Below are 115,343 nucleotides of genomic sequence, written 5' to 3' on the forward strand. Positions count from 1 at the left end.
CTTCATCTTTTACAGGGTTCAAATAATCCGCATGATGGGAAAGGCATCGGAAATGCCGGCGGTCTTTTACCATGAACGCCCCGCAGCTGACAGGCTGATAGAATAATTTGTGAAAATCGATGGTCATCGAGTCCGCCTTTTCAAGCCCTTCAAGCTTATTGCTGTGAGAATGACTGAGGAGCAATCCTCCCCCGAAAGCTGCGTCCACATGGAACCAAAGGCCATTTTCTTTTGAGATGGAAGCAAGTTCAGGCAATGGATCGATGCTTCCGAAATCTGTGGTTCCGCATGTTGCAACGAGGGCGAATGGCAGCATGCCGTCTTCCTTAAGTCTGTCCAGGGTACTCTGTACATCGTTCAGGCACATGCGATGGTGCTCGTCCGTTTTCACCCTGATAACAGCCTGTTCACCCAGCCCGAGCTGAGAAGCTGACTTTTTCACGGTAAAATGGGCCTCCTCCGAACAAAGAATGCGCAGTCGATGAAAATCTGCCGGCAACCCCTGCTTCTGTACGTTATGGTTCCATTGGATATGACAGAAGGAATCCCTGGCAAGCAGCAGCCCCATATAATTGGATTGTGTACCACCGCTCGTGAACACACCGTCTGACGTTTCAGGATAACCCGCCGTTTCCTTCAGCCATTTCACCATTCCTTCTTCAACATAGGTAGCCGCTGTACTTTGATCCCAGGAGTCCATCGACTGGTTCAACGTGCCGATGATGCACTCCCCGATGATCCCCGGGAGAAGCGGCGGACAATGCAGATGAGCCATGCTCTTTTCATGTGAGATATGAAGACTGTTCTTTAAAATGGGTCCATCAAGTTCATCCAGGACTTCCTGAATCGGACGGCCATCCGCGGAAAAATTCATGATCCCAGCGATTTCCTTCTCGATTGAAGCAGGTGGCTTTCCGATGAAAGGCCGTTCCGTATCGGCATAAACTTCCTTCAGTTTTCTGCTTACTTGTTCCAATCCTTTTTCAAAAGCGGTGAGCCCTTCTTTCCCCTGATGAAGAAAGAAGGAGTCAAACGCCGTTTTTTTATCTTTTAACATCATGCTTGTGGTCATGTGGACTACCTCACCACTGAAACTGTGACAGCTTCTTTGAAGATGGCGAAGACTTTATCCAGTTGCTCCCCCGTAATGATGAGTGGCGGAAGGAATCGGACGACCGCTCCATGTCTGCCTCCCACTTCAAGGATCAAACCCCGCTTGAAGCACTCCTGTTGGATTCGGCTTGCGATTTCAGGATTTGCCGGATGGCTCCCGGAAGTTGACTGCGGCAGGGAAGGGTCCACCATTTCGACGCCTATCATCAAGCCTCTTCCTCTCACGTCACCGATTTCAGGAAACTCGTCTTGAAGTCCGCTTAACGACTGAAGGAGTCTTTGTCCCATTTCATCAGCGTGCTGTACCAAATTATTTTCCTTGATGTATTTCAGGGTCGCCGTACCCGCTGCCATCGCCATCTGATTTCCGCGGAAGGTTCCGATATGCGCCCCAGGTTCCCAACAGTCCAGGTCTTTGTCATAAACGACCACTGATAACGGAAGACTGCCGCCGATTGCTTTCGAAAGGACAAATACATCCGGTACGATTCCTGCATGCTCGAATGAGAATAATTTCCCTGTGCGCCCGATCCCCGTCTGCACTTCGTCGATGATGAGAGGGATGCCTCTTTCTTCCGTGATCCGTCTCATTTCCTGCAGCCACTCGATCGGTGCCGGAACCGAACCTCCTTCACCCTGGACCGTTTCTAAAATCATTGCAGCCGGCGGGAGAATTCCGCTTTCAGGGTCATCAAGCAAGTTCTCGATATAACGTGCCGAGATGCGGTGGCTTTCTTCTCCCCCGACCCCGAACGGACAGCGGTACGTGTATGGGTACGGAAGAAAGTGAGTGTCAGGCATGAGTCCGCCCACATTTTTCTTCGGACTCAGATTCCCCGAGATGGCCATCGTTCCGTGCGTGGCACCGTGATATCCTCCCTGGAAGGTAAGGATGCTTTGTCTGCCGGTTGCGGTTTTGACCAATTTCAACGCAGCCTCGATGGCATCACCGCCGGTCGGCCCGCAAAATTGGACTTTTGCCCGGTCACGGATTCCCTCCGGCAGGGATGAGAATAACTCATTGACGAATTCTTCTTTCACAGGTGTTGTAAGATCTAATGTATGTAATGGTCGTTTATCGCGGATCACTTGCTCCATGGCCTCAATTACGGCTGGGTGATTGTGTCCGAGCGCCAAAGTGCCGGCTCCAGCCAGGCAGTCGTAATATTTCTTGCCTTCCATATCGGTTACATGGATTCCCTCTGCTTCACTGATGGCAAGAGGAATCCTTCTCGGATAGGACCTTGCATTCGATTCACGCTTCTCCTGCTGACTTAATAATTCTTTATTTGAAGTTAATGTTTGAACTGTCATTCGTCATCTTCCTTTCTGTGATTGCTTCCATTTCGCTTTCATCGTCATGTTAATTGATAATGATTATCAATGTCAATAAATAATTGATAACCGTTCTCAATCACTTCCAACCCCCTTGGTTCAATTGTCATACCATCATTTCATTGCATTCACATTCACCTATATTGTGATAGCACCAGCTTTTTGCGGAAGATTCGCGTGAACTAACACCGGCTGTATAATCGCAATTTCTTCACAAAAGTATCCATACACTTTTGTGTAAAAAGGGAAATTCGACCTAGAGGGGTCAGCATGATCATGAGTAAAAAATTCCTGGGATAAAACTATTTCAAACCTTCTCTCTTCGTAGTATATTTAGGGTATCGAAATAGTTTAGTACGTGATGGGAGCTGCACAACATGTGGAAAAACAAAAATGTTTGGATTTTATTGATAGGTGAATTTGTGGCAGGCCTTGGCCTCTGGCTAGGGATTATCGGAAATCTGGAGTTTATGCAGGAGAAGGTGCCTTCGGATTTTCTTAAGTCGCTGATTCTGGCTTCCGGTCTCCTTGCCGGACTGGCTGTCGGCCCCCTGGCGGGAAAATTGACGGATCAGGTAAAGAAGAAAAAAGTGATGCTGGTCTCTGGTTTCACGCGCGCGCTGAGCGTCATATTCATGCTGATCGCCATTGAAACAGGTTCTGTTCTGTGGATGATTGTTTTCCTTGTAAGCATCCAGATCTCAGCAGCCTTTTATTTTCCCGCTCTTCAAGCTGCCATTCCCATGGTGGTCAAAGAGAAGGATTTATTGCAGATGAATGGCGTGCATATGAATGTAGCCACGCTTTCAAGGATCTTAGGCACTGCACTTGCAGGCATCCTCCTGGTCGTCATGTCTTTATCGATGCTTTATGTATTGTCGCTGGCAGCATATATCGTATTGTTTATCATGACATGGTTCTTGTCGTTTGATGAAAAGTCAATTTCTCCTGCCGTCAAAGGACAGAAAGCGAATGGTACCAGTTTCAAAGAGGTCTTCCCTATCATCAAAGGGCTCCCCATTGTACTGATGACCCTGATTTTGACGCTTGTTCCCCTGCTGTTCATCGGCGGGTTTAATCTCATGGTCATCAATATCAGTGAGCTTCAGGACAGCTCTGCGATCAAAGGGTGGATTTATACGGCTGAAGGAATTGCTTTTATGACCGGTGCGTTTTTTGTGAAGAAAATGGGTGATTTGATGTCGCCATATAGAATACTGTTCGTCTTTTCCTTTGTCATCGGGGTTTCACAGCTTCTGCTTTATTTTGCGGACAATCCAGTCATGTCGGTTGTTTCATTTGCCATCTTCGGTTTTGCGGTGGGATGTTTCTTCCCGACGGCTGCAACCATCTTCCAGACCAGGATGCCCAAGGAATTTCACGGCCGCTTCTTCTCATTCCGGAACATGCTGGACCGCTTGATTTTCCAGGTGGTTCTGCTCATTACGGGCTTACTGTTAGACCTTGTTGGCTTACAGATCATGACAGTTTTATTTGGGGGCCTGTCCCTGATCATGACCGGGCTTTTTTATTCAAAATATCGTCAGCTGAAAGATAGCGTGCTGGCTGAACAAGCAAGTTGAGCTTACAGTCATTCCACCTGTTGATTGAGTCAACCGGGGAGTGCGAAGTCTTGCACGAAAATCAACAGTCGTGTGCAAAAATAAAAAAATCTGCCCCATATCGGTTATTTGAACCGATGGGGCAGATTTTTTTATTGCTCCACAACTTCTACATTACGGGACTCATTTTTATGAGAATGACCTGAGACGAATTTATAAATAAAGATGGTCACCAGCACAACCAGACTCGAAATCAAGTAAAGGCTTGTAAATCCAAATCCTGCAGAAATCATTCCCAGAATGACGGAACCGGCGGCGATTCCAAAATCATAGAAAATAAAGAAGGTGGCTGTTGAGTGACTGGTTCTTTCCCTCGATGCAGATTGGATCGCCATCGTTTGATAGCTCGGCAGCAATGCTCCATAACCCAGCCCGATCAGTGCCCCGGCACTCAGCAAAAGAACGGTCGAATGCGTGACACTTAAAATGATGAGTCCTCCAGCAAAGATAAATAAAGACGGATATATGACCGAATCCGGTCCCTTTTGATCAAACAACCTTCCAGTATAAGGCCTTGATAACAGCATGGCTGCTGCAAAGACGACGAAAAACAAACTGACTGATTGAAAAAGGCCGACTGATTTGGCATAGACGGAAATGAACGACATGATGCCCGAATAAGCGAAAGCAGTCAGGAACCCTACCGAGGCAATCGGTACCGCTCTCACTTCAATCAGATCCTTCACCGTCAGCCGCTTGGCAGACTCCGGAAGCGAAGCAGCCGTTTCTTCCGTTTGAATACCGAATGTCAGGATGAAAGAAATCACCATCATGCCCGCCAAGAGAATAAACAATGCAGAGTAAGGGATAAATTGAACCAGTGCCAGGGAAAGGAATGGACCTGCTACAACGGCAAGGTTCATCGACATCGCGAAGTATCCCAGCCCCTCTCCCTTTCGGTGATCCGGAATCATATTGGCTGCTATCGCCACTAAGACGGTTGAAGCGATGCTGAACCAAATCCCGTGGAAGAAGCGCAATGCCATCAACAGATAGAAATCGCTTATCAGAAAATAGAAAAAGGAAGAAGCACCAAAGAGAAACACAGATATCATCAAGGTTTTCTTTTTCCCCAGTCTGTCGATGATTTTCCCTGAAAATGGCCGGACAATGATCGCCGACAACAAAAACATCGTCGTTACAAGGCCGGCCTGCGCTTCACTGCCTTGAAGTTCAGCCATCACATAGACCGGCAGTACGGTCAACAGCGAATAGAACACCAAAAAGACGAAGAAGTTATTTGATAGCGCCATCAGAAAAGGCTTCGTCCATATGCTGTTTGAAGTTTCTTTCATAAAAATCTCCTTTCTTTACAGACCTATTGTATATTCAAATAATTAGTTGTCATACTAATTATATACATGACAAAAACAAAAGTAAATATAGTTGTCATAACAAATAATATGAAATCGCTCTCATTTCCAGTGACTTTTGTAGTATGATAGAAGTAGACAAAATTCGTAGTAGGTGATACAGCATGCAAGATACTCGAGATGAATCAATCGGACTTTTTACCAGTAATACAGTCAAGAACATTATCCGTTTCTTATCTGTGAACATTAAGAACTTCGATATCACTCCCGAACAGTGGACCGTTCTGAAACGGCTCTCTGAAAATGACGGTATCAATCAAAAGGAATTGGCGATCAAAGCGGAAAAGGATCAGCCTACCGTGACGAGGATCCTCGATATCCTTGAGCGCAAAGAACTGATCATCAAGGAAAAAAACAAAGAGGATCGCCGCTCGTTCCTTCTGTTCATTACAGATAAAGGAAACGCGGTCAAAGAAGAACTATCCCCGGTGATCGAGAAGATATGGGAGGAGAAAATCCTTACCGGTATTTCTGAAGAAGAGCTGAACGTTTACCGGAATGTCCTTGTGAAAATGAACGAGAATATTGAAGAATCATGATGACGAAAGCGGTCCTGCAAACAGCAGGTCCGTTTTTTATTTTGTTGCACAGAAAAAAATTTCAGAAAATAATCTTTGACACCCTGGCAATAAATGTTGTATATTACGATAGGAACGAACATTTTTAAATAAGATTAACTTTAATATTCGTTTTTTAGGGGTGTTATTCATGGAAAATGTATTTGATTACGAAGATATTCAATTAATTCCTGCAAAATGTGTGGTAAACAGCCGTTCGGAATGTGACACGTCCATTGTGCTTGGCGGCCGTTCCTTCAAACTTCCAGTCGTTCCTGCAAATATGCAGACGATCATTGATGAAAAAATCGCTGTTTACTTGGCTGAAAATAATTATTTCTATATCATGCACCGTTTTGAACCTGAAAAGAGAAGAGATTTTATCAAAGATATGAACTCACGCGGTTTATACGCTTCGATCAGCGTGGGTGTGAAAGAGGAAGAATACACGTTTGTGGAACAGCTGGCAGAAGAAAAGCTGACTCCCGAATATATTACAATCGACATCGCACACGGCCATTCCAATGCCGTGATCAATATGATTCAGCATATCAAGAAACACCTTCCTGAAAGCTTTGTGATCGCCGGCAACGTCGGGACTCCAGAAGCAGTCAGAGAACTTGAGAATGCAGGAGCGGACGCGACTAAGGTCGGCATCGGCCCTGGTAAAGTATGCATCACAAAAATCAAAACAGGGTTCGGTACGGGAGGCTGGCAGCTGGCGGCACTTCGCTGGTGTGCTAAAGCTGCATCCAAGCCGATCATTGCAGACGGCGGAATCCGTACACACGGTGATGTCGCAAAGTCCATCCGTTTCGGCGCATCGATGGTCATGATCGGTTCATTGTTTGCAGGACACGAAGAATCTCCTGGTGAAACATTCGAGAAAGACGGCAAGCTCTTTAAAGAATACTTCGGTTCAGCGTCCGAATTCCAAAAAGGCGAAAAGAAAAACGTCGAAGGAAAGAAAATGTTCGTGGAACATAAAGGTTCGCTTGAAGATACATTGATCGAAATGGAACAGGATCTTCAGTCCTCCATCTCATATGCCGGAGGAACGAATCTTGACGCGATCCGTCATGTCGATTATGTAGTCGTGAAGAACTCCATTTTCAATGGGGATAAAGTATATTAAACAGTTCGAGGGACGGGCCTTTTTAAAGGCCCGTCCCTAATTGCGTTAATGGGATAAAGTCAGTTTGGTTCTACATGTACGTGGACATCGTAGATTTTGTAGTCTTCCTCCAGTTTTTTCTCTACTCTGGTGGAAATATCATGGGCAGCGTTGATATTCAAGGCAGGGTCCACCGTGATGACGATGTCGACGACAATGTTGTTGCCATAGCTTCTTGCCTTGATATCCTTAACCCCTTTTACACCTGAAGTTCTCGCAATCGTCTTTGTGTATTCTTGTATCATCTGTTGATCGAATCCATCCGTCAGCTGGTGGGAAGCTTCACGAAATATCCCCCACGCAGTTTTACAGATAAGGATCCCCACGATGATAGCGGTAAACGGATCAAGCCAGGGCATGTTAAATTGGGAGCCTATTATACCGATCACGGTTCCTATACTGACCCATGAATCCGAGAGATTGTCCTTTGCAGCAGCCATGACGGATTGACTTTTGATCTTCAACGCAAGGTTTTTATTATAGCGGTAAACGAAGTACATCACGAACGCCGAAAACATTCCGGTCCAAGCTGCAATCATATCCGGCGGATGTGTTTGCTCTTCGAATAGTGAAGTGACTGCACCTGCCAAAACTTGTACTCCCACAACAGCCATGATGAAAGACGCAATCATGGAAGCAATCATCTCTGACTTCCAATGTCCGTAAAGATGGTCTTCATCGGCAGGCTTTTGAGATAATCTTAACCCGATCAAAACGGCAACTGAAGCCAGGATATCTGTCGTATTATTCAAGCCATCAGCTTTCAAAGCTTCCGACCCGCTCACATTCCCAATCAATAGCTTTAAAATGGATAAACATATATAAGCGATGATACTGATGATTGCCCCGCGCTCACCCAGCTTTAAATCGGAATATCTTTTATCATCCAATATTCTAACCTCCAAACAACTGCTAGAACATTTTAACAAGCGGCATGCGTGTGGGTCTATGGCAACCTTTTTATATGTATCCATGTAAATCACTTGAAGTAAAAAGAGTTGCGCTTGGGAAACCCCTTCGTTTTCTCTATTGCCGGGAATTACAGGAATTACCCTCTTCCTCCTTTTATACGCCGCCCATGATACATTTATACATTCCTGCTTAGAGCTTTTCGCCACCCCCATATGCCGTCAGTGACTTTTGGTCTATACTCTTTTTCCCATTCATATATTTTTCTAGAAAAGGAGGGATTTAATTGGGCATCAAGTTAATCAAGATTTCAGTCGTTTACTTTATGATCGGCGTATTATTCGGACTTTATATGTCCATGACACATGATTACAGCTTCACTCCGGTCCATGTCCATATCAATCTATTAGGATGGACGGCCCTTACGCTGGCAGGCATCATTTATCACTTATTTCCGGCAGTGGCAGCGACAAAACTGGCAAAAGCACATTTCTGGCTCCATAATATCGGACTCCCGCTTATGATGGTCGGATTGATTGTCCTCATTTCCGGCAATGAAGGCATAATTCCTGTGATTGCTGCAGGCGGAGTGTTGACGACACTTGCAGTATTACTGTTCGGATATAATGTATTAACGAAATTGAAGGCTGAATAGTTTTAAGTATTTGTAAAATCAGCACAAAAAGTTCTATTAACTGACCATGAGATTGAACAGGCAAAAAAACAGCTGCTGCCTTAGCATCGACTATGGCAGCAGCTGTTTTTCCAATTCGGAGACTTCCTGTTTTAACCCGTCAACATCGGCGAGCAACCGGAACATCCCTCTGATGACCAATTCATCGGGTTTTGATTTCCGGCATTCTTCCGAGATCCTGTCGGCAATGTTTACATATTCGCCGGCTTCCTCACTTTTAAGTGAATGGATCTTCTCATAAAGATTCGTCCAGGCTTCTTCCCTTTTTTCAAATGAAATAAATGCTCCTTCACGGTCCATGTTGACAGAGAATGGCTTCATCATTTCATCATCCAGGAGAGGCGTGCTCTTCCCTTCGAAGAAGTCATTTGCGAGAATCATGATTTGCCTGACGATATGCTTCCCGAGTTCTGCAGGTCTGAGATCACTATCCGTTGAAATCAGGAGCATCATATAGGAAGAGTATATAGATTGGGTCATCCACATCAGATCCCATTTATATGGGGCGATCCTATCTCCATATAATCGCTGTAGATTATGCTGCAGCCAGCTGAATAACCGGCCGCGCATCCTATGCTCCATTTCGGCGAGCTTTTCGCTGTTTTTGGCGGTTTCTCCCCTCATATGCATCTTCATGTATGACTTATATTCCAAGATCCCTTCAAATTGAACTTGAAACTGTTTGGCCAATCGGTCTTCCGGAGACATGTTTCCGTCCAAGCCGACGACAAACGCGCGCTCGAAGACGAGCTGCTGATAATGTTCATAAATGGAGATGATTAAATCTTCCTTTGATTGAAAAAAAGAGTAAAGAGAACCTTTGGAGATCCCGATGCTGTCAGCGATCTGCTGCATCGAGGTCTGGTTATATCCATGTTCTGCAAACAGATCGACTGCTGCTTCTAATATTGCTTTACGTTTGTTCAACTATATCACCCTGATTTCTATCTGATATCCGGAGAATATTCATTTTAGCTTACATATAGTTCAGTTCGGTCAAAAACCATTTTAACATAGTTTTCTGACCTTCCATCCTCACTCTCGGGAAAAGCACATTATTTCTTGACTAAAATACCTTACCGTGAAAAAATGACTTACGAGTCAAAGAAACAAACACTATTATATCAATACATCAGCGTTTTAAACAAAACATTTTTGACCACTGAGTCAAACAACGGAACAGGAGGAATTTTAGATGATTCAAGCAATCTTGAAGCGATCGAAAATCATACTGATTTTTGTTCTGCTCTTTGCCATTATCGGGATTTTTACATTTTTTCAACTCCCCCAAAGGGAAATTCCCGAAACTGAAGTGAATATAGGGACGGTTTCAACGGTGTATCCAGGGGCAACCGTTGATACGGTCGAAAGGACCGTCACGAATCCGATTGAAAATTCCCTACAGTCGATTGACGGAATCAAGGAGCTTAATTCGTCATCTGCCGCCGGCTTCTCTACTATCATTGTAGAGGTCGAAGATGGCAAAGACAAAAAAGAAGTGTTCAGCGATGTGCGGCAGGCAGTTTCCGATGCTTCCTCAACGTTTCCGGAAGAGGTTTTCGACCCGGAGATCAATGAGTCCACGGTAAAAATGCCGATCGTTTCTTACCAGCTCACTAGCGAGAACCGTGAAAGCCTGCAAGAACTAAAAGAAGAAGTAGACCGTTGGAAAACGGAAATCGAAGAATTATCAGGAGTTTCAGGGGTTGCCGTCAAAGGGCTTCCTGAAGAACAGATCCTTATCGAACTCAATCTTCAAAACCTTAAAGAATCCGGCCTTAACGTATCAGATGTCATGACGGCGATTAACGATGAATACTATCCCACTCCCCTCGGGAAAGAAGAAATTGATGGCGAGGTCGTTCAGCTGACGGTCGATCATTACAAGACCATTGAAGAAATGAAAAATGTCTTCGTCGGCAAAGATCCCAGCGGCGAATCCGTCTTACTTGGGGATATAGCCGACGTGGAAATCTCACCTAAAGAATCCGAAGATATCATTACATTCGAAGGAAAACCTGCTGTTTCCTTCACTGCATTTGTTAAACAAGGCGAAGATATCCCTTCAGTGGATCAGCGGGTAAGCGACAAAGTGGAGGAACTCTCCGACAATCTGCCCGAAGTTGTGAAGCTGGTCCCATATTATTCACAGGCAAGCCTTGTGACTGATATATTCAAAGGTCTGTTCACATCATTGGCGATTTCTGTGCTTGCCGTCATCGTCACAACAGCGATCGGACTCACTGGATCCGGTGTTGTCGTTGTCGCTCTGGCAATTCCGATTTCGGTGCTTGCAGGTTTGATCCCCCTTCCATATGCAGGGGTGGACCTGAACCAGATTTCCGTGATCGGTGCCATCATCGCTCTCGGTATCCTCGTTGATGACTCGATCGTCATGAATGATAATATCCAGCGACGCTATAAACTCGGGGACAGTGCGCTGGCTGGCGCAGTGAACGGTGTAAAGGAAATATGGGTGTCAATCGTTACCTCTTCCCTCGCGATTGTGTTCACGTTCCTGCCTCTTGTCTTTTTATCAGGCGGCAACGGGGCATTCATCCGAGCGCTGCCGACCGTCTTAATCACGACGATTCTGGCTTCAACACTTGCTGCATTGGTATTCGTACCTGCGCTCCGCTATATGCTTTATAGTAAAACAAAGAAAAAAATATCCGACTCTCCCGGGTTGCTCGGGAAGCCGCTTGATAAAATGGCAGATTGGTATGCAGACGGGATTCTGCGAAGATTTTCCAAGAAGCCTTTGCTTACTGCCGTTCTTGGACTGGTATTTACAACAGCCATATTCGGACTGATCGCCTTTACACCGTTTGAATTCTTCCCATCTGCGGACCGTGAAGAAGTGACGATCGACGTCACACTTCCGATCGGAACGACGCTCGAGGAAACGTCGGATACGCTTGCAGAAATGGAAGACAGATTAAAAACCGATGAAGGAGTCTATGAAACCAGCGTATTTGCCGGAACAGGACTTCCGAATCTATTCAACAGCTCTCTCGATAATGCTGGAGAGAACACTGGTCAAATCGTGGCACGTGTCGATCGTGAGAACCAGACTGCTCAAGGTCTGATTGATGAATGGACGGAAAAGCTCCGCACCGAGTTCCCCGACGCAGTCGTTTTCATGGAAACGATCCAGCAGGGTCCTCCTGCAGGTGCACCTGTAACCGTGACCGTATCCGGTCCGGAAATGGAGAAATTGCTTGAACTGAGGGATTCACTGAAGGATGAAATCGGGAATCTCGAAACGAATCTTGTCGTTGATAATGTTGGAGAGCTATCTCCTGTCCAGGAATATGTCCCTGACCGGGAAGCACTGGAGGAAAACGGCATCACTGTCAAACAAATCAGCGAGCAGATCCGTCTCGCAACAGAAGGAATCCCGCTCAAAGCTTTCGATAACGGCGTCACGAAGCGCGACATGAACCTTGTACTAGACGGCAATGAAGGGGAAATCGACCTGTCTTCCTTGGAATTGCCGGCAGCCGGCGGACAGAATCCAGCCGGACCGCCTAAACTGGTTGGACTTGATGAATTGGTGACGGTTGAAAAGAAAGAAGAAATCCAGCAGATTCCTCACGTCGACGGAGAACGTGCCATCACGATACGTGCGTTCCCGGAGAATAAAGAAGGCTATGAAGAAAAAGTACAAGATATCGTAGATGACGCCAAGAAAGACATTGGCCCTGAGTACAGTGTGACCATCGGCGGTGAAAACGAAGCACAGGACAGCTTCTTCTCGGAAATCACCATCCTGTTCACAATCGTGATCTTCCTTGTTTACCTGCTGATCGCCCTGCAGTTCAATTCATTATCGATGCCTTTCCTTGTACTGGTTGCCGTTTATCTGGCCATTGCAGGAGCCATCCTTGGATTGTTCGTCACACAGACACCGATCTCTTTCCTTGCTGTCATGGGAATGGTGTCACTGACCGGGATTGTCGTCCGGAACTCGATCGTACTCATCGAATTTATCGAGCAGCGATTGGGTGACGGCATGAATGTAAAAGAAGCAGTCGTCGAAGCAGGACGCGCAAGACTGCGTCCAATCGTCCTGACTGCCATTACATCCATCGTCGCCTTGATCCCGGTTGCCGTCAGCGGAGACGCGCTCTTCACTCCACTCGCGGTCACCATCATATCAGGTATCGCCTTCTCGGTGATCCTGACGCTGCTGATCGTACCTGCTCTATACCTGGTATTTGACCGCTTTAGAGGAAAGAAGAGACAGCGGCATGCAGTAGAATAATGAAGTTTTGAGAGGACCGTCCCTCGCTGCGTTGGTGCAGTGGGGGGCGGTTTTTTTCGCTTGTTTAATGGATTGGTTTGGGTGCGTGAAGGACATTTCTTCTAGGAATGAAATAGCTCGGTTTTGCTGCAGGGTATCGCGTTCTTTTAGGAATGTAATTGCTGAGTTTCGCTGCTGTGAACTGTGATTCTTTTAGAATGTAATAGCTCGTTTTTTCCTTGATTAAACAGAGTTGGCAAAGGAATTTAATACAAATCTTTAATTAAGGGGTCAAGGGAATATCGCCTGTTCCTAGTGGTCCCGGACGATGGAAGATTCATTTGTGACAGCACTCTGGCTGCAGTGGAAAGGGATTGCAGGTTAGTAAAATATCTCATTTCTTTATTGGAGATAGTCATGTCGAGGAGCAGTGCATAGTCCGTTATAGCTTCTATATGGGCATCCTTTTTCTTCAAATGGCAAGTTGGACACCACCATGTTCCCTGGACCCTTTCCATCGAAAGGGAATGGCACCCGCTGCAATGGACACCTGGCAGGATATCTGATTTTGTAAGTTGATAGTGTGAGAGGACATCCGGGTCAGCTGGGATGTGGGACTTGATGAGCCGGTTCGCGATTCGGTTCAGTTCCTTTGCAGGCACCACGGGTCGGGTGTATTTTGCAGTCAGTTTCTTTATTTCATAGACGAGCCTCTCGCTGCGAATCAGCTTATCTAATACGAGTTGATGTTGAGAAGTATTTTTAATGAGAGTGTGGGAGTTTGTCAGAACGACTCGATATTCGATTGGAATGGCGGGGTGATTTTTTGTGAACAGCCAGTTCTCAAGTCTCTCCTTCTGTTTGTAAGTCTGGAGGATTGGATCGGGGAACACCTCGGTCGTTTCAAGCCTGGTCCGAATCATTTGATTGAAGTCCGTGTCAATATAGATTTCCCCTGCTATGTTTTTCACTTCCGCGATGAGAATGAAGTTGGTATGCAGGACGAGAGTATCAATTTGAAAGAAAAATGTTTTGTAAGAAAGGCGGAGATTGAATAGAATCACGTACTCCTTATCGGGGAGAAAGCTTAGGTGGTAGTTGAGGGACAGTTCCCCTTTATATCCTGCTTCAAGCTTCCTTAATTCTGCTTCGATTTCATGTCTTAACGGGTGATTGCGTATGATTCTTCTTAGTAGGGCATACAATTTGAAGATTTTGATTGGGGGGCTTGGCTTTTTCTTGATCAATTGACCACTCCTTTGGGTAATGTGGGTTTGAGACGGGGGTTTGAACGGAAATTAGAGGTACAATCTGGGGGGCGGGAGGGGTCTGAGGTGTGGAATCTTTCGGGAAAGACTGTTAATCTTTTAGTTTTGTGTGAAAATCTTCGAGTTTTCCCCACTTATCTTCGAGTTCTCCCCAATAATCTTTTAATTTCTGAATTAATTCCGCCACTTACCATATTATACCAACCCATAACCCGATACAAGCTTCATTTTTATCGTGTCAGAGCATACACCTCAATTATTAGCAGAAGATAACACGAAAAAACCCGCCCCTCACTGCCTCCAAACAGTAAAGGTCGGGCTTCTAACATTATCACTTACCTGCATTTATTGAAGAAATCAGTAATCATTCTTCTTATCGATCGTTTCATTTATTTTGTCGTTTCCTTCTTCCACATAATTGTTCCACTCTTCATTGCCGTTTTTCACCGATTCGTTCCAGAGTTCATTCCCCTTATCAACGATGTACTGCCACATGTCATTGTTTCGATCCACAATAAGTGAAAAGGTGTCGTTGATCGGATGGTCGTAATCATCATATTTCTCATCCAAGTATGCTTGTGCTTCTTTTAGTCTGTCTTTTTCCCTTGTCACTTTCTCTTTCATTTCTTCTTTCGTTTCATTTGCCAATTTCTTCTTTTCTTCCTTCTGGGCAAAAGCCTGTTCTTTACCGGCTTCCTTCCATTCGTACCATTCTTTCTGAAGTTCTTCGTACTGTTTCCTCATATAATCTTTGAGTTCTCTTTCAGAATCGACGTATTTGAATTCTCCGTTGCCGGCATCAGCCACGTCTTTCAGTAAAGCCTGCCCCTCGTTGTCTACATCGAATCCGATGATGTTGACAACGGTTTTCACCTTTTCATCCGACTCGCTCAGTTTTTTGGCGGCGGCAACAGGGTCTCCATCACATGTTTCTATTCCGTCGCTCACAACATATACCACTACTTCCTGAGCATCGGCAGGCAGATCTTTTTTAACCGAATGAAGAGCATTGGCGATCGGTGTCCAGCCTGCAGGCTTAAAGGTATTCAATGAATCTTTGAACTTCGATTCATCATAAGGGCCGTTATATACCGTTTCCGTGCTGCTGCATGACAGCTTCTTATCAGCGTCATCTCCGCTTCCCTTATGGCCGTAGACACCAAGTGAAACAGTCGATTGTTTCGGAACGAGTTTTGCAAAGTCCATGACCGCTTCTTTTGCAGCCTGCATCTTTGTTTTCCCTCCGACTTTGCCATTCATGCTTCCGCTTGAGTCCATTAAGATCGCAACATGCGTCTTCTTTAATTGAGGATTGTCAATTTCCCCGTCAGGCCTGTCTATTTTTACATCCACACTTGAATCGAACGTAAAGAATGTATCCATTCCTTCATGGTAGTCTTCTCCGAGTAAAAAAATCATCTCTTGTAAATATTGCTCTGCCGTTAAATCTTTGGGAAGTTTATCGAGCTCTTTCTGTACTTTCTCTTCATCATAATTGTCTCCGCTGAATTCCCCTGGTTTTCTTAACAGTTCCTTCTCTGTGTCGGTCAGCTCCCTGTCGATGGAGTCCAGTTCAACATACTCCACTTTCTTTTCTTGATAGCCTTCTTCTTTCTTTTCAGTTTCTTCAGCTGTAGCTTTGCTGCTGCTTTCTTCTTTTTTTCCGTTTTCCCCTGCCCCGCATCCGGCAAGAAAAATCACCGCAATCACGATCATCAGCTGCTTCATAGGTTTCCTCCTCATAATTATTTCCATATATTGTTACCCTGCTAATAAATGTAAATAAACACCTTTACTATTAAAACATGACCTGCTTGGCTTAGGGGAGGAGCGAAAAGAAAAACAAGCGGAAAGACCCAGCAATCTATAAGTAAATAGTCTCCATTTTCTGCAGAGGGACTATCCTGAAGTCCCATCTGAAGTGTGGAGAAGTGTCTCATTTCCTTATTGGAATTGGTCATTTTGATTGGAGGATTGGGTTTTTCCTTGATCAATTGACCACTCCTTTGGGTAATGAGGCTTTGGGATGGAGATTTAGAAGATAATTGGCTGTTTTATTGGGATATGGGGCGATACTGGATGTGGAATCTTTCAGGAATAGCTGTTAATCTCCGAGTTTCGGGTAAAAATCTTTGAGTTTTGCTAACTAATCTTCGAGTTCTGCCCATTAATCTTTTAATTTCTCGATTAATTCCGTCACTTACCAATTCATTACAAATCCACCCCCCTCCCCAAAACAAACAAGCTTTATTTTTCAAAAACAACAGGGCCATTTCCTTATTTTTAAAACGCTTTTATCACTCCCGAATACATTAATCATAGAAAGGAGTGAATTCAAAATGGATAGTCCAATCTGGTTATTTCTGTTCGGTATTTTATCGGGATTTGCCCTGCTCAGGGTGCCGCTAACGGGATTCTTGGAGCCGGTCAATCCGATTGTCGATGTGATTGGGGTTCTCGCTGTTTTATTATTTTCTATCGTACTGATCTTAAAAGGTGTCATGCATCTCATTGACAGCAGGAGAAGATAACATAATAGGCCCGTCCCTCGCTGCTTTAAAGCAGTTCAGGGCCGGGCCATTTTTCATCCATATTTCTCCTGGTGCTCCCGCTTCATGGCGAGATAATCTTCATCTTCCCTCGCCTGTTTCCACTTTTCTTCAAAAATGGCGGCTGATTCTGCTTTGACGGAATCGATCTGCCTCTCCTTCACATCTCCGTCTTCATCATATTTTTTTCCGCCTTTATAGTTGGCGTAGCGGCGGGCTCTGGTGTATCCCATCTGGAGAAACTTCCTGGCCATGTCCATCCCGACAAAATCGTCCTTCTCTTTATAGCCAAGGAACATTTCATAAATCTTAACCGAAGATTCCGACGCAATTTCCGGCGTTTTGAACCGCCAGTGCGGGAGGATTTCACTTTTATACGGTTCCACGAGCAAGACCCCCTGCTCTCCCCGGCCGACCCGGTACAATTCAGGGTTTTCCCTGAAATCGGTGGCGTCAAAGTCCAGTGAATAATCGAATGGCATCGTATCATCCTTTTTTACCTTATTTACCCGGGTGCTTCCCTAATTAACCTCTGCAAAACTATAAAAAACCTGTATAGAACCACTCTACACAGGTTTTTGATCTCTAAAAAATCTCTACTTCTTCGGCTCATCCAACGCCTGGTACTTAGCCTGATACTTACCTCCATCCGCCACTTCCGAATGGTACAGGGCCTTCATGGCAAAACTTCTCTCCAAGCCTTGTTCATCCATCAGTTTCTTTAAACGGTCCTGCAGTTCTTTTTCATCTTTCATCAGGCGTTTCATTTGAGAACGTATATATTTCAAAGGTTTTCAACTCCTTTTTAGCATGACGGTGAAGCACCATTATAACAGCCTTTAAGGATTAACCCAAAATTTCGCTAGTCTCCATTATCGATGCTTGATAAAATCATAGATAAAGGCTAGAAAAATTTGAGAGAAACATATAAATAAGGTTACAAGCAAATACATATTAGAAGAGACAGGGACACCCTTAGACAGGACTTCGTTCTTACCTAATTTTTATAAAAGAGAGGGATTGTCATGTACAAAATGTATTGCAGGGCCTATCAGACCGCATATCGCGGCGTTTCTTATATCCTGCCATGGCGGAAACCGGAATTGATCGAGGGGGAAAACAGCCTGAACAGGCTGCCTGCTGTCTTAAAGGATAAAGGAATCTCGAGCGTCCTGATTGTCACCGACAAGGGGATTTCATCACTCGGTTTGATGAATGGATTGCTTGATGGATTAAATGACGCGATGATCGATTATGCCGTCTATGACAAAACCGTCCCCAACCCGACCATCGATAATATTGAAGAAGCGTTGAACATCTATCACTCCCGTAAGTGTGAAGGAATCATCGCCTTTGGCGGGGGCTCCCCGATCGATTGCGCCAAAGGTGTGGGTGCAAGGGTGGTGAGGCCGGATAAAACCATCCCCCAGATGAAGGGACAGCTCAAGGTCAGAAGGAAACTGCCCCTCCTTGTCGCCATCCCGACGACCGCCGGGACAGGAAGCGAAGCGACGATTGCCGCTGTCATCTCCAATCCTGATACCCATGAGAAATATGCAATCAATGACCTGTCGCTGATCCCGCATGTGGCCGTACTGGATCCGCTGCTTACGGTAAAACTTCCTCCTCAGATTACTTCGACGACCGGAATGGACGCATTGACACATGCTGTGGAGGCGTACATCGGCAGAAGCAGGACACCTGAGACCATCGAGTGCAGCAAGCAAGCCGTAAACCTGATATTCAACAATCTATATGATGCCTATTCCAACGGAGGAAATATCAGCGCCCGGACGAATATGCAGAAAGCCTCCTATCTGGCAGGCACAGCGTTCACCCGGGCCTACGTCGGATATGTGCATGCCATCGCACATACCCTGGGCGGATTCTATTCGACTCCGCACGGGCTCGCCAATGCGATCATTCTGCCACATGTCCTTGAATATTACGGGGAATCGATTCATCAGCCGCTTGCGGAACTCGCAGACGCAGCCGGCATCAGCGTAAATTCCGAGACGGAAGCCCAAAAGGCAACGGCATTCATTGAAGCGATCAAGAAGCTCAATAAAGACATGAATATCCCTGACAAAGTAAACGGTATTTCCGAAACCGACATCCCGCTTATGGTCAAACGGGCTTTGACGGAAGCCAACCCGTTTTACCCTGTACCGAAGATCTTATCAGACGCAGATCTATATAAACTCTATTCATTAATAAAGGAATAACAGAAAGGTGCCCATCTTCCATGATGAGCACCTTTTCCAGCTATTATTTCAGTTTCGCGACGATCTTCCCTTTTACATGGCGTTCCGATAATCGGCTGAGCGCTTCCGGAACTCCTTCCAATCCAATGACTTCTTTCAGCATCGCATCCAATTTTCCTTCTGCAAGAAGTGATAGCATATCATCCCCGATGACGGCAAAATCCTTTTGAGCCTGGATATCATGTGATTGATGGGCCGCCGCCAATGCGATTTCATGGTAGGACACCACTTTGGTGAACGGTTTTACTGCAGCAAAGTCCGGCGCTCCTGCGATGTAGACGATATGCCCCATATAAGCGAGCATGTCGAGAGCATCCGTCGCACTTTGTCTGCTTACCGCATCAATCACTGCATCCACCCCGCGCCCTTCGGTGAGTTCCATCACTTTCTCTTTCACGTTTTCTTCACGATAGTCGATGACATAGTCTGCACCTAGTGATTTCACATACTCATGATTGTGTGAAGAAGCTGTTGAAATGACGGTTTTCCCCGCACGTTTCGCGAGCTGGACACCAAATCCGCCGACCCCTCCTGCACCGCCGTGGATGAGGATGGTATTGACTTGATCCAATGCCAATTTGCGGTGAAGGGCCTGATACGCTGTATATCCGGCAGTCGGAAGTGCAGCCGCGTCTTCAAACGATATGCTGTCAGGCAATTTCGATGCTGTATGGGCAGTGATCAAAGCGAATTCAGCATACCCGCCTTTCTTCGTAAAATCACCGTGATAGACGATGCGGTCGCCTTTCTCCCAACCGGTTACACTATTTCCGACTTCTGCCACAACACCGGCAACATCAAGACCCAGAATATGAGGATATGTCCAGCTCGGCATTCCATTTGTGCCCGTTTTATAATCGACCGGATTGAGGCCGACTGCATGTACCTCGACCAGCAGCTCACCATCCCCCGGTGCCGGCTTTTCCATTTCTTCCACTTTCATGTCTTTCCACAAACCTTTATCTTTAAGAAGCAATGCTTTCATCTATCGTCACTCCTAACGAATTCATTATTTATCTCTTACTTGGTATATAATATATACTGCATAGTACAAAAACAAGTAGGCACTATTATGTATCCTAGTTACCATTTAGGAACCTTCCATGGGATTGTTCCATTGAAACCGCCTCTTGTTTAACCTTAAAATGAACATCTGCCTTGAGCTGTTACCTGAAAGGCCGAAGCAGAAAGGAGCCGGATAAATGAAAGAGCTTAACAACGAATATCAATGCGCAATCGACCTCGTGATTGACGTGATCGGGGGCAAGTGGAAGGTATTGATTCTCTGGAACTTGAATGAAGGGGTTAAACGGTTCAATGAATTGAAACGGTCACTCCCCAACATCACCCAAAAGATGCTGACCCAGCAGCTCAGGGAACTCGAGGAACACGGGCTCGTTTCAAGAAGGGTGTATCAACAGGTCCCTCCCCGTGTGGAATATTCGACGACTGAAATGGGAAAAAAACTGCAGTCGACTTTATTTGAAATGTGTAAATGGGGAGACGAATATGCCGAACAGAAAGGCATCGTGATGAACCGATGCTGGACTTCGTATAATTTCATGGAAAAATGAAGCAAATGGACTTGTCTCTGCGGCAAGTCCATTTTTCATTGGATGCGGCGGTTTACCTGCGCTCCATTGGAAGCGTCATGCAGCGGATACCGCCTCCCCCTTTTTCCAATTCATTCACGTCCACTTCGATGATCTTTTTATTCTTCAATTTGGGATGCTCATGAAGGATTTTCTTATTTATTTTAGTGCTGACAAGCAGCGTTTCCGGGTTCAGGTTCAGGAAATTGATATCTGCGACGGTGTGCTTGACATTGTCTGTCCAAAGCACTTCAAATCCGTGGCGCTGAAGGAAATCACCTGTCATGGAGTACGTATAGCCTTTTTCCGTGACGATTTGAACAGGAAATAAACGCATATAGCTTTTCGCGACAAGGAGATCCGGACCCGCCACATTGCAGTTCATGTCAAGGTGCATCGTCTCCCCTTTCCTCGGCAGATCAATGACACCGATCTCGGAAAATCCAGCTTTGAATATCCACTTTTGGATGGCCTCCAGGCTTTCGATGCTTGTCCTGAGGCCGGTATTGATGAATACCGTATCGTTATCAAGAACGAACACGTCCCCATTTTCAAGAGCTTTCATTTCATTGTTGGCTGTGATTTGGAACACATCTTCATCAAACCATTCCTTAAACAGCTCATGACTGTGAAGATACTCAGGTGCTCTCATCGTTGCCCCTGCGTCGCCGGGGATCACCGTGTTCCCATATACACATGCGAGATCCCGCACAAACACCCTGTTAATTAGATTCGGATTGAGGTCGGCATGTTCCCCTTTTAAATAATGGGAGTAGTCGATGACCTGTACCCCTTCATTTTCCATTGCCTTTATCATCGCTTCATGGTTTTCATGTGCTTTTTCCTGCTGAACGGGTCTTTCCCAGCCTACATAATCGGCGGTACGCTGATCGGGAACGTCCAAGGTGGTCGGGGAACAAACCACCACGGTTTTCAATTCATCATGTTCACTCCAGCAGTTCGGTTGAATCTCAAGCATCGTCTGGCCTCCTTCTGTTTTACTCCTTTACTTTCTCCGTTCTGTTTGAAAAACATTCGACCTGCGCTGTGAATACTAAGCGTGTATGGAGAGGATGGATCCAGGATTATAGAAAAAAACATACAAAAAAAGAGCCAAAGCCAGCGCTTCAACTCTTAATCCTCTTTTGACTATTCATGAATGGACACTTCGAAAGAGACGAATCGTCATCACTGAGGAAGTACTGCTGCCATTCAAGATTATCTTCCTGACCATACCATTTAAGGCTCGGATGCGCATCGATTTCATCGTATTCCACGAGGCGTTTCCGAATCACTTTTTTCAGTTTTTGACCAAAGGCAGTCGAAGAGTTGATTTCATCGAACACCCAGCGGGGCTGAAAGGCGATGAGGAAATTAGGAAAGTGCCTGCTTTTTCTTAATGCATGCGCAGGCGTTGCACAGAACGCAAAGTAAGGCTCTCCGCCAAAGCAGAATTCCCACGTATGGTGATGGGGATCTTTTGATATATCATCGGGCCAAGGGGTTTCATCCAGCTCATGGACCCGGCTCAATACTTCCCAGAACAAATCCTGAAAGCTATCAATTTCTGCCTCTCTCAAATCCTCTGAATGAAAGAAGACTACCAGTGAAGCATAATTCCCAGTATCCCTCGAGATATCTCCATAATCCTTGAGAAGCGAGGCGAGCTGTTCAATGGAATCCGGTGTTCTTGGGTCATCCGCAAAGCCAAAGCGAAGCATATCTTTTTGAAACCCCTGTTTCCCCGGTACACATGGATACGGATGCTGTTCATCACACATCATGTCTGAAAATTGGGTATAGGCTTCCTGCTGCCAGGGGGTAAGTTCATCGAAGTGTTGATCGATCCAGTTTTTTGACAGTAACATCGGGCAAATCCCTCCTAAAAGACTACACACTATCCTATTAGGAGGTGTTCGGTTGGGTGTCTGTCTATGCTCCGAGTATGATCCCGGCAGCCTTCACACCAAAATATATCCCGAATCCGATCAGGACGATGCCGGAGATGATCGAGATCCACCGAATGATGTTTTGATTGAACCATCTCCTGGTTCCTGCTGCGACAGACGCCATCGCGAAATCCCAAAGTGTGATTCCCAGGAAGATTCCCATGCTGTATATCAATATTTGCCCGCCTTGATATTTACTGGAGGTTTCAGCCAGGATTGACCCGTAAATCCCAAGCCAGAACAAAATACTCAGGGGATTTGAAATGGCCATTAAAAAACCGGTACGAAACGCCTTCCCTTTCGTTTCCCTTCCTCTGTGTTGATGCTGCTTAGCCGGAGCGCCAGCCTTTACCACACTTTCTATTCCTGTATAGACGAGCACAAAAAAGCCGAACAGCCATAAAAACAATTGAACGATAGGCGTGTCCGCAAACTGGGCTAGCCCGAAATAGATGAGCAGCATAAAAACGGCATCTGCCGCCATGCCTCCTACTCCTACAAGCCATGCATGCCAGAAACCGAACCGGATTCCCTTGTCCAATTGCAGTGCATTGATCGGGCCCATCGGCGCTGAAAGCGATAATCCCAATGCAATATAACTAAAGAATACGCTCATTCATCATAACCACCTCTGCGTTACTTCTCCCTATTATATTCGGACAGGCTGGCATGTATTAATAACGAATCATATTGACTGATTTTTATCATGACTAAAGACGATTTTCCATACATGATTCCCTCCCTTAAGGGAAATCTAACACCGATGTCAACGACTAAGGAGGGAAACATCATGTTCAATCAACAAAATAACCAGCAAAACCAAACTCAAAACAATCCCCAGCAGGGAATGAATCAAATGAATACAAACCATGGCGGCCACGAATTATTTGACGCCCATGAGATCATTGCAGGGATCATCAGCATGCTCGATCAGTATCAAATGTATGATCAGCATATCCAGGATCCCGAGCTGAAAGATATCGTCAAACGCCAGACTGCCTTTGTGACGACCATGTACAATACGATCGTCGGAAGCTTCTCCACGGGCCGCGATCCCCAAGTACCGACCCAGCAATATAAAATGACGCAAAACAATGACACTGTATATGGAATCAAACCGGGACAACCAAAGAAACCTAATCAATCAGTCAACGACTTGTCCGACAAAGGACTGTCAGCTTACATGCTCGGGCAAACGAAATCACTCGCTTCCCTGCTTGCGATGACTGCCCTTGAGATGACCAATCCGGTCCTGCGCCGTGTTGTAGCGGACAGCGTTCCGAACTTCATCGAGATGAGCTACGAAATTTTCTTGTACCAGAACAAGCACGGCTACTACCAGGTACCGCAGCTGAACAACCAGGATATGACGGCGATGCTTCAAAGCTACACAACGGTCCCTCAGCAGCCTGGCAACATGCCTCACTAAAGCAGTGTGGGACGCGGGGATTCAGCCCCGCGTCCCATTTCAATTTAATGCCGGGACACGGAACCTGTCCCGGTGTCGCTGATTTACGAAGGAATGGAGGCTTTCACTTCTTTTATTTCTTTTGCATCGGTTACGATGGACGCCAAGGATCTGGTGATCAAATAGTAAAGGAAAGTACCCGTAAGTCCAAGAGCCAGCAGGATGCCTCCCATCATCAGGGGACTGATCCATTCACCTACGATGATCAGAAGCGATGCGATGATCATCGCCCCGTAAAACGTCAGGCTGTAAAACGCCATATATGTGCTGCGGGCATTGGATGGTGCAAGGTCTCCGATCATCGCCTGTTTGACAGGAACATACATAAGCTCGCCAATCGTGCCGACGAATATGAGGATGAAGAGAAACCAAATGTTGCTGGTGAATGCAAGCGCACTGAAACTGATTGAAAAGATGAACATTCCCGTCACGAGATTCCATTTATCCTTCCATTTTTTGAAAAGGAATAAGACAACAGCGGACAAAAGGACGACCAGAACTGTATTTTCTGTTTTGAGAAATCCAAGTACCTTTGTGCCGTCGATCGTGAAGTCAAAGCCTAAGAGGGAAGCGCCTTGCTCGGGTATATCCCTTTCCAGGCGGATCCCGATATAGTAGGTCAATGACTGTTCCAAAGTAAAAATGAACACAGCCCCTATGATGTAATACATGAAAAGTTTGTCTTTCAGCACGGCTGAATAACTGTGGAAGAGTTCTAAAGGTGAAGATTTGGGTGGTGCTGTTGAAGTTGCCTTCGAAATTGGCGTGTAGGTTTCTGAGATGAAGAAGATGGTGATGACAACTGATAAAAGGGAGATGACCGATATCCCAATAAACAGCTCGAACAAATAACTCTTAAACAAGAAGGCGCCGATGATACCCCCGAGTGCCGTTGCAAGATTCCCCAGCCAGTAGCTGATCGTGAACACGAGCTTTCTCGATTCTGAATCCGTCACGTCGATGATCATCGCCTGGGCAGCCGGCTGAAACATCCCGCCCGCAAACATGTTGAGCAGAAAAAAAGCAGCCGATACATACGGAAGGTCGAACCAGGGAGAGTTGCAAAAAGCAATGCACAGATATGTAATCAACACACCTGCCTCAGAGTAAATCATGATCTTTCTGCGTCCGATCCTATCTGAGATGTGCCCGCCGATAAATCCCCCGATCACTCCGCTGATGACAATCAAAATGAGAATGACGCCTGTGACGGCTGCCCCGATTTTTTGTGAAAAATAAATGGCCAGGAACGGAATGACGGCCATGGACACAAGTCCCCCCAGGAACTGCATGCCAAGCCGTAATTTGATGTTGGGATGGATGTCCCTCAGTTTCATTGCATTTCCTCCCTTGCGTTCGATACCGGTCCAAACAGCCGAAGTGCCTGTATTTTCATATCGCTCCATACCAAGTTTGTATAGTCATCGACAAATGTCAACCGCATCCCGTTGATCAGGGATAAATACGACTGGGCGATCAAAGGCGGTGCATCCTTGTAGAAGAGCCCCATCTCCTGCCCTTCTGCAATTACTGGATAGATTTTATCGATGAATACGTTGACAAAATCATCAAGCTCTTGAAAAAGCATCGGATACCTCTCAGGTCTAGCAAGCACCTGCTGGATCAGACGCAGATAATCCTTGCTCCTTGAAAATATATCAGCCTGGCAATGGATCATTTGTTTTATCATCTCCATTGGATTTCCACTGTAGCGTTCTTCTATTTCATAAAAATAAGGCTTTATCTCTTCGAGGGGCTCCAGGACGGCAGCCTGAAACAGGACTTCCTTTGTTTCAAAATACGTAAAAACGGACCCGAAGCTGACCCCGGCTTCCTTTGCCACCGCAGCGATCGGCGTCTCTGCAAATCCATTCTCGCTGAACAGTTTAACAGCTGCCTGAAGGATCACCGCTCTTTTCCGTTTCTTTTTTTCTTCGAGTGAAAGTGAAGCAGACATGTGATATCTCTCCCTTTTAAAAAATGATTGATTAATCAATCATTATGTTATTGTAATTTTATTCCAAAGTCAACACCTTTTGTAAACAAAATTTCGCCGCTCCTCGTTTTATATCAGACAATATATAAAAACAAGATAGGACACTATTAAAAGCGCCCTATCTCCTGAGTCTGCCTAATATATGATTTTATTCTTCTTCTTTTTCTTTTTCATCTTCATCGTCATCTAATGCAGGAATGCCTGAAATGTAGCCGACTCCGCCTGTTTCCATGATTCCGATTGTTTCCTTCATCGCTTTTTCCAATTCCCCTTTGTCTACTGCAGTGATCTCTTTTTCATCGAGATCAGCTCCCGGATGCTGGTAGTTACTTAGAACGTATTGAGAATCTCCAACATTGTTCGCTGCACTTAATCCAGTTGCTTCTGCACCGACTGGAACTGATAGAATACGAGAAAGCTTTTCATCGTCCAAATTATAGGCCCATACAAAGTTATTCGTATGCATGCCGCTGTCCTCACCGATGAACAGTGTATTCAGGTCCTCTGAATAACTAAGGTTATCCGGATTGGCCACTTGGTCTGGGTCCGCTGTATTTCCTAAAGCGTCAGGAGTCTCCAGGTCCTTCCCGATGATGAATCCTTGCATGCTGGAAGGTACATATTCACTCGCAATCTGACTGCCGGAAGCATCTGCCTGGTTTCCTTGAAGATTAAGCTCATAGGTTACCCCGGACTCCAGCTTCGGAAGCTGAATATCGTCCTGTACGGCATTCTCTTCTTTTTCCATGCTGCCCTCCTGATAAGAAATGGCCATATATGCTTTCTTATCTTCTTTGTTCACTGCAATTCCTTCCATTTTATTAAACTCGGATGTCGCTCCTTTGATCGCTCCGTAGCGTCTTGATTCCAGGAATGCAGCTGCTTTTTCCATGCCCGGTTTCACTTTAAGGTACTCGACTTCATCGCTTGCGTTTGTCTTCACAGCCGTAAATCCTTCAGTTGGTTCTTCTGCTGTTTCAAAGATATCACTGAATTTCACACCACTGTTGATGATATCTAAAACCTCTTGATCTGATGCATGTCCAAGTTTGATCCATTTCAAGTCACCGGAACCGCCTTTTTCAGTACCGGTCTGCTCGAATTTTGCAGCATATAGAGTACCAGAAGAGAAGTCTTCCGCTTTATCGGCTACATACATGAACGACATCGTATTTCCACCGTCATCACCAAACAGTGCCGTTTTATTATCTGGAAGCACCTTCATCATTTCATGAGAGAAACGTCCAGTACTATAATGTTTTTCAACTGATGCTTCACCCTGCTTGGTGATCGAGATTTCAGGAATCCACCCATAGAAATAAGGATTCGCTTTTGACGCATCATGGAAGTAGTGTTCAGCGTAGTTGCGAACTTCTTTATACGCATCACTGTCTTTGTTTTCGAATGCACGTGCATCAGGTTCATACTCTTCAGACCCCATATGTGTTCCCCAGTCAGTCGTAGATCCATTACAAGGGATCCAAAGACCATTCACATTGGCAAAGTCGATTTTCTTAGCATTTTTTACGATTGAAAGCTTTCCAGTTTTCTTATCACGCTTCACTTCTGTGAGTGTCATCGAAGCCGGGAGACCGGAAACTTCTTCTCCTGCATTATTTTGAGAGTCATACTCGAAGTGGGAAATCATATATGTTTTATTGCCCTTCTTTATTAAACTATTAGAATCCGGGGCATCAGATATATAGTATGACGGGTCTTCAGGAATACTATTATCGATGATAGGGTCGCCATTCACATCGATCGGTGTTCCTGCCGGAATCATTTCCTTGTTATTTTCGACAATTTTGTCTTTCGTAAGGTATAGCTGGTCGTATGAAAGAGGGATTTCTTTCTGAGTACCATCTTCAAAAGTTACTTTAACAGTAGACTCCGTATACGTTTTTACCATGTTTTCAATTGATGAGGGGGCGTCCATAGAGCTGAATTGGACATTTTGTATTTTTTTATGTGATTCTTTCCCATATTGGTGTCCGTTATCTGAGCTGGCCATAGCTGTCATTGTTGAAGAAGCCAGCAGTACCATAGATAATCCGATCGTTAATTTCTTCTTCATCTTTATACCTCCTAGGGTTTAATCACTTGCAATACCTATTAAAACATAGAAGTTTTAAAGAATTATGAAATTATATTAAGCCAATGTAAGGTTCCAGTGATAATTAGATTTCAAGTAATTATGCTCATCAGATTTCTCATAATTAATATAATCTTTATCCTCCTGTAACTTGCAATTATTAAATCCCCTCTAGTATGGTGGTGTATCAAAAATATGTTTGGAGGTTTTATGCCATGTACCGCCCATTTGTAAAAACGGCCATTGTATCTGCCCTGTCACTCTCTACTGTACTTTCAATTTTGCCAGCAGGGGAAGATGTACAGGCCACCACATCTCAAGAGACCCTTTCAATAGGAGAGTCCGACTTGCCAGAATCACGAAATACTAAACAAGTAACCAAAGGAGTTACCCATACCGACATTACAAGAGGCTATTATTCAAAGAAAGCCTATTATACGGTGGATGTATCATTCTTTGAAACAAAGGGACAAGCAAACTCTCTGTTACGTGAGCTGAAAGAAAAAGGGTACGATGCAACGCTTCATGAAGTGAAAAATAAACAGTCTAAATATACAGATGTAGAAGAAAAAGAAATTGGTTATGTGGTTCGTTCGGGTGAGTTTGAAAATGAGAATGGAGCAAAAGAACACGCTGATCAATTGAGTACAAGTGGTTATGAAAAAGCAAAGGTCACTTTTTCGGAATATGACGGGACCACCAAAACAACAGGACCATGGAAGATTGATGTCCTTGAAATCGATCCGTCAACATTTGAAGGTGAACTGACGAACGTCCTGGCAAATGATGAAATTACCGGACGTGAAACGGTTTCCTCCATGGCTGAACGGAATCAAGCTTTAGCAGGAATGAATGGCGGCTACTTTGTTGTAGGTCCAACCGATGGTGTACCCGGGGATCCGGCTGGGATATCAGTTGTCAACGGCCAATTGGTCAGCGAAGCGATTGGAGAGCGCACAAGCCTTCTTCTTTCAGGGAACGAAGCAAAGATTGCAGAAACGTCGACTACATCACATGTAAAAACGAAAAACGGAGAAAAGGCAGTGATTGACGGAATCAACCGAAAGCCTGGATTGATAAGGAGCTGCGGCGGGATCGATGACACGGAAACCAATCAGCCAAAGCATGACGTGACCTGTACTGATTCAGAGGAAATTATCGAATATAACGCTTATTTTGGAGATGCCACTCCTAAGGGAGAAGGCTTCGAAGTTGTGCTGAATGCAAGTGGAGAAGTTGTTGAAACTTACTCCCAGAGGGGCCATAACATCCCAGAGAGCGGAATCGTCCTCTCAGCAACCGGTGACCGGGCAGAATGGCTGAAACACAATGTTTCAAAAGGAGAAACATTAACGATCACCCAAAACATAACGGCTGATGGGAAGCAGATGAAAACCTCATCAAATTTAGATATCATCGGCGGGGCACCTCAACTACTAGATGAAGGAAAGATTGATATTCAAGCAAAAGAAGAAGGCTTTGCTTGGAGCAATGATTTCTACTATCATTTTGCACAATATCGTCATCCAAGATCGTTTGCAGGGATCAAGGAAAATGGTAATATTTTGCTTGTCACCGTCGAAGGACGCAACCCTGAAGAGAGCATTGGAGTCAGTTTCCTTGAAAGTGCCCAAATACTTCAGTCCCTTGGGGCCATTAAAGGTTTGAACCTTGATGGTGGAGGTTCATCAGCGATGGTCGTTGATGACAAACTGGTCAACCAGCCCTCAGACCTTACTGGTGAACGTCCGGTATCCGATGGGATTTTCATACTTGAATAATGGATACGGAAGGTCAGGCACACTAGTGTGCCCGACCTTTATGATTGTTATCATCGTTATTGATTGCCGTTCCATTCGTTCCGCAATGAAAAAGGAAGCTTCTGTGTTAAGAAGCTTCCTTTTTCATGTTTCATATATTTGACCATCGGGACAACAAACCTGTCCCCATGTCCCGCTTTTTAGTGCATGCTGTTCATGACCCAGACGGTTCCTGCTACGATGACGATGGCGATGAAGCTGGCAGAAAGCATTTTTCCGACCTGCCATTTTCCTTCTCCTTCTGTTACGTGCATGAACATGAACAACTGGATTGCCGCTTGCAGGAAGGCAAGGACAAAGACGATGGCCACGATGGTTCCGCGGGCAAGGTCAGTGTAAAGTCCCCACCAGACAGCAAGGAACGTCAATCCTACTGACAAAAAGAATCCGATGATTTGAGTCCAAGGTATACGGCTGTGGTTTGATGTGTTGTTTGACATATTATCCCACCATCCCTAACAAGTACACGCTTGTAAACACGAAGATCCATACGAAATCAAGGAAGTGCCAGTACAAGCTGGATACAAATAATTTTTTTGCAGTATCAGGGTTCAGTCCCCGCTTTTTCACTTGGAACATCACCAGTGTGATCCAGAGGATACCCAATGTTACGTGGAGTCCATGCGTACCAGTCAACAGGTAGAATGAAGACCAGTATGCATTGGTTCCCATCGCAGCCCCTTCATGAATGAGGTGAAGGAATTCTGCTATCTCCATGTAAAGGAATCCTGCACCAAAGAGCAATGTGATGATCAACCAGATCATCATGCCTTTGACATTTCTTCTTCTTAATTCATTTATCGATAATCCAGACGTGAAACTACTGATTAACAATAGCAGCGTCATGATGATCGTATTCTTCAGATCAAACACTTCACCAGGAAGCGGACCGCCGACCGTTCCGCTTTCAAGGGCAAAGAACGTGGCGAAAATGGTGGCGAAAAGCGCCATTTCCGCTCCGAGGAAAATCCAGAAACCGAAGATATTCAGCTTCCCTATTTCCGATTGATATTCCAGTGGCGTGTTTGGATCTACATTTGTACTATGTGCCATACTCACGCCTCCCTCTTGAACCGATTTTCAGTCTTTTCTATTTCATCCACACTTACATAATAACCTTTGTCATACGTGTGTGAAGTAAGTGAACGATGTGCCATGGTACCAAAGATCCCTACAAGGGCGGCTATCGCCATCCACCACAGCTCGAACACCAGTCCGAAACCAGCGACAAAGAAGAGACCGGACATGATGAACGGCACCCCTGCATTGTTCGGCATGTGAATCGGTTTATACTCAGGATCTTCAGGCTTGCCGGATTCTTTCCATTCCTGTTTCATGTAATAGAATGCATCCACACTCTTTACTTCAGGTACATGAGCAAAGTTGTAGTGAGGAGGGATCGCTGAGCTTGTCGCCCACTCAAGTGTGCGTCCATCCCAAGCATCGCCTGATACCTCTCTCTTAGCATAACGGTAGCTGTAGTATACGTTGTACACGATGATCATGAATCCGACACCCATACCGAATGCACCGACAGAAGAGATCACATTCAAAGCAGTCCAGCCGTCTTCAGGCCCGTACGTGTAGACACGTCTCGGCATACCGGCGAATCCTAACACGAATTGCGGTAAGAAACATACGTTGAAACCGATCGAGAAGAACCAGAACGCCCATTTCCCGATTCGTTCGTTCATCTTGATGCCGAACATCTTCGGATACCAGTAGACAAGTCCTGCGAAGCAGGCAAATACGACACCGGCAATCAATGTGTAGTGGAAGTGAGCAACCAAGAAGTAGTTGTTGTGATACTGGAAGTCAGCTGCAGCCATACCGAGCATGACCCCTGTCACTCCACCAATCAAGAATGTCGGAATGAATGCTACCGACCACATCATCGAGGTCGTAAATTCAATCCTTCCCTTATAAAGGGTTCCCAGCCAGTTAAAGATCTTGATACCGGTCGGAATGGCGATCGCCATCGTGGAAATCGAGAATACACTGTTCACTGCAGCACTTCCGCCCATCGTGAAGAAGTGGTGGACCCACACGACAAAGCTCAATAATGAAATGGCAGCAAGTGAAATGATCATCGATTTATAACCGAATAATGTCTTTCTAGCAAAAGTAGCAATGATTTCTGAGAAAATACCGAAAGCCGGCAAAATAACGATATAAACTTCCGGATGTCCCCATAACCAGAACAGGTTCGACCATAGCATCGGATTCCCGCCGTCCGTCAGCGTGAAGAAATGTGTGCCGAACAAACGGTCAAATGTCATCAGTGCAAGTGTCACTGTCAAGATTGGGAATGCAAACACAATGATGAATGCAGTGATCAATGTCGTCCACGTGAACATCGGCATGCGAAGAAGCGTCATGCCCGGCGCACGCATCTTGATGATGGTCACGACAAAGTTGATACCTGTTAATAATGTACCAATCCCTGAAATCTGCAATCCGAGTAAGTAGTAGTTGATACCCGGTCCAGGACTTCCTTCGATCGCAAGCGGAGCGTAGTTCGTCCAGCCCGCATCCGGTGAACCACCGAATACAAATGACATATTGAAAAGAATAGCCCCGAACATGAATGACCAGAAACTCAGGTTATTCAAGTAAGGGAATGCAACATCCCTTGCACCAATTTGTAAAGGTACAACAACGTTCATCAATCCAAGTAAGAATGGCATCGCCATGAACAGGATCATGATCGTACCATGAGTCGTAAAGATTTCGTTATAGTGCTGTGATGATAAAAACTCGTTATTAGGCACCGTTAGTTGGGCCCTCATCAGTAGTGCATCGACCCCTCCGCGGAAGAGCATGATCAATGCGGCAATGATATACATAATACCTATCTTTTTATGATCAACACTCGTGATCCAGTCGTTCCAAAGCCATTTCCACTTTTTAAAATAAGTCAGTGTAGCGACAATCCCGATTACAGTGAATACAATCGAAATATTGGCTCCAAGGATCAACGGATCGTTGAGGATTAAATTATCCTTGATAAAATCAAACATCTAGAGTGGTCCTCCTTTCTTAATGCTCATGTCCTTCTTGTTTTTCTTTGTCTTCTGTATGTCCATCATGACTTTCTTGTTCCTGATGGTCCTCATGGTCACTTCCGTGGTCACCGTGCCCACTGTGAGTGGATTCGGCATCCGCATCGGCACCATGCGATTTTTCAGTGACGCCGTACTTATCACGGATAGCAAATGCATATTCAGAATTCTTGCCGTGATCGACAATGGACAAGTGAGTGGAGGAGAATGTCATCTTTTCAACATGTCCCGGTAAAATAAGCTGTTCATACTGTTTTTCCGTAAGCTTCGGCTCATTGGCCTGAACATCTTTAACCCACTTCTCATACTTGCCTTCTTCCAACGCAACAAAATCAAACTTCTGGTGTGTCATTCCCTCACCCGTAAAGTTTGAATTACGTCCATCATAAGTTCCAGGCTCATCAGCCTGTAAGTATAAATCATTCACCATTCCAGGCATTCCATAAATCTGTCCGCCGATTTGCGGCACCCAGAATGACGCCATGGAATCTGCAGCTGTCACCTTAAACAAAATCGGGTGATCTTCCGGGACGTTCACATAGTTCACGGTCTCGATCCCCTCTTCCGGATAACTGAAGATCCATTTCCAGTCGACAGCCGTCGCATGGATCACAATCGGTTCTTTATGTGCAGTCGCTTTCGGAGCTTCTCTCAGCTCATATAAAGCCTTTGTATTCGGAATCGACAAAGCGATGACGATCAATACAGGAATCAGCGTCCAGATGATCTCAAGCTTCGTGCTTCCATGCATCTCAGGCTTATAATCGCCTTTCCGGCTGCTTCGATATTTTAATAGAATAAATGTAAAGAATGATAGAACGACGATCATAATGCCAAGCATATAATAAATCGACAGCATGATCAGGTCTTTCTGTACGGCCCCTACGGGCCCTTTCGGATCGAGAATGATCATATCACTTCCCGAACTGAATATGATGATAAAAAATAATGAAACCAGACTGATTAAAACAATCAAGTATGGCTTGAATTTATCAAACAAAGGGTTCACCTTCCTTTATCTCGTATTTATCAGTTGTAGCATCATATTATCAAATTCTGTTAAGAAGTTACCCCTATTTAACCGAACTGTAACCTGATTTTCGAAATTTAGACGAAAGTTATTCACAAAACGGTAACAATGTTGGAAAGAATTCCTCAATCCACAAAAAAATAACTCCCAACATTATATTTAAATAACGTTGAGAGCGTTTTATGAATTGATTATTCAGAATTATAGCGATTTATCACCACATGCATTCATTCACATTTTCTTTTCATCACAGTACTATTCTTGAACTTTCATGAGTTGATTACTAGAACAAGAGTACAAGTGTCAGCAAATTCGGATTCCTCCACCTTATAGACTCCTTATTCTAAGAAAATAATTCTATAAGGATTAGTCGATAAAATAAGAAACAAAAATCCACCACATTTTCAGCGTAAACTCTTAATTCCGCTAATGATTTCCGTGCAAGACTTCGCTTTCCGCGGGTAGCCCGTGAGCCTCCTCGGCTTCGCCTGCGGGAAGAAAAGCGGAAGGGCTTTGTTCAGAGGCGGGTGGCATAAGACGAATCGGCCTGGAAGGCGTTCTTTGCCTTCTTGGTCGGTTTGGCTTATGACATGTGCCTCTAAGCCCTGTAGCTGGACACGTCTCACATTAGCTACTCTTCCCGCAGGAGTCTTCGTCTTGCACTCCAATCAACCGCTGGAAAGACCTAAGATTTATATATACATTTGAAAAAGTTAAAAACCCGAACTAATTGGCCTCATAAAAGGCAAATTAGTTCGGGTTTTACTTAGAATACAACACTTTTGTCCCACCACAATACCAAAGGCTATAAATATGAAGCCCTTTTTAAAGAACAATTCCCGGCTGCTTCCTTAAGCTTTGGCGAATAATAGCTGAGTTTTTTTATGAAATAACAGGTTTCCGGAAAGTGATGCTCTAAGAATCGAAGGGTCGTTTTATTCAGCAGTTTCTTTTTATTGTACTTTTCAACCATTCCGGAGATATACTGACTCATCTCCAGAGTCGTTTGACCAACTTCAAGTGCAAATTCCCTCTGTCTGGCAAATCCCGGCTGTTTAAATCTGAGATATCCCTTCAGATGCCGGTTTTGAATGATATATACCTGATATTGGTCAATATACGCCTCTGCCCGCATGCTGGCACCTATCTCTATGGGATCCAGCAAGTTTTGGAATAATAACACGTGCCCCAGCTGATCTTCCAGCCATAAATCCATCAAATCCACCAAAGGAAGAGGCTCCGGCTTTTCCCCTTTCAGGAGATACCCCAGAAACCGCAAGTATTCCTGGTTTTCTGCAAGCGTGCCGTTCAAGTAAGTTGGCGAAAAATCCAGGTTTACCTTATTATCGATTCTTAACGATTGCAGCATTCCTTCGAATTCAAAGTAGCCTTTTGCCACCGGCCAGACTCGGGTTGAAAACTGAACCATGACTTCATCCCCATGGTCGGCTGTACGAGGAACACGATTCAATAATTCGATCAGCTCCCCAAATAACTGAATGTACTGCTGTGAAGCATCTACATACTCTTCTTCAACTACAGATAAGTGGTCCCTGATGAAATAGGCATGATCCTGTAATACTTCAAGCCAGAATAAATGCTCCTCCCAAATTGAGATCATTTGATTAGCCACATCTTTACCTCCTTTTTATTATGTATATATTTAGTAAGGAGATAAAAAAGAAGGACTCATTAACAAACTTTCATTCGTTATGAAAAGATCCCGGGCATGGATACATAAAATTTTCATAAAAAAGGAAAAATAGATGTACAACTATGATGCAAAGGGTGTCCTTTTATGAAGAATAGAACACTGATGATCACGTTAATGGCACTGCTTCCCTGGTTGTCTATCCCGTTTTTGGACAATAAAACGTTCAGAAGATTCTTACCAGGCACTCTTTTTATGAGCGTGTATCTCCTGGCAGAAGGCACTATAGCAACGAAAAGGAAATGGTGGTGGTTCCCTTTTCACATTAAACCGAATGTAGCAGCTGAACTCCCTCTGATCCTGGGTCCTTTCTTTGTTGGCTCACTTTGGATCTTTAAATACACTTACGGCAGATTCTCGATGTATTTTCTTCTGAACCTGATCGTTGATACTTTTTTCACCACGATTATGCTGAATTGGTTTAAGAAAATCGGGTATGTCACCTTGATCAGATTCACCAGATTTCAGCTGTCATTACTCTTTTTATTGAAGTCGATATCCATGTATGGGTTTCAATCATTATATGAAAGAGTTTTTTCCGGCAAGGTCACAAATAAAGACGGGGCGGAAAATCTGTAAAGAACGCAATGAAGGCCAATGCAATGAATAAACCTCTCATCACAATTGGGGATGAGAGGTTTTTTGCCGTTTCAATGTTTGTATATTACGTATTGCTTTATCCATCATTCCCTTTGACTCCGTTTTTGCACAACTCTTCATATCCTGCAGGTTTCCCAACTACAATGCTTGACGCAGTGGCAATAAAGGCACTCCCGATAATATCAGATGGATAATGATGCCCCAGCCAAATACGGGAATAACCTGTCAGCATTGATAAAAGCCACATCATCGACCCATAGGCACGGTCATAAAGAAAGATCGAAGTAGATACCGCAAACGCAAGCATGGTATGCTTACTCGGAAATGAAGAATCCATTTTTGAAGGGATGAGTATGCCGACTCGTCGTGCAACAAATGGGCGCGGCTTAAAGTAAAACAACTTAATCAACGTATGAAGAATCAAAGATACCCCCGAAGACTTCAAAGCATTCCAAACCATTTTTCTATACATACCATTTCGAAACCACATGAAGATCAGCACAAATATGAACACATAACGAACCTTTTTTGATAGGAAAATCATCAGCCAATCAATCGGGGCAAGGCGTCCAGAAAACAGATTGATCGCCCTGAATACTTTTTCGTCCATAAGTATGCCTCCTTTTTTTCAACGATATCTTTAAAATTCCCTTTTTAGTATGAAGTATGTAAAAACCTGCGGATGATCTCCTAAACAAAAAAAGCTTGCAGACTCCGTCTACAAGCTGAAAGCTGCAGAATGTATCTGCAGCTTAGCATTCATTTAATCAAAGATGTCATCTTATTCCCGATCAAACAATACACGGCCCGCAATCCCCGGGTTCGTCATTTCATAAGGGTTTAAGATCAGATCGAGTTCTTCTTCTGTGAGAACATCGTATTCCAAGCAAAGTTCCCTTACTGATTTCCCTTTCAGGATCGCTTCCCTGGCAATTCTCGATACTACTTCATATCCAAGGTGCGGATTGACAGCCGTAATAATTCCCACGCTGTTTTCCACATATTCCTTCATGCGTGTTTCATTTGCCTCGATTTCGATAAGGCAGTTGTCGGTAAAGCTTCTGAACGCATTGTTCATGATGCTGATGGATTGCAGGAGATTGAACACAAGGACAGGTTCCATCACGTTCAGTTCAAGCTGGCCGGCTTCAGAAGCAAGAGAGATGGTCTGGTCATTCCCCATCACCTGGAAAGCGACCTGGTTGATCAGCTCCGGCATGACCGGGTTTACTTTCCCAGGCATGATCGATGATCCGGGCTGTCTTGCCGGAAGGGAAATCTCGCCCAAGCCTGCGCGCGGCCCTGATGCCATCAAACGCAAATCGTTTGCGATTTTGGACATATTGGTCATGCATACCTTCAATGTGGAAGAAACCTCTGTGTAAGCATCTGTATTCTGCGTCGCATCGACAAGGTGCTCCGCTCCCGTGAGAGGCAGTCCGCTGATGTCAGCCAGATGCTTCACGACGCTTTCAATATAAGCCGGGTCTGCGTTCAACCCGGTCCCTACAGCCGTCGCCCCCATATTCACTTCATACAGATGCTCCCGCGTACGTCCGATTCGCTTGATGTCCCGCTCAACGACACGGCTGTATGCCTCGAATTCCTGGCCGAGGCGGACAGGAACCGCATCTTGAAGATGGGTGCGGCCCATCTTGATGACATGATCAAACTCCTGAGCCTTCTTTTTGAAAACATTCAGCATATCTTCCATCGTTACCAGCAGCTTATCCAATAACTTAAGAGTCGAAATGTGAATGACCGTCGGGAAGACGTCATTGGTCGACTGCGCCATATTCACGTGACTGTTCGGGCTGACTTTCCCGTATTCACCTTTTTGATGGGAAAGCAGTTCCAGGGCACGATTGGCGATGACTTCGTTCGCATTCATATTGATAGACGTACCCGCGCCCCCCTGAATCGGGTCGACGATGAAATGTTCATGCAGCTTCCCTTCAAGGATTTCATCACAAGCCTGTACGATGGCCTGCCCGATCCCTTCATATAGACGTGTTGTTTCCATATTTGCGAGCGCTGCCGCTTTCTTGACCACGGCAAGCGCATCGATCATTTCTGTATGAATTTTATAACCAGTCACCGGGAAGTTTTCCACCGCCCTGAGCGTCTGAATTCCATAATATACATGTTCGGGCACTTCCTTTTGCCCAAGGAAATCTTTTTCAATTCTATATCCGCCAGTAGCAGTTATCATGTCTCTACCCCTCTTGTTCGTATTCAGTATCACCATTCGAGATTCTACCAATTTCCGGGGAAGTAAGCAATGGTTTTTACTGGCGTCATCAAGAAAAGCGTATTTCTATAAGAAATACGCCCTTGAAAATCATAGAACCAATTAATACGCAGAAATGACAGCCCCATTTTTATGGATAATGGTGACCATCTGTCCGGATTGCTTTTGGTACCCTTGGGAGGTTCCATAAGGGACCTTTAAGACGAATTCCCCGTTTTCACCTTTGAATTCCACTGAAAAGCTGTCAACCGCTCCAATGACGACAGCTTGGGACACTTCAGCTTTCCCCGGAATGAAGAGATTTTGGCCGATCAGGACCATGTCCATTTTCAGTCCGTTTGCCTTCGCCACCTCTTCCGGCTTTACGCCATACCGATGAGAAATTCCCCAGAGAGTATCTCCGGCCACTGCTGTATAATACTCACCAACATCGCTTGATGCTTGTCCGGCTGGCAAAGTCAGCTTCTCGCCACTCTTGATTTGATATGTATTCTTTTCATTAATATAGGTTATTTCATCGATCGTGGTTCCATACTGTTTGGCCAGGGAGTAAAGAGTGTCCCCTTTTTTGACCGTATAGGTAAAAAACTCCTTATGCTGCTTTCTATCGGGTACAAGCAATTGCTGGCCAGTGATAATCTTATCTGATGACAAGACGTTCGCTTCCATCAACTGTTCGACAGTCACTTCATATTTTTTAGCCAGACTATAAAGAGTGTCATTTTTTTTGACCGTGTATTCTGTACTGCCTGCGCCAGCCTTGCCGTTGGCGAGAAGGAGTGCGGTGATGGTGCCGGCAGCAGTCGCTGCGGCTATCTTTTTATTTCTCGCTCTTACCTTAATCTTTCGCGCTTCTGCTATTCTGTGTTTTCTCTTCATTGTGATCGCAGTCAATTTTACATCCCCCAATGTACTCGTTTAAGTGTCATCAACCCTATATCATTCGAACGTCGGGGGTCTTTTTGAGGGTGTAAAATAAAAATATTCCTACCAAACCATTTTTATCCACAAAAGCTGTCTTGACTCAAGAATCTTTGCCTTCCTTTCCAATCAACAGCTGCTGCCTTCTTCCCGGCTCTCTCCAAAAAGGAAGGATGGCCCTCCCCTTCTTCAAATCCAGGTCTCAACAATTCTCAATTCTTCCTGAGCAGAATTCGAAATCTTTGAAAACCTCTCAGGGATTTCACTCCTGACCGCCTCCAAAGTAGGCCTCATGAGTATGTGATGTGTCGGCTTTTCAACGTCAAAAACCCTTGCTACATACATCCCTTTATAATCTTCCGGACTCCAATATATGCATATGATCGGTAATGTCAACTCACTGAAGGCCACTTCATCAAACGTATTCATTAATCGATCAGGATTATTCATCATGTATCTCTCCCCTTTAGTACACTGCCATATTGGAATGCTGAATCAGACAGTTATTTTTCTTTTTATATAAAGAAACCTCATTCATATATTTGGTACATTCTGTGTGTCTTCCTTCTCTTATGAGCAGGGGAATGAGAATCTCTTCGATGTATTCTATATAGGCATGTTCCCCTTCTGTTAAACGTCTCTTCAGCATATTCAACAGAGTGAATCTATACGTATCTCTCAATGTTTCTGCAAAGTCGATTCCTTTCATCAGCATAGCAAGATTACGCTCTTTATCTTTCCGTTCCCTCAAAAGGATTGAACTTCCGACCAATCCTATTATACTGACAAGATAATCTGCGGAATCAGGTTTCTCTTTCAATAAATGATACGCGATGGAATAAGTCTCTACTGCACGTTCATACTCTTGATCCCTGACGTATTCATCCCCCAGATTTATATGCAGTATCGCTTTTCTCTTATCATCTTGAAGCTGATCACAGCGATGTATCAATCTTTCATACTTCTTCTCAAGGATGCTCAGAACCCTATTGTCTTTTCTGCCTTCTGCTTTCAGCTTAAAAATGGAGCCATCGAACTCTCTGGTAAAATTATATGTCTCTTTGAAATGACTCATAGCGAGTGCCACAGATTGGAGGGACTTATCATGATCGTTACATTCATGATACGCATATGCCATGTGCAGATAATATTCTTGATTCGTATACTCGGCCTCATCGATGCTTTCGAGCAATTCGAGCGCTTTTTTTGCATTTCCCTTTGATAGCTCAAGCAGCCCTTTTACATGAGAATATAATTGGTAATCGTAACTGGACATATAATAAGTGTTTCGTCTGTTCATAAATTGGTTCAAATACGAGGCTGCTTCGAGCAAATTCCCTTTCATGATCCAATATCTTGCTTTTAAAAGCTTGTACGTTCCGTTGATGGTCTCGATTTGTAGCAACTGATTCTGCTCTATGGTCTCTTTTAATAATTCAATGTCTCCGGTGACTTCTTTAATCATGAAATCGTGCCATAATTCGAGATCCATCTGCCATTTCTTAAAAGAACGGTGCATCCCTTCAAGATCCATATTTAATTTCCCGCCAACTTTAACGATCGTATCTTTTCTCAAGAAGTTCTCTCCACTTTCTAACCTGCTCATATGAGCTGGAGTGCAAATCCCTTCACAGACTTCCTTTTGCGTCAGTCCCCTAAAGATTCGACAATATTTGATGAATGTCCCGATATGCATGACTTTAGACCTCCAGGAATGTAATAGCCGTATATGTGTCTACGACAATTATACCAAGAGACACTCCTGACAAAATTGGGTTATTAACTGACTTCAACATCATACAAATAGGGACTTTTCACCCATAACATTGAACCTTGATCACCGGCCTTTTAATGTAGAAAATGGCGAAACAGAGCAAAAGGAACGAATCACTCCCTGTGAAATGTTCCTGTGACCCACCGGAAAAGCATGACTTTAGACCTTTCATACTTTCCCAATTTTCATAACAAGCCCCTACGTACTCCAAAAAGAAAGAACCACATCTTCCTCTAGGTTGACGGTGGCTCTTTTTCTTTTCTAATATAGTCCTGCCGGATGTATGGGCGGATCAATCTGAATTTCTTCATTTAAATAAATTTTTTGTATGACAGAGGAATGTGCCAAGCGCAAGATTTCGTTGGAAGGCATCTCCATCGATACTCCATTAAAGGCCGTCTTGTATCGATGAATGATCCGATATGGTATATGATTATGTTCTAAAGCCAGCCGGATTTCCTCTTGGAACTGCATGTGACTAACCTCCACATGCCGCTTGGCTTCTTCCAGCGTCAGATGAATTCCTTTCCCTTTCGCTTCCAGCACAGCTACTTTCGCAGGTTTGATGATGAACTGTATGATGATCGAGATGGTCTGAGTGCTTGAAAGATTGATGCGCGGATCTATTTCAACAGGTGCCCTCATTGTTCATTCCACCACCTTTTTGTTCGTTGTTCATTTCAGTTTCTCATACAATTGTATTTTCATCTATTATACAGAAGATTATATACAGGTTTTCAACGTCGATATACCTGATTTGATCTGACTCTAATTCCGTAGTAGTCGTGATTGTTTTTATACATATGTATGTTAGTACTCATGGATAGGTCGCTCAATCTCTCCAGGTTTCGGATAGGACATTGAATACAAAGAGTTCTCGTACGTTTAACCTATCTGCGTATTGCAACGCTTTTTCGTGTCTGTCTTGATCCAAAAATGAATCATCGGAAATAAGAGGCTGGGACAAAACTAAAAAACTACCACATAAAGACGAACAATTTCAGGGTAGTTTCTTAATACCGCTAATGATTTCCGTGCAAGACTTCGCTTTCCGCGGGTAGCCCGTGAGCCTCCTCGGCTTCGCCTGCGGGGTCTCACATAAGCTACTCTTCCCGCAGGAGTCTTCGTCTTGCACTCCAATCAACCGCTAGAAAGAGCTAAATCTAAATGTCTATTTAATCAAATTAAAAGCCCGAACTAATTTGACTTTTACACAAATTAGTTCGGGTTTTACTTAGGCTAAAACACTTTTGTCCCAGCCTCTTCACATTCAATCTGTTTAGACCAATTAGATAAGCTAATTATTCAGTTGTCTCTAATCCCATCATATTCAAATAATAGGTCAGATCTTTTTTCCCGATTGTTTCCTTAGGTGATTTCCCTTTAGGCGAATCCGGTCCTTTGGTCAGGAAGTTCTTTTCGATGAATCGAACGTCAGTCTCGTTGACGACACCGTCCTGATTGACGTCGAAAGTCGGGATCTCAGGGTTCTCTTTACCGTAGTACTCAACGATGTCACGAACATCTTTGATATCGATCAAGCTGTCACTGTTCACATCTCCGGCAAGACTGATATGAGTTCCTGCTGAAACGAACCTTCCATAGTCTTCACCTTTCAATTCAAATCCAGGAATGAAAGGCGTGTAGGTCTTAAGATGTCCTGGGATTTCCACGACGACATTGTATGTCTCACGCGAAGCCGGGACGCCATAGATGGTGTATTTCCCTCTTGAATCGATGCTGCCTTCATATTTTTCACCATCCGGTGATAAGGCGTATACCTTCGCTCCGATATGTTGAGCAACATCGATTGGTAATAGTAGGTTGCCACTACCACTTTTCTTTAAAAATGCTTCTGGTTTAATATTCCCTTCGACCCTTGAATGTTTCGACACGAAATCATATGATGAAGTGCTGTAATATGGAAGAGTTACAGCCTCATCTTGACCGGCCTTCGAGTAACTTGACTTTGTTATATCAAGTTTGTCAGCCCCATAAAACCAGTCATCTTTAGTGACCTTGAACGTAACGTCCACAACAGGCATGTCACCATTCAGACCGGAGTATCCTTCTCCGTTCAAGGAAGCTCCTACAGATACGGTCTGGTAATAGCCTGAACCGCTGACAACAGGATCTTGGAGGGATGCTTGAACACCGTTTTCCTCTGCATAAGCTTTGAATTCATCATTCAGCTTTGCCGATTGGAATGAATACATTTCCCCTTTATACTGAATCGTGTATTCTCCTGAAATAAGATTTTTTACGTTATTCATGCTCAGAGTCATGGTCACAGTATCGTCTAACCCGACTTCTTCCTTGTTGTAATCGGATGTTAGATACTCAGTGCCTTCTTGGAGGAAGATATATCTTTGGTAATTGACATTTGCTGCAATATCAGAAGCTGCCAGACTTACTCTTAAAGGTTCGTCTGCAATATCAGAAGGCTCTATTCCAAACTCCGTATCCCCTTCAGAATCCGCTGGTGGGAAACAACAATTGAAGTATTCGCGGAATCCGGTCGCGATAAAGAATTTGTTGGATGATTGATCATACTCCATCCCTTTTGATTGTAAGACTTCCACTGTTTCATCCTGTACATTTCCATGGATCCAGAAAGCTTTGTGCCCAAACTCTTCTGTGTACATATCTTCACTGATTTCATACACACCAGGATCCTTATCAAATTTCACTTGTGGCTTTGTATTATCAACGATGACAGGAGTGTCAATTGTATACGTTTTTCCTTCCTCATCATGCCCTATGAATTCTAATTCATAGTCCCCTTCTGGCAAATCAATGAATTGATCTGATATCGGATTTTGTTCGTCATTTGTAAATGGATAAACGCCTCCAGCAAAAACAGCCGGAATGTAATACCTGAAGTCAGGCTTTGCATTCGCTTGTGTGAGGGAAGCAATGAATCCGATTGCATCACCTGATTGTCCATCTTTCACCACAACATCGATCCTCGTCAGCGGGTTTTTCATTTGGAATGCTGCTGAGATGAATGGATTGTAGTACTGCCACTTAGGTGTATTATTCGCAAGAGCCGGACGGTTTGTTTCAAGATAGTCGAACCCTTTTCCTGTAACCCGGATGGCAAACGGAACCTGATACGTTTCACCAGCTTCATTTGCATTCGTCAGATGGATGTACCCTTCATAACGACCTTCTTCTGCATCTGCCGGAACCGTGATCACTGGGGAAAGTTCTTTTGATCCTTCAGCGGAGACCGCTACACTCGTTGGTACGTCTAAAACAATACCGTTTTCGGCTGAATCCTTAATACCTGGACGTTCTCCATGGTATTCGACTTCTACCTTGAATGACTTTTCCACTTCACCGTTGTTCTCTATGACCATGCTGCTGTCTGCTTTTATTCCATTGTCATTTTTGTAGTGACTTCCGAAAGAGATGGAGGCTGTTTCTTCTTCAATTTCTACGACAGCCCCATTTTCGATATTCTCTGTTTTATCCATCACTTTGATGGAAACATCTGCGTGCACCGCCTCATAGGCATCAATGCGGCCTGCTCCTTGTTCAAATACGGATACGTCACCTTTCAAGTCTTCCGCTGTGTTCATCAGGGCTGCTTTTACATCAAATGGTGATAGATCCGAATTTTCTTGAAGCATAAGGGCAGCCACTCCTGCAACGTGAGGGGTTGCCATCGAAGTTCCCTGCAGGCGGGCATATGCTGATGAGTAATCTACTCCTTCTTCCGGACTGTTGATATATTCTGGAATCGTTGAGAAGATCGCTACCCCTGGTGCCACAACATCCGGCTTGATATCATAGCTGCCGCCCACTGGTCCCCTTGAACTGAAGCCAGCCAAGTTGTCGCCCTCTGTTTGAACACTTGCCAGATCACCAAACGTAAGGGCAACGTTATCTCCTAATCCTTTTAACCGTTCACCGTCGGCTTTTGTCATACGGAAGGTTGGGATATATTCGGACCCCTCCCCTAAATAAGCCGGAATATTCCCATCAACGTTATTGTAGATGATAACAGCATCCGCACCTGCTTCTTTCGCATGCTTCATTTTATCGACAAACGTAATGTCACCACGCTGAATCAGTGCGATTTTACCCGTTAAGTCTTTCCCCTCGAAATCAGCAGCAAATCCAAGCCCGGCAGAAACCACTTCTTTGGACTGATTTTGAAGAGAAGTAAGATCGTCAGAAAAATTCTTACCCATCAATAAAACATTCTCAAATGTTTCACCATTCACACTCATGGATTCAAATGAAGGGATATCCATGGCAAAATCACTTGCCCCGACCGTTATCCCGAGCGCAGCTGCACCCGGAGCTCCGAGAGTCCCTTCGTTCGGTCCGCTGTTTCCTGCCGCCACAACCGTCACCACTCCAGACAGCATCGCATTATTAACAGCTACGGAGGTCGGATACAAAGGATCATTCGTTGAAGCTCCCAATGAAAGGTTAATAACATCCATTCCATCACTTACAGCTTTGTCAATCCCTGCAAGGATCCCTGCTGTCGCTCCGGATCCATAAGGTCCAAGAACACGATAACCGTAAAGGTCTACATTCGGTGCTACCCCTTTCACGGCATAATCAATTGCGTTCTTTTGATTTCCGGCGATGGTTCCTGATACATGTGTTCCGTGTTCGGTATAATAGGAAGTCCCTGAGGCCGGATTGATTTCAGGCAGACCGGATGTTTTCCAATCTTCATATGTTGCTTCCATCGGGTCATCATCATTATCTACGAAATCATATCCGCCTTTATATGACTCTTTCAAATCAGGATGGTTGTAATCGATTCCTGTATCCAGTACCCCAACCTTGACTCCTTCACCTGTCACGTTTTCAGCATGAAGCTTGTCCACATTGATCTGCGGGATACTATCCATCATTTTGGATTGGGACGCTCCTGCTTCTTCGATGTCAGGGAGATCAAGCTGAACCGTCTCATCTTTCCAAACCCGTTTCACCACTCCAGTATCAAGTAAGCTCTCAATCTCATTTCCAGGTATGGACATCGCCACACCGACAATGGCCGATCGGTATTCTCTAGTGATTTTTGCCTCTTTTAATTGAGGACTGGCACTCTTTTGGTATTTAAGAGAGTTGACACTCTGTTTAAATTCACTATGTGCCTTCTCTACTTTTACAGAAGCATCCTTTGCAGTGGTACGGAGTCCCTTTGCCGCCTGCTTCATCACTTCAACCTTGGCAGGTGCCTGTTTGAATTCAACGATGATATCGACTAGCCCTTCACTTTCCGTGTTGATAGTAGGCGATATTTTAAATTCCGGCTCAGCTTCGATTTGCTTGAGTGCTTTTCTTTGCTCGTCTGATAGATTCATCAACACGTTTTCTACATCTTTCACGTGTGTGAATCCTTGCGTACTTGACGTACCTTCCGCCATCACGTTAACTGGAGTTCCAGATGTGCCCAGTAGACTTGCTGCCAATGCTGCGGTCAATATTTTTGAAGAACGCTTCTTATTCATACTCTTCCCCCTATTAAAGAATCATTAGAATCGTAAGTTTGATTACAACCTAAATAGTATTCTTTTATAAGAAATCTGTTAATTGGGAAAATTCCATACAATAATTGTTTTTTTGCCCAAGACTGTTCAGCGTTCCAGCTATTTTACTGTCAGTCGATGTCTTAATTTGGAGTGAATGTTGGGAAAGTTTTTCATGGGGAAGTCAAATTACCCAGATATCTACTTTTTCATGCTTTGCAAATGAGCAAATGGAACCATACACACAAAAAAACAAGCAACCATACACAGTTGCTTGTCACCACATACCCTATCAGATTGGTTTTGGATGATTGAAGAGCAATTTTTTAAATAGGTCATTTGATAACCGGAGATATTGATTAGAAGAGAGAGGATCACCCTTCTTCTCGAAATAATCAGCCAATCGTTCTGAGAATTTTATGGCCTTATAAAGGTCATGCTGTTTCATCATGGGCAGACCATAATCGATTAAGTAATCGGTCAATCGTTTCTCATCTTCAATCGCCTCTAAGTACAAAACCATCAATTCAACATATTTACTAGATTGCTGTTCTTTAAAATCCTTCAGGACATCTCGGAGAAGGGTTTCGACCTGTTCCTTTTCATTCAAGTCCATCAACACTTGTGCCATTTCAATCAATGTACCGTAATAGCTGATCGTGTGCTTTTTCTTCAGATTCAGTGAGTGGGTGAAATACTCCAATGACTCCTGAAGCTTACCTTTTTTATTAAATAACAATCCAAAGTTGTGAAGTGCCGTCACCTTCGTTTCGTTATCCTTTAACATTTCTGCATCGTTCAACGCTGTATGCAGCATGACTTCTGCCCGTTCAAGATCGTTAATATAAATCAAATTGGCCGACAGACCTATTTTCACGTGCAGGATCCGTAAAATATTGCCTGTATTCTGAAAGATTCTCAAAGCCTTATGAGAGTAATGGAGGGACAACGTAAAATGCTTTAACAATCCATGATTGGCCGCTTTATAATAGTAGTAATCAGTCACTTTTTCACTAAAGAAGTCTGCTTTATCTTCAATTTTGTCCAGAGTGGATATTGCTTTAGAGTATTGCTGTTTTTGACCGTAATAAATCCCCTGGAAGAATTCCCACAAATACGTTTCAAAGGAAGAAAACTTACTCTTATTTTTCTTTAATCCAAGAGATGCCTGTTCATACTCAGTCAAGTTATTGGTGAACAGCAGATATCGAAGCATGTAAAGTTCATAAAGGTATACCATTTCCGTACATTGTATGTAGTCCCTATGCTTCTCCAGCTCCTGATACAATCTCTCGGCATGGTCACGATGCAGCCTTTCCATCGCCTCATAGAATTGAGAGAGCTGACGTTTCAAATACAGCGTTTTCTTCGTTTCCTCCTCGATCGAAACTCCAAGTCGTTTACAGAGTAATTCCAATGTTTCCAGATTCCCCTCTTTTGAACTATTCTCAATCTTACTGAGATGGGTGGTCGAACATATCCCTCTGCAAAGCTGCTCTTGTGTTTTATTCTGCTTCTTTCGATGATAGTAGATAATCCTGCCGATCGACATTTTGCTACTCCCCCCTTGTATATATCTTTCATTATACATAGGAAATTGGTATCTTATAAGCTATTAAACGCATGTATTTATTCACATTAATTGGATAAAAAATATTGATTTTAAATACATATACATTTTTGCCTTGATAAGGAAAAAAACAGGCACAGAATGTTTGAACCGGCTTAGTTAAATCCCTTATTCTCTCTTTATATCAACTAATGATTGACCTCTAATTTTGTTCTTTGGGCTACGCTAAAAGTGGGTAAAGGGCTTTGTACGAGGCTTTCATCTTCACAATAACAAGAAAACTGACAAGCCCTTAATGAAATGACGCTGTTTTGCGAAGTCCCCGCCCTAACATTGAATGAATAGACAGTTCAAATCATATTCTTATTAAAAGAAAACAATAAGAAGGGGTGCAAAGTCAGTTGAAAAAAGTGAAGGTTGGTTTACTTCCCATCGTAAATAAGATAAATTTACCCACTGTTTTGAAAACAGCTTTACTCCCAGGTGATTCAAAGGAAAGACTCTTTATCGCAACCCAGGTGGGAGAGATCTTTTACATAGGAAACGAAAGTTTAAGAACTTTTTTAGATATTCGCCCTCGAATCATAAAGCTGGGTGTTTCTCGTGGCGGGTATGATGAACGGGGATTGCTGGGACTCGCATTTCATCCAGAATTTTATTATAACGGACTGTTTTATCTTCATTATTCAGCAGCTGGCACTCAAGGACCAGGTGCTCTTACTGAATCTTTTAAACCTGACCCGTGTAATCCTGCAACTTTAAACTTAAGGTGGACAAATAGAGAAAATCAATATGATCATATTGATACAATTGAAGAATGGATTCTACAATCGAATGGGACACCCAGGAAACGGCGGACATTACTTAATGTAAGAAGACCATTTTATAACCATAATGGATTCAATAGTTTAAATTTCTCACCTGAAACAGGAAAACTTGTTTTAACAACCGGAGATGGCGGGTCGGGCTATGATCCATTTAACTTAAGCCAGGACGACTTGGAAATCGCCGGTAAAATAATTGAAATTGATGTAGGTAAGGATACACACTTCACAAACCCTCCCATTGTCACTCGTTTTAATGAGCTCCCCACAGCTATTCAGAAAACGCTCACCGTAATGGCCAAAGGGGCCCGCAATATACCAGGCATTTCATTCCAAAGATTTTATAATCAATATATTAAATATGCGGGAAATGTCGGCCAGCATCTGGTCGAGTCGATTTTTTCATTTGTTCATTATAAGCCAATACCGGTTACTCAGCTTGTTCAAGCTTCTTACATGAACGTTGAATATGACAAAGAAGGATTCATTAACTTAGGCTGGCGGGGCTGGGAAGGTGCTTTCCCTTCATCGATTATTAGAAGCTGCCCCAGTGATCCGGATTTGGATGAGGATATAATTGCTTTTTACAATGAAGCAGTAACACTTTCAGGGAGCCGCCTTCAGCCTTTAACCAGTTATTTTCATAAAGACACCAGACCCGATAAGTTTGGGGGAACGGCACTTACAGGCGTCCATCCATATATGGGAACTAGGATCCCTGGCTTAACAGGAAGCGTCGTGTTTACCGACCTTGCCCGGAAAGATTCTCAACCCCAGGTTCGAGGGGCATTAGCTTACACCACCGTAAGACCAGATGGTAAACAAAATGATTTTAATGTGATAGAGACCGATTATGATTTTGGATCTCAATCAGCCTATTTTGTTAACTTGGGAACAAATCTGAACCAAACCAGATTATATCTAGGGGTTTATGGGTCGACGAAAGTGACTGATTATAACGGAGGCACTGTATTTGAAATAGTTCCATAACTACTAAAAGATCATCATTTTTATTCTTTTAAAAATAAACAAAGCCATTTCAACCCATAACCAACTGTAAAGGAAAGCAAATAAAAAGATACTTACGGTTGTGAGAAATGAAAAGGAGGCTGGGAACGCGGGACCTAATACCGGAAAGTGAAAAATAAATAGCAGACTCATCATTCCGGTCATCAAAAGAATGGCACCTGTAACAACGATACTTAATCTCTTCGTAAAAAAGGAAAATGATCCCCCGATGCCAAGTCCCAGCAACCCTGTTGTAAAAGGAAATATAATGAGTTCCGTTGGCTGCAGGATGAATAACAACATCATTGTCAGGAAGTAGGCCATTACTCCAAATGGAATGGAAAACATGGTACTTAACAGAATAGGTGCAGTGGCAAGCGGACTTATCAGATACCCTATACCAGGTAAAAATCCTCCTGCAGCCTGCAGGATAGCAGCAATACAAGCAAAAAGAGATACTAAACTGAACTTCATCGTTTTTTTATGTTTATTGAATATAGTCTGAGTTGAACGAACGTCGTCAGAAATTGGTTTAAAAAAATTCACTTTTTCACCTCTTTCTAAATGGTATTGGTTATCTTACATGATATTTACCATTTATTAGAGATGGAACTACGATGAATAAACCAACAATACCCTGTCCTTTTGTGAAGGAAATCCAGCTGGGGGCACGGTAATAATAAGTGGAGTTCCTTTTCCAAAATAAAAAGCAAGCCATATTGGCCCACTTTTATTTGACTATTACTTTCCCAACCATTCCTTCCTGGAAATGGTACCGGCATATCAGTTCATATGTACCGGGCTGTTTCGGGTTCACGGTAATGGTTTTTTCTTTTCCAGGCTGGACCTCCGCGTCTACTCCGAGCTTTTCCACTGTGAACGTGTGCTCTTTCACACCTTTGTTTTTCAATATCAACGATGTGCTTGTTCGATTTGGGATCGTGATGACTTTCGGATTAAAGGAATCATCGTTCAGCTCGATCTCAATCGATCTCCCCGCCTCCATGGGCCCAGTGACAACACCTGACTCTGCAAATACATTTAGTGACCCTATAGTTGTCACCATGACGAATACAAGCACAACGAACAATCCTCTTACCCTATTCGCAGGCATTCTCAATCCCTCCTACGCTATTTTTTGCTTATGGAGCAAGATTCTTTTGTTTGCCTTTCGTATCACGGAACAGATCTTATGTGCTTAAAACGGCTTAATGGCTTTCTCGTTTTTACCAGTTTGAGGCTGATTTTCAATTCTTCTTTCTGCGGCTTCCTTAGGAATTTTTTTAAGGTGCTTATTTATTTCTTCTACTTGATTTGTGTTTTTGATTTCATCCATTTTCAAAAACCTCCATTCATTATTAATGAAAATAGTATGCAGCAGTAACGAAGATTTTATGTCTCCTGAAGTAAAACCCTTAAAAGGAAAAACCATTATTTTGGTTACTCAAGATTTTTCAATTTTTATCAAACAGTACCCCCTTTCATTTATATAACTCATTAATTTCATTCATCTGTTCATACTAAAAGGTAAGAAACCAACCATTACTGGGGATGAAGTCATGATCAAACGTTTAGTATTCATTTTCTTTTTTCTTATTTTTACTATCGGGTGTACCGGCAGCAGCCAGGTTTCGCCCCCGGATACCAAGAACCCTCTCCCTCTGCAAACCGGCAGCCAGTCCAATAAGAAAGTGATTCTCCTCGTTATTGACTCCTTAATGGATAAATCTCTGAACAAAGCAATTGATGACGGTAAAGCTCCCGCCTTGGAATTTTTTAAAAAGAACGGCCAATACAGCACTGATCTGGTAAGTTCGTATCCGACCATGTCGGTCACGATAGACAGCTCTTTAATTACAGGCACTTATCCAGATCAGCATAAAATTCCAGGACTTGTTTGGTTTGATGATGAAAAAAAACGAATCATTACCTATGGAAATGGATTTTTTGAAATCTTAAAGCTTGGCGTTTCTGATTTTGCAAGAAATGGTCTTTATGCCTATAACAATCAAGACTTGAGCAGCAAAGTAAAAACCATACATGAAGACCTGGACAATGCAGGCTTTCAGACTGCTTCTATAAACGCGTTGATTTACCGCGGAAATTACCCTCACACCCTGAAGGTCCCTGACTTCATTTCGGCAGTGACCAAACTGCCTGATGAAATACAAACGAAGGGCCCTGAAACGCTGTCATTAGGATTGTTTTCAAAGGTGAATCAGGAAAACAATCATATCGTCAATCGGATTGGTCTGAATGATACTTTTGCAGCCGAGGAGTTGACCTACCTTCTTAAGAACAACACGTTACCTTTCTTCACTATCCTGTATTTTCCGGAAAATGATTTTCCTGTACACAGAAAAGGTCCTTCCACGATAAAAGGAATTGAAGATGCGGATAAACAGCTCCAACATGTTCTGAACAGCTTCCCTGATTGGAACGATGCACTCGATGACATAGTGTGGGTTATTATGGGTGACAGCAACCAGTCCACAGTGAAATCAAATAAAAAAGAAGCTCTCATAGACCTTAGAAAAGAACTCTCTGAATACAACATATTGGAGCTGGGCGAAGCTGTCCGGGCTAAAGACGAAATGGTTATCACCGCAAATGAACGGATGGCGTATCTTTATCTTCTAAAAGAAGATATTCAGCTGGGGGAAATGGCGAAAGAATTACAAAAAGAATCACGTATTGCTTGGATAGCATGGAAGGACAAAGAAGGTATTAAAGTCATTTCCCCTGATCATCAGGGGGAACTGTCATTTCAACCAGGAGGCCCCTATAAGGACCAATATCATCAGTCATGGTCCGTAAAAGGAAACAGTGATATCCTCGATATGAAAATGAAAGAGAACACAATCAACTTTGAAAATTACCCCGATGCTTTGGCAAGGCTATATGGAGCAGCAGAATCACAAAAAGGCCGCTTTCTTATCACGGATGCCAAACCAGGGTATGAATTCATTGGAGAAAGTTCACCGGAGCATTCCGGCGGAGGTGCCCACGGCTCGATGCACAAGGCAGATTCATCAGTTCCAATCATCGTATCAGGAACAGATAAAAGCATTAAAAACTTAAGGATCGTGGATTTAAAAGACTGGATTATGGAGATTATCCAAAGATAAAGAAAGCCCACTGAGTGGGCTTTCTGCTTTTCATTCTTGTAAAAACAAAAGCCATGCTTCTGCATTCAAACAGTACATGGCTTTTATGAATAAAATAAACATTTTGAAGCGGAATCTTGCCATAATGGCAATTAAATGATTTAAGTGGGAAAAATGAAAAACCACCAAATATGTATTTGGTGGAGACGGTGGGACGTGCTGTTCCATGCTTTCGACATGGCACTGACTATATCTTGAACCTGTAGCTTAAGGTCCTTTGGCGTATTATGCGAAATATAGATTTATCTGAAGTTCAGATAGGATCCCGCATCCTAGTACTGCCATGTTGGCAGCCTATAAGTCGATACACGGCTGTTGGATTGCTCCACATACCGCTCGGCATTGCCTTATCACACTATGTGTGTGACTTAGGTTTCACCGATAAAGCCAAATTTTCACTTATGTGTTACCACACAAGGCGACTATTCACTAATCGAACCCACGTCCAGAAACATCGCCACTTAAGCGTCTACGAGCGTAGTCGATATATTCACAAGTTCACTGCAGCTTCTGCCTATCGACGGGCGTCCGTGCAGCTAGTCTGATTAATCTCTTCCTTTGTCCTCAGACGGTGGACTCCGGCGTAGCCTACTAAGAGTGAGTCCCTTACCCTACCACATAGGCGATGGAGGGAGGAACAGCTAAAGCGCTATTACGCAGCTAAAGCTAGGTTATTGTTAGTTTTGCCAGTTATTATTGGCTTTGACGTTTTAACGTAGACGATCCCTACGGCTCGCAACCCAAGCTCGAACTATCCCTGTCGAATCCGTAACGTCCCCATATTAGAAAGGGAAGAACGGGAAGAATAAGTTCAATCTGGTCACTTATTCAATTGTTCTTACAGCCGCTTAATTACCTCGCGACATTTATTATTATAACAAATCTGCAGAAGAATGCAATTGTAAGATTCCGGAAATCAGTACACTTACATTCCTTTTTGTCTGTGCGCCAATTCTCTTTGGATGGATCGATTCGCTTCTTTACGCTTTAGATCTTCGCGTTTATCATACTTCTTCTTACCTCGCGCAAGACCGATTAATAGTTTTGCTACACCATTTTTGATATAAAGCTTAAGCGGTACAATTGAATAACCTGCTTCTTTGGATTCACCGATTAATTTGTTGATTTGCTTGCGATGAAGAAGAAGTTTACGTGTTCTTAGCGGCTCATGGTTATAACGATTTCCCTGCTCATATGGACTGATGTGCATGTTGTGAACAAACACTTCACCGTTTCTGATTCGTGCGAATGAGTCTTTCAGGTTGACGCGTCCGGCACGAATGGCTTTGATTTCTGTTCCTTGCAATACTAAGCCCGCTTCATATGTTTCTTCTATTGTATAGTCATGGCGTGCTTTTTTGTTTTGGGCAATGAGTTTGCCTTCTCCCTTTGGCATGTGATCCCCTCTTTTCTCTTTCTGTCGTGCTTATTATTATCTCATATTTTGATGAAGATTTGTATGAAAAGGAAAGGAGCAAAGGATTAGCTTTGCTCACATGTTATATATATTCGGTTCTTGATACCGCTTTTGATTTCCGTGCAAGACTTCGCTTTCCGCGGGCGGTTGGTGAGCCTCCTCGTCGATGCGCTCCTGCGGGGTCTCACCTAACGCGCTTCTCCCGCAGGAGTCTTCGTCTTGCACTCCAATCAAAAGCTGGAACCAGCTAATATCCTTTCCCTTCAATATAAAAAGAATTAAACCCATCAAACAAAAATCCTACTTTTTCTTTTTACGTTTGCTGCGTGGGGCGTTTTCGTAGTGTTTTTTGTTTTTCTTTTTCTTTTTGTTGTTTTTTGGCGGTCGTGTCGACCATTCTCCGTCGTCTTTTTTACGTGTCGGGGATTTTCCTTTTCCGCTGTCTGAGCGGAAGGTGCGGGATTCCGATGGACGTTCCCTGCGGTTATTTTTCATGCCGACGATTTCGAAGTCGATGGCGCGTTCGTCTTTGTTGACGCTGACAACGCGGATCGTGATTTCGTCACCGATGCGGAAGACGTTTCCTGTCCGCTCACCGATCATGGCAAGATGGCGCTCATCAAAGCGGTAGTAATCATCTGTCATGTAGCTGACATGGACAAGTCCTTCGATCGTGTTCGGCAATTCGACAAACATACCGAAATTCGTGACAGAGGAGATGATACCATCGTACTCTTCCCCGACCTTGTCTTCCATGTATTCTGCTTTTTTCAGTTCATCCGTTTCTCGCTCAGCGTCTACGGCACGGCGTTCACGGCTGGAAGTATGCTGTGCGATATTGCCCATTTGCGATCCCCATTTGTCGCGTGTCGCTTGATCGAGCTTGCCTTCTATCAGGTACGTTCTGATCAGGCGGTGAACGATCAAGTCAGGATAACGACGGATCGGGGACGTAAAGTGTGTGTAGAACTCTGTCGCCAGTCCGAAGTGACCCAAACTTTCAGGGTCATATTTTGCCTGCTGCATCGAGCGAAGCATCATCGTGGAAACGACCATTTCCTCCGATTTGCCCTGCACATCCTCAATGATTTCCTGAAGGGCACGCGGATGCACCGAATTGGCAGTCCCTTTTACAATCAAGCCGAAGTTCGTGATGAACTCGAAGAAGCGCTGCAGTTTGTCTTCTTTCGGGTCTTCGTGGATACGGTAAATGAACGGCACTTCCATCCAGTGAAAATGTTCCGCGACCGTTTCATTGGCAACAAGCATGAATTCTTCGATCAGTTTTTCTGCAACCGAGCGTTCACGGAGAACGACATCCGTCGGTTCCCCTTCATCATCGACAAGGACTTTGGCCTCTTTAAAGTCAAAGTCAATGGCTCCGCGCTTCATCCGCTTTGTTCGCAGGATCTGAGCAAGGTCTTCCATCTGCTCGAACATCGGCACCAATGGCTCGTAACGCTTGCGAAGCTCTTCATCTTTATCGATAAGTATCTTATTTACATCAGAATAGGTCATCCGTTCATTCGTCTTGATCACGCTCTGGAAGATTTCGTGTTTCACGACATCCCCTTCAGGAGAGATCTCCATATCACATGAAAGTGTCAGGCGATCCACCTGCGGATTCAGTGAACAGATCCCGTTCGACAAGCGATGCGGAATCATCGGGATTACGCGGTCGACAAGGTACACACTCGTTCCTCGATCAAACGCTTCCTGATCGATCGGGGAGCTTTCTTTTACATAGTAGGTAACGTCGGCGATATGTACTCCCAGCTTGTAATTGCCGTTGTCGAGCTTTGTCACCGTAACCGCATCATCCAGGTCCTTCGCATCCGCTCCGTCAATCGTCACGATGGTCTGGTCACGAAGGTCCCTTCTATTCGGAAGCTCGGATTCATCGATTGTGTCCGGGACGTTATTCGCCTGCTCCATCACTTCTTCAGGAAAATCGACTGTGATACCATGCTTATGGATGATCGACAGGATATCGACACCGGGATCATTTTTATGACCGAGGATTTCGACAACTTCCCCTTCTGCACTCTTGCGTCCTTCAGGATATGACGTTAATTTCACAACGACTTTATGTCCTTCGATCGCTCCCTTTTGGGCCGACTTAGGGATGAAGATGTCACTTGCAAATTTTTTATCATCAGGGATCACAAATCCGAAATGTTTGCTTTGAGTGAAAGTCCCTACAATCTGATCGACTCCGCGTTCAACAATCCTGACGATCGTTCCTTCACGTCTCGAGCCGGATGTGTTGGATGACACACGGACAAGCACGATGTCCCCGTGCATCGCATTATTCGTTTCATTCGGAGGGATGAAGATATCATCCAGACCTGATTCCTCAGGTATGACGAAAGCAAACCCTTTGGCATGGGCGGATACCTTTCCTCTTACTAGATTCATTTTTTCCGGCAAGCCGTACCTGTTGCTGCGTGTGCGTACCACAAGCCCTTTTTCCTCCATGACGACGAGTGCCTTTACGAAGTCCTTGAAGTTGGTCGAGCCTTCGATCCCGAAGGCTTCCTCAAGCTCCTGTACCGTCAGCGGTTTATAAGCCTCTTCTTTCATGTAGGAAAGGAGTTTATCCACATGCTCTTTAATATTTTCGTCCATGACAATCCCTCCTGCTCTTACTATTCATTAAACAGTCCAATCTAATTTTTCCAAGAAATTGTACACATCTTCATGAAGCTGTTCTTTTTCCTTATCCAGTGTGATCACATGACCTGACTCTTCGTACCATTTCAGGTCCTTCATGTCAGATTCAACATTGTCATAGATGATATTCGCTGAATCTGTATTAATCATGTGATCGTTTCTTGCCTGCACGACATACGTCGGTGAGTAGATCATGTCGACATTTTCACGTACATCCGCAATCAATTCTTGAAGAGCTTTCAATGTGTTCATAGGCGTTTTCTTGAACTCTTCTATTTCTTTTTCAATTTGATCTTCCTTTTTTCCTTCAAATTTTTTAAATTCGCGGGCGTATTCAACGACCCCTTTATACATGACTTCTTCACTTTTTATATACATAGGCGCGCACATCGGTACAATACCCTTTACAGGTACAGTGTAACCTAATTTCAAGGAAAATACCCCACCTAATGACAGTCCTGCCACCGCAATTTCTTCGTACCCTTTATCCTTCAGATGCTGGTATCCTTCCATCACATCCTGCCACCAGTCTTCAGGGCCTGTGTGGACCAATTCTTCAGGCGGAACTCCATGTCCTTTGTAATGAGGGGCATGTGACGAGTAGCCTTTCTTCTCGAGGTAGCGGCCGAGCATTCTTACATCTGCCGAGTTTCCTGTAAATCCGTGCAGCAGAAGAACGGCTCTCGGGCCGGCTTCAAATGTAAATGGTTTTGGTAAAACGGTCTTCATATATATGAACTCCTTTTCTTGAATTTAAACAAACGTTTGATTAAGACTGTGAAAGATTGATGTATCGGGCTTAAACAGTTTAAACGGTTGTTTAAATAGATTGTTTATGTAATGGGATTTTGATTATATTTTTTAAACAAACGTTTGATTAAGATTGTCAAACCCTTGGTGCGTAAAGGCTCGTCGTGTTAAACGATCGTTTAAATGGTTTACTCTTTATTTTTAGCAAAGATGGTGGTTATAATCCAATATTTCGCTTTAAATTCCTGTGGGGATCAAGAAATATCCATTGCACAAAAAATAAAAAAACCTGACCCTTTGAAAGATCAGGTTTTGTATTATATAGCTACGATTGCAGTTGTTAGAACAAAGAATAAAACAGACAACACAATTGTTATTCTGTGTAGTACCAAATCGATACCACGTGCCTTCTGTTTACCGAAAAGCTGTTCTGCACCACCAGAGATGGCCCCTGAAAGTCCAGCACTCTTACCTGATTGAAGTAAAACAATAGCGATAAGTGCGATTGAATCAATGATAAGTAAAGTGACTAATAAAGCGTGCATGAGTCCCACCTCCTGATACGAACATTACAACATTATTAGTTTACCATAGGGACATGGTCCGGACAAGGCAATATTCGCATAATTGTGGAAAGTGTTGGATTTGGGGAGAATTGTACTTTTTTCCGGGCCAGGATGAATCACTTTTTAAAATGGAACCAAGACAGCCAAAACAGACAAATTAAGGTCTTAATCATTTGTGTACTGTACTGTTCCGGCAGATTAGAATGATTCTAAGTGGCTCATAAAAATGAAAAGTTGCACGTATTTCAGAAAACTGGAACGTATTTTTAAAAAGTGGAACGTAAAGTTGAAAATGTGGCATGAAAACCCCTTCTCGAAGTAGATTCCATCTATATACCAACGCTGTTTTGCCTCTTGGCAGCTTTTTTAAAAGACTAATTTGTCTATTTTTAATAAAAAACAGGGAAAACGAATGCATTCCGATAAAAAACTACATATTCTGCCGCTGATAAGTCTCTCGCCCTCGCCGACCGAGCGTTCAGTCCGGCAGCAGATGCCACACGACACCTAAACACCAAAAAAACAGCCCCGTCACCAAACGGGGCTGCTCTCTATCGCTACTTCAATTAGCGCTTAACGTTATAAAATGTGTTCACACCAAGGTATTGTGCAGTGTGTGCCAATTGGTCTTCGATGCGAAGCAATTGGTTGTATTTCGCTACGCGGTCTGTACGAGAAGGAGCACCTGTCTTGATTTGACCAGCGTTTGTAGCAACTGCGATGTCAGCGATTGTGCTGTCTTCTGTTTCACCAGAACGGTGAGAGATGACTGCAGTGTAGCCTGCGCGCTTCGCCATTTCGATCGCGTCGAATGTTTCAGTCAGTGTACCGATTTGGTTAACCTTGATAAGGATTGAGTTACCAACGCCTTGTTCGATACCTTGAGAAAGTTTGTTTGTGTTTGTAACGAATAGGTCGTCACCAACTAGCTGAACTTTGTCACCGATGCGGTCAGTCAGAAGCTTGTGACCTTCCCAATCGTTCTCGTCAAGACCATCTTCGATAGAGATGATTGGGTATTTGTCGCACATTTCAGCATACCAGTCAACCATTTCAGCTGAAGTACGAACAACGCCTTCACCAGAAAGGTGGTATTTACCGTCATCTTTGTTGTAGATTTCAGAAGCCGCTACGTCCATTGCAAGAAGGATTTCTTCGCCTGGCTTGTAGCCTGCTTTTTCGATTGCTTCAATGATTGTAGAAAGTGCTTCTTCGTTTGACTTAAGGTTAGGAGCGAATCCGCCTTCGTCACCTACAGCTGTGTTATAGCCTTTAGACTTAAGAACTGATTTCAGGCTGTGGAAGATTTCAGCACCCATGCGAAGTCCTTCTTTGAAAGTAGGAGCTCCTACAGGCATGATCATGAATTCCTGGATATCAACGTTGTTATCAGCGTGCTCTCCACCGTTAACGATGTTCATCATTGGAACTGGAAGCTGCTTGGAGTTGAATCCACCAAGGTATTGGTATAATTCCACTCCGAAGAAGTCAGCAGCTGCACGTGCAACAGCCATGGATACACCAAGGATTGCGTTCGCACCTAGTTTACCTTTGTTTTCTGTACCGTCAAGCGCGATCATCGCTTGGTCGATCGCCACTTGCTCAGTTACGTCAAAACCGATGATTTCTTCAGCGATTTCGTTGTTTACGTTATCGACAGCTTTCTCTACACCTTTACCAAGGTAGCGGCCTTTGTCACCGTCGCGAAGTTCTACTGCTTCGTATTCACCAGTAGATGCACCGGATGGAACAAGTGCGCGTCCGAAAGCGCCTGATTGAGTGTAAACTTCTACTTCGATTGTTGGGTTACCGCGTGAATCTAGTACTTCACGAGCGTATACGTCTGTAATGAATGGCATAAAAATAACTCTCCTTTATAGTTAGGTTTTTTATCATACTCTTCTAAAAAGGGCCGTTGATTTCCGCTGCAGGCACTCGCTTTCCGCGGGGCGGGCGGTGAGCAGGTCTCACCTGTCCCGCATATCCCGCTGGAGTCGAGTGCCTTCCGCTCCAATCAACTCTGGGTATTAACCCAATAACCCTTACAAAGTTTTGTATAAGTCTTGCGAACTTACTTTTTAATCAATGATTTCCCCGTCATTTCCTTCGGCTGATCCACATTTAACAGATCAAGCATCGTTGGAGCAAGATCTCCAAGGATTCCGCCGTCACGCAGTTCGATTCCTTCTTTTGTCACGATGACTGGAACCGGGTTCGTTGTGTGGGCGGTCATTGGCTTGCCTTCTTCTGTGAGGACTTCATCAGCGTTTCCGTGATCGGCTGTGATGATGGCGGTTCCGCCTTTTTTCTCGATCAGGTCGATGATCTTGCCAAGGCACTCATCGACTGTTTCGACAGCTTTGATCGTCGGTTCTAGCATTCCTGAGTGGCCGACCATGTCAGGGTTTGCAAAGTTCAGGATGATGGCATCCTGCTTGTCTGCTTCGATCTCCGCGAGCAGTGCGTCTGTTACTTCGTAGGCACTCATCTCCGGCTGCAGGTCATATGTTGCCACTTTAGGAGAATCGATCAGGATCCGCTTTTCCCCTGGGAATTCATTCTCACGACCGCCGCTCATGAAGAACGTGACGTGAGGATATTTTTCCGTTTCGGCAATACGGAGCTGCTTCAAGCCATTTTGTGAAAGTACTTCACCAAGTGTATTATCCAGGTTCGTCGGTTTGAATGCCACGAAGCCGTCAACCGTTTCACTGAATTTTGTCAGGCACACAAAGTGAAGGTCTTTCGGGAATTTGTCGCCGCGTTCGAATGAACGGAAATCAGCATTGGCGAATGTATTCGAGATCTGGATGGCACGGTCCGGACGGAAGTTATAGAAGATGACAGCATCTTCGTCCTTGATCGTCGCAACCGGCTCTCCATTTTCTTTGGTGATAACCGATGGAATCACGAACTCATCATAGATTCCATTTTCGTAAGAATCGTTTACAAGTTCAATTGGATCTTGATAGCTTGGGCCTTCTCCATATACCATGGCACGATAGGATTTCTCCACACGCTCCCAGCGCTTATCGCGGTCCATTGAATAGTAGCGGCCTGAAATTGTCGCAAATTGACCTACGCCAATTTCCTTCATTTTCGCTTCAGCGTTTTCGATATACTGCTTCGCTGTTTGAGGGCCAACGTCTCGACCGTCAAGGAAAGCGTGGACATAGACATCCTTCATACCTTCTTTGGCTGCGAGACCCAGAAGGGCATAAAGGTGTTCGATATGACTGTGTACCCCGCCATCGGACAGCAGTCCGAAAATATGAAGATTCGTACCTTTTTCCTTTGCATGATTGATGGCGTCGAGGAAGGTTGTGTTCGCTTCGAATTCACCTTCGCGGATCGCCAGGTTCACACGCGTCAGGCTTTGGTACACGATACGGCCGGCACCGATATTCAAGTGGCCCACTTCGGAGTTGCCCATTTGTCCTTCAGGCAGCCCTACCGCTTCACCGCTCGCTATCAGTTGGTTATGAGGGTACTTGTTCCAAAGGCGGTCAAAGTTCGGCTTGTTCGCCTGTGCAACAGCGTTCCCTTCTTTTGTGTTACGGCATGCAAAGCCATCTAAGATGATTAAAGCTGTTGGTGATTTACTCATGGGAACCTGCCTCCAGTAGTTGCAGGAACGATTGAGGTTCCAAGCTTGCGCCGCCTACCAGAGCACCATCGATATCAGATTGAGCCATGTATTCTTTGATGTTGTTCGGTTTTACACTTCCGCCGTATTGAACACGTACAGCGTCTGCAGCAGTTTGTGAGAATTCACTTGCCACAACTTGACGGATGTGAGCGCAGACTTCGTTGGCATCTTCTGCAGTCGAAGATTTACCTGTACCGATTGCCCAGATTGGTTCATAAGCAATGACGGTTTGCTTCACTTGATCTTCAGTAAGGCCTGTAAGTGCTTGTTTCACTTGAGCTCCTACTAGATCTTTTGTTTCGTTGTTTTCACGCTGTTCCAATGTTTCACCGACACACACGATCGGAGTTAGGTTGTGTTTGAATGCAGCGAGCGTCTTCTTGTTGACAGAATCATCCGTCTCATTGAACATCTCACGTCGCTCGGAGTGGCCGATGATCACATATTCCACACCCATGTCAGCAAGTGCTACCGGACTTACTTCGCCAGTGAAAGCTCCACTTTCTTCGAAGTGCATGTTTTGTGCCCCGATTGCCACTTTGCTTTCTTTTGTCTGTTCAACCAGGTTTTCTAAAAATAGGGCTGGCGCACAGATGACAGAGTCAACCTTGTCTGTGTCAGGAACCAATCCTTTTACTTCTTCTGTAAAAGACTTTGCTTCTGATGCAGTCTTGTGCATTTTCCAGTTACCCGCAATGATCGGCTTACGCATACTGCTCATCCTTTCTTAGCTATCATATTTAAATACTGAATTACTTGTCGTTTAGAGCCACAACACCTGGAAGTTCTTTACCTTCCATGAACTCAAGTGATGCGCCTCCGCCTGTAGAAATATGACTCATCTTATCAGCATAGCCGAATTTCTCGACAGCTGCTGCAGAGTCTCCGCCGCCGATGACAGAATATGTATCTGTCGCATCGGACAACGCCTCAGCTACGGCTTTCGTTCCGTTTGCAAATGTGTCCAATTCGAATACACCCATAGGTCCGTTCCAGATGACAAGCTTACTATCCTTGATTGTCGCTTGGAATAATTCCCTTGTCTTAGGACCGATATCAAGTGCTTCCCAATCAGATGGAATAGAATCGATATCTACTTCTTTCGTATTTGCGTCGTTTGAGAAGTCATCAGCAACGACTACATCGACAGGCATAAGGAAGTTAACGCCTTTTTCTTCAGCTTTTTTCATGAATTGCTTCGCAAGATCGATTTTATCTTCTTCTAAAAGGGATTTTCCAACCTCGTGGCCTTTTGCTTTTACGAATGTGTAAGCAAGTCCGCCTCCGATGATCAGGTTATCCACTTTATCTAATAGGTTGTCAATGACACCGATTTTATCTTTTACTTTCGCTCCACCGATGATCGCCGTGAAAGGACGCTCCGGAGTGGACAAAGCTTTGCCTAATACTTCAAGCTCTTTCTCCATTAAAAGTCCCGCAACAGCCGGAAGGTGCTTTGCAACTCCTTCAGTTGAAGCATGCGCACGGTGAGCTGCACCGAATGCATCGTTCACATAAAGGTCTGCAAGTGCCGCGAATTCTTTCGCTAGTTCAGGGTCATTTTTCGTTTCACCTGCATAAAAACGAACGTTTTCAAGAACAAGTACATCACCGTCAGCCATTTCGCTGATTTTGGCTTGTACGTTTTCTCCATACGCTTCGTCTGCTTTCGCAACGTTTTTACCAAGTAACTCGGAAAGTCTTTCTGCTACCGGAGTCAAGCGAAGTTCTTCTACCACTTCACCCTTAGGACGCCCCAAATGACTCGCCAGGATGACTTTTGCGCCGCCTTCTACTAAATACTTGATTGTTGGAAGTGCAGCTTGGATACGGGTTTCATCAGTGATTTTGCCTTCTGACATCGGTACGTTGAAGTCCACTCGGCAAAATACGCGTTTCCCTTTTACATCAACATCTTTGATTGATTTCTTATTCATCGTAAAAGGCCTCCTTTAGTGTTTCTTTTCAAATTGAAAAGAAATTTCAGTAATAGCAATGAGAAAAGGGGAGTGGGGAATCTTCCCCGCTCCCCTTCATCCCTTTCCATTATAGATGGTGGGACAAAATTTATCCATCCTCACCCTGCTGATAATGTCAATTTACTTAAATGACGGATTAAAGACCTTTAGAAGCGATGTAATCAACAAGGTCAACTACACGGTTAGAGTATCCACTCTCGTTGTCATACCAAGAGATAACTTTTACCATGCTGTCTTCCATTACCATTGTAGATAATGCATCGATTGTTGAAGAAGCCGGGCTTCCGTTGTAGTCAGTTGATACTAAAGGCTCTTCGCTGTAAGCAAGAACTCCTTTAAGATCACCTTCAGCAGCTTCTTTGAATGCCGCGTTCACTTCTTCAGCTGTTACGTTCTTGTCTAGTTCAGCAACAAGGTCAACTAGAGAAACGTTTGGAGTTGGAACACGTACTGCTCCACCGTTCAATTTACCTTTTAGTTCAGGAAGTACTAGTGATACAGCTTTTGCAGCACCCGTAGTTGTAGGGATGATGTTTTCAGCTGCCGCACGAGCACGACGGTAATCTTTATGTGGCAAATCAAGGATTTGCTGATCGTTTGTGTAAGAGTGAATTGTTGTCATCATTCCACGCTTGATTCCGAACTTGTCGTTAAGAACTTTCGCGAATGGCGCCAAGCAGTTTGTTGTACAAGATGCGTTAGAGATTACGTTGTGGTTCTCTGCATCGTACTTGTCTTCGTTAACACCCATAACGATTGTGATATCTTCGTCAGATGCAGGTGCAGAAATGATGACTTTCTTCGCACCAGCTTCAAGGTGTTTCGCAGCGTCAGCACGCTTAGTGAAACGGCCTGTAGATTCTACTACCACTTCTACACCAAGGTCTCCCCAGCCAAGTTGAGCAGGGTCGCGCTCAGCAAGTACTTTTACCTTTTTATCGCCGATAACAAGAGTGTCACCGTCAACAGTTACTTTCTCTTGAAGAGTTCCGTGAACTGTATCATATTGTAAAAGGTGAGCTAGCATGTTTGCATCTGTTAAGTCGTTTACTGCCACTACCTCTACGTTGTCGTTTGTAAGTGCTGCACGGAATACGTTACGTCCGATACGTCCAAATCCGTTAATACCAATTTTAGTTGCCATAATACTTTTTCCTCCTTTAGTGATTGTAAGGATGATTTTTTATATTTCAAAAGGCTTCAGCCTTTTAAAAGCTCTCTCGCTGCTCCTTCATCGGTGATCAAGATCGTTGAAGAGGGAGCACTCTTTAAATATGCCCGAATCGCTTTCGCCTTCGAGCTGCCGCCTGCAACGGCAAATACATGTTTGATGTCTTTCAGGTCTTCAAGCTGGAGTCCAATCGTCGGCACTTTATGTACCACTTCACCCGACTCATTGAAATAATAGCCGAATGCTTCACCGACAGCGCGGCCAGCTGTAATCTTTTTAAAATCAGCCGTTGACGTCTTCCGTCTTTCTGCCATTGTAATAGCATCTCCAATACCATGAAGAACCATGTTAGCTGATTGAATTAAATTTAAGACCTCTTTGATCATCGGTTCCTTTAAAAAGGACTTGTAAACTTCCTTACTAACCTGATCGGGAACATACAAAACGCGGTGGCGCTTCCCTGTATGCTCTGCCATCTTCGCGCAGATCGTGTTGGCCTGGTTCTTCACATCTTCCCCGATTCCGCCCCGTGCAGGAACAAACAAGGTATCTGATCCGGAAAAGTCGGGTGTCAGCATTTCTGCTACAGCCGCCATGGTCGAACCGCCAGTCACAGCGATGATATTATTCCCCTCAAGGCGCTGTTTCATACTTAAAGCTGATGCACGCCCCAATTCTTCTTTTACCCAAGGAGACTCATCACTATTCCCAGGAACGATGACAATTTCATTAAGATTGAGTAAAGACTGTAACTTTTTCTCCATTTCATTGATTCCCGAAATCTCTCTCATCATGTCCTCGATTCTGTCCAGCAGCTTCATGCCGTCTTCGGTCATGATCATTCCGGACGTCTTGATAGAGATGAGATCCTGATTCTTCAGGAATTCCACTTCACTTCTCAGCACCCGTTCCGTCAGTCCGAGGTTCTGCGCGAGACTCCTGCGGCCGACCGGCTGTAAGAATTGAATCGAACGGAGAATCTGGTGCCTCTTTTGCATAACTTCAAGCAGGTCTGGTAATAATCGCTTTTGTATATCAATAATGGATTCCATCGGTAAAAGCTCCTTACATGGAAGTGAGTGACTACGTCTCAATAATGTAGTTCCACACGCATAGGGCCTTTAAACACTGCCTGTCACATTGCGGAATTACGTTGTTGGACTAAAAAAGTCCCACATAGACATATTATGTCCCACTACCTCCAAAAAAAATTCATCCCTGCTTTCAACGTTCATTCTATCAGTATGGAAATCGTAATTCAACTAGAAACTACCGAGTTTTTTCATGTAAACGCTTGCTAAGTGTAAAATAGTCAATTTGCCCGTATTGGATGATCTCTCCCTCGTATTCCACCACCGGGATCATCAAACCGAAACGCTCTGTCAACTCATCGCTTTCCTCGATATCCTTTTCAATGATCTCGAATTTCAAATCGTCCTGGACCAGTTTCAAGTTGATCTTGGCGTCGGTGCAGAGGTGGCATTGGTTTCTTGTGTAGAAGATGACAGGGTTCATTGGGTTGTCCTCCGTTGTGGGTGTGTTTATTGGTAGATTGAGTTTGGTGTTTGTTTGGTGTATCTGGTTTAGTGCACCTGGTCCATTTTGGGTTTGATGTACTGGTACCGATTGGTGCATTGGACCTGGTACGGTTTGAGTTTGGTTTACCTGGTACAATTCGAGTTGGCTGTACCTGGTACGAATGGGATTCATTGTACCAGGTACAATTCAGGGTGTTTGTACCAGGTACAACTGATAATACTATATATGCCGGTCTGGCGGAAATGGTTTGGGCTTGTGACCACACCGACGAAATTTGTCGGATGTTGTAAAATTGTCGGTATCCGGATTGAAATTGTTGGTAAATTCTCTTTTTTGTCGGTATTCGAGAAAAATTGTCCGTATTTTCAACTTTTCGTCCGCATTCCACTGACATTGTCCACAAACCGCCCCTAACCTCTAGGGAACCACGGTTACTCCACTCTACTCATACCGCTTCCTCATCGTAGAAGATGAAATCCCGAGCTGATCCCGGTATTTGGCAATGGTCCTGCGTGAAACATCATATCCTTTGTCAATTAACATATTGACGATTTTCTGATCCGATAACGGTTTCTTCTTATCTTCTTCGTCGACGAGGCGCTGGATTTCATTCTTGATCGTCGTGGAGGATGCTGCGCCGCTATCTTCAGAATGAACCGATTTGATGGCAGCACTGAAGAAGTACTTCATTTCAAATATGCCAAAAGGGGTTTGCATATATTTTCCCTTAACGGCACGGCTGATCGTCGATTCATGGACACCAGCTTCTTCGGCGACTTCTTTTAACGTAAGCGGCTGCAGGCCGGATGGGCCTTGAAGGAAAAAAGCACTCTGCTTCTCTACAATCAATTTGCCTACTTTTAAAATCGTCTGCTTGCGCTGCTGCAAGCTTTGAAGCAGCCACTGGAATTCCTGTTCTTTCCCCTTGAGATAGCTCCCGACTTCCTTATCGGGATGGTGCTCAAGGAAATCCTTATATTCGTCATTATAGATCACTTTCACCGTCGTCCCATCAAATAGTGAGACCTTCACTTCCTTATCGTCCAACACCTTGACCACTAATTCAGGGACGATATAATGAGACGGTCCATCGCTGTAAATGGCGCCCGGACGCGGATTGCACTGCTGAATGAGATCGGCTGCCTTCTGGATGTCATTCAGTCCAACATTCAATTCTTTCGCGATTCCCTTCCACTTTTTCGCGGCAAAATCCTCGAAATGCTCCTCCACGATCGTCAGAGCCAATTCCGTCGAATCCTTGCGTCTTAATTGGAGGGAAATGCACTCCTGCAGTGAGCACGCTCCAATTCCGGCAGGTTCTAATTCCTGCAGCTTGCCTATATAGTGTTGGAGTTGAGACATTTGCAGATTGTTCCGGGAAAGGAATTCTGAAGACTCGATTCGCAAATATCCATTTTCATCCAAGCTGTAAAACAAGTCTTTCATGATTTTCATGTCATCATTAGAAAGCGATTTCAAATCTAGCTGAAGAAAAAGATGTTCCTCAAGCGTTTTCTTCGAGACTGATAGAAACTCTGTGAAATCTATCGCATCTTTACGTTTATATTGGTAAGACTCTCCTCGATCGGGTTTGTCCATTACGGGGTCTTCTAATTGTATGAGGGGATTCTCCAACGCTTTCGATTCAAGGAAAGCATTCAGTTCCAACGTGGAATATTGGAGGATGGTGATGGCTTGAGAAAGCTGCTGTGTCATTTGAAGCTTGATTTGTTGTTTTTGCCATAATCCTGTGTTCAAATTCATACCTTTTACCTCCTCCCTTCATTTTACATGAAAATGGGGGTTTCGTTAATGGGAATTGTTTGGTAACGGTTTCTTTCCCTTCATTTTATGAGGCTGGAGTAGGAAAGATGTTTAGTTGTCTGCAAGATTAGTAGAAAGATATATTGAAGTCTTTATTATCTGCATTCTCAAACACATCTTCCTATTATGCGTTGCATACTGCCAGGGGACTAAGACCCCTTTGTCATCCGCATAAATTGCAGTTCTCCCAATTCCGTAGAAAATCCCCAGCGTTGGTAAAATGGGAGCATCTCTGGTTTACAATAAAGTTCAATATGTTTTACCCCTTTTAACGAAGGATGTTCAACCACTCTATCAAACAATATTTTTCCCAATTGTTTACCTCTATGTTCTCTTTTCACGACAACGTCAAGGATCAATGCTTTGTATGTATAGTCTGTAAGGACCCTTGCAAAAGCAATAAGTTCATTCGTATCTGGTTGGCAGATTCCCAGGATCACATCTGAATTTTCTACCATGACTTTGATATCGTCTAACTCACGGCCTGCTGTCCACCATTCCGTTTGAAATAACTGATGCAGGCATTGAATCTGATCATTGGTCAATTTTTCGACAAACTCAAACTCCATGTTTCACACCACTCCTCATTGATATTTATATTCAAAAAGAACATCTTCCTGATTGAATCTATATTTTGAAGACTTATACACTATGATAGAGGGTTAACCATTCAATGAAAATGCTTATTTTAAACAAAATCTTTGTTTACTATGATATCTGTACATAAAAAAGCGTCTCAATCCCATATATGGGATTGAGACGCTTTATCGTACGCCCTCGGAGGGAATCGAACCCCCATTTTAAGAACCGGAATCTTACGTGCTATCCGTTGCACCACGAGGGCATGTATAGGATTTTGGAAAACTATCGTACGAAAGTATATTATAAGTTACTTTTTTCAGGATTGCAATACGTTTTCTCTGTTTAAAAAAGGAATGGATGGGTATGATGTAGAAAGGATTACATAGTGTAAGAATCACTGGTGCGTCAGGTTTGACCTTTATTGACCAACAGTGTATGATTACAGTACAAAGTGAATATGTATTAATTAAAAATAAAAAAGTGTATTTTAAGGAGGAACGAAGGATGAACTTAATTCCTACAGTTATCGAACAAACAAACCGCGGCGAGCGTGCGTACGACATCTATTCACGTCTGTTGAAAGACCGTGTCATCATGCTTGGAAGCGCCATCGATGATAATGTGGCAAACTCTATTGTAGCACAACTTCTTTTCTTGGAGTCTGAAAACCCTGAGAAGGATATCTCCATTTACATCAACTCTCCTGGCGGAAGCATCACGGCGGGTATGGCAATTTATGATACGATCCAGTACATCAAGCCTGATGTCCAAACTATCTGTATCGGTATGGCGGCTTCAATGGGTGCATTCCTTCTTGCTGCAGGTGCAGAAGGCAAACGTCTTGCCCTTCCAAATGCAGAAGTGATGATTCACCAACCGCTTGGCGGAGCACAAGGTCAAGCGACGGAAATCGAGATCGCTGCGAAGCGCATCCTATTCCTTCGTGAAAAACTGAACCAAATCCTTTCCGAGCGCACTGGCCAGCCTCTTGAAGTCATCGCGAAAGATACGGACCGCGACAACTTCATGACTGCAGAACGCGCGAAAGAATACGGTTTGATCGACCGCATCATCACGCGCAACGAAATGAACAATAAATAAATCTCTTATTGAGAGAACTGCCCCGACGGTTAATGCCGTCGGGGTTTTTTCATAAGGCTGTTTTCTAATAGATTGTTGCTTTTCGTATTAATACTGTAGACTATTTAGACTGTCTACTACAACGAATACTTGTTACGAGAAAATCCCTTACAAAAAAATGACCCCGCAGCAACTACGAGATCATTTTTCAGAATGATGATGTGGTGAACTTGTCTTTAGTTTAAGTGAGGTTCCTCAATAGCGAATGACCCTGTTTATTCCTCATCTATACCTGTCTCATAAATGACAAGCGACGCTTCGTCATCATCATCAGGTACAGCAAAAAGTTGAAGCCTGCCATCAGATTCTTCTAAAAAGACTGGATTACGAGTGATGACATGCCCTTGGGAAGAAAACTCAGCAAGAGGGACTTCATGTTCAACAGAAAAGTCTTTCATATCCAGCAGCGCCAAACCGCCAAGTTCGTATTTTCCTGTTTCGGATGCCGGATTGTTCAATTCGGCAATACCACTGCAAATCATTTTCCCTCCGCCTGCATTCTCACAGTCTTGATAATCGATGAAGTGGCTGTCATTCTTTTCTTTCTTCAACTCTTTACCCTGTTTTCCCCATTCATAGAATTCACGGGATCCCCAGCTGACACCGAGATTTTTCCCCGTTTTATCGTCATGAACGACGCCGCCGATATGGTCATTCACACGGAATGCTTCATTGCTTTCAAGTGTATCTGTATCAACTTTATAGACAATCGACTCACTATCTGGACGATATTCTGCAACAGGGACCCAAATATTTTCCCCATCAAAGTCAATTCCGCCCGGGTGATACATATCAGCTTCGCCCAGCTTAATATCTTTCAATAATTTCCCCTGCTCATCGAAAATGAATAAGTGGCCGATACCTTTCCCGGCAGACCGGTCATATCCATTTTCAGGAGTCTCATATTTCTCGGGTTTTTCAAGGATTTCTACAGAAGACATATAGTATGTATCCCCGACCTTTGTCATTCCTTGAGGATGATAGGCATCGAATTGAAGCTCAATCCGATCTGTTTTTTTCCATTCAGTATTCCGTGAAAGCTCTTTGAATGATCCTTCCAGATTCTGATTATCTTCCGCAACTACTGCCGTTGATATCATACTGATGAACAAAACACCTGTAAGTAATGCCATGACGTTTCTCATACGATTCCTCCTAATGACTATCTGTGATAAAGAAATAATTTGGCATTATCCCTTTTCACTAGCATTTTAAAAGCAAATTAGAAGGAACGATAGCTTCCTACAAAGATTTTACACAGAAGTTACATCAGCTTTAAATAATTTACAAGACTCTTTTCGTAAAGATTGTTGCTTTTAATTAAAATAAGGAATAATTTACTTTTTATGGTATTACATAAAGAGAGGCTTATTCAGCTAACGGGCAGGAAAGTTGAATATGGTAATAAAAGGGGGAATACCATACCAATGAATATTGAAGCAGTTTTTGTTGACCGTGATGGAACTATGGCAATGGACACTTTATACATCCAAAAGATTTCTCCCCATATTCGTCCAGTAGAGATGCATTACAAATTTTAAAGGAGAATAATATTAAAACTTTGGCCTGTACTAATCAACATAGAATTAGTAGAGGTGAAGCTACTCTCGATGATTTTCACAAGGAATTTCAATCATATAAATTAAAGCATTCCTGTTTTTGGCTTATGACAATTGCAGTTATCATCTGAACTATGAGGACAAATAAAGGCATTATCTGAGTATTTTATCACCTCTTATAAGGATGGTCAAAATAGCAACAATCTATGCGAAAAGAGGCTTCCATAAACACCAAAGGCCCCGTCCCTCGATGCGTTGATACGTTAACGCGTTCTGGGACGGGCCTTCAAAAATGGTCTTCAATTTTTATTCTTTTTTAAACGGTATGAGTACTTCCCCATTCCTCCCTTGTTTCAGTAACAGGTGGAGGATGGTTTTTGATAGTTCACTTGGATGATAGGGTTTCACGAGATAATCGACTGCGCCTAGTGTGATTCCTTTTTCTTTTTCATCCAATGCGGACGATATGATGATGGGAATGTTGCAAAACGCTTCATTTGCCTTAAGGGTTTCAAGGACATCCCACCCTGTCATGCTTCCTTCGAGCATGATATCCAGAACGATCGCATCGGGTTTGTGTGCTGTGATCTTTTCAATGGCGTTTTCCCCGGTTTTGCTGTGCTGCACCTGGAATCCGCTGCCGGAAAGCTCAGTAGTCAGTAAAGAAGCCAGGTTGATATCATCTTCAATGACAGTGATCGTCATGCCGTCCCCACTGCTCTCTTCCTCCTTGAAGGTCTGCAGTGTCACCATCGGGAGGCTGATTGTGAATGTGCTTCCTTTCCCGATTTCAGAGGCGACCCTGATGCTGCCGTCATGGTTTTCAATGATTTCCTTCACGATCGTCAGGCCTAATCCTGTTCCGCCGATCCTTCTTCGGTCTGAATTATCTACGCGATAAAACTTCGTGAACAGCTTCGGAAATGCATCGTCCGGTATGCCGAGGCCTTCATCGATGATATTGATGAACACCTTATCTTGTTTTTCATAGATGCGTGCGGTGATATTCCCTCCATCAGGGGAATATTTAATGGCATTGCTGATCAGGTTCGTAAATGCTTGTGATAATTTGTCTTTATCACCGAGAACCATCGTACAATCCGTATCTTTTTCAATCGTGAATGTATGATGGGGTGCATTGACTTTCTGAGTATTGATGACATTTTGAATGATCGGGACGATGTCTTCGTATCGTTTGTCGAAGGTCTGCCTTCCCGCCTCCATCCTTTGAACATCGAGAAAATCATTGATAAGCGAGGTCAATCGTTTCGCTTCCTGATAGATGGTTGTCAGATACTTCTTCGTTCTTTCCGGCTTTAAGTCTTTGGTCAGCATCAATTCAGTGAAGCCGAGGACGCTCGACAGCGGCGTGCGCAGCTCATGGCTGACCGTTGAGACGAATTCCGATTTCATCTGATCCACTTCGAATTCCTTTGTGATATCCCTGTGAACGAAGATGGTCCCGACTTTCTCGTCTCCCCGGTAAAGGGATTCCGAGTAAACCTGATAGACTGTCCTGCCTTCCTCCAGGTGGTACGTATGGATGTGTCTGCCGGTTTTCCCTTCCTCAATGACCATCTCATAATAGCGGTTGAGCGCTTTTTTATTTTCCACCTGACTTAAAAGGGCCTGCTTCCACTCTTCATATGGAGCCTGCTGCAGCGCGCATAATTCGCCTTTGATGGTTTTAGACAATTTCGTATTCATCAGCAGGCTGTTCCCTGTGTTATCCACCAGCTGAATCCCTTCCTGGATGTTATTCAGGATTTCTTGATTCATATGGCGGTCTTTTTCCGTCTCTTCGAAAAGGTGGATCTTCTGCAGGGATATCGAGATTTGCTTGCTAAGACTTCTATATTCCTCTACTTCTTCCGTTCTGAAATCCTCTGCAAAGCGGCTGAAAACCATGATGGCTTCCACTTCTTTGTCAGGGGACAGGACCGGAATGAATAGATCATAAGAGAACATCGTCTCAACATGATATCCTTTTTCCGAATCCACCAGCTCACGCTTTGCGGAGAATGGTTCTTTCTTTTCAAATAGGCGCTGATGCAGGCCGTTATACATGTAGTTTATGAACTGCACCGCACCCTGTTCTGAAATCCCGAATGCAGCGTGGGACTTCTGCTCATCCATGAGGACGACCATGCCGCGGGATGCACCCATGACTCCGCACATGGACTCCACAATGCTTTCCAGTACTTCCTGTTTATGCAGGGAGTATGATATGCCGTTGATGAATTCATTGCGCCGTTCCAATTGGAGCTCGCGTATTTTCGCTACATTGAGGAGATGCTCTAGCTTCGACTGCTGTGATTCCAGCTCATCCTGCTGCGCGACAAGCTCTTCGTTATGAGCCAGAAGGTCTTCTTCTTTCAATTGAATCCTCTGAATCATCTTTTCGAACGCGCGTGACACCTTCCCGATCTCATCTTTGCGATTGTTTTCAAATGACCAGCGCTGATAGGTTTCATCTTCAGCGATTTTCTCAGCCGCCGTAGCAACCTGATTGAGAGGTAATCCGATCTGTTTCGCAAGCATCCTCATGATCCGCATCAGCACCAGGAGCATCAGGAAGATGAACAGGATGAACGCCCCCTGGCTGAAGGTCTCCTTCTGCTTCACTTCTGCATAAGCTATGTCTCTGTCTTTTTCGATAGAATTGATGTAGTTCCTCAGCTGACTCTGGAAGGTTTCAATCGTAGCGGTCGCCCCGTCTGCAGATGCTGTCTTGACTGCTTCTGCATCACCGTTTTCAAAATTGATGATTGCATTGGCCACAAGCTGATTGAAATAATAAGATGAGAATTCTTCTACATCCTTGATAAAGAGTTCTTCCTCAGGCTCGGTCGCAATCGTTCTTAATTTTTCGATGCTATTCTCCACTTCGATTTCTTGGCGGTAGACGCTTTCTTTGAATACCTCTCTTCCGAATAGGAAGTAGCCCCTGGCGTCAAAAAATGCCTGATTGAACCCTTGATCCAGACGCTGGGCGGCATCTTCCTTCTCAGAAAGCAAGCTCCTTTGTTCCTGGTACGCGTTCGTGATGTATTGATTGTATAGGAACAAACACGCCGCACCCGCCAGGAAGATGAGGATGAAGCTGGTCATCACCCCGATGAATTGATTTCGGAGGCTTGTTTGAAAGTACTCCCTAATGTTCTTCATTCAAGATGTCCTCGATTCGCTTGACTAGATCCATAGGGCTGTATGGCTTGGCGATGAAATAGTCAGCACCGCCAGCCAATACCCGTTCTTGATCGGCTTGCTGGCTTTTCGCCGATACCATCATGATTTTCACATCTTTTTTCTCCGGGGTGGCCCGGACCTTCTCAATGACTTCGAGGCCCGTGTAGATGGGCATCATGAAATCCAGCAGAATCAAATCATAGTCATTCTCCATGATGCTTGTGATTGCTTCCTCGCCGTCTGCTGCTTCATCCAGATCGTGCCCTTCATCCTCAAGCGTGTCCACGACAAGCATCCTCAGGACTTCCTCATCCTCTGCAACCAAAATTTTTGCCATGTTATTCCCCTCCTTCTTCATAAGCCTTTTGCATCTCATAGTATGATTGCTTCAACCGTTCATGAAATGCCGGCTGATCCCAGGTCTTCCAGCTGTAATGATAGAATCCTTCGGGATCGATCAGATTTCCTTTTTTCGCCGGATACGAGAATGAGTCTTCTCCATCCGTTTCATATAGTCCAATGTTGATCCCGTCGATGATTCGACCGGCTTCAAGTCCTTCTTTCCATACATCCGCCATCGCTTCTCGCTGACTTGGGTCCTTGATGTTCAACAGCTGCCATGGAATACGGATCTCATAACGATCTTTCGACGTATTCACACTGATATCCGTAAGAGAATTATAGTGTTGATCTTCCGGATTCGCCGTACCGAATGTCATGACGCCAGTTTCATAGGAATCAAACGGCAGCACTTTGCCGTTAATGTTCAATTCCTTATTCAGTGTCAGGCGTATTCCGTGATAGTTCCCGTTGTCTTTCGTTGATGCATAATCATTGCGCGGGATCATATCAAGGACGTCACCATAATGATAATAAAACGTATCGTAATAACTATCCACCAACAGACGTGCCTTCTCTTCCCCTTGGATGTGCAGCGCGAAATCGACACCGGATGTCTTGACGTCTGCTTCACCAGGAAGGGAAGATTCTCCTTGGTCACCCACGGTATCGAATAAGAGGTACGTGTCTTTATCCTTCGTGATCTCATCTGTATCCAACCTGAAATATAAATACCGTTCATCACTTGTGACATACATGGAATGCCCTGAGTCTTTAAATGCAGGTGAAATTTCTTTATTATCCCAATCGTCGGGACGTCCGTCCACATGGATCATCGACGTTTCATCCTCACCCGGATCAAAACTCAGCAAGCCGAATTGCTGCTCGTTCGTCTGGGCATTCGACCAGAAAGGACGTCGATCAGGATTATCATAATCCATCGTGTTCCATGTACGCTTGAACCATTCGTCCTGCCAGGCAAAGACGAGCCCGCCTGCCGCCTTCTCTTCTACAATATCTTCAAAGAGTCTGCGGTTGATCTCACCCTGTTCCTTTTCTGAATGGTGTCCTTGATCCCACCCTGAGACGTTTCTATGCGTGAGCCCACGTGAACCCGGCACCCCGAATTCAGCCACCAGAAGAGGCATCGTATGGGCCTTTTTCATATCGTTCAGATAACCCGCATAGTTATTCTTCTCGCCGCGGTGATCGATGTAGTTGACATACTTGGGTTCATAATTCAAGAAGTCAGGATAGTAAGGGTAGATATGATAGGAAGCGAATAAGCCTCCATGAAACTGTTCAGTGGCTTTCATCACGTTCGGATCGATGGTTACTAAATCTTCCGTTTCCGACGGCTCACTCGGATGCTCAAGCAAGTCCGTGGTCACCCAGTTCGTGAAACTGACCGGACGCTGCCACTTGTATTTCTCCGTCTCATATGCAATTCCTTCGTTCATTCTATCCGCCAGCCAAACTTCAAACGGCTCTGCACCACTAGTGGTCAAGTAGTCCCCCTTGAAGTCATCGAGGCCTTTATGCTTTTCATTCGTTGCCAGGACGACTTCGGGATCCCATTCGACACCGAAGATCCAGCCGAGAACGTAAGGTGAAATATCAAAGCTGTATGTACCGGATGCGTGACCTTTTCGTTCAGGAAGCTTGGCGTTACCGTGAACAAGATCGATGGTGCGCTTGATTTCCGCTTGAAATTCTTCTGTATTCTCCTTGGAGAAGGCATTGTTTGTCTCAAGGAAGATCTCTTCATTCACCCACACACCGTGGAAGAGGTAAAGAGGCTCTTCTGCCATTCGATTGTATTCGTAAAATGCTTCATAAAAGGCCGGCGGATGGATGGTATAAACGCGGATAGCGTTTGCGTTCATTTCACCGATCTGTTTGAACCATCTTGAGTATTCCTCTTTTGTGATGGCCGTCTCACCAGGGAATGCCCCGGGTTTCGCAATCCCCATGTTCACGCCTTTGATGAGGAGATCATTCCACTTCCCGTCTTTATTGACTTGAATATAGTCGCTTCCCGCTTTACCTGCCATCTTCAGGCCATCTTCTGTTTTGATGCTGATGCTGCTTTTAGGTTCAGCATCATCTTTTTGTTCATGGATACGGTCAAGAATCTTTGTCATCATCGGCACATAAGCCTTCCAGTAGAAAGCGGAAGCATTATTCGGATTCGACGCTTCGGTCCATTTTCTCCATGTTGAAAACCCTGTTGTCTGGTAAAGATTCGGAACGTCCGGATGGTCCGCGAAATCACCGCTGAAATAATAAGTGTCATACACTTCATTAACTCCGTGTACGACTGCCGGGAAGGTTTCAGGCAGATTAAGGTCCTCTAAGGTTTTCTTACCGCTTTTGGATAAGGATAATGTGTAGTTGGCCAACACTTCATCCTTGTTGACCGGTTCGACGATATCAAACCAATAGGAGTATGAAACATCCATCTTTTCACCGAACTGTTTTTCTCCTTCAGAAGTCGTCGAGAAGACTACGCCCTCTTTTCCAATATCCTTCTTATCAAGAATGACCAGCCTGTCGTTCTTATCCACCAGCACATATCCGGATCCGGTGAACGCATATGGTTTGCCGTACTGTTTGTTATAATTCTCCCTTACCCATTGCGGGACTTCACTGCTTTCCATGTCGGGGAAGTACCGGCCGATCCAGCCTGACCACTCCAAATTGAACAGGGAATAAAAGGATTGACGGGTTTCTTCCGTCGTCGGATGTGCCATCGAATTAAATTCGGCAAGGAGGGTTTTACCATCTTTCACCGCCATCTCCCTTAATGCTTCCATGTCTTCATTGGTCAATCCGCCGTATACTTTCGAGGAGCGCTCCCCTGAAATATTCTCGTTGTTGAGATCTTCTTCATATACACCGTACGTATCAGCTACATAGACGGCATCGTAGCCTTCGAGTGAAGTCGGCAGAGCTTTTGTATTGGAATGCCCGCCTGCATCAGGAACGTATCCGATATAATCTTCATCAAGCTCGTAAGGCATGCCGTCCGATTTGATGAATTTCTGCTGATTCAGCAGCCACATCAATCCCTTATGTTCACGGTACGTCGTGTCAGGAACGGTCTTATCTAGAATCAGGACATCGAGTTCCCGATCATCCTTCAACTGCCAAAGCCAGAAAGGAGCAGAAATAACGAGCACGATCCCTAAAATGAATAAAAGGAAGCCGTATAGTTTTAACTTTGTCATTTTGATACTCCTTTTCTGGCCATTTCTCCCCAGCCTGTCTTTCTCCGTAGTACGTCAAGGATCCCTTCACAGCGCCACAGGACCGTCAGCGGACGGTACCAGAGCGTCTCCGTCAGCGAATAGAAGAACAAACGGATGATATCCGCCGCCCTCGGATACTTCCTTATGGTCCATTCCTCAAGGAGCACGGAAGCCATTGAAAGGATGGAGCCATAGATGACAGACAGCAAGAATAATAGAATGGCAAATTCAAGGTAGACCCCGCCCAGGAACAGGGAAAGGATCATCACCAAATACCCCATCAGCTCGACCACGGGGCCTAAGAATTCAATGATGAGAAAGTAAGGAATCGACACCATTCCAATGGAACCGTATTTCGGGTTGAAGATGAGCTTGCGGTGGATCCATAGACTTTCAAAGAGCCCCCTGTGCCACCTTCTTCGCTGCCTGCGCAGATACTTCAATGATTCCGGCGCTTCCGTCCAGCTCACAGGGTCCGGGACATAAACGATTTTTTTATTTGCTTCCTGCTCTTTCACATAGCGGTGGAGCCTCACGACGAGCTCCATATCTTCGCCGACCGTATGGGAATACCCCCCGGCGTCCACGACCCAGCGCTTTGAGAAAACGCCGAACGCCCCGGAAACGATGAGGAGGAGATTATGTCGGCTCAAGCCGATCCTGCCCATCAGGAAGGCCCGTAAATACTCGATCACCTGCATGACGACAATGGGTGACCGCGACAAACCGACTTTAACGATCTCACCGCTTTCAATTTCACAGCCATTCGCAATGCGGATACTTCCGCCTGAAGCAATGACTTCGCCGTCAGACTCGATAATCGGCTTCATTACCTTTAAGAAAGCAGTGCGCTCGAGGACTGAATCACCGTCAATCGAACAGAAATATGGATAGTTGGACACATTGATGCCGGCATTCAAGGCATCTGCCTTCCCTCCATTTTCTTTATCCACGACGAGCAGGTTCTTATACACCTTAGATTGATAGACAGCCTTCACCTGCTTTGTCTTCAATTGCTGGCGGATGACCCATTTTATTTTTACCAGCTGAAAAGATTCGATGAGCTTCTCCAGAGAGTCATCCGTCGACCCGTCGTTGACGATGATGATTTCATATTCCGGATATTCAATGCTCAGCAAAGACCGGACAGTCGCCATGATTCCGACCGATTCATTGTAAGCCGGCACCAGGATGGAGACGGGCTTTGTCTGATGCAAGTGGAGCAGTTCTTCATAAGGCTCCCTTTCATCCAGCTGATAACTCCTTCTTAACTGAATGAAAGAGATCAGCAGTAAAATAGAATAAAAGGAAATGACGAGGATCATATAGACCAGGACAGCCCATCCGATGGCCATCAGGAATGTTCCCCATTGTGCAGTTACATCCATCATACCGACCCTCTTTCCAGCCATTGTTCTGCCATATCCCTTGCGAACGTATCTTCCTCGGATGCAGCGATCTCCCTTAACACGTCTTTGCCTGTTTCAAGCCTTAATAGAGACTGAGCGGCCTGGGAACGGACATAGAAGGATGAATCGCCCATAAGGTCCTGAAGATACTGGATGAGTTCAGGATTCCTAATATATTCGCACGCCTTGATGGCCATCAGGCGCTCCTGCCAGGAAGACGACAGAAGATGTTTCGTCAATTTGGATGGTGCTAGGAAATACTCCATTTCAACGATTGCTTTCAATGCACGGATTCGGATTTCCGCCGATTGATCATCGAGAAGACTTTCAAGGAACATGCTGTCAGCCTGCCTGCTCCTGAGGCCGACTGACTCAATCAGCGCATACCTTATCTCAATGGGCAGTTCACCAAACATCCGGATGAATCGATCGAGCTGCCCCCCGTTAAATGACTTAAACAGCAGACTATAATCAAATTCAGTTAATGGATGTTTGGGATTCATCATCTTCTCCAAGATCCCGGCATCTTCATTTACAATATAAATCTTCAGGAGCTGTACTTCTTCACTCTTTGTCAATCTCTTTGAAGCATACAACCGATCAAGATGAATAAACATATTCTTCATATCAAACTCCTCAATCCAATAAAGGGCATTCATCCTCATGCTCCACCGCCGATGAGTCAAGCGTGACAGGATATACGATTCGAATCGTGTTTCGGCAAACAACCTGATTCGTTCATGGATCCTGTCTCCGCCAAGAACCTTGGCAAAACCTGCCGTCAATTCAATGAGTGCCTTCATTTGAAGCCGTGAATCAAAGCCCAATGCCTTTTCATCCCCTTCATCGTTGAAGTACTGAAAAAGGGGAAGCTGATACTCTACCTTATACTTCTCCACCTTGGTCCGCCTGTCATTTTCAATCAATTTCGTTATGACCAGATAACTGAACAGCAAAAACAGAATGAGCAGTAAGCTGACAAGCACAACAGAGAAATAAAATATCTCATTTTCAAACACGTTCTTTACCTCATCCTCTTCAAAATTTGCCCTAAACGCGCTTCAAGTTCGAGCAGTTTAAATGGCTTAGTCATATAATCATCCGCTCCCAACTGAAGGGATCTCGAAATATCTTTTTCACTGCTGCGAGAAGTCAGCATCAGGACCTTATAACGATCTGAATCCTCACGTTTACGAAGTCTTTCAAGGACTTCAAGTCCATCCATCTTCGGCATCACCCCATCCAGTATCACAAGGCATGGAGATTCCGAATGCCATTCGGCTTCCAGAAAAGCCGCTCCATCTTTAAAGCTCTTGATATCATACTTCACATTCTTTTCTGCCGGCAGCTTGGAAACAATATCCCTCATCACCGTCCGGATGATCGGGTCATCATCCACGATGGCAACCTTAATAGTCTTATTATGTTGTATATCGGTCGATTTCGAGTCGATTTCCACCCTGTTCCTTCCGTTTTCTTTCGCCTCGTAAAGTGCTTGATCGGCTAATCTGAGCCATTCATCAATCGGTTTGGACGGATCGGTGAATTCCGTGATGCCTGCAGAAAATGTGCAGGAGCCGGCATCCTCGAAAACGAGACTGCTGAAATCCTGTCTGCAGCGATCAAGGCAGGCATATGCATCCTTAACAGGGGTGTTTGGGAAAATGATGACAAACTCCTCGCCCCCATAGCGGATCACGGTATCCTGCACCCTGACATTTTTCTTAAGAAATGCACCAAATTCAGCCAGCACGTTATCCCCTGCCAGATGGCCAAATCGATCATTCACCTTTTTGAAATGGTCGATATCAAGGACGGCTATGGAAGACGGTTCTTTCCTGCGGTTCCAGATGCTCTTGACCTGGTCATATCCTTGCGCAAGGTATTTACGGTTGTATACATGGGTCAACTCGTCAATCAGCACCAGTTCTTCAATCTGCCTTTTCCGGTCGATCTGTCTCTTCACGCGAACGATGAATTCATCAAGATCAAAGGGCTTCGGAATGAAATCATCCGCCCCCAATTCATAACACTTCATTCTCGTTTCTTTCTGGTCATCGACACTGACCATGACGGTAGGAAAGAATTGCTGCTTCAGTTTTTGCTTAAAGAAATCAAGGACCTCGAAACCATTCGTTTCTTTCATATAAATATCGATGATGGCACAATCCGGCCTCACATCATAATAAGACATCACCGCTTTTTCCGGATTTGCAATCGGTACGACATACCATCCGATGTTTTCAAGCTCTTCTTTCATATACATGAGGAAGGACGTATCATCATCGACGATAAGGATGACCGGCTCCTCTCCATCCCTGCCCTGCTTCCCTTTAAAATCAGTGACCGTCCCTTCCTCCAGCCGATAATATGCTTCGATGATGTCAAATAGCATGGTTCTCAGTTCTGGGATCGTCAGCAGGCGGTCATCCTTTTCATCCATTGAGTCCATCAATTTTCTGGCAACATCGCCGATTTGATTTAACCCGAGAGTTGAAGCGGACCCAGCCAAGGAGTGCACAAACCGATACACTTCCACATGCGGCACTTCCGGCTTCGCTTCCCATTCCTCTAATTTATTTCGAAAGTTATTTAAAAAATGCTTTTGGTATTTTTCCATTATCATCTTCTGCCTTTTTATTGGAGTTTTTTCGGGGGTGTTCTTCATTCATTAAGTTTTACTATTATACTGCTGGCATTGAGAGTTTAATAGTCTTTTTGAAAGTGTTATTCTAAGGATTTCAACTCATATTTAGCCAGACATTTCAATATCCCCTGAAAATATAAATGTATCAAAAAATGACAAACACTTCCATGATCTTTTCTTATTAAAAATTCCATTTTATCGAAAGGTTGAACCTATCACTTTATGCCCTAACACTTTGAAGCATTTCGAAGGAGCACCAAGTTTGGACATGATGACACAAAAAGCCAGCAGCCCGATAGGACTGCTGGCTTTTTAGATGTGAAGTTGATCTTATGCTTCTTTTCCTACAAACTTTTCCAAGGCAGCGATCGCTTCTTCTTCGTCGCTTCCGTCTGCTGCCAATGTGATCTCGGACCCTGTGCTGATCGCCAGGCTCATAAGACCCATGATGCTTTTGGCATTCACTTTTTTCCCGCCTTTTTCCAAAAAGATCTCGGATGAGAAACGGTTTGCCTCCTGTACGAATAGTGCTGCAGGACGCGCTTGAAGACCCGTTTTCAATTTCACTTCGACTTGTTTTTCTACCATTGTCATTTCTCCCCTTTGCTTCTGCTTATTTATTCAGTTTTTCTCCCGCCCTGATTTTCTCTGCAATTTGATCTATTTTACGTAAGCGGTGGTTGATTCCGGATTTACTGATGGTACCGCCTGATACCATTTCCCCCAGTTCTTTCAATGTAACGTCTTGATAGGTGACCCTCAGTTCTGCGATTTCACGCAATTTATCAGGGAGCACCCCCAGACCGACATGCTTTTCGATGAACTTGATGTTCTCTACCTGCCTTAATGCCGCCCCGATCGTTTTATTCAAGTTGGCCGTCTCACAATTGACAAGACGGTTCACGGAGTTGCGCATATCCCTTACAATCCTTACGTCCTCAAACCGAAGGAGAGAGTTGTGGGCTCCCACGATATTAAGGAACTCGGTGATTTTTTCAGCTTCTTTAAGATAAGTGATGAATCCCTTTTTACGTTCGAGCGTCTTGCTGTTCAGCCCAAAGGTGTTCATCAGTTCCGACAACGCTTCGTTGTGTTCTGAATAGAGGGAGAAAATTTCAAGATGGTAGGAAGATGTTTCCGGATTGTTCACCGATCCCCCTGCCAGGAATGCCCCTCTTAAATAAGATCGTCTGCAGCACTTCTTTTGAATGAGACTCTCTGAAATATTATGGATGAACGTAAAACCCTCACCAAGGATTTTCAGGTCCTCGAGGATTTTTTTCGTATCTTCTTTGATCCGCACGATGTAGACGTTGTTCTTCTTCAGACGCATTTTCTTCCGCACTAAAAGTTCTACCGGGGTGTCGTATCCCTTTTTGATCAATGTATAAATCCTTCTAGCAATTGCGGCGTTTTCCGTTTGAATATTGACGACCAGCATCTGGTTCGAGAAGGACAGTGAGCCGTTCATCCTGATGAGAGCTGATAATTCGGAATTGGCACAGCAATCCTTGACTTCAATATTGGTTAGTTCTTTTTTTGTTTCTGACGCAAACGACATCCCCATCACCTCCTAGCAAACGCTTGCACAACCTTATACAACAGAAATTTATCTCTGTCATTTATTTGATTCCATATAGGAATGAATGATATTCGCTACTTTTTCCGTATTGTGACGTACCAGTCCATTATTATATGAAAGAATATCATGGGCAAGAACCTCGATCCCCATGGAATTCAATCGTTCGATATCAAAATGTACCGGACTCGCCTGTTCTTTGTCATACCTTGCCTGCACTTCGACCGGCACCTGCTTGTTATTGACCAAAATTGCATCGATGCATGAAGGATCCATATGGTTCGAAATGGCGCCGACATGATCGCTCGCCGTGTATCCGAGCGTCTCGCCCATTTGAGTCATGATATTGCAGATATACAGCTTCTTTGCCCCCGACTGGCATACCGCTTCACCGATCCCGGGTACAAGAAGATTCGGAATGATGCTCGTATAGAGACTTCCAGGACCCATGACGATAAGATCCGCTTCTTTTATGACCCGCAGTGTTTCTGTGAGGGGCTTGATGTTGTCAGGCTTCAAGAAGACCCTCTTGATCTTCTTCCCGGCCTTCGGGATGGTCGATTCACCCGTCACGATCGTCCCGTCTTCCATCTCGGCATTCAATATGACGCTCTGATTGGCAGAAGGAAGGACCTTGCCTTTCACATTCAGGACCCGGCTCATCTCCTGGATGGCGTGGACAAAATCACCCGTGATCGAAGCCAGTGCGGCAATGATCAAATTGCCCAGCGCATGGCCCGATAGCTCGTTCTCCGTTTCGAACCGGTGCTGAAACATCTGCTCGACAAGTGGTTCCACCTCTGATAGTGCGGCCAGCACATTACGGATGTCCCCCGGTGGAGGTATGTCCAGCGAATCACGCAGGCGCCCTGAGCTTCCGCCGTCATCCGCAACCGTCACAATCGCGGCCAGATCGAGCGGGTGGCGTTTCAGTCCGCGCAGGAGGACAGGAAGACCCGTTCCCCCTCCGATGACGACAACCTTTGGCAGTTTGGTCATGGTGTCTGGACTGCCTTTCTCTTTTCGATATCACGATGGGAGATTTTCGTATGATAATCGTCTTCAAAGTGATGGCCGATATGTTCCGCCAACGCGACCGAGCGATGCTGTCCGCCTGTGCAGCCAATGGCCACCACGAGCTGACTCTTCCCTTCACGCTTGTAATGAGGAAGCATGAATGAAAGCAGATCCGTTACCTTATCAAGGAACTTATGGGTTTCATTCCATTTAAGGACATAGGTCGAAACCTCTTCATCAAGGCCCGTCTTCGGACGCATATGGTCGATATAATGAGGATTCGGCAGGAATCTCACATCAAATACAAGATCCGCATCGATCGGGATTCCATGCTTGAATCCGAATGAAATGACATTCACCGTAAAAATCGATTTCTTATTCACGGAGAACTCTGTGAGAATCTTCTCGCGCAGTTCTCTCGGCTTCATGGACGATGTCGTATAGATCAACTGTGCGCGGCCTTTTAGTTCTTCGAGCAGTTGGCGTTCCTGCTTGATCCCTTCAAGAGGAAGTCCAGAAGGAGCAAGAGGATGCGACCTGCGCGTTTCCTTATAGCGTCTGACAAGGGCAGAATCATCTGCATCCAGATAGAGGATCTGCGGCGTCACCCAGGAAGTCTCCGCCAATTCGTCAAGCGCCTTGAAAAGATGATCGAAGAATTCCCTTCCGCGAAGGTCCATGACCAGCGCGACCTTATTCATCTTGTTGCCGGACTCTTTCATCAGCTCAAGGAATTTAGGCAGAAGAGTCGGCGGCAAATTATCTACGCAGAAAAACCCTAAATCCTCGAAGCTTTGAATGGCGACTGTTTTACCGGCTCCGCTCATCCCTGTTATGATCACTAATTGTACGTCATTCGTAGAACCTGTACTCATGCTCTTCCCCCGCTTTGTATTTAAGATTTATGGTTGGGACTTCTAATTACAACAGTCCTAACATAATTATATCTTCTATCAGCTCGGATCTAAGCGGTACGATAACAGCTTGAAATCCGGTGTATACGTAAATGTTCCGTAGATGGTTTTCTTACCATGCAGCAGATAGTCAAGGATATGATAATCCCCTTCAGCCATCGGCAGGTCCTTGATGTCTTCGAACTTATGCCATTTGATCTTTCCTTCTTCAGACTCCTGAAGATTCACACCGTCTGCTTCTGTTGCAAAAAAGGAAAACATCATCCATTCTGAAACCACTTTTTCCCCGTCTTTGATGATGAACGTAAATACACCTTTCAGATCGGGATTCTTTAGATAAATCCCTGTCTCTTCGCGGTACTCGCGTATGACGGCATCGCGGATCGATTCACCCTGCTCCATCTTGCCGCCCGGTGCCACCCACCAATTCCGGCGGGGCTTTTGGAGAAGGAGTACTTTGTCTCCATCCAGATATAAGCAATTTGTGACACGCTGCACTTCCTTCACCTCTAGTCTAGTTCATTAGGACATTAATCCGTCCTTTTTCATTCCTTATATTATACTATGATTGCAGACAAGCCACAATGTCTCTGCCTTCAATGTAAGCATACAATGAAAAATTGTCGATTAACCTTTATAAAAAAACGGACAAGCTTCCCCAAAATTCGAGTGATACAGCCCTCTCCCTGTCACTATAACAGAAAAAAAGGCAAAAAAAATAGACACAGGCGAGTCCTGTGTCGTCTACGGGATTTATTACTTAAAAAGGGGGTCAATTTCTTACTTTCTATAATACCCGATAATTGTTTCACTAGTGTTACAACAGATTTAAAACGGTATTACGGAATTGTTAATTTTGACGAATTTTTATTAAATACCGCTCGAATTTTGGCGGAATTTGTATAACGAATAGCGAATAGATATTCAGACGGGCGAATATTCATTCTCAGAATTCATACTTTTTCATGATTTGATCTGCCATCATTTCATACCCTTTCCCATTCGGATGAAGGGAATCATGAAAATATTGCTCTTTGTTTTTACCCTTGAATAATGGATTGGATGATACATATTTTACTTTCCCGTGTTTCTTCACTTCTTCCATGATCGTTTGGTTCCATTCATCGACATACTCTTCGATTTTATCACTATCCCTGTCCGGATAAGGATTATAGAGGCCGATCACAAGGATTTCTGCGTCCTCATTCGTTTTTTCAAGCGTATCCAGAATGAAGTTTAAGTTCTCTACATACTCGGTTTTAGCTTCCATGATTTTATCATGTTGAAGGGGGACTAGATCTCCTCCATTGCTTTTGATCAGGTCGTTGGTTCCTATGTTCAGGATAAAAATATCCGCTTCCGTCAGATCCTCGGCCACACTCGGTTTCATCAGCTGCTTTTGAAGACCTGATGACTTTTGGCCCGGAATCCCGAGGTTCTGGAACTGATAACTTTCTTTCGTGTTCTTCTCGTTCACCTTTTCTTCAAGTCGGCCGATATAGCCCGTATCCTTGTCATCCCCATATCCATACGTCAGGGAATCACCGAGGGCGAGGACCCTTTTCTGTGATTCAGACTTGCTTTCTTCTGCAAAAAAACTGACATAGATGATAGGAATGAGTGCTGCTGTCATGATTGGGATCATGAGCTTCCATTTCTTCATTGATGATCATACCTTCCTGGTCTGTGCTGTCATTCATGGTGTGTATATTCCCTTTTGACCGGGGTGTAATCCTGTATATTTTTGGTATCGGCAGGAGTATTGCATTAAAAAAGACAAACTCCCCATAGAGTTTGCCTTGCTGCTGGATCCATCAATTCTTCTGGATCCCGAACCGTGCGTTTATTTGGCCTCTGATCATTTTCTGTTTCGCTTCTTGTCTCTCTTTTTTAGTCAATTCATATTTGATTTCCTTGGTTGTGACGCCTTCTTCTCTATGGTCCGCAATTTCCATTAATCGTTCTACGTCGTTGAAAGAGTATTTCCGGTATCCCCGGTTGGTCCGTTCTGGGAAGATAAGATGCTTTTCTTCGTAGTACCTGATTTTTCTCTCTGTCAGGCCTGTTAATTCACTGACTACTCCGATTGAGATCACTTTTTTATCCTTATAGGAAGATTCCTGTCCCACACTACCCTCCTCCTCTTTGCTTCATTATACATGGGTTCCGGGTAGATTTTGAGCTTTATGTAAGAAAGTCTGACAAACAATCTTTTCTTTGGCAGGAAACCTCACAAAGTTGCGGAAGTGTTGACCGGAGGAGTTTACAATGAACTTACGCTATCAAAAGGAGTGAATGCTATGCCATTTTTAAGAGAAGCTGTCCAAAAGCAGCGTGAGCATTTTATTCGTCTCATTGTGAAACATGGAGTTGCGGAAGGCCCGGAAGTGGAAAAATGGACGCTGACCGAATTGATTGCGATCTACGATAAGCATTTGAGGAAATAAAAAATAGAAATTAGGAGGCGCCTTGATCAGCCTCGACAAACGCTTCAAAGCAGACTGGTGAAGCCGCTCTTTGACTTCTTAAGCCGGCCCAAACGTCTCAAGGGGCCAGGCGCTGGGGCTCGATCAGATGATATTTACTCTTTCTTATAATAAAAAAGCCTTGGGAAACGAATCCCAAGGCTTTATCTTTTATGCGTTTTTGACTTTTTCTTGCAATTCCTCAACATAGTGCTGGGCTGTCTGTGCCGCAATACTTCCGTCGCCAGTCGCCGTAACGATTTGACGAAGCTCTTTTTCACGCACGTCGCCGGCTGCGAAGATTCCAGGGACTTTCGTTTCCATTTTTTCGTTGGTCACGATATAGCCCATGTCATTGGTGATGCCGAGGTTTTGGAATGGTTTCGTCAATGGAATCATTCCGATGTAAATGAAGACACCGTCCGCTTGGAAATCTGTTTCTTCCCCGTTTTCGGTTGATACAAGCGTGACGCTGCCAACCTTGCCTTCTTTTTCATTAATTTCTTTCACTGTGTGATTCCAGATGAAATCGACTTTTTCGTTATCGAAGGCACGCTGTTGCAGGATCTTCTGCGCACGAAGCTCATCTCGTCGGTGAACGATCGTCACTTTGTTCGCGAATCGTGTCAGGTACACACCCTCTTCTACTGCAGAGTCCCCTCCGCCTACAACGACAAGGTCTTTTCCTTTGAAGAAGGCCCCGTCACATACGGCACAGTATGATACTCCGCGGCCGCCAAGCTCTTTCTCGCCAGGTACGCCGATTTTCTTGTATTCCGCACCGGTTGTGAGGATGACCGCGCGTGCTTTATATTCCTTCGATCCCGCTTTGACAAGTTTGTAATCGCCCTCGTCGACGATTTCCTTGATGTCTCCGTATGCGTATTCCGCACCGAACTTCTTCGCATGATCAAACATTTTATTCGACAGGTCCGGACCAAGGATATGGTCGAAGCCTGGATAGTTTTCCACTTCTTCTGTGTTTGCCATTTGTCCGCCCGGCACACCTCTTTCAAGCATTAGCGTTGAAAGGCTTGCACGGGACGTATATACAGCCGCTGTCATTCCGGCAGGACCGGCACCGGCGATAATCACATCATAAATTTTTTCTTCTGACATTCTGAATTACCCCTTCCAAAAACGGTCTTTTAAGCAATTTCCTTATTCCCTATATAGTATTCACTGTCTATCCCTATCCTATAAAAAACAGGGTTGTATCGTCCAAAAATATGCTCATGGAAGGTAGCTTTCCACCACAGTAATATATTTAGTCAGCGTGCTTGCAGAGACATTGTAGTTGTCGCACACCTGTTTCTTTGTCACCTTTTCATTTCTCAGGCGATTCCATACATAGTCGGCCGCCGCTGCAAATGCTTTCGTATTCTTAAACGTCTCGCGCTCTTTAAGACCGCGGTACGCAACCGTGAACCAAGTCAGGAACAAACCTGAATCAACACTTGAAATCGGGTGATGGAAATCATACAGGTGAAGCGCGACCTCATGCATATTCTTGATCTCCTGATTCACCTTCATCGAGGTATTCCCGTTGGTGTTCAGTACATGGGCGAGATACACCTTTTCTACTATCGACAAGTCTTCCACTTCACAAAAATCGGCATGCGTCAGCACCGATTTCTGATGCTCAGACACGGAAGTGAGGAAAAGCCCGAATAGCTTTTCTTCTGTGTACTCACTTTGAAGCTTCTTTAAAATCGATGTGACATGATTCTCAAAACCTGCAGCACGGTTGTCATTCCAAGGCTCGGTTCCCTCTTTTTCAGGATTGAGCTCGACAACCTTTTTCCAGGCATTGCGCGCTGTTTGGATGTGCCCTGTTTCATACGCTGAATGGGACAGCCAGTAGTAATAGCTCGCATCCCCTTCAAATCCGATCTTCTGCAGCGATTTCAACCACTCGTATGCTTTCTCGGAATGACCGATCAATGCGAAAGTCGCCCCAAGCTTGAAACGATGCTCATGCAGCAGCGGACGTACCTTTTCAAGCCCGGTGATCAGCTCTTTCAGATCGTCATTCCTTTTTTGATAAAAATAAAAAACAGCCGTGTTGCAAAGCGCATGAAGATTTCCCGGGTTCTTCTCAAGCACCTCTTCCAGTGTGGCGGAGGCTTGATCCACTTCACCCAGGTAGAAATACGCCAGTGCAAGATTATTATAAGCAGACCAGAATTCCGGATATTCTTCGATCACTTTTTTCAATGTCTCAACGGCTTTTTGGAAATGACCTGATTCAAGCAGCTCCTTTGCCTTCTCCTGCTGCATGATCAGATCATCATGTTCATATAAATCTTCCACAGTCAAATCGGAATCGAGTTCCAGCAATTCAAGCAGATCCTCGGCATCTTCCACGAACTCGCCATGCTCCTCTTTTTCCAAATACACACTCACATGATCATACGCTTCCTTGAACAACCCGAGATGCGCATAATTATTGGCTAAAAAGTAGTGACACTCGACCATATGCGGATCGAGGTTTTTCAATATTTCATGCAGTAACTCATTCGCATGCTTGAACTCGCCAAGCTCTGTATAAACAATCGATAATTGACACGCAATCATCGGCTCTAAAGGTTCGAGTTGAAACGCTCTATTCAAATATTTTAACGACCGCTTAAGCTCGCGGCGCTGATATGCTTTCATGCCCTTATTGTAGTAGTACTCACCCGTCGGGACAAAAGACAATACCTTTGCTTGCTCACTTCTTAATTTTGACCCTTTTCTCATCAAAGTCCTCCGAAACGTTCATAGTATATCCAGGCTCTTTTTCGCTCTGCTCTACCAGCTTTACAGTACCGGCACTTGACCGTTTTGTCCGTTCCATCGGCCAGCGTGTTTGCGTTTGCGTCAGAAAGAGCACGTGTATGCAATTCTTATATATAAAAACAATGTTTTTAGAAAATAACCTATAACTAGGATAGTATAACACACAACGTAGATGGACTAAACTACCATATTTTGATGGGGAAGTGTTACCAACGATTGGTCGGCACGAAGGAAGTGATGATTCCATCAAGTGACGGAAATGATTTGTGATTTGGTGGAATTCTTTGGTCATGTGATGGGATTATTTCGTGGTTTGGTGGAATTATTTGATTTTGTGATGGAATTATCTCGTGATTTGGTGGATTCATTTGAAATTGTGATGGAATTCTCGTGATTTGGTGGAATCATTTGACGATGTGATGGAATTCTCGTGATTTGGTGGAATCATTTGACGATGTGATGGAATTATCTCTTGATTTGGTGGAATTATCTCTTGATTTGGTGGAATCATTTGATGATTTGATGGAATTATCTCGTGACTTGGTGGAATTATTTGATTTTGCGATGGAATTATCTCGTGACTTGGTGGAATTATTTTAAATTGTGATGGAATTAATTCGCTTTGTGCTTGAATCAATATAAACAGACAGCGTTATTCTACATAAGGAGTGATGATCATCATGATCACTCCTGACAATCTGTTTGTTTACCTCGCTTCATAACTAGTAAAAAATCAATTATTCAGCAAAATGGTGTACAAAACAAAAAGAGTGACGTGCCTTTAAAAAGACCGTCACCCGATTGAAACAATCATTATTTATTATGCCGCTCCACAAGTACCCCAAGCACTTCTTCCAAAGGCAGATCCTGTTCGCGCAGCAGCACCAATACGTGATAGAGTAAATCCGCCACTTCCCATTTCAGTTCTTCCGCGTCCCGGTTTTTCGCCGCGATGATCACTTCGGATGCTTCCTCCCCTACTTTTTTCAGGATCTTGTCGACTCCTTTTTCAAACAAGTAGGTGGTGTAGGCGCCTTCCGGACGTTCTTTTTCGCGGTCTGAAATGAGTGCTTCAAGCGTCAGCAGAATATTCTCCTCAGAAGCCGCAGGTGCGGCGCTTTCTCCGAAGACATCCTCATGGAAACAGCTCTCTTCACCCTTATGGCATGCAGGGCCATTTTTATCGACAAGGACGAGCAGCGCATCCTTATCACAATCCCAGACGATGCTCTTGACCGCCTGCGTATTTCCGCTCGTTCCGCCTTTGTGCCAGAGCTCCTGGCGGGAGCGTGAATAGAACCAGGTCTCACCCGTTTCAAGTGTCTTCGCCAACGATGTCTCATTCATGTAAGCCAGGGTCAGGACTTCCTTCGTTTCCGCATCCTGGACGATTGCCGGCACGAGACCTTTTTCATCATATTTCACTTCGGAAATCCAATCATTGTTCGTCATCGTACATGCACCTCCTGCTCTTTCAGGTAACTCTTCACTTCTTCTACGCTCGTTTCTTTATAGTGGAAAATGGATGCTGCGAGGGCCGCATCGGCTTTTCCATCCGTGAATACTTCTTTAAAATGTTCCGCGTTGCCGGCTCCGCCCGAAGCGATGACCGGGATTGAGACAGCCTCACTGACTGCACGGGTCAACGCTACATTGAAGCCTTTTTTCTCGCCGTCGCTGTCCATCGACGTCAGCAGGATTTCTCCGGCACCAAGTTCCTCGACCTGCTTTGCCCATTCGACTGCATCTAGTTCGCGAAGCTTCCGTCCGCCGTGCGTGTAGACCTTCCAGCCTCCGCTATCTTCATCATACTTCGCATCGATTGCGACGACGATACACTGTGAACCGAAGTACTGTGCGCCTTCGCGCACAAGTTCCGGACGCAGTACAGCCGCAGTGTTCAAGGACACCTTATCTGCGCCGGCTCTTAAAATAGCTTTCATATCCTCAACGGCATTGATCCCACCGCCGACTGTAAACGGGATGGCGAGTTCTGCTGCCACATGGCGGACGACTTCGACCATCGTTTTCCGGCCTTCATGGGAAGCCGATATATCTAAAAATACAAGCTCGTCAGCGCCTTGTTCATCGTACACTTTTGCTAGTTCGACGGGATCTCCAGCATCTCTCAGTTCCACGAATTGAACGCCTTTTACGACACGTCCGTCTTTTACATCCAGGCAGGGAACGATCCGTTTTGTCAGCATGATCCCTTCACCTCTTCCAGCGCTTCGGCGACAGTGAACTTTCCTGTATAAAGGGATTTCCCGCAGATCGCACCGGACACACCCTGATCACAATATTGTTTAAGAGCAACCAGGTCTTCAAGTGAACTCACGCCTCCGGACGCAATCACTGATTTACCCGTTTCCCTTGCAAGCTCGACAACCGCTTCGACGTTCGGTCCGGAAAGCATGCCGTCAGTGGCAATATCGGTGAAAATGAACGTTTCCGCCCCGGCAGCAGCCAGTTGCTTCCCGAGGTCTACCGCTTTCAGGGAAGACGTTTCGATCCAGCCGTGCGTGGCAACATAGCCATCCTTGGCGTCCAGTCCGATGGCAATCTTGTCACCGTATTTCGCAAGCCATTCTTTTACCAATTCTGTATTCGATACCGCAATGCTGCCAATGATGACGCGGTCGACGCCGCGGTTCAGGTAGTGCTTGATGTCTTCCTCAGAACGTATCCCTCCGCCGATTTGGACTTTTGCATCAAGCTTTTCGGCAACGGCAATCACGAATTCATCGTTGATCCTCGAGCCTTCCTTCGCTCCGTCGAGATCGACCATGTGGATCCATTCGGCACCTTCATCCGCGAATGTTTTTGCCATATCGAAAGGAGAGTCGCCGTAGACCGTCTCCTGATTGTAGTCGCCTTGAATCAATCGTACACATTTTCCTCCGCGCATATCAATGGCGGGATAGATAGTAAAACTCATGAAACTGCCTCCGATTCTTTCACTCGTCTTGTGAAGTTTTCCAGCAGCTGCATGCCCAGCTGCCCGCTTTTTTCAGGGTGGAACTGCATGCCGTATATGTTATCTTTGCTGACCACCGCCGGGATTTCAACACCTGCGTAGTCTGCCGTCGCTGTCAGGACTTCTTCAGAACCCCGTACATAATAAGAATGGACGAAATACACATACCCTTCCGTCAACCCTTCGAGAAGGTGGGATTCTTTTTTAAACGACAGTTGATTCCAGCCCATATGAGGGACTTTATATTCGTTCCCCTCATTGTCACGTTTCGGGATATGAATGACTTCGCCTGGAAGCAGGCCGAGACCCGGTGTACGGCCATTTTCTTCACTTTTTTCAAAAAGAAGCTGCATCCCGAGGCAAATGCCGAGCAGCGGCTTCCCGCTTTCAGCGAAGGTCAGAATGGTTTCTTTCAAATGAGTTGACTCAAGGAGATTCATCGCGTCCTTGAAGGCGCCGACTCCCGGTAAAATCAGACCGTCTGCTTCCAGCAGCTTCTCACGGTCGTCACTGATGAAATAAGGGACGTTCAGACGCTCAAGCGCTTTGCTGACTGAGAACAGGTTCCCCATTCCGTAATCTGCGATGCCAATCATGATTTACAACATCCCCTTTGTGGAAGGAATTCCTTTGACCCGCGGGTCGATTGTCGTCGCTTCATCGAGCGCACGTCCAAGTGCCTTAAAGATTGCCTCGATGATGTGATGCGTGTTGTGTCCGTAGTGGACGATGACATGAAGGTTCATCCTCGCTTCAAGTGCAAGCTTCCAAAGAAACTCGTGGACATTTTCCGTATCGAACGTCCCGACTTTCTGGCTTGGAAGGTCCGCCCTGAATTCAAGATGCGGACGGTTGCTGAGATCGACGACGACCGTTGCCAGCGCCTCGTCCATCGGAACCATCGCTGACCCGTACCGTTTGATGCCTTTTTTATCGCCTAGGGCTTTGACGAGCGCCTGTCCAAGGCAGATCCCGATATCCTCCGTCGTATGGTGGTCATCCACCTCCGTGTCTCCATCCGCATCGATCTTGCAGTCAAACTGTCCATGCTTCGTGAACAAGTCCAGCATATGACTCATGAACGGAACACCCGTCTCAATCTCCGAATTTCCTTCTCCGTCGATTCCAAAACTCAAACGAATATCCGTCTCGTTCGTCTTCCTCACAATCTCCGCTCTTCTCTCCATAGCTGCTTCACTCCTTTAAAGTACCGAGGGACGGGCGTTTAGCATGCTAAAGCATCAGTCCCTCTTTTTGAATCGTATTTCGACTGCACGCGCATGGGCTTCGAGGCCTTCGAGCCGCGCTAGTTTCGCTATTTTAACTCCATTTTCCTTCAGTGCTTTTTCACTGTAGGAAATGATGCTTGATTTCTTCATGAATTCATCGACGTTCAAGGGACTCGAGAATCGTGCCGTCCCGTTTGTCGGCAGCACGTGATTCGGCCCTGCAAAATAGTCGCCGACCGGTTCTGAGCTGTAGCGTCCTAAGAAGATCGCTCCGGCATGGCGGATTCCCGCCATCGTTTCGAATGGATCCGCCGTCAGGATTTCCAGATGCTCCGGTGCAAGCCTGTTGACAAGGTCCACAGCCTTATCCAAACCGTCCACTACATAGATTGCCCCGAAATCGCTGATGGACTGCCGGGCGATGTCCTCGCGCGGAAGGGTGGACAGCTGCCTTTCTACCTCGTGCGCAACGTTTTCGGCAAGGGTTTCACACGTGGTCACAAGAACCGCGGAAGCCAATGTATCGTGTTCCGCCTGCGATAGCAGGTCTGCCGCTATTTCATCTGCATACTGTTCCCCGTCCGCCAGCACGACGATTTCGCTTGGGCCGGCAATCATATCGATATCCACGTCCCCGAACACCTCACGCTTGGCAAGTGCCACATAGATGTTCCCTGGTCCGGTGATTTTATCAACGGGAGCGATCGTCTCGGTTCCATACGCCAATGCTGCAACCGCCTGTGCACCGCCTACCTTGTAGATTTCCTCCACACCGGCGATCTTTGCGGCTACGAGCACGCCCGGTGACAGCTTACCGTCTTTTCCAGGCGGCGAGACCATCGTGATCCGTTCGACACCGGCCACCTTTGCAGGCATCACGTTCATCAATACAGACGACGGATACGCCGCAGTTCCACCCGGTACGTACACTCCGACCGAATCAAGAGGTGTCAGCTTCTGTCCGAGCATCGTCCCGTCCGGCTGCGTGGTGAACCAGGAGGACTGTTTTTGCTTTTCATGGAATGCCCTGATGTTATCAGCCGCTTCCTGGATTACACTGATTAATTCAGTATCCATCGCGGCAAACGCATCAGCGATTTCATCTTCGGATACTTTGATTTCATCCATGACGACACCATCGAATTTTTCCGTGTACCGGTTCAGGGAGGAGTTCCCTTTTTCCCGAACAGATGCGATGATTTCCTGAACGGCTTTTCGCTGTTCTTCGGTTCCGCTGTCGACTGAGCGCTTAATCGACGCCCCTTCGACCTCTCTGATAATCTTCATTCATTCCACCAGCCCTTTATATAAAAAAGTTCCTCAACCTTCAATAATTCGTGTCAGCCTTGCCACTAGGTCCTCGATTTTTTCATCCTTCATCCGGTAGCTGACCGGGTTCACGATCAATCGGGATGTGATATCCACAATCGTCTCGTATTCCACGAGTCCATTTTCCTTCAGCGTCCTCCCCGTTGATACAATGTCGACGATCCTGTCGGCGAGGCCGATCAGCGGAGCAAGCTCGATGGAACCGTTAAGCTTGATGATCTCCACCTGCTCCCCCTGCTCCCTGAAATAAGAGGAAGCCACGTTCGGATATTTGGTCGCGATCTTCGGAGCGACATCGTTCATTTTTGTATCGGGAAGTCCCGCAACAGCCAGGTAGCAGCCGCTGATCTTGAGGTCGAGCAGTTCGTATACGTCACGCTCTTCTTCAAGCATCACGTCTTTCCCTGCGATCCCAAGGTCTGCCACGCCATGCTCGACATACGTAGGGACATCCATCGGTTTGGCTAAAATAAACCGCAGATCTTCCTGCGGCACTTCGATGATCAGTTTCCTTGAATCATCAAATTCCGGAGGGAGATCGTAATCCGCTTTTCTTAAAAGTTCAACCGCTTCTTCAAAAATCCTGCCTTTTGGCATGGCAATCGTCAAACTGCTCATCGATTTTCACCACCATTTCCGTTCCGGTCCTGTCCCACGACAAAGTGAACATTGCTGAACCCTTTTGTAAATTCATCCACGTCACCGACACCCTTCCAGTTCTGAAGGACGACTTCTTTCCCTTCGCTCCTAAGCTCTGATGCAAGCGTGATCGCTTCTTTTCTGCGTTCGTCACTGAACAGCACACACTCCTGGTCTGACGAGGTTAATTCGACCTTCATCGCTTCAAGGACATAATCAAGGCGCAGCCCGAATCCGGTCGCCCCTGAGGTTTTTCCAAACTTCTCGAGAAGCTTGTCATAGCGGCCGCCATTCCCAATCGCAAACCCAACATTTTCACCATACACTTCAAACAGGATGCCGGAGTAGTAACTCATATGACTGACGAGGCTGAGATCGAATTTGATGTACTGTTCGACCCCGTAGTCTTTTAAGATGCTCCATAGTTCTTTCAACTCTTCCAGTGCCTGCAGTCCTTTTTCACCTTCTAAAAGCGAGTGGGCTTCACCGAATACATTGTCAGACCCTCTCAGTTTCAAAAAGCTGAACAACCGCTGTTTATCGATGGAGGAAAGCGTCAGTTCATTCACATGCTGACGGTATCCCACATAATTTTTCTCGTATAGAAATCTTCTTAACGTATTGGCTCTTTCTTTCGTTCCGACAATCTGGGTGAATAGTTCCTGAACAAAACCGATATGGCCGATTGATATCTTAAAATTGTCTAGGCCCGCTTCCTTTAATACGGAGACCATGAGGGCAATCACTTCAGCATCTGCACTGACGGAATCATCCCCTATGCATTCGATGCCGACCTGTTCGAACTCTGCCGGCCGGCCTCCTTCCCGCTGTTGTGCGCGGAATACGCTGTTTGAGTAGGCAAGCCTTAGCGGCGTCCGGTCCTTCAGGAGCTTGGATGCAGCAATGCGGGCGATGGGAGCGGTCATATCCGGCCGGAGTACGAGGGTGTGCCCCTGCTGATCCAGCAGTTTGAAAAGCTGCTGATCGAGGATGGCAGACGCGTCCCCCACCGTTTCGTAGTATTCAAGCGAAGGCGTCTCGATGAATTTGTAGCCCCAGCGCTTCATCGCACCTTCCATTCTCTTTTTTGTTCCATCTTTTATCTCATATAAATCGGGAAATGTGTCTCTCATTCCCAACGGCTTCTCGAACATGAATAGCTTCGTCATAAGAACCACCTTCGGCAAATTGAATATTGATTTATTTTCCCCTATCACAAAGGGAATACTAATAGTTGATTATTCTGAAATCCTTTAGTTCGCTAATGTGCTAATAAAATAAAGTTATAAGTAGTGTAGCTTGTCTCCTGTTATTCGTCAACCGTTATGCGGGGGATTTTTTGGCGGGATAATAGTTAGATCAGGTTTGTTTCTAAAAGGATCCAGGTGCGGCAGGCGGGTAGGGAAGCTGTCATTGAATGCGTCCGTGACATATAGCCCAAGAAATTTCGACAACGGGAACAATAATTGAGAAAGCTGAACAATTATTTAAAAACAGGAACAATAATGTTGAAACCGGTGCAATTATGTTCAGACCGGTGCAAATATCATCAAACCCGTGCAATTCCCCCGAAAAGCTTAATAAATAATAGCCTCCATGAAGGGGGAAAGACCCATATTTGTCTTTTATAAGAACATTTTATCGGCATTTTCCTCATCAAAATGGCTGGTGAAGCCAAATCTCAAGTCAAATCTCCGCCATTCTCATCAACCAAAAAAAGACAAAAACAGATTTTCTCAATCTATCTTTGCCTTTTCCCGTAATATTCGATTTTCAATCCGATTCTTATACGTAAAACTTTGCCAGCGAGATCATTTCACTAATTGCCGGTTCTTCCTGAGCTCCAAAACGGCATGATTCATTCTTCTCAATGCCATGTCAATCCGCTCTTTCGGACAAGCGATATTCATCCGGACGAAGGATTGTCCGCTTTCCCCGAACTTGAAGCCTTCGTCGAATTTGACCCGGGCTTTTTCCAGGAAGAAGGCGCACAGTTCTTCACCTGACATCCCCAGTTGGCTGCAGTCGATCCATATCAGATGGGTTGCCTGCGGCACAATCGCTTTCAACTCGGGCATGTGCTGGTCGAGATAGTTAAAGACGTACTGCTTATTATCTTCGAGTACCATCAGCAGCTCATTCAACCAAGGCTCGCCTTCTTCATATGCTGCAATGGTTCCTTCGATTCCGAACACATTTGGTCTCATCAGACCGTATCCTGTCAGCTTTTCATTGTACTTTTCCCTGAGTTCCTTGTTGGGGATGAGGAGGATGGACGTTTGAAGTCCTGCAATATTAAAGGTCTTACTCGGTGCTGCACAAAGGATGCTGTTCTCTTTCAGGTCCTCATCCGCTTTAAAAAGCGGCATATGCTCATGACCTTGATAGACAAGGTCTCCATGCATTTCATCTGAGATGATCCATAGATCATTCCGTTTGGCGATCTCGCCGATTCTCCTTAATTCTTCATCTGACCACACTCTGCCGACCGGATTATGAGGACTGCAAAGAATGAGTAGTTTTGTTTCAGGCTGACTGGCCTTTTCTTCTAGATCGTCAAAATCTATCAAATAGGTACCGTCCTGGTACATCAATGTATTCTTTATGACTGAACAGCCGTGGTTTTCAATCGTACTGTAAAAAGGATAATAGACGGGATCCTGGATGATGACACCGTCACCCGGTTCCGTCAGCACTGACAATAATACGTTTATCCCTGGTATGATCCCCGGACTGAAGCAAATCCAATCTTTGTCTATCTCCATGTCGAACCGTTTTTTCCACCATGTTACGATCGAATCAAAATACCGGTCGCTGAACGTTGTATATCCATAAATGCCATGGCTGGCTTTTTGATTGAGTGCCTCAACGATGGCCGGCGCTACCTGGAAATCCATATCCGCAATACACATCGGTATGACATCTTCTTCAGGAAACGACCATTTGACAGAGTGAGTATTCGTTCTCTCGATGCAATCATTCCAATTCATATTCCCATGCCCCCCAGTTTGTCTCTGTTCTTACTTTATAACAGATTGAGTGGAGGGGGAATAGCTAAATAATTGGAATGGCTTTAAACAACGCTTTTGATTTCCGTGCAAGACTTCGCTTTCCGCGGGCGGTTGGTGAGCCTCCTCGTCGCTAAAGCTCCTGCGGGGTCTCACCTAACGCGCTTTTCCTGCAGGAGTCTTCATCTTGCACTACAATCAACCGCTGGAGCCAGCTATATTCGCCCACAATCTTTAAGACAGTTTAATAAGTAACAAAAAGACAAAGACAGATTCCCTCGAATCCACCTTTGCCTTTTATATTTACTCTTCCGTTTTAAATCCATAAATCTCATCATCCTGCCAACGTTCTGAGAGCTGTTCTTTGGTGTAGATGACACGCATCGGGTTTCCGCCGACGAATGCGCCCGGCGGTACGTCTTTATGGACGAGGGTGCCGGCTGATACGATGGCCCCGTCGCCGATCTTCACCCCTGGCAAGATCGTTGTGTTCGCACCGATCATGACTTCCGAACCGATTTCCACATCACCGAGGCGGTATTCTTTGATTAAATACTCGTGTGCGAGGATCGTCGTGTTGTAGCCGATGACGGTATTCCTGCCGACGGATATTTTTTCAGGGAACATGACGTCGAGCATGACCATGAGGGCGAAGGATGTATGTTCGCCGATGTTCATTCGGAGGAATGTTTTGTACAACCAGTTTTTCATGCCGAGAAACGGGGTGTAGCGCGCCGCCTGGATGACGATGAAGTTCTTGACGACTTTCCAGAATGGCACGGTTTTATAGACATGCCACAGGGAATTGGCGCCTGTCACCGGGTAGCGTGTCGTTCTTCTCATGCTGTCGGCACTCCCACCACCTTCAGCAGGTCAGGCATCGTTTCGAGCATGAAGTCAGGCTCGTAATGTGCGAGATGCTCGCGGCCCTTGGCACTCCAAGCGACACCTGCGGAGAGGACGCCTGCATTTTTACCTGCAAGGATGTCATGATGGTTATCCCCGACCATGATGGCTTCTTGTGGTGAAGCGCCCAATTCGACCAGGGCTTTCTCGATTGGTTCAGGATGAGGCTTCGCGTTTTCCACTTCATCCAGGGTGATCACCACGTCGAAAAATGGACGAAGGTTCATGAGATCAAGCCCTTTCAGGACGACATCGCGCACCTTCGTCGAGACGATGGCGAGTTTATAGCCTTGTTTGTAGAGAGTTTCAACCGTTTCATAAACGCCTTCAAACTCGGTTACAAGCTCATCATGATGTTCGTGATTGAATGCACGGTAATGTGCACACATTTCATCAACTTTATCCGGGTTCAATCCTCCGAAGGATTCCTCCAATGGAGGACCCATGAATGGCAGCACATCTTTTTCCGTGTACTGATCCGGGTAATAATGATTCAAGGTGTGAAGGAAGGAAGAGATAATCAGATCATTTGTATTGATCAGTGTTCCGTCCAGGTCAAATAATACTGTTGTAATTTTGCTCATAGTGATTCTTCCTTTCTTTTTTTGCATCAGCGCGGTTCCAAAAATAAGCTACGATCATCGTTAAGACTATCGCCGTGACGAGTCGGATAATCAAGAGCGGCAGGACAGGTATTCCAAGCGGGATGAAAATCAGCGTGTCCTCGACCACTGCGTGACAGGAGACGAGGAAGATGAAGGCGATTGTGACGTCCTTCTTGCTTACCCCGTCTTCTTTTACCGCCTGGATCATGACGCCTGCTCCATAAGCAAGGCCGATGACGAGTCCAGCCACCATCGTGGTCGACGTGTTGGCATTCATCCCGAGCGCCCGAGTGGCGGGTGCAAGCCAGCGTGAAAAGACCTCCATCCATCCCAGGTCTTTCATGATCTGAATGATGACCATGAGCGGGATGACGATCAACGCCAGTTGAAGCACGCCATAGCCCGCTTTTTCAAGTCCGAGCAGCAGGATTTCTCCCCACCCTTCAGGCTCTGCCTGCCGGGGAGGCATCATACCGTATTGAGCCATCTCCGAGCCGCCTCTCCAAACGAGATTGATGACGACTGCAGAAATAAGGGCCAATCCGATCCGGACCGTGACAATCAGCCAGATTTTTACGCCCACTTTGGCAGCAACCGTCGATTCAATCAAGAGATTATGGGAAAAAGACAGCATGACCGCAATGATGAAGACTTCCTTGACGGTCAAGTCCAGCGACAGGATACCCGCTATTCCTGCGTACAGGTTCAAGAAGTTGCCTAGGACAAGGGGAATGGCAGCGTCACCTGATAGGCCGATCAGCTTCATGAAGGGCGATATTTTTTCCATCACCCAAGGCAGGACGGGCGTGTATTGCAAAACAAATACAATCAGTGTGATCGGGAAAATGACTTTTCCCAGGGACCACGTTGTCTTTAGCCCTGTCATACCGCCATTTTTAATCGATGACATCCACATTCTCTCTTCTCCCCTTATCTATGTGTCTCTTTACATATTTTATGCCGGAATTTCTGAAGAACATGAGCCCAGCCGATTTCGGCAGTACTTCCTTAAGGCCCTTCTATTTACATATTCACTTCTTCATTGCTTTTATCATTGTAGGCATGGCGGGCCATACCTGATTTTCTACGGTAAATGATCAGTGCAGCAGCCGCCACGATCAGAACAAGTGAAATGACTTGTGCGACTCGCAGATATTCCGTCAGCATCAGGCTGTCCGTTCTCATTCCTTCTACGAAGAAGCGGCCGATCGAGTACCAGATCACATATGACAGGAATAATTCACCGCGGCGCAGGTTCACTTTTCTGCGTAAAACCAACAGAAGAACAAAACCGGCAATGTTCCACAGCGATTCATACAGGAACGTCGGATGATAATAAGCTCCATTTATATACATCTGGTCAATGATGAATGGCGGGAGATATAGATTCTCCAAGAAGGCACGTGTCACTTCTCCCCCGTGGGCTTCCTGGTTCATGAAGTTCCCCCAGCGGCCGATCGCCTGGCCCAAGATGATGCTCGGGGCCGCAATATCAGCAAGCTTCCAAAAGGAAATACCTTTTATTTTTGCAAAAACAATGGCGGTGATCACGGATCCGATCAAAGCTCCATGAATCGCGATTCCGCCATTCCAGACTTTAATGATATCGCCGGGATTCTGAGAATAGTAATCCCATTCGAATATGACATAATAGGCTCTGGCTGAGAGGATGGCGATCGGGATCGCCCAGACTAGTAAATCGACAAACGTATCGGGGTGTAGTCCCAGACGTTTGCTTTCAGATATCGCTAAATATAATCCAAGTGCAATCCCAACTCCGATGATGACGCCGTACCAGTGTACCTGCAAGGGTCCAAGCTGAAATGCAATCGGATCGATGGGTGTGATCGATTGGTTCATGGTTTTGCTCCTCCTGAATGAATTAAGATGGGTTCTGTTTAGATATCTTCGTTCACGCCGTCTTCAATGACATCGGAGAGACGGTTCGTAAACTGTTCAGCTGCGTTGACACCCATTCTCTTCAGACGGAAGTTCATCGCTGCCACTTCGATAATGACCGCCAAGTTTCGTCCTGGGCGGACAGGGATCGTCATCTTCGTAATATCGGAATCAATGATTCTCATTTTTTCTTCTTCTAGACCGAGTCGGTCATATTGCTTTGTTTTGTCCCAAATTTCAAGATTGATGCAGAGAGTGATGCGCTTGTAGTTACGCACAGCCCCGGCTCCGAACAGGGTCATCACGTTGATGATTCCGACACCGCGGATTTCAAGAAGATGCTCGATCAGTTCGGGTGAGGTGCCGACCAGTGTATCAGTATCTTCCTGACGGATTTCAACACAGTCATCCGCCACAAGACGATGGCCGCGCTTCACGAGTTCCAGTGCAGTTTCACTTTTACCGACTCCGCTCTTACCTGTGATGAGCACCCCGACTCCATAGATATCCACTAGCACACCATGTACAGCTGTGGTGGGAGCAAGCTTACTTTCCAGATAGTTGGTCAGTCTCGAGGAAAGACGCGTTGTTTTCATAGAGGACCGCATGACCGGAACGGCAGTACGGTTTGCTGCATCCACTAGTTCATCCGGTATCTCCAGGTCGCGGGAAATGATGATACCCGGTGTGATATCGGTGCACAGCGCCTCCATTCTCCTTTTACGCTCCGCTTCATCCAGCAGTTCGAGAAATGAGAGTTCCGTCTTACCCAACAGTTGAACCCTTTCTGCAGGATAATAGTTGAAATAGCCTGCCATCTCCAGTCCCGGGCGTGATATATCACTTGTTGTGATCGGTCTATGTAATCCTTCTTCTCCGCCCACAAGCTCCAAGTTGAATTTTTCCAGTATATCTTTCGATCGAACCTTTGCCAAAGCAAGCTCCTCCTTCGATTCTCTATCTCAATCGTTCGTTCTTAGAATCTTTTTGTACTCTTTCCTATTTTAGCAATTATGAGCGAAAGCGCAAGCGCGTCAGTTGAGCGTGAAATGTGCTTCCTTTTCCTAAGTGATCACTATTTATACCGCTGTTGATTTCCGTGCAAGACTTCGCTTTCCGCGGGCGGCCGGTGAGCCTCCTCGTCGCTGCGCTCCTGCGGGGTCTCACCTGTCTCGCTTTTCCCGCAGGAGTCTACGTCTTCCACTCCAATCAACAACTGGAACGAGCTTTAATTTGGAGCAGGATTCACATCGTTGCTTTTAAAAGAGTTCTATTCAAATACTTTGTTGCTTTACTCACAAGAAAATACAGGAACTTGGGTATCTTCGATGAATAATGCACATCTACAAGCTGAGATCAGACTACTAGACTGTGTACGAAAAGCAACTATCTTTTAGATAACAGCTTTTAATATAGATCAAAATAAAAGAAACACAGTCTACTGGAGACTACGTTTCTTTAATAAACGTTTCAATCGCTGCCATGATGTCTTTGTGGGTGTCCATTGATCTTAGCACTTGAAAATCCTGTTCCAAACTGTGGTTGGCGCCAGGGATGAGGTGAAGATGGAGATGATGGTTTGAGTTTAATCCAGTAAATCTCTCTTCGACGTAGTGATGATCTCGGTCTCCGATGAAGCAGATTCCCTTATGCTGACTCTCCTTCATAGAGTTATAGACGATATCTTCTTTTAATAAAGGGGTCAGCCAGATGACTTTCGCTTCCTTGAATGTTTCTCTTTGCAGTTCGTTACTCATCGGGATGGTCCCGATTGATTTGGCGATAAGAATAAACGATTCGTATGATTTCTCCCCTAGAACTGCATCGATCACATTTTTACAATCACTCAACAACATTTCATCGAATTCCTCGTCTGACAGGTTTTTGTATTCATCCGAATCATACTGGTAATTAATGTGGAGTACATCCCATCCTTCATTTAAAAGCATGCCCGTCGGATAGTGCAGGAGCGGCCCCATTACGGTGTAACCCATTCCAGGAAAGAAAATGGCGAGACCCTTTGGGTGCTCTGATGAGATTAATAATCGGTAGGGAACTTCATTGTTCTTAAAACCTCTGATACTCGATGATGTTACTTTCATATATGACTCCTCCTTTTTTTCCAACTATTTCTAGTCCCTAAGGAGAAAATCCTCTTTTCCCTGTAAAAGAAAAAACTCCAGTCCTAAACGACTGGAGTTCATTTCTCATTTCTAGGTTCGAGCACAGCTTTTTGAATGATCAGATTGGCAAGTGACAGGATGATCGATGCCAGAAATGCCATTCCGAAACCGGATAATTCAAAGGCGTCACCCATGATTCCGTCTGTCAGCAGCAGGGTTACAGCATTGATGACGAACAGAAACAATCCGAGGGTCAAAATGGTGACGGGCAGGGTCAAAAGGATCAGGAGCGGGCGGATCAATACGTTCAGTATCGCCAAAACAAAGCTTGCGATGACCGCCGATCCGAAACCTGATACATTGAACCCGTCAAAAAATCCTGCCAATGCCACAAATATCACTGCGTTGATCAAAATACCAACAATCCATCTCATTATCTGATGGCTTCCTCCTCATTCGGCAGCACAAAGGCCAATAGACCGTAAACGACGACCAGCGGAAAGAATCCCGTAGGAATCAATAGAATAATGAAGATCACTCGCAACATGGTCGCATCAATTCCTGTAAATCGGGATAATCCGCCGATTACACCGGCAAATTTACGATTGGACCTTGAGCGTACTAATTGTTTTCTCATCGAATACACTTCCTTCTCATCTTATGCGTTGTCCTTCTTAACATTCTTCTCCAAGGCTTTTTTTATGAGGGAAGAATGGTTTGTTTCCGCAAAAAGATGGAGCTCGGGCGGAAGTGGATCTCGCACTAAACGCAGACCGTTGCTTTCCGCGGGCGGCCGGTGAGCCTCCTGGGCTTCGCCTGCGGGGTCTCACCTGTTCCGCTTTTCCCTCAGGAGTCAAGTGCCTGCAGCTCCAATCCACTCTAGGGTAAAAATCTTCACAAAAGGACAACATCTCTTTTTTCATTTATTCCCCTCTGCATCGAGCTTAAACGATAAAGAAGTTAATCTCTTTACACGTTAGACACATTCCTGTCCTCTGCCTTTTTAATAAGAACAGATCCGGTCTTTGTTTCTGCAAAAAGATGAAGCTTTTCTTCCCCATCTGTCTTGCGGTTAAAACGGATATGCTTTTGGACGACATCATTTTTTTCCTCTACAACGTCGATTCCTTCCAGCTCCACCTTGAATCCGCCGAGATTTGACTTGGCTTCGCCTGCGATGTTGATGGTTCCCGGTACGTAGAGGTCGACATTACCTGTCACGGTTTTTGCGTGCAGCGTGTCGGCTTTAGCACCCATTATGGCGCAGACGATGTTTCCGTTCAGGGACTGGGCATCCGTGTACTGAATATCCCCTTCCACCTGAACTTTGCCATTGATGGATTCCGCTTCGACTTTTTCGGCTTTTGCATTCAGAATTGTGATGGCACCGTTTGACGTTTCAACCTCTGCTTTTTTGCTTGTCAGATGATCGATATGGATTTTTCCGTTTGCCGATTTTGCACGGAAATCATCAGCTTCGATATGGTCGGCCTTCAAGCCGCCGTTGAACAAGCGTACCGATACCTTTTCGTACTGATGCTTCGGTATATAGAGCTTCGAATCCACCTTCATCCATTTCAACTGAGTCGAGAAGTAGAGCGTATCTTCGTCGACCGCAAAGGAGGTGTTCTCCATGAACTGCTTGCGTGCTTCTTCACGGTCTTCGGTACGGTATACCTTTGCCTGACACTCCACTCTGACTTCTTCGCCGTCCCATGGGATCAGCTCCACTTTCCCATTCGCTACATCGATGTCCATCTTTTTGAATGCCGTGTTCGGCTGCTGGAAGACGTGTGATACTTCAACCGACTGATTCCACTGGAAATCGAAGTCGAAGTTCTTTATTTTCGAAAAAGCGGTGTTCATGAAATCAAGGATCTTATCCTTTGTTTTATCAGATTTATATCCGTTGCTCGTGTCACCCTTCTTCTCATCCTGAAAAATCGATACGAACTCATCGAGAAAATCCTTTTCTTTTTCCTTTGTTGGTTCGGTCTTCTTGTCGAGGGCTTCCAGGAGGGTCAATGCTTCCTGAGCAGTGAGCGTCCCTTTTTCCACCATATCGAGAATTCGTTTGCGTTCTTCATTCATCATTCTTCATCCCCTTATCATTGAATTTATTACAGAAGTACTTTGATTCCTTTGTACACATTCCAAATGACGATGATGATATTAATCAATATGAACAAACCGATCATCAGGAAGAAAAAGACCGGAATTCCTGACCCCGTTGCAAAGATGCCGATGTCTAAAAAGATGCCTGCAAAAATAAACGGGATTGCGACTATTGGTATGATGTGAGAAATCAATGCCGCCTTGGCATCCTTCTTCACATACGGGTTGTCTGTTACAAAATATACGATGATCGGAAAAATAAATCCTGCAAAAAATATACTAAAATAGCAAAGCGCTGATAATATCTTGTTGGTCTCCATCTTCATCATCTCCTTTACTATTATTTACGATACGTTTCTTAAAAGGTTTCATTCTTTGAAAATTCCTTCTGTGATCATTTTCTCATAGGACATTCTTCGTTTTACTCCATCGGAGGTCTGAGTTTTTGTGGGTATGGGGATGTGTTTTGATGATAATTTAAGATCCATTTTTGAATACCGCTGTTGATTTCCGTGGAAGACTTCGCTTTCCGCGGGTAGCCCGTGAGCCTCCTCGTCACTTCGCTCCTGCGGGGTCTCACATAAGCTACTTTTCCCGCAGGAGTCTTCGTCTTCCACTCCAATCAACAGCTGGATTGGCCTTTAAATCAGCACAACAAACAGACAACTTACTACCTTTTTTCTGGATACAAAATTAAACGATCCTTACTTATAGAAGAAAACGATCATTGTTTCCACACTAAAAAGCCACAGCCCAGATCCCGTTTGGGGTCTGGGCTGCAGCAGGTCAATCATTCCTCAAGTTCAAGCCACTGGTTCAAAAATTCACTTTGGTCTCCTTCAGCATGCTGCTCAAAGAATTCCGCAAAGATGGCGGTGTCCACTTTGTTGAATTGGTAGTCTTGGAAATAGGCTGAAAGGAATTCGAGTGCTGCGCTTTTTCCTCCGTTGTTGTTAAAATAATCACGGAAGATGAGTGGTACTTTTCCGTAAACGGTTGGAATATAGTCATCCCCGAATTCGTCCAGTCCGATATTCACCTTATCGACACTGGTGTCTTGTTGTGAAAGCTTTTCAGCAAACGAGTATCCTTCTGCCTGATTTTTATAGTAATCCTCCAGAAAAATGGATGTCGCCAATTCTGTCATTCCCTCGTCGAGCCAGGCATCATGGTAAGGATCATTCGATACCATGAAGTAGAACCATTGATGGGCAATTTCATGGGCAAGGGTATGCTGATAGGTATTTGATTCATTCGAAACCTCTACCACGTTCGGGTATTCCATATTCCCCATGTTGGCGACCATATCCAGTTCTTTGAAAGGGAATGGTCCTATATTAGCATTAAAGTACTCGAACGCTTCCTGTGCAAACGAGAGCATCTCAACTCTCGACTGTTCTTTGTCTTTGGGAAGGAATAAGCGCAAGTCCGTTTTTGAATACATCCCTGTGCTTGCCTTAACAGATGTCCCTTCCCACTTCCCAGGATCCAGGAAAGCCAGATAAAAATCCTTGATATTGTTTGTTTCGACGGTACCTTCCCTCACTGGGTTGAATTCGAGGTCTCTTCCTGAACTGGCGATGTAATAGTCACGCGGGAGCTTGAAGTTGATCTTATAATCACCGTACCCATTATGGTAGGACTCCCCTTTTGGGTTGTACTCCTCGAGCTGCCACCCATTTTCGTAAGGAGCAAGCATCGGGTACCATTGTGCCAGGAAAAAGCTGTCGCCCTCCCTGGAAAGCCTCAGCCCTTCTTCAGGAACCGATAAGGTGTAGCTGATCGTGATCCATTTTTTCTCCCCAGGGGGAAGCTCCTTTTCTAACGAAACAAATAGTTTATCATTCTCAAGAGTATACTCGAGTTCTTCTTCCATGCTTTTCACGGATGTAATGCTGGTTTCCGCAGCACCCTTTACGATGGCCGGCTTCTCTTCGCTTGTCAATGCGTTGGGGATGAAATAGAAACCGACATCCCCCCATTCTTCATCAGACTGATTGCTTACTACCGCAGTCGTCTGGATCGTAAACACGTCATCTTCTCCAAGTGAAACATCCATCATATAGTTTGCCCTTGCATTTGTCCGTTTCCCCAGATGTATGCTCGGGGAATAAGCTTTTTTATCAGCATCTACATCTTCATGGAGAATTTCAACTGCGAATGGGCCTGGTTGACTTGTCTTGCCTCCTTTAAAGATAAAGTGATCGAATTCACTTGGCACTTCATAGGTCAGCAGCGCACTGACCATACCAGGCATTTTGATTGCCCCTGACTGATAGTTCATGGAATCCACGATGCGGGCATCGACCGCATCATAGCTATTGTTTTCCTCATCAATCAGCTGGAACATATTTGGGTTATATCGTTCATTTCCATGCTCAGAATAAAGGAACTCCGCCTCGACCGGTACGGTGATGAGTTGGTGTCCTTTTTTCGCCGGTTTCATGTCTTCCGGTGTTTGTACCAGTTTCCCAAAATGGTAATGTTCTTCATCCATCAGTATGCTTTCACCCAGCATGGCATCCTTGTAGGCGGATTCCTTCAGGCCAGTGAACAGTAGAGATTCGCTTTTGGAAGCGGAAGATTCTTCAGCATCCGTCTCTTCCTCTTCTTTTTCCTTCTTTTCATAACGCTCGATTGTTTCCCCTTCTGTTCCTTGTTCTTCTTGGGGTGATACGAGACTCGCGGTTTCGGTATGCTCTATGTTCGAAACCGCGTGGGTGATCAAGGCAGCCACTCCGATGAACAGAGCCGCACCCGCAGCAGTGAGGATGATTTTAAATTGTTTCTCCACCTTCCTGCTGTTTTGAACACCGCCACTCAGTCCCTGGTAAGGGGTGATCCGCGCCGCCTTCTGGGCAGGCAGGATACTGGCAAGTGTGCCGGTGACCATCGGGATCAGCATGGTGAGGGCATATAACCAGATCTGTTCGTAGGGAAGCTCTCCATACATGCTCCAGATCATAAGGAAGGCGCAGGCAAGACCTAATAAACCAGCGAAAAATCCGGATATTGCCCCTTCCATCATGACGAGTACCCTGATCGTTGAATTTCTCCATCCGAGCGCTTTTAAAACGGCGATTTCCGGCTGTCTCTCCGATACGTTCTGCCAGATGATTTCCGCCGTGGTCAATATCGCAATCGTCAAGGCGATCCCCATCGCCACATAATGCATGGTGCTGACTTCCATCGCCACGTATTCACCCAGCCATGTTGTGAACATGACCCCCTTAAGCCGGAACGTAATAAAGAGGAAGAACAGCAGCATCCCTGTCGGCAATCCAATTGAGAAAACGGAAAGACTGGTCCGTTTCCATTTTGACAGCAGTCCGTTCAGTGCCATCCCAATAACGGATTGTGACTTTACCACTCTCCGCTGGCTGTTCGATATTTCACCTGTTCTCATCGTTTCATAAGGCTTGATTTTCCTGACCAGCATCGCAGGGATCAACGCACCTATCCAATAGATCACCAAACCGAGCAGGCCAATGAGAAAAATCCTGATGCCGGAAGTTTCAATCGGGGAAGTGTACATGAACCACCCCAATATCAGCCAGCTGATAAGGGAAACGGTCAATCCAAGAAATGTGGCTTCGACCATCAGCAGCTTCGAAAGCTGTCCCGGCCGCCATCCGAGTGAAAGGAAAACGGCAAATTCCTTCTTCCTTCCATACATCATGATCAGATTGGATGAGAACACATAGACGATCGCCACGGCCACGACACTTCCGACGACACCGCTGATCCCTAACTTCGCTTCCTTGAAAATCGTCATGGACGAACCGATCTTGATCCAAGGCTGTTCGATCCATCCGATGCTGTTCTTGCCTTCGATCCCCGGGATATGAGTGAGCGCAGGCTGAGGGGAAGAGCCAAGCGTCACATCCGCCAGCAGCCCGGTATCTTTTTCAATTTTTTCGGCAACCTCCTGCAGCCGGGCCTCACTTTCTTCATTAAAGACTTCCACTCCCTCAACATTCACTCGGATCGCGGAGATCGGATCTTTCCCGATGATCTTTGAAGCCGCTTCGATCGTTGTGAGCATGAGAGGGGGCTTTGTCAGGAATCCATACGGGTTATTCACCGGTTTCATCCCGGCAGGCGGATTCACAGGTTCTTCATTCTCATCCAGTACCCAGCTGGCCTTTGAAGGGAAATAGGTTTCCACAGGAAGCTCGGTCAACGGATCCTTTGAGATGTTGAGTCTGCCGGGATCGAATACCCCGAGAACATCCAGCTTCAGTCTTGGCCAGTCAGACGATTTTTCCCCGTATTGTTGCACAGGTCTATACGCCTGCTCCGCCGTTAAAGGTGAGTCCTCCGGGAGTTCATATGGTGTCACTTCATAACTGTATGCCCATCTTTCCGGAAAGGGGCTGCTGACCGGCCGGTATTCGACAGGGGTCGGTTTAAACGCCATCCAATTCATCCCATCCGAACCAGTCCCGGTCAAGTAGCTTGGATTCATCACCCGGTCCACCATTTTCTGATGGGCTTCTTCGGTCGTGTACGTATATTCTTTAACACCTTTTCCTCCAAGGGTTTTCAGGAAGTCTTCCCCGCCCTTTTCCTTCACCTCTTCCATGGTGGCAGCCTGCTCATCCGCCCCAAAGGGGAGATCAAGCTTCTCAAAGACATAGCTCATCTCTCCGTCGATGAATTCCTTATTGCTCATGAGGATCGGTATGCGGGTGTCGACAAGTCCGTCACCTACAGGGAATTCTTCCGGCTTGTCACTTTCCTTGAAATAACGGCCCGCTTTACCGGCTACCACTGCCTTATCCAACCCTACAAGCTTCGCTTCCTGTTCGGGGTCGATACCCGCAACCAGAATTTCGGTCCCGTAGCTCATTTCTCCGGAATACCCGGACACTCCGTATTCCTTTCCTGCACGCGTGGCATCCCATCCTCCGACTGTGAAATACGTTTCTCCTTCCGATACCTCCTTTCCTGCCCCCGTATCGACCGTTTCGATCATCTTCATCCGGTAAACACCAGGCTCGGAAATTTCGGCCTTTTCAAAATCAATAAAGTTATAGACGTAACCAATCATCGAGATCGGGGCTGCGATGCTGACGTCATCCATCGCCTTTATCGACTCATATTGTTCCATGGATATTCCGCCATGCAGCCCGCTCAAGTAATTCGGTTCCAACAGATTCATTTTTTCCGTCACACTGCGGGAGTCCTGCGGCCTGACGACAATGTGGTAGGATGACTTCCACCTTTTCTGCAGCTCATTTACGATGGTGCCATTATTCGACTGCGTCACACCAACCAGATAACTGAGACCGACACTGAGTAAAAGAACACCGATGATCAACAGAATGAACCGGTCCTTATTCCGCCACCACGAATTCCAGATGAACCGGATCATATCATCGATCCCTCTCTGTCTGAAATGATGATCCCATCCTTCATTTCAATCATCCGGCTTGCCTTCTCTGCAAGTGACGGATCATGTGTGACAAAAATGACCCCGCATCCCTTCTCTTTATTCAAAGATGATAAGGTCGAGAAAATCAGCTCCCCTGTCGCTGTATCGAGGTTTCCCGTCGGTTCATCCGCGAGCAGCCACTTCGGCTCATGTACAAGGGCCCTTGCGATCGCCACACGCTGCTGCTGTCCGCCTGACAACTGGGAAGGCAAGGAGTTCAATTTATCTGCTAATCCAACTTTTTCGAGTAATTCTTGTGCACGCTTCTTCTTATCGTATGGGACTTTTCGTGAAAACAGAGGGGCCATAACGTTTTCCAAGGCCGTCATCGTGGGGATCAGGTGAAATTGCTGAAAGATAAAACCGATGTTGGAAAAACGAAAGTCCGCCAACTGTTTTTGATTCAACTTGTTAATGTTTACAGAATCATATAAGATTTCGCCGCTTGTAGAACGATCCAATGTGCCAATGAGACTTAAGAGTGTCGACTTTCCAGAACCGGAAGAACCAACGACGGATACGAACTCACCACTACTGAACTCAACAGAAATGTCTGAAAGCGCATGGGTCTCCACCCCTTCCCCCTTAAATGTCTTGGTCACCTTTTTCATTACAATTGATTGACTCACTTTACAAATCACCTCAAATTATAAGAATATTGTTATAATTATAACAAATAGATTACAATTATGTGGGTTATATGTAAAAAAATAGAAGTTTGTTTTTGGTTAAACGTAAAAAAAGCTTGCAGACCAGCGTTTGAAACGCTTTATGTCTGCAAGCTTCTTTACATTTAAAAATAGTGTTGTAATTAAGCATTATGGTAATGTTAAAAGATTCTAAAAGGTTGGTTAATACATTACTTGAAGATCTTTGATTTTACACTGCGCAACAGATTACTTAGCGAAAGATCACTATGTCTGCTGTCATCTTTTCAATACAAATATTATTTACAATTTCCCGATCTCAACAATTTCACTATGAATATTTTCTCTCTTCAATTCTTTTAAACCGAATAGAATTCGTAAAAAATTAAATCTTCGTATGAGAAAATGATGCAGACAGCCAATGATTGTAATTGCTATTGTTACTAAAAATATCAATTTAACATGTAAAGGCCACTCCAAGTTATAAATGATAAAACCTAACAGAATAATGATAGGTTGGTGAAGCACATAAAACGGCATGGATGCTTCACT

Annotated in this window: 99 protein-coding genes, 1 tRNA gene and 1 other RNA gene (2 of these 101 cut by a window edge); 16 read left to right on the plus strand and 85 right to left on the minus strand. The window is 45.0% G+C overall.

The genetic code is table 11. From position 1 onward, the window contains the following. Together ACUXV2_RS16445 and ACUXV2_RS16450 are read right to left on the minus strand one after the other, a co-directional pair. A protein-coding gene (locus ACUXV2_RS16445) for a pyridoxal phosphate-dependent decarboxylase family protein (protein WP_446244227.1) crosses the window boundary here: on the minus strand, positions 1 to 1,072 show its 5' portion. The gene continues 452 nt to the left of window position 1, outside the view; 1,072 of the gene's 1,524 nt are visible here — the first part of the coding sequence; the start codon lies at positions 1,070 to 1,072; the stop codon falls past the left edge of the window. A 5-nt stretch (positions 1,073 to 1,077) separates the two neighbouring features. Then, the gene (locus tag ACUXV2_RS16450) at positions 1,078 to 2,427 is read right to left on the minus strand and encodes a diaminobutyrate--2-oxoglutarate transaminase (RefSeq protein ID WP_446244228.1); all 1,350 of its coding nucleotides are present in this window, start codon (positions 2,425 to 2,427) and stop codon (positions 1,078 to 1,080) included. 398 nt (positions 2,428 to 2,825) lie between these two features. On the opposite strand from ACUXV2_RS16450, the gene ACUXV2_RS16455 reads away from it, so the two are divergent. Further along, complete coding sequence (locus ACUXV2_RS16455) at positions 2,826 to 4,031, plus strand: MFS transporter (protein WP_446244229.1); 1,206 nt, start codon at positions 2,826 to 2,828, stop codon at positions 4,029 to 4,031. 131 nt (positions 4,032 to 4,162) lie between these two features. Here the strand turns inward: ACUXV2_RS16455 and ACUXV2_RS16460 are convergent, their stop codons facing one another. Beyond that, a complete protein-coding gene (locus tag ACUXV2_RS16460; RefSeq protein WP_446244230.1) occupies positions 4,163 to 5,365 on the minus strand; it encodes an MFS transporter in 1,203 nt (400 codons plus the stop codon). 182 nt (positions 5,366 to 5,547) lie between these two features. Here ACUXV2_RS16460 and ACUXV2_RS16465 point away from each other — a divergent pair, with 182 nt between their 5' ends. After that, positions 5,548 to 5,982 (plus strand): MarR family winged helix-turn-helix transcriptional regulator, encoded by a 435-nt coding sequence (locus ACUXV2_RS16465; protein ID WP_446244231.1) that lies wholly within the window; start codon positions 5,548 to 5,550, stop codon positions 5,980 to 5,982. Between the two features lie 169 nt (positions 5,983 to 6,151). Beyond that, positions 6,152 to 7,135 (plus strand): GMP reductase, encoded by a 984-nt coding sequence (gene guaC / locus ACUXV2_RS16470; RefSeq protein ID WP_446244232.1) that lies wholly within the window; start codon positions 6,152 to 6,154, stop codon positions 7,133 to 7,135. Between the two features lie 59 nt (positions 7,136 to 7,194). On the opposite strand, the gene ACUXV2_RS16475 is transcribed toward guaC, so the two are convergent. Next, a complete protein-coding gene (locus ACUXV2_RS16475) occupies positions 7,195 to 8,064 on the minus strand; it encodes a cation diffusion facilitator family transporter (RefSeq protein WP_446244233.1) in 870 nt (289 codons plus the stop codon). Between the two features lie 305 nt (positions 8,065 to 8,369). Here ACUXV2_RS16475 and ACUXV2_RS16480 point away from each other — a divergent pair, with 305 nt between their 5' ends. Continuing rightward, on the plus strand, positions 8,370 to 8,738 hold the full coding sequence (locus ACUXV2_RS16480) for a cytochrome-c oxidase (RefSeq protein ID WP_446244234.1): 369 nt from the start codon (positions 8,370 to 8,372) through the stop codon (positions 8,736 to 8,738). A gap of 90 nt (positions 8,739 to 8,828) precedes the next feature. Here the strand turns inward: ACUXV2_RS16480 and ACUXV2_RS16485 are convergent, their stop codons facing one another. Continuing rightward, on the minus strand, positions 8,829 to 9,704 hold the full coding sequence (locus tag ACUXV2_RS16485; RefSeq protein WP_446244235.1) for a TetR/AcrR family transcriptional regulator: 876 nt from the start codon (positions 9,702 to 9,704) through the stop codon (positions 8,829 to 8,831). A 268-nt stretch (positions 9,705 to 9,972) separates the two neighbouring features. Between ACUXV2_RS16485 and ACUXV2_RS16490 the strand changes: the two genes are divergently transcribed. Next, entirely contained in the window at positions 9,973 to 13,044 is a 3,072-nt protein-coding gene (locus ACUXV2_RS16490; RefSeq protein ID WP_446244236.1) for an efflux RND transporter permease subunit, read from the plus strand. Between the two features lie 245 nt (positions 13,045 to 13,289). Here the strand turns inward: ACUXV2_RS16490 and ACUXV2_RS16495 are convergent, their stop codons facing one another. Further along, positions 13,290 to 14,270, minus strand: a complete 981-nt coding sequence (locus ACUXV2_RS16495) for an NERD domain-containing protein (RefSeq protein ID WP_446244237.1) — start codon at positions 14,268 to 14,270, stop codon at positions 13,290 to 13,292. Between the two features lie 378 nt (positions 14,271 to 14,648). Beyond that, the gene (locus ACUXV2_RS16500) at positions 14,649 to 16,019 is read right to left on the minus strand and encodes a VWA domain-containing protein (RefSeq protein ID WP_446244238.1); all 1,371 of its coding nucleotides are present in this window, start codon (positions 16,017 to 16,019) and stop codon (positions 14,649 to 14,651) included. A gap of 611 nt (positions 16,020 to 16,630) precedes the next feature. Between ACUXV2_RS16500 and ACUXV2_RS16505 the strand changes: the two genes are divergently transcribed. Then, positions 16,631 to 16,822 (plus strand): hypothetical protein, encoded by a 192-nt coding sequence (locus tag ACUXV2_RS16505; protein WP_446244239.1) that lies wholly within the window; start codon positions 16,631 to 16,633, stop codon positions 16,820 to 16,822. A 53-nt stretch (positions 16,823 to 16,875) separates the two neighbouring features. On the opposite strand, the gene ACUXV2_RS16510 is transcribed toward ACUXV2_RS16505, so the two are convergent. Together ACUXV2_RS16510 and ACUXV2_RS16515 are read right to left on the minus strand one after the other, a co-directional pair. Continuing rightward, the gene (locus ACUXV2_RS16510; RefSeq protein ID WP_446244240.1) at positions 16,876 to 17,322 is read right to left on the minus strand and encodes a DUF4385 domain-containing protein; all 447 of its coding nucleotides are present in this window, start codon (positions 17,320 to 17,322) and stop codon (positions 16,876 to 16,878) included. A gap of 114 nt (positions 17,323 to 17,436) precedes the next feature. Next, complete coding sequence (locus ACUXV2_RS16515; protein WP_175990372.1) at positions 17,437 to 17,628, minus strand: hypothetical protein; 192 nt, start codon at positions 17,626 to 17,628, stop codon at positions 17,437 to 17,439. A 237-nt stretch (positions 17,629 to 17,865) separates the two neighbouring features. On the opposite strand from ACUXV2_RS16515, the gene ACUXV2_RS16520 reads away from it, so the two are divergent. Then, complete coding sequence (locus tag ACUXV2_RS16520; RefSeq protein WP_446244241.1) at positions 17,866 to 19,065, plus strand: iron-containing alcohol dehydrogenase; 1,200 nt, start codon at positions 17,866 to 17,868, stop codon at positions 19,063 to 19,065. Between the two features lie 43 nt (positions 19,066 to 19,108). On the opposite strand, the gene ACUXV2_RS16525 is transcribed toward ACUXV2_RS16520, so the two are convergent. Next, the gene (locus tag ACUXV2_RS16525; RefSeq protein WP_446244242.1) at positions 19,109 to 20,089 is read right to left on the minus strand and encodes a zinc-binding dehydrogenase; all 981 of its coding nucleotides are present in this window, start codon (positions 20,087 to 20,089) and stop codon (positions 19,109 to 19,111) included. Positions 20,090 to 20,306: 217 nt separating this feature from the next. Between ACUXV2_RS16525 and ACUXV2_RS16530 the strand changes: the two genes are divergently transcribed. Then, positions 20,307 to 20,678, plus strand: a complete 372-nt coding sequence (locus ACUXV2_RS16530) for a winged helix-turn-helix transcriptional regulator (RefSeq protein WP_446244243.1) — start codon at positions 20,307 to 20,309, stop codon at positions 20,676 to 20,678. Between the two features lie 52 nt (positions 20,679 to 20,730). On the opposite strand, the gene ACUXV2_RS16535 is transcribed toward ACUXV2_RS16530, so the two are convergent. The 3 genes from ACUXV2_RS16535 to ACUXV2_RS16545 form a co-directional block, all read right to left on the minus strand. Further along, positions 20,731 to 21,675, minus strand: a complete 945-nt coding sequence (locus ACUXV2_RS16535; RefSeq protein ID WP_446244244.1) for an arginine deiminase family protein — start codon at positions 21,673 to 21,675, stop codon at positions 20,731 to 20,733. 148 nt (positions 21,676 to 21,823) lie between these two features. Continuing rightward, complete coding sequence (locus tag ACUXV2_RS16540; protein ID WP_446244245.1) at positions 21,824 to 22,564, minus strand: YqcI/YcgG family protein; 741 nt, start codon at positions 22,562 to 22,564, stop codon at positions 21,824 to 21,826. A 64-nt stretch (positions 22,565 to 22,628) separates the two neighbouring features. After that, the gene (locus ACUXV2_RS16545) at positions 22,629 to 23,261 is read right to left on the minus strand and encodes a LysE family transporter (RefSeq protein ID WP_446244246.1); all 633 of its coding nucleotides are present in this window, start codon (positions 23,259 to 23,261) and stop codon (positions 22,629 to 22,631) included. A gap of 174 nt (positions 23,262 to 23,435) precedes the next feature. Here ACUXV2_RS16545 and ACUXV2_RS16550 point away from each other — a divergent pair, with 174 nt between their 5' ends. Continuing rightward, positions 23,436 to 24,074 (plus strand): spore coat protein, encoded by a 639-nt coding sequence (locus ACUXV2_RS16550; RefSeq protein WP_446244247.1) that lies wholly within the window; start codon positions 23,436 to 23,438, stop codon positions 24,072 to 24,074. Between the two features lie 83 nt (positions 24,075 to 24,157). On the opposite strand, the gene ACUXV2_RS16555 is transcribed toward ACUXV2_RS16550, so the two are convergent. The 3 genes from ACUXV2_RS16555 to ACUXV2_RS16565 all read right to left on the minus strand — a co-directional run bounded on the left by ACUXV2_RS16555 (position 24,158) and on the right by ACUXV2_RS16565 (position 28,183). Beyond that, positions 24,158 to 25,450, minus strand: a complete 1,293-nt coding sequence (locus tag ACUXV2_RS16555) for an MFS transporter (protein WP_446244248.1) — start codon at positions 25,448 to 25,450, stop codon at positions 24,158 to 24,160. Further along, complete coding sequence (locus ACUXV2_RS16560; protein WP_446244249.1) at positions 25,447 to 26,070, minus strand: TetR/AcrR family transcriptional regulator; 624 nt, start codon at positions 26,068 to 26,070, stop codon at positions 25,447 to 25,449. The genes ACUXV2_RS16555 and ACUXV2_RS16560 overlap by 4 nt, the downstream gene beginning before the upstream one ends. A gap of 187 nt (positions 26,071 to 26,257) precedes the next feature. Further along, entirely contained in the window at positions 26,258 to 28,183 is a 1,926-nt protein-coding gene (locus ACUXV2_RS16565; protein WP_446244250.1) for a PhoX family protein, read from the minus strand. Positions 28,184 to 28,416: 233 nt separating this feature from the next. Between ACUXV2_RS16565 and ACUXV2_RS16570 the strand changes: the two genes are divergently transcribed. Next, on the plus strand, positions 28,417 to 29,982 hold the full coding sequence (locus tag ACUXV2_RS16570) for a phosphodiester glycosidase family protein (protein WP_446244251.1): 1,566 nt from the start codon (positions 28,417 to 28,419) through the stop codon (positions 29,980 to 29,982). 179 nt (positions 29,983 to 30,161) lie between these two features. Here ACUXV2_RS16570 and qoxD read toward each other — a convergent pair whose 3' ends face one another. The 5 genes from qoxD to ACUXV2_RS16595 all read right to left on the minus strand — a co-directional run bounded on the left by qoxD (position 30,162) and on the right by ACUXV2_RS16595 (position 35,746). After that, positions 30,162 to 30,461 (minus strand): cytochrome aa3 quinol oxidase subunit IV, encoded by a 300-nt coding sequence (qoxD, locus tag ACUXV2_RS16575; RefSeq protein WP_446244252.1) that lies wholly within the window; start codon positions 30,459 to 30,461, stop codon positions 30,162 to 30,164. Between the two features lies 1 nt (position 30,462). Then, positions 30,463 to 31,074 carry a cytochrome aa3 quinol oxidase subunit III gene (gene qoxC, locus ACUXV2_RS16580; RefSeq protein ID WP_446244253.1) on the minus strand — a complete coding sequence of 204 codons (612 nt, stop codon included), beginning with the start codon at positions 31,072 to 31,074 and terminating at the stop codon, positions 30,463 to 30,465. Between the two features lie 2 nt (positions 31,075 to 31,076). Further along, positions 31,077 to 33,041 (minus strand): cytochrome aa3 quinol oxidase subunit I, encoded by a 1,965-nt coding sequence (gene qoxB, locus ACUXV2_RS16585; protein ID WP_446244254.1) that lies wholly within the window; start codon positions 33,039 to 33,041, stop codon positions 31,077 to 31,079. Positions 33,042 to 33,060: 19 nt separating this feature from the next. Then, a complete protein-coding gene (gene qoxA / locus ACUXV2_RS16590) occupies positions 33,061 to 34,083 on the minus strand; it encodes a cytochrome aa3 quinol oxidase subunit II (protein WP_446244255.1) in 1,023 nt (340 codons plus the stop codon). Positions 34,084 to 34,918: 835 nt separating this feature from the next. After that, positions 34,919 to 35,746 carry a DUF2935 domain-containing protein gene (locus ACUXV2_RS16595; RefSeq protein WP_446244256.1) on the minus strand — a complete coding sequence of 276 codons (828 nt, stop codon included), beginning with the start codon at positions 35,744 to 35,746 and terminating at the stop codon, positions 34,919 to 34,921. Between the two features lie 165 nt (positions 35,747 to 35,911). On the opposite strand from ACUXV2_RS16595, the gene ACUXV2_RS16600 reads away from it, so the two are divergent. Next, positions 35,912 to 36,403, plus strand: a complete 492-nt coding sequence (locus ACUXV2_RS16600) for a hypothetical protein (protein ID WP_446244257.1) — start codon at positions 35,912 to 35,914, stop codon at positions 36,401 to 36,403. 97 nt (positions 36,404 to 36,500) lie between these two features. Here the strand turns inward: ACUXV2_RS16600 and ACUXV2_RS16605 are convergent, their stop codons facing one another. The 8 genes from ACUXV2_RS16605 to ACUXV2_RS16640 all read right to left on the minus strand — a co-directional run bounded on the left by ACUXV2_RS16605 (position 36,501) and on the right by ACUXV2_RS16640 (position 48,420). Beyond that, positions 36,501 to 37,034 carry an undecaprenyl-diphosphatase gene (locus tag ACUXV2_RS16605; protein ID WP_446244258.1) on the minus strand — a complete coding sequence of 178 codons (534 nt, stop codon included), beginning with the start codon at positions 37,032 to 37,034 and terminating at the stop codon, positions 36,501 to 36,503. Positions 37,035 to 37,205: 171 nt separating this feature from the next. Further along, positions 37,206 to 38,636 carry an aspartate ammonia-lyase gene (gene aspA, locus ACUXV2_RS16610; protein ID WP_446244259.1) on the minus strand — a complete coding sequence of 477 codons (1,431 nt, stop codon included), beginning with the start codon at positions 38,634 to 38,636 and terminating at the stop codon, positions 37,206 to 37,208. A gap of 141 nt (positions 38,637 to 38,777) precedes the next feature. Next, positions 38,778 to 39,569 (minus strand): LysM peptidoglycan-binding domain-containing protein, encoded by a 792-nt coding sequence (locus ACUXV2_RS16615; protein WP_446244260.1) that lies wholly within the window; start codon positions 39,567 to 39,569, stop codon positions 38,778 to 38,780. 216 nt (positions 39,570 to 39,785) lie between these two features. Then, positions 39,786 to 40,049 carry a hypothetical protein gene (locus ACUXV2_RS16620; protein ID WP_446244261.1) on the minus strand — a complete coding sequence of 88 codons (264 nt, stop codon included), beginning with the start codon at positions 40,047 to 40,049 and terminating at the stop codon, positions 39,786 to 39,788. Between the two features lie 13 nt (positions 40,050 to 40,062). Further along, positions 40,063 to 41,172, minus strand: a complete 1,110-nt coding sequence (locus ACUXV2_RS16625; RefSeq protein ID WP_446244262.1) for a hypothetical protein — start codon at positions 41,170 to 41,172, stop codon at positions 40,063 to 40,065. A gap of 459 nt (positions 41,173 to 41,631) precedes the next feature. Next, positions 41,632 to 42,015, minus strand: a complete 384-nt coding sequence (locus tag ACUXV2_RS16630; protein ID WP_446244263.1) for a protease inhibitor I9 family protein — start codon at positions 42,013 to 42,015, stop codon at positions 41,632 to 41,634. Between the two features lie 656 nt (positions 42,016 to 42,671). Then, positions 42,672 to 46,850 (minus strand): S8 family serine peptidase, encoded by a 4,179-nt coding sequence (locus ACUXV2_RS16635; RefSeq protein ID WP_446244264.1) that lies wholly within the window; start codon positions 46,848 to 46,850, stop codon positions 42,672 to 42,674. Positions 46,851 to 47,160: 310 nt separating this feature from the next. After that, entirely contained in the window at positions 47,161 to 48,420 is a 1,260-nt protein-coding gene (locus tag ACUXV2_RS16640) for a helix-turn-helix domain-containing protein (RefSeq protein ID WP_446244265.1), read from the minus strand. Positions 48,421 to 48,839: 419 nt separating this feature from the next. On the opposite strand from ACUXV2_RS16640, the gene ACUXV2_RS16645 reads away from it, so the two are divergent. Beyond that, positions 48,840 to 50,252, plus strand: a complete 1,413-nt coding sequence (locus ACUXV2_RS16645; protein WP_446244266.1) for a PQQ-dependent sugar dehydrogenase — start codon at positions 48,840 to 48,842, stop codon at positions 50,250 to 50,252. Between the two features lie 3 nt (positions 50,253 to 50,255). Here ACUXV2_RS16645 and ACUXV2_RS16650 read toward each other — a convergent pair whose 3' ends face one another. The 3 genes from ACUXV2_RS16650 to ACUXV2_RS16660 form a co-directional block, all read right to left on the minus strand. Further along, entirely contained in the window at positions 50,256 to 50,816 is a 561-nt protein-coding gene (locus ACUXV2_RS16650) for a hypothetical protein (RefSeq protein WP_446244267.1), read from the minus strand. A gap of 184 nt (positions 50,817 to 51,000) precedes the next feature. After that, positions 51,001 to 51,384 (minus strand): cupredoxin domain-containing protein, encoded by a 384-nt coding sequence (locus ACUXV2_RS16655; protein ID WP_446244268.1) that lies wholly within the window; start codon positions 51,382 to 51,384, stop codon positions 51,001 to 51,003. Positions 51,385 to 51,468: 84 nt separating this feature from the next. Beyond that, positions 51,469 to 51,606, minus strand: coding sequence for a hypothetical protein (locus ACUXV2_RS16660; RefSeq protein WP_446244269.1), 138 nt, complete (start codon positions 51,604 to 51,606; stop codon positions 51,469 to 51,471). Positions 51,607 to 51,829: 223 nt separating this feature from the next. On the opposite strand from ACUXV2_RS16660, the gene ACUXV2_RS16665 reads away from it, so the two are divergent. Next, positions 51,830 to 53,398 carry an alkaline phosphatase family protein gene (locus ACUXV2_RS16665; protein WP_446244270.1) on the plus strand — a complete coding sequence of 523 codons (1,569 nt, stop codon included), beginning with the start codon at positions 51,830 to 51,832 and terminating at the stop codon, positions 53,396 to 53,398. Positions 53,399 to 53,867: 469 nt separating this feature from the next. On the opposite strand, the gene ssrA is transcribed toward ACUXV2_RS16665, so the two are convergent. The 15 genes from ssrA to ACUXV2_RS16740 form a co-directional block, all read right to left on the minus strand. After that, positions 53,868 to 54,208, minus strand: a transfer-messenger RNA (tmRNA) gene (ssrA, locus tag ACUXV2_RS16670). A 154-nt stretch (positions 54,209 to 54,362) separates the two neighbouring features. Beyond that, a complete protein-coding gene (gene smpB / locus ACUXV2_RS16675) occupies positions 54,363 to 54,833 on the minus strand; it encodes an SsrA-binding protein SmpB (protein WP_446244271.1) in 471 nt (156 codons plus the stop codon). A gap of 321 nt (positions 54,834 to 55,154) precedes the next feature. Beyond that, positions 55,155 to 57,482 carry a ribonuclease R gene (rnr, locus tag ACUXV2_RS16680; protein ID WP_446244272.1) on the minus strand — a complete coding sequence of 776 codons (2,328 nt, stop codon included), beginning with the start codon at positions 57,480 to 57,482 and terminating at the stop codon, positions 55,155 to 55,157. A gap of 27 nt (positions 57,483 to 57,509) precedes the next feature. Continuing rightward, entirely contained in the window at positions 57,510 to 58,256 is a 747-nt protein-coding gene (locus ACUXV2_RS16685) for an alpha/beta hydrolase (protein ID WP_446244273.1), read from the minus strand. A 338-nt stretch (positions 58,257 to 58,594) separates the two neighbouring features. Then, entirely contained in the window at positions 58,595 to 58,822 is a 228-nt protein-coding gene (gene secG, locus ACUXV2_RS16690) for a preprotein translocase subunit SecG (RefSeq protein ID WP_175990338.1), read from the minus strand. Between the two features lie 587 nt (positions 58,823 to 59,409). Continuing rightward, positions 59,410 to 60,702, minus strand: coding sequence for a phosphopyruvate hydratase (eno, locus tag ACUXV2_RS16695; protein WP_446244274.1), 1,293 nt, complete (start codon positions 60,700 to 60,702; stop codon positions 59,410 to 59,412). A gap of 212 nt (positions 60,703 to 60,914) precedes the next feature. Then, positions 60,915 to 62,450 carry a 2,3-bisphosphoglycerate-independent phosphoglycerate mutase gene (gene gpmI / locus ACUXV2_RS16700; protein ID WP_446244275.1) on the minus strand — a complete coding sequence of 512 codons (1,536 nt, stop codon included), beginning with the start codon at positions 62,448 to 62,450 and terminating at the stop codon, positions 60,915 to 60,917. Continuing rightward, entirely contained in the window at positions 62,443 to 63,204 is a 762-nt protein-coding gene (gene tpiA / locus ACUXV2_RS16705) for a triose-phosphate isomerase (protein ID WP_446244277.1), read from the minus strand. The genes gpmI and tpiA overlap by 8 nt, the downstream gene beginning before the upstream one ends. A gap of 40 nt (positions 63,205 to 63,244) precedes the next feature. Beyond that, positions 63,245 to 64,429: a phosphoglycerate kinase gene (locus ACUXV2_RS16710; protein WP_446244278.1), complete on the minus strand. Its 1,185-nt coding sequence runs from the start codon at positions 64,427 to 64,429 to the stop codon at positions 63,245 to 63,247. 178 nt (positions 64,430 to 64,607) lie between these two features. Beyond that, a complete protein-coding gene (gene gap, locus ACUXV2_RS16715; protein WP_446244279.1) occupies positions 64,608 to 65,615 on the minus strand; it encodes a type I glyceraldehyde-3-phosphate dehydrogenase in 1,008 nt (335 codons plus the stop codon). A gap of 56 nt (positions 65,616 to 65,671) precedes the next feature. After that, on the minus strand, positions 65,672 to 66,694 hold the full coding sequence (locus ACUXV2_RS16720) for a sugar-binding transcriptional regulator (protein WP_446244280.1): 1,023 nt from the start codon (positions 66,692 to 66,694) through the stop codon (positions 65,672 to 65,674). A 217-nt stretch (positions 66,695 to 66,911) separates the two neighbouring features. Next, complete coding sequence (locus ACUXV2_RS16725; protein WP_446244281.1) at positions 66,912 to 67,157, minus strand: glutaredoxin family protein; 246 nt, start codon at positions 67,155 to 67,157, stop codon at positions 66,912 to 66,914. A gap of 465 nt (positions 67,158 to 67,622) precedes the next feature. After that, entirely contained in the window at positions 67,623 to 68,945 is a 1,323-nt protein-coding gene (gene rpoN / locus ACUXV2_RS16730) for an RNA polymerase factor sigma-54 (RefSeq protein ID WP_446244282.1), read from the minus strand. Positions 68,946 to 69,154: 209 nt separating this feature from the next. Next, a complete protein-coding gene (locus ACUXV2_RS16735) occupies positions 69,155 to 69,574 on the minus strand; it encodes a GNAT family N-acetyltransferase (protein ID WP_446244283.1) in 420 nt (139 codons plus the stop codon). Between the two features lie 203 nt (positions 69,575 to 69,777). Continuing rightward, positions 69,778 to 69,849, minus strand: a tRNA-Arg gene (locus ACUXV2_RS16740). Between the two features lie 242 nt (positions 69,850 to 70,091). Between ACUXV2_RS16740 and clpP the strand changes: the two genes are divergently transcribed. Further along, positions 70,092 to 70,688, plus strand: coding sequence for an ATP-dependent Clp endopeptidase proteolytic subunit ClpP (gene clpP, locus ACUXV2_RS16745; protein WP_446244284.1), 597 nt, complete (start codon positions 70,092 to 70,094; stop codon positions 70,686 to 70,688). 254 nt (positions 70,689 to 70,942) lie between these two features. Here the strand turns inward: clpP and ACUXV2_RS16750 are convergent, their stop codons facing one another. The 14 genes from ACUXV2_RS16750 to ACUXV2_RS16815 form a co-directional block, all read right to left on the minus strand. Then, positions 70,943 to 71,872: a DUF6454 family protein gene (locus tag ACUXV2_RS16750; RefSeq protein WP_446244285.1), complete on the minus strand. Its 930-nt coding sequence runs from the start codon at positions 71,870 to 71,872 to the stop codon at positions 70,943 to 70,945. A gap of 720 nt (positions 71,873 to 72,592) precedes the next feature. Beyond that, positions 72,593 to 75,454, minus strand: a complete 2,862-nt coding sequence (locus ACUXV2_RS16755) for an ATP-binding protein (protein ID WP_446244286.1) — start codon at positions 75,452 to 75,454, stop codon at positions 72,593 to 72,595. Then, complete coding sequence (locus ACUXV2_RS16760; protein ID WP_446244287.1) at positions 75,441 to 75,812, minus strand: response regulator transcription factor; 372 nt, start codon at positions 75,810 to 75,812, stop codon at positions 75,441 to 75,443. The genes ACUXV2_RS16755 and ACUXV2_RS16760 overlap by 14 nt, the downstream gene beginning before the upstream one ends. Position 75,813: 1 nt before the next feature. Beyond that, positions 75,814 to 79,044, minus strand: a complete 3,231-nt coding sequence (locus tag ACUXV2_RS16765; protein WP_446244288.1) for a hypothetical protein — start codon at positions 79,042 to 79,044, stop codon at positions 75,814 to 75,816. Beyond that, positions 79,041 to 80,453 carry a glycosyltransferase family 2 protein gene (locus tag ACUXV2_RS16770; protein WP_446247099.1) on the minus strand — a complete coding sequence of 471 codons (1,413 nt, stop codon included), beginning with the start codon at positions 80,451 to 80,453 and terminating at the stop codon, positions 79,041 to 79,043. Before ACUXV2_RS16770 ends, ACUXV2_RS16765 begins: the two co-directional genes overlap by 4 nt. After that, the gene (locus tag ACUXV2_RS16775; protein ID WP_446244289.1) at positions 80,453 to 81,493 is read right to left on the minus strand and encodes a HEAT repeat domain-containing protein; all 1,041 of its coding nucleotides are present in this window, start codon (positions 81,491 to 81,493) and stop codon (positions 80,453 to 80,455) included. The genes ACUXV2_RS16770 and ACUXV2_RS16775 overlap by 1 nt, the downstream gene beginning before the upstream one ends. A gap of 5 nt (positions 81,494 to 81,498) precedes the next feature. Continuing rightward, entirely contained in the window at positions 81,499 to 83,094 is a 1,596-nt protein-coding gene (locus ACUXV2_RS16780) for a diguanylate cyclase (protein ID WP_446244290.1), read from the minus strand. A 357-nt stretch (positions 83,095 to 83,451) separates the two neighbouring features. Next, positions 83,452 to 83,709: an HPr family phosphocarrier protein gene (locus ACUXV2_RS16785; RefSeq protein WP_446244291.1), complete on the minus strand. Its 258-nt coding sequence runs from the start codon at positions 83,707 to 83,709 to the stop codon at positions 83,452 to 83,454. A 25-nt stretch (positions 83,710 to 83,734) separates the two neighbouring features. Beyond that, positions 83,735 to 84,682 (minus strand): DNA-binding protein WhiA, encoded by a 948-nt coding sequence (whiA, locus tag ACUXV2_RS16790; protein WP_446244292.1) that lies wholly within the window; start codon positions 84,680 to 84,682, stop codon positions 83,735 to 83,737. A 57-nt stretch (positions 84,683 to 84,739) separates the two neighbouring features. Continuing rightward, on the minus strand, positions 84,740 to 85,699 hold the full coding sequence (locus tag ACUXV2_RS16795; protein WP_446244293.1) for a gluconeogenesis factor YvcK family protein: 960 nt from the start codon (positions 85,697 to 85,699) through the stop codon (positions 84,740 to 84,742). Then, the gene (gene rapZ / locus ACUXV2_RS16800) at positions 85,696 to 86,592 is read right to left on the minus strand and encodes an RNase adapter RapZ (RefSeq protein WP_446244294.1); all 897 of its coding nucleotides are present in this window, start codon (positions 86,590 to 86,592) and stop codon (positions 85,696 to 85,698) included. The genes ACUXV2_RS16795 and rapZ overlap by 4 nt, the downstream gene beginning before the upstream one ends. Before the next feature lie 78 nt (positions 86,593 to 86,670). After that, positions 86,671 to 87,129, minus strand: coding sequence for an NUDIX domain-containing protein (locus ACUXV2_RS16805; protein ID WP_446244295.1), 459 nt, complete (start codon positions 87,127 to 87,129; stop codon positions 86,671 to 86,673). Between the two features lie 448 nt (positions 87,130 to 87,577). Continuing rightward, positions 87,578 to 88,294 carry a GDSL-type esterase/lipase family protein gene (locus ACUXV2_RS16810; protein ID WP_446244296.1) on the minus strand — a complete coding sequence of 239 codons (717 nt, stop codon included), beginning with the start codon at positions 88,292 to 88,294 and terminating at the stop codon, positions 87,578 to 87,580. Between the two features lie 151 nt (positions 88,295 to 88,445). Then, positions 88,446 to 88,760: a MerR family transcriptional regulator gene (locus tag ACUXV2_RS16815; RefSeq protein WP_446244297.1), complete on the minus strand. Its 315-nt coding sequence runs from the start codon at positions 88,758 to 88,760 to the stop codon at positions 88,446 to 88,448. A 171-nt stretch (positions 88,761 to 88,931) separates the two neighbouring features. Between ACUXV2_RS16815 and ACUXV2_RS16820 the strand changes: the two genes are divergently transcribed. Next, positions 88,932 to 89,078 (plus strand): hypothetical protein, encoded by a 147-nt coding sequence (locus ACUXV2_RS16820; protein WP_446244298.1) that lies wholly within the window; start codon positions 88,932 to 88,934, stop codon positions 89,076 to 89,078. A 189-nt stretch (positions 89,079 to 89,267) separates the two neighbouring features. Here ACUXV2_RS16820 and trxB read toward each other — a convergent pair whose 3' ends face one another. Further along, entirely contained in the window at positions 89,268 to 90,215 is a 948-nt protein-coding gene (gene trxB / locus ACUXV2_RS16825) for a thioredoxin-disulfide reductase (protein ID WP_446244299.1), read from the minus strand. A gap of 114 nt (positions 90,216 to 90,329) precedes the next feature. After that, the gene (locus ACUXV2_RS16830; RefSeq protein ID WP_446244300.1) at positions 90,330 to 91,838 is read right to left on the minus strand and encodes a tetratricopeptide repeat protein; all 1,509 of its coding nucleotides are present in this window, start codon (positions 91,836 to 91,838) and stop codon (positions 90,330 to 90,332) included. A gap of 474 nt (positions 91,839 to 92,312) precedes the next feature. On the opposite strand from ACUXV2_RS16830, the gene ACUXV2_RS16835 reads away from it, so the two are divergent. Then, positions 92,313 to 92,477, plus strand: coding sequence for a hypothetical protein (locus ACUXV2_RS16835; RefSeq protein ID WP_446244301.1), 165 nt, complete (start codon positions 92,313 to 92,315; stop codon positions 92,475 to 92,477). Positions 92,478 to 92,690: 213 nt separating this feature from the next. Here the strand turns inward: ACUXV2_RS16835 and hisIE are convergent, their stop codons facing one another. From hisIE to ACUXV2_RS16945, 22 genes are all read right to left on the minus strand, one after another. Continuing rightward, positions 92,691 to 93,329 (minus strand): bifunctional phosphoribosyl-AMP cyclohydrolase/phosphoribosyl-ATP diphosphatase HisIE, encoded by a 639-nt coding sequence (gene hisIE / locus ACUXV2_RS16840; RefSeq protein ID WP_446244302.1) that lies wholly within the window; start codon positions 93,327 to 93,329, stop codon positions 92,691 to 92,693. Next, positions 93,326 to 94,084 (minus strand): imidazole glycerol phosphate synthase subunit HisF, encoded by a 759-nt coding sequence (hisF, locus tag ACUXV2_RS16845; protein ID WP_446244303.1) that lies wholly within the window; start codon positions 94,082 to 94,084, stop codon positions 93,326 to 93,328. The genes hisIE and hisF overlap by 4 nt, the downstream gene beginning before the upstream one ends. Next, a complete protein-coding gene (hisA, locus tag ACUXV2_RS16850; protein ID WP_446244304.1) occupies positions 94,078 to 94,815 on the minus strand; it encodes a 1-(5-phosphoribosyl)-5-[(5-phosphoribosylamino)methylideneamino]imidazole-4-carboxamide isomerase in 738 nt (245 codons plus the stop codon). Before hisA ends, hisF begins: the two co-directional genes overlap by 7 nt. Beyond that, positions 94,812 to 95,450, minus strand: coding sequence for an imidazole glycerol phosphate synthase subunit HisH (gene hisH, locus ACUXV2_RS16855; protein ID WP_446244305.1), 639 nt, complete (start codon positions 95,448 to 95,450; stop codon positions 94,812 to 94,814). The genes hisA and hisH overlap by 4 nt, the downstream gene beginning before the upstream one ends. A 3-nt stretch (positions 95,451 to 95,453) precedes the next feature. Continuing rightward, the gene (gene hisB / locus ACUXV2_RS16860; protein WP_446244306.1) at positions 95,454 to 96,041 is read right to left on the minus strand and encodes an imidazoleglycerol-phosphate dehydratase HisB; all 588 of its coding nucleotides are present in this window, start codon (positions 96,039 to 96,041) and stop codon (positions 95,454 to 95,456) included. A 54-nt stretch (positions 96,042 to 96,095) separates the two neighbouring features. After that, positions 96,096 to 97,370, minus strand: a complete 1,275-nt coding sequence (gene hisD / locus ACUXV2_RS16865) for a histidinol dehydrogenase (protein ID WP_446244307.1) — start codon at positions 97,368 to 97,370, stop codon at positions 96,096 to 96,098. A 33-nt stretch (positions 97,371 to 97,403) separates the two neighbouring features. Continuing rightward, positions 97,404 to 98,030 carry an ATP phosphoribosyltransferase gene (gene hisG / locus ACUXV2_RS16870; RefSeq protein ID WP_224876170.1) on the minus strand — a complete coding sequence of 209 codons (627 nt, stop codon included), beginning with the start codon at positions 98,028 to 98,030 and terminating at the stop codon, positions 97,404 to 97,406. Then, the gene (locus ACUXV2_RS16875) at positions 98,027 to 99,220 is read right to left on the minus strand and encodes an ATP phosphoribosyltransferase regulatory subunit (protein WP_446244308.1); all 1,194 of its coding nucleotides are present in this window, start codon (positions 99,218 to 99,220) and stop codon (positions 98,027 to 98,029) included. Before ACUXV2_RS16875 ends, hisG begins: the two co-directional genes overlap by 4 nt. Before the next feature lie 642 nt (positions 99,221 to 99,862). After that, positions 99,863 to 101,041: a MalY/PatB family protein gene (locus ACUXV2_RS16880; RefSeq protein WP_446244309.1), complete on the minus strand. Its 1,179-nt coding sequence runs from the start codon at positions 101,039 to 101,041 to the stop codon at positions 99,863 to 99,865. Positions 101,042 to 101,362: 321 nt separating this feature from the next. Continuing rightward, positions 101,363 to 101,902, minus strand: coding sequence for an acyltransferase (locus ACUXV2_RS16885; protein ID WP_446244310.1), 540 nt, complete (start codon positions 101,900 to 101,902; stop codon positions 101,363 to 101,365). Then, complete coding sequence (gene ppaX, locus ACUXV2_RS16890) at positions 101,899 to 102,549, minus strand: pyrophosphatase PpaX (protein ID WP_446244311.1); 651 nt, start codon at positions 102,547 to 102,549, stop codon at positions 101,899 to 101,901. Before ppaX ends, ACUXV2_RS16885 begins: the two co-directional genes overlap by 4 nt. Continuing rightward, a complete protein-coding gene (locus tag ACUXV2_RS16895; RefSeq protein WP_446244312.1) occupies positions 102,521 to 103,486 on the minus strand; it encodes a nucleoside recognition domain-containing protein in 966 nt (321 codons plus the stop codon). Before ACUXV2_RS16895 ends, ppaX begins: the two co-directional genes overlap by 29 nt. 107 nt (positions 103,487 to 103,593) lie before the next feature. Then, positions 103,594 to 104,430, minus strand: coding sequence for a prolipoprotein diacylglyceryl transferase (gene lgt, locus ACUXV2_RS16900; RefSeq protein WP_446244313.1), 837 nt, complete (start codon positions 104,428 to 104,430; stop codon positions 103,594 to 103,596). Between the two features lie 38 nt (positions 104,431 to 104,468). Beyond that, the gene (hprK, locus tag ACUXV2_RS16905) at positions 104,469 to 105,404 is read right to left on the minus strand and encodes an HPr(Ser) kinase/phosphatase (RefSeq protein ID WP_446244314.1); all 936 of its coding nucleotides are present in this window, start codon (positions 105,402 to 105,404) and stop codon (positions 104,469 to 104,471) included. 513 nt (positions 105,405 to 105,917) lie between these two features. Next, positions 105,918 to 106,571 carry an alpha/beta hydrolase gene (locus ACUXV2_RS16910; RefSeq protein ID WP_446244315.1) on the minus strand — a complete coding sequence of 218 codons (654 nt, stop codon included), beginning with the start codon at positions 106,569 to 106,571 and terminating at the stop codon, positions 105,918 to 105,920. Between the two features lie 98 nt (positions 106,572 to 106,669). After that, positions 106,670 to 107,026 carry a phage holin family protein gene (locus tag ACUXV2_RS16915; RefSeq protein ID WP_446244316.1) on the minus strand — a complete coding sequence of 119 codons (357 nt, stop codon included), beginning with the start codon at positions 107,024 to 107,026 and terminating at the stop codon, positions 106,670 to 106,672. Further along, complete coding sequence (locus tag ACUXV2_RS16920; protein ID WP_446244317.1) at positions 107,026 to 107,229, minus strand: PspC domain-containing protein; 204 nt, start codon at positions 107,227 to 107,229, stop codon at positions 107,026 to 107,028. Before ACUXV2_RS16920 ends, ACUXV2_RS16915 begins: the two co-directional genes overlap by 1 nt. Before the next feature lie 332 nt (positions 107,230 to 107,561). Continuing rightward, positions 107,562 to 108,686, minus strand: a complete 1,125-nt coding sequence (locus tag ACUXV2_RS16925; RefSeq protein WP_446244318.1) for a DUF4097 family beta strand repeat-containing protein — start codon at positions 108,684 to 108,686, stop codon at positions 107,562 to 107,564. Positions 108,687 to 108,712: 26 nt separating this feature from the next. Continuing rightward, positions 108,713 to 109,027 (minus strand): DUF4870 domain-containing protein, encoded by a 315-nt coding sequence (locus ACUXV2_RS16930; protein WP_446244319.1) that lies wholly within the window; start codon positions 109,025 to 109,027, stop codon positions 108,713 to 108,715. 470 nt (positions 109,028 to 109,497) lie between these two features. Then, positions 109,498 to 114,084, minus strand: coding sequence for an FtsX-like permease family protein (locus ACUXV2_RS16935; RefSeq protein WP_446244320.1), 4,587 nt, complete (start codon positions 114,082 to 114,084; stop codon positions 109,498 to 109,500). Continuing rightward, a complete protein-coding gene (locus ACUXV2_RS16940; protein WP_446244321.1) occupies positions 114,081 to 114,773 on the minus strand; it encodes an ABC transporter ATP-binding protein in 693 nt (230 codons plus the stop codon). The genes ACUXV2_RS16935 and ACUXV2_RS16940 overlap by 4 nt, the downstream gene beginning before the upstream one ends. A 321-nt stretch (positions 114,774 to 115,094) precedes the next feature. Then, positions 115,095 to 115,343, minus strand: the end of a protein-coding gene (locus ACUXV2_RS16945) for an acyltransferase family protein (RefSeq protein WP_446244322.1). 909 nt of this gene lie beyond the right edge of the window; 249 of the gene's 1,158 nt are visible here — the last part of the coding sequence; the start codon falls outside the window, past its right edge; its stop codon occupies positions 115,095 to 115,097.

Source organism: Rossellomorea sp. NS-SX7, assembly GCF_052828565.1.

Excerpts from the sequence above, each read along its gene's own strand:
- ACUXV2_RS16450 (WP_446244228.1), bottom strand. The coding sequence starts at position 2,427 with ATGACAGTTCAAACATTAACTTCAAATAAAGAATTATTAAGTCAGCAG.
- ACUXV2_RS16455 (WP_446244229.1), top strand. The coding sequence starts at position 2,826 with ATGTGGAAAAACAAAAATGTTTGGATTTTATTGATAGGTGAATTTGTG.
- ACUXV2_RS16460 (WP_446244230.1), bottom strand. The coding sequence starts at position 5,365 with ATGAAAGAAACTTCAAACAGCATATGGACGAAGCCTTTTCTGATGGCG.
- ACUXV2_RS16465 (WP_446244231.1), top strand. The coding sequence starts at position 5,548 with ATGCAAGATACTCGAGATGAATCAATCGGACTTTTTACCAGTAATACA.
- guaC (WP_446244232.1), top strand. The coding sequence starts at position 6,152 with ATGGAAAATGTATTTGATTACGAAGATATTCAATTAATTCCTGCAAAA.
- ACUXV2_RS16490 (WP_446244236.1), top strand. The coding sequence starts at position 9,973 with ATGATTCAAGCAATCTTGAAGCGATCGAAAATCATACTGATTTTTGTT.
- ACUXV2_RS16500 (WP_446244238.1), bottom strand. The coding sequence starts at position 16,019 with ATGAAGCAGCTGATGATCGTGATTGCGGTGATTTTTCTTGCCGGATGC.
- ACUXV2_RS16505 (WP_446244239.1), top strand. The coding sequence starts at position 16,631 with ATGGATAGTCCAATCTGGTTATTTCTGTTCGGTATTTTATCGGGATTT.
- ACUXV2_RS16510 (WP_446244240.1), bottom strand. The coding sequence starts at position 17,322 with ATGCCATTCGATTATTCACTGGACTTTGACGCCACCGATTTCAGGGAA.
- ACUXV2_RS16520 (WP_446244241.1), top strand. The coding sequence starts at position 17,866 with ATGTACAAAATGTATTGCAGGGCCTATCAGACCGCATATCGCGGCGTT.
- ACUXV2_RS16525 (WP_446244242.1), bottom strand. The coding sequence starts at position 20,089 with ATGAAAGCATTGCTTCTTAAAGATAAAGGTTTGTGGAAAGACATGAAA.
- ACUXV2_RS16530 (WP_446244243.1), top strand. The coding sequence starts at position 20,307 with ATGAAAGAGCTTAACAACGAATATCAATGCGCAATCGACCTCGTGATT.
- ACUXV2_RS16535 (WP_446244244.1), bottom strand. The coding sequence starts at position 21,675 with ATGCTTGAGATTCAACCGAACTGCTGGAGTGAACATGATGAATTGAAA.
- ACUXV2_RS16540 (WP_446244245.1), bottom strand. The coding sequence starts at position 22,564 with ATGTTACTGTCAAAAAACTGGATCGATCAACACTTCGATGAACTTACC.
- ACUXV2_RS16545 (WP_446244246.1), bottom strand. The coding sequence starts at position 23,261 with ATGAGCGTATTCTTTAGTTATATTGCATTGGGATTATCGCTTTCAGCG.
- ACUXV2_RS16550 (WP_446244247.1), top strand. The coding sequence starts at position 23,436 with ATGTTCAATCAACAAAATAACCAGCAAAACCAAACTCAAAACAATCCC.
- ACUXV2_RS16555 (WP_446244248.1), bottom strand. The coding sequence starts at position 25,450 with ATGAAACTGAGGGACATCCATCCCAACATCAAATTACGGCTTGGCATG.
- ACUXV2_RS16560 (WP_446244249.1), bottom strand. The coding sequence starts at position 26,070 with ATGTCTGCTTCACTTTCACTCGAAGAAAAAAAGAAACGGAAAAGAGCG.
- ACUXV2_RS16565 (WP_446244250.1), bottom strand. The coding sequence starts at position 28,183 with ATGAAGAAGAAATTAACGATCGGATTATCTATGGTACTGCTGGCTTCT.
- ACUXV2_RS16570 (WP_446244251.1), top strand. The coding sequence starts at position 28,417 with ATGTACCGCCCATTTGTAAAAACGGCCATTGTATCTGCCCTGTCACTC.
- qoxD (WP_446244252.1), bottom strand. The coding sequence starts at position 30,461 with ATGTCAAACAACACATCAAACCACAGCCGTATACCTTGGACTCAAATC.
- qoxC (WP_446244253.1), bottom strand. The coding sequence starts at position 31,074 with ATGGCACATAGTACAAATGTAGATCCAAACACGCCACTGGAATATCAA.
- qoxB (WP_446244254.1), bottom strand. The coding sequence starts at position 33,041 with ATGTTTGATTTTATCAAGGATAATTTAATCCTCAACGATCCGTTGATC.
- ACUXV2_RS16600 (WP_446244257.1), top strand. The coding sequence starts at position 35,912 with ATGAAGAATAGAACACTGATGATCACGTTAATGGCACTGCTTCCCTGG.
- ACUXV2_RS16605 (WP_446244258.1), bottom strand. The coding sequence starts at position 37,034 with ATGGACGAAAAAGTATTCAGGGCGATCAATCTGTTTTCTGGACGCCTT.
- aspA (WP_446244259.1), bottom strand. The coding sequence starts at position 38,636 with ATGATAACTGCTACTGGCGGATATAGAATTGAAAAAGATTTCCTTGGG.
- ACUXV2_RS16620 (WP_446244261.1), bottom strand. The coding sequence starts at position 40,049 with ATGATGAATAATCCTGATCGATTAATGAATACGTTTGATGAAGTGGCC.
- ACUXV2_RS16630 (WP_446244263.1), bottom strand. The coding sequence starts at position 42,015 with ATGAGGGCACCTGTTGAAATAGATCCGCGCATCAATCTTTCAAGCACT.
- ACUXV2_RS16635 (WP_446244264.1), bottom strand. The coding sequence starts at position 46,850 with ATGAATAAGAAGCGTTCTTCAAAAATATTGACCGCAGCATTGGCAGCA.
- ACUXV2_RS16640 (WP_446244265.1), bottom strand. The coding sequence starts at position 48,420 with ATGTCGATCGGCAGGATTATCTACTATCATCGAAAGAAGCAGAATAAA.
- ACUXV2_RS16655 (WP_446244268.1), bottom strand. The coding sequence starts at position 51,384 with ATGCCTGCGAATAGGGTAAGAGGATTGTTCGTTGTGCTTGTATTCGTC.
- ACUXV2_RS16660 (WP_446244269.1), bottom strand. The coding sequence starts at position 51,606 with ATGGATGAAATCAAAAACACAAATCAAGTAGAAGAAATAAATAAGCAC.
- ACUXV2_RS16665 (WP_446244270.1), top strand. The coding sequence starts at position 51,830 with ATGATCAAACGTTTAGTATTCATTTTCTTTTTTCTTATTTTTACTATC.
- smpB (WP_446244271.1), bottom strand. The coding sequence starts at position 54,833 with ATGCCAAAGGGAGAAGGCAAACTCATTGCCCAAAACAAAAAAGCACGC.
- rnr (WP_446244272.1), bottom strand. The coding sequence starts at position 57,482 with ATGGACGAAAATATTAAAGAGCATGTGGATAAACTCCTTTCCTACATG.
- ACUXV2_RS16685 (WP_446244273.1), bottom strand. The coding sequence starts at position 58,256 with ATGAAGACCGTTTTACCAAAACCATTTACATTTGAAGCCGGCCCGAGA.
- secG (WP_175990338.1), bottom strand. The coding sequence starts at position 58,822 with ATGCACGCTTTATTAGTCACTTTACTTATCATTGATTCAATCGCACTT.
- eno (WP_446244274.1), bottom strand. The coding sequence starts at position 60,702 with ATGCCATTCATTACAGACGTATACGCTCGTGAAGTACTAGATTCACGC.
- gpmI (WP_446244275.1), bottom strand. The coding sequence starts at position 62,450 with ATGAGTAAATCACCAACAGCTTTAATCATCTTAGATGGCTTTGCATGC.
- tpiA (WP_446244277.1), bottom strand. The coding sequence starts at position 63,204 with ATGCGTAAGCCGATCATTGCGGGTAACTGGAAAATGCACAAGACTGCA.
- ACUXV2_RS16710 (WP_446244278.1), bottom strand. The coding sequence starts at position 64,429 with ATGAATAAGAAATCAATCAAAGATGTTGATGTAAAAGGGAAACGCGTA.
- gap (WP_446244279.1), bottom strand. The coding sequence starts at position 65,615 with ATGGCAACTAAAATTGGTATTAACGGATTTGGACGTATCGGACGTAAC.
- ACUXV2_RS16720 (WP_446244280.1), bottom strand. The coding sequence starts at position 66,694 with ATGGAATCCATTATTGATATACAAAAGCGATTATTACCAGACCTGCTT.
- ACUXV2_RS16725 (WP_446244281.1), bottom strand. The coding sequence starts at position 67,157 with ATGAACCCTGTCATCTTCTACACAAGAAACCAATGCCACCTCTGCACC.
- rpoN (WP_446244282.1), bottom strand. The coding sequence starts at position 68,945 with ATGAATTTGAACACAGGATTATGGCAAAAACAACAAATCAAGCTTCAA.
- ACUXV2_RS16735 (WP_446244283.1), bottom strand. The coding sequence starts at position 69,574 with ATGGAGTTTGAGTTTGTCGAAAAATTGACCAATGATCAGATTCAATGC.
- clpP (WP_446244284.1), top strand. The coding sequence starts at position 70,092 with ATGAACTTAATTCCTACAGTTATCGAACAAACAAACCGCGGCGAGCGT.
- ACUXV2_RS16750 (WP_446244285.1), bottom strand. The coding sequence starts at position 71,872 with ATGAGAAACGTCATGGCATTACTTACAGGTGTTTTGTTCATCAGTATG.
- ACUXV2_RS16755 (WP_446244286.1), bottom strand. The coding sequence starts at position 75,454 with ATGAAGAACATTAGGGAGTACTTTCAAACAAGCCTCCGAAATCAATTC.
- ACUXV2_RS16760 (WP_446244287.1), bottom strand. The coding sequence starts at position 75,812 with ATGGCAAAAATTTTGGTTGCAGAGGATGAGGAAGTCCTGAGGATGCTT.
- ACUXV2_RS16765 (WP_446244288.1), bottom strand. The coding sequence starts at position 79,044 with ATGACAAAGTTAAAACTATACGGCTTCCTTTTATTCATTTTAGGGATC.
- ACUXV2_RS16770 (WP_446247099.1), bottom strand. The coding sequence starts at position 80,453 with ATGGATGTAACTGCACAATGGGGAACATTCCTGATGGCCATCGGATGG.
- ACUXV2_RS16780 (WP_446244290.1), bottom strand. The coding sequence starts at position 83,094 with ATGGAAAAATACCAAAAGCATTTTTTAAATAACTTTCGAAATAAATTA.
- ACUXV2_RS16785 (WP_446244291.1), bottom strand. The coding sequence starts at position 83,709 with ATGGTAGAAAAACAAGTCGAAGTGAAATTGAAAACGGGTCTTCAAGCG.
- whiA (WP_446244292.1), bottom strand. The coding sequence starts at position 84,682 with ATGTCGTTTGCGTCAGAAACAAAAAAAGAACTAACCAATATTGAAGTC.
- ACUXV2_RS16795 (WP_446244293.1), bottom strand. The coding sequence starts at position 85,699 with ATGACCAAACTGCCAAAGGTTGTCGTCATCGGAGGGGGAACGGGTCTT.
- rapZ (WP_446244294.1), bottom strand. The coding sequence starts at position 86,592 with ATGAGTACAGGTTCTACGAATGACGTACAATTAGTGATCATAACAGGG.
- ACUXV2_RS16810 (WP_446244296.1), bottom strand. The coding sequence starts at position 88,294 with ATGAAGAAATGGAAGCTCATGATCCCAATCATGACAGCAGCACTCATT.
- ACUXV2_RS16820 (WP_446244298.1), top strand. The coding sequence starts at position 88,932 with ATGCCATTTTTAAGAGAAGCTGTCCAAAAGCAGCGTGAGCATTTTATT.
- trxB (WP_446244299.1), bottom strand. The coding sequence starts at position 90,215 with ATGTCAGAAGAAAAAATTTATGATGTGATTATCGCCGGTGCCGGTCCT.
- ACUXV2_RS16830 (WP_446244300.1), bottom strand. The coding sequence starts at position 91,838 with ATGAGAAAAGGGTCAAAATTAAGAAGTGAGCAAGCAAAGGTATTGTCT.
- hisIE (WP_446244302.1), bottom strand. The coding sequence starts at position 93,329 with ATGACGAACAATGATTGGATTTCCGAAGTGAAATATGATGAAAAAGGT.
- hisF (WP_446244303.1), bottom strand. The coding sequence starts at position 94,084 with ATGCTGACAAAACGGATCGTTCCCTGCCTGGATGTAAAAGACGGACGT.
- hisA (WP_446244304.1), bottom strand. The coding sequence starts at position 94,815 with ATGAGTTTTACTATCTATCCCGCCATTGATATGCGCGGAGGAAAATGT.
- hisH (WP_446244305.1), bottom strand. The coding sequence starts at position 95,450 with ATGATTGGCATCGCAGATTACGGAATGGGGAACCTGTTCTCAGTCAGC.
- hisB (WP_446244306.1), bottom strand. The coding sequence starts at position 96,041 with ATGGAGAGAAGAGCGGAGATTGTGAGGAAGACGAACGAGACGGATATT.
- hisD (WP_446244307.1), bottom strand. The coding sequence starts at position 97,370 with ATGAAGATTATCAGAGAGGTCGAAGGGGCGTCGATTAAGCGCTCAGTC.
- hisG (WP_224876170.1), bottom strand. The coding sequence starts at position 98,030 with ATGAGCAGTTTGACGATTGCCATGCCAAAAGGCAGGATTTTTGAAGAA.
- ACUXV2_RS16875 (WP_446244308.1), bottom strand. The coding sequence starts at position 99,220 with ATGACGAAGCTATTCATGTTCGAGAAGCCGTTGGGAATGAGAGACACA.
- ACUXV2_RS16880 (WP_446244309.1), bottom strand. The coding sequence starts at position 101,041 with ATGAATTGGAATGATTGCATCGAGAGAACGAATACTCACTCTGTCAAA.
- ACUXV2_RS16885 (WP_446244310.1), bottom strand. The coding sequence starts at position 101,902 with ATGAGAAGAACGACACGCTACCCGGTGACAGGCGCCAATTCCCTGTGG.
- ppaX (WP_446244311.1), bottom strand. The coding sequence starts at position 102,549 with ATGAGCAAAATTACAACAGTATTATTTGACCTGGACGGAACACTGATC.
- ACUXV2_RS16895 (WP_446244312.1), bottom strand. The coding sequence starts at position 103,486 with ATGTGGATGTCATCGATTAAAAATGGCGGTATGACAGGGCTAAAGACA.
- lgt (WP_446244313.1), bottom strand. The coding sequence starts at position 104,430 with ATGAACCAATCGATCACACCCATCGATCCGATTGCATTTCAGCTTGGA.
- ACUXV2_RS16910 (WP_446244315.1), bottom strand. The coding sequence starts at position 106,571 with ATGAAAGTAACATCATCGAGTATCAGAGGTTTTAAGAACAATGAAGTT.
- ACUXV2_RS16915 (WP_446244316.1), bottom strand. The coding sequence starts at position 107,026 with ATGAGATGGATTGTTGGTATTTTGATCAACGCAGTGATATTTGTGGCA.
- ACUXV2_RS16920 (WP_446244317.1), bottom strand. The coding sequence starts at position 107,229 with ATGAGAAAACAATTAGTACGCTCAAGGTCCAATCGTAAATTTGCCGGT.
- ACUXV2_RS16925 (WP_446244318.1), bottom strand. The coding sequence starts at position 108,686 with ATGATGAATGAAGAACGCAAACGAATTCTCGATATGGTGGAAAAAGGG.
- ACUXV2_RS16930 (WP_446244319.1), bottom strand. The coding sequence starts at position 109,027 with ATGGAGACCAACAAGATATTATCAGCGCTTTGCTATTTTAGTATATTT.
- ACUXV2_RS16935 (WP_446244320.1), bottom strand. The coding sequence starts at position 114,084 with ATGATCCGGTTCATCTGGAATTCGTGGTGGCGGAATAAGGACCGGTTC.